This window comes from Cupriavidus sp. 2SB (assembly GCF_005503625.1).
GTDB lineage: Bacteria > Pseudomonadota > Gammaproteobacteria > Burkholderiales > Burkholderiaceae > Cupriavidus.
Genome location: NZ_SCMX01000010.1, coordinates 1 through 113,716, shown reverse-complemented (window position 1 = coordinate 113,716; position 113,716 = coordinate 1). Strand labels below are relative to the sequence as shown.

The following is a 113,716-nucleotide window of genomic DNA, read 5'->3' as shown; positions in this document are numbered from 1 at the left end:
GAACGGGCGCAGGGCCGCGTGCACCACCGTATGGGCGATGCGCTCCACGGTGTTCTGGCTGTGTACGTTATCGAGGATGATCGCGAACTCGTCGCCGCCGATGCGCGCCACGGCGTCGCCAGTGCGCACGCAAGCGCGAAGACGTTCGGCGAATGCAATCAGCAACTGGTCGCCGATGGGGTGACCATGGGTGTCGTTGACGGCCTTGAAGTCGTCGAGGTCCACCAGTAGCAGGGCGGCGCGGTGGCCATTGGCGTCGGCGCGCGCCATCATTTCCTGGAGGCGGCGGTCGAAGCCCTTGCGGTTCAGCAAGCCAGTCAGGTGATCGGACAAGGTCTGGGCTTCGAGCGAGCGCAGCTTCTGCCGTTCGCCCGTGACGTTGCGCGAGAACATGTGCAGGCCAGCGAGGGTCGCCGTTGCGTCCTGCGCATCGTTCCAGGCGGGCTGGAACGTGACTTCCCACGCCGTGCCATCGGTGGCTTCGCGCGTGAAGGTGACCGGGTCCCCGGCGCGCGCCTGTTCGAGGAATGGCTGGTAGGCCACGTATTCGGCCGTGCCCCAGAGTTCGCGCAGCGACAGCCCCGCGATCTGCGCGGCGGGTAGCCCGAAGTGCAGCGCGAAAGCCTGATTCACGAAGACGAAGCGTTCGCTGGCGTCAATGAACGCGACAAAGTCCGGCACGTGGTTGGCGATCGCCTCCAGCCGTTTCTCGCTGGCAGCGGCGCTGTCCTTGGCGGCTTTCAGCGCGGCTTCGCGCTCGGACAGTTGCGACATGACCTCCGAGAATGCGCCGGCCAGTTCGCCGATCTCGTCATCGCGCTCCACTGGCAGATCGGCCACGGCCGCAGGCTGTTCGCACAGGCGGCGCACGGTGCGGTGCAGGTGTTCGAGCGGGGCCAGCAGCCGCCGGATCATCAGCCACATCAGCAGCGCCGCGATGCCGAGCGATGCCAGGGCAACAGCAATCGCGCGATGCCTGACTTCGAACAGCGGCGAGTAGGCTTCGGCGGCCGGAAGCACCGAGATGATTTCCCAGCCGTTCGATTCCAGCAGGCGGCGTGCCACGACGGGTTGGACCGGTGACAGGACTTCCCAGCGCGACTCGGGCTGCTCGGCGCCGCACGCTTCACCGATGGCCAGCGCAGGCTTCAGCACCCGGGAGGTATCCGGATGCATGGCATATCTTGGATTCGGGCCTGCCGAGACCAGACAGTAATAGCCGGTAACGCCCACGCGATGTTGGGCGAGTTCACGCAGGAAGTTGTCGGCGGACAGGTTCAGCACACCGCCGACCACGCCACGCAGTGCGCCTTTCGCATCGCGCAGCGGGACGGCCAGGATCACGCCCGGCGAACTGGTGTGCTTGCCTTGCAGCAGATCCGACACCGCGAAATCGGCGCCGCGCACAATGTTCTGGAAATAGTCGCGCTCCCAGACGGATACCTTCTTGTCCAGGGGGACGGCCGTGCTGAAGACCACATTCCCATCAGGCCGGACGAGGAAGACGGCGTTGAAATGCTCGGGCATGTCCACCGTATCGGTAGCCAGACGGAGCAACTGGGCGGGGGACTGGTCAAGCGAAGGCGATAGCGTCCGTGCGAGCCGGCGGAGCACCACGGCGCGCGATTCAAGCTTCTCGTCGAGTTGGTCGGCAATGAGCCTGACCAGTGTGTCCTGCTGCGCCTGAACCACCTCGTTCAGCCGCGTGTAAGCGTAGTACTGGGAAAACCCCGAGCGCGCCACGAATACGAGCGTGACGACCGCTGCGGCGGCGATTGCCATCCTGTACTTCAATGAGTGCCGCATGGAACGCATCTTGAATTTATGCGCACTGACCCGTTTCTCGGTTGCCTTTGGGCTTTGTGCAACGACCCTGCCCATCTGTTCGAACCTCTACGGCAGCCGGGTGGAAGCGTAGCAGAACTGCAACTTATTGAGCGGCGTCAACGAGTCATTCGCGTGCGGCTCACCACATGGGGTGACGCATGCGGCGCGTCGTTGCAGCAATGCGACACCCGTCTGAAACAGGTGTTCATGGGCAAGCAGTCAGGGTCTCTGCCAGCCAGTCGATCACGGGACGGAATCGTGACGCGCCCCGAAACTCGACGGGGTAGGCCAGCCAGATCTCGCGGATCACTTCCGGCACAGGGCGCACACACCAGAGTCCCGGTTCCTTGTCGCCCAGATAGTGAGGGAGCAGGGCGACGCCGAGGCCGGCGCGTACGCCCTCGCGCACGGCAAAGAAGCTGTTGGACTGGAAGGCTAGGCGCCGCGCCTGGGCCTGTGGCCATTCCACTTCGGGTAGCGCGAAACCTTCATCGAGCAGGCCGCAGATGGGTGTATCGCGCGACTCGGCCACGGCGGTGGACATGCCCGAGGGCGCGTAGAGCCCAAAATGCATCGTGCCGGCGCGCTGCGCGACGATGGTGTCTTCCTGCGGACGCGCAAGCCGCACGGCAATGTGCGCGCGGCGCTTGGCAAGACTGGTCACCCGGTTGTCCACTTCCAGCCGGACCTCCAGCTCGGGATTCGACGCATAGAGCGCCGGCAGCCGAGGCGTCAGGACCATGCTGCCCAGCGACGCAGTGGAGGCAATGCGCACCACGCCCGACACGCCGGTACCTACCCCTTCGATTTCGCGGATCAGCCGGTCGGCCGATTCTTCCATCTGTCGGGCGGCAATCAGTGCATTGCGGCCTGCGGCGGTGAGCACGAAGCTGCCGTCGGCGCGAGTCGCCACAGGTTTGCCAAGCGCGGTCTCCAGCCGCCGGATGCGCCGGATGGCCGTGGCATGGGTGATATCGAGTTCGCGGGCGCAGGCGGAATAGCTGCCGGCTCGCATCAGGGTGGACAGCGTTAGCAGGTCGTCCCAGGCAATTGTGCTTTTTTGCACGGCAAGTGTGAGTCTGTGGGGAATTGGCGCACAGGTTAGCGCGCTCTACGATGCCTGCATAGTCACCGCACACTACCTCGGAAACCCACCATGACCGCTGCCGCACCCTTCACGTTGCTCGACGCCGCTGGCGCCAGCCGCAAGCCATCCGCCTGGTCCGAGGCGGTGCTGGTCCTGGTAGACCATCAGCGCGAGTACGTGGATGGCAAGCTGCCGTTGACGGGCATGCCCGAGGCTGTGGCCGAATGTGGCGCGCTGCTTGCCCTGGCGCGGCAGCACGGCACCCCGGTCATCCATGTGGTGCATCACGGCAAGGCCGGCGGGGCGTTCGATCCGGATAGCATCCACGCGCAGATCATCGACGGTCTGCAACCTGCCAAGGGCGAGCAGACGCTGGTCAAGAGCCTGCCGAACAGCTTTGCCGGTACGGATCTCGCGGCGCGGCTGCAGGCGATTGGACGCCGGGAACTGATCGTGGCTGGCTTCCAGACGCATATGTGCATCAGCGCGACTGTGCGCTCGGCGCTCGACCATGGCTATCGCGTGACGTTGGTCGCATCCGGCTGTGCCACGCGCGATCTGCCGGACCCGCTCGGCGGCGATCCGCTATCGGCTGCCGATCTGCATCGCTACACGCTCGCCGCGCTCAACGACCGCTTTGCGACGGTGGTGCAGGATGCGTCGGTGTGGTCGAAGTAGCACGGGTCAATCAGGGCGCCGATACATCTTCGCAGTTTCTTTGGATTCGCCGGGTCGGGCATACTAGCGCCTTCGAAAAACCCGGCCGCTGGATGGCCGGGTTTGCATACAACTAGAAACGCCGGCCCTTTCATGAAGCGCATTCTTCTCATCAAGATCACCTCGCTGGGCGACATGGTCCACACCCTGCCGCTGCTGCACGACCTGCGCCGTGCCTATCCCGAGGCAAAGATCGACTGGGCGGTTGACGCCTCATGTGCCGATATTCCGCGCTGGGCTATCGGTGTAGATCGCGTCATCGCGCCGCCGCTGCGGCAGTTCAACAAGAACGGCCGCAAATGGAAAGACCTGCGCGGCATCCTCTCCGCAGTGCGCGAACTTCGTCGCGAACGCTATGACGTAGCAATCGACGTCCACGGCGTGATGAAGAGTGCGATTGTTGCGCGCCTGGCCCGCACGCCGCGCCGCCTCGGTTATGCCGCGGAATACCTCGGCGAGTCGAAGGCCGTGTTTGCCTACACACAGATCTACGGGCCGCACGGCGACGCCAACTGCCGCCAGAAGATGCGGATGGTGGTGGCCAATGCGCTGGGATACGAGATCGAGCCGCAAGAGACGCCCGAACTCAATGTGCCTGCACCCGCCGTGCCGCTTCATACGGACGGTGTGCCGCGCGCCACGCTGTTCCATGCCACGTCGCTCGACATCAAGAAATGGCCGCAGGCCAACTGGGTAGAGATTGGCCACGTGCTGGCGCGGCGCGGCTATCGCGTGGAACTGCCGTGGGGTTCGCCCAAGGAGCAGGCCGAAGCGCAGGCGCTGGCCGCCGCGATTCCGAATGCGGAAGTGCTGCCGCGCATGTCGATCACCGAGTGCGCGCAGCGCGTGGATGCCTCGTCGCTCGTCGTCGGCATGGACACCGGCTTCGTGCATCTGGCCGATGCATTGGGCAAGCCTACCGTGATGCTGTTCACCGCGACATCGCGTCCGCACTTCGGCGTGGATCGCCCGGGCCATGCCGTGTCTGTGGGCGACAACGGCAAGCCGCCTTCGGTTGATGAAGTGCTGGCTGCGATCGACAGCGTGACGCTGGCATCAGTGAACAAAGCCGCCCTGCACGAAGCGAACGGGCTCGGCATCCATTCGCAGCAGCAGGGCGGTTAGTCCATCCGCTTGCGACGTCTTCCGCGCCATCTGCGTGATTTGCGCGACCTGTCCTGCGGTGCAGAGCAGGTCGTCCTGACCCCATTCGTTTTGCTTTCCTGATCCGCCTGAACTTCGCGCGCGCAACCAGCCGTTGCGATCCGCAAGAAAAGCCGTGCCCGCCAGTGTCGATGTATCGACACCCGCCAACTGGGCAAACACCTGCCAAGCATTGCGCGATGAAGCCACGCAGCCCGCACGGAATGCCGGCACATCGACCAGCGGCTGCCCATCACGCGTCACCAGCAGCGTGACAAAGCGCGGGTCTTCCAGCGGCAGCGTGGATGCCGCGCCATCGAATGCCACCACGCGCACGCGTTGCTGGCCGCGCCAGTCCGCAAGCGAGCGGGGCGGCGCTCCCGTGCATTGAATGGATACATTCGGGAGCTGCAGTGGAATCGGCCAGTTGCCTTGCATCGCTGCGCCAGTGCCGGCAGCCAATGTCTTCAGGTAGTCGATAACGGCCCAGGTCTGCGTGTCATCGATATCGTTGCCAAAGGCGGGCATGGTCATGCGGCCCCGCGCGTCGCGCATGCCAGCCACGATATGCCAGTACAGTTCTCCTTCGGCGCGACGACCCAACAGCGGACTCGCAAAGGTCGGTGGCCAGGTGGATAAGCGCGCCGACTGCGCCCCTTCGCCGCGACCATCGTCGCCATGACATGCCACGCAGTGCGTCGCGTAGATGCGCGCGCCCGTGGCAATTGCATCGACGGAGAACTGGGTCGGGCTGCGATGGAAGCTCGTCGGCGCAGCGGCTGTCAGCAGCAGCGCAGGCGAAGGCCACGGCGCGATCACCAATGCCAATGCACCTGCGCCGAGACAGGCCAGCCGACGACGACGCCATAGCAGCGCCAGCGCCACGCAAAGCAGCGCGAAGGCCACCGCGAGCAGACTCCACGCCAGTTGCCGCGCAAGACCGAGATCGATCAGCAGTGTTTCGCCAGCAATGCGTCGCGCCCACGGCCATGCGGGCTGGCCATGCACTTCATCGGTCAGGCCCAGTAAATGCCAGAGTTGCAGCAGACCTAACTGGGCCTGTTGCAACAGCGTCAGTAGTGCGTTGAGCCACGCTTGCGGAGGTGGCGCGCTCATGGCTCACCCACTCGCGGGAGAGGGGAGTCGTCCAAAGGCGTTCCATTGACTCGTGGTTGTCGCCCCTCTCCCGCTGTGCGGGAGAGGGGCGGGGGAGAGGGCAGGAGGGTGTGCTTGCCGACCACATCGCAATGTTCAGTCACGCGCGGAACAACCGGCTTACCAGCTTGCATCGAGACCCAGATGGCGCAGCGCCTCGTGGCGTAGTTCGGTCAGGCGCGGATCGCCACGGTGGCGCGGGTAGGGTAGATCCACCTTGATCTCGGCGGTGATGCGCGCGGGGCGTTGGCTGAACACGATGACGCGCTGCGCCAGGAACAGCGCTTCTTCCACGTCGTGCGTGACGAGCAGCGCCGAGAAGCCGGCGCGCTGCCAGAGATCCACAAGGTCACTCTGCATGGCGAGCCGCGTCAACGAATCGAGCTTGCCGAGCGGTTCGTCGAGCACCAGCAGGCGCGGATCATTGACGAGCGCACGCGCCAGCGCCACGCGCTGCGCCATGCCGCCCGAGAGCTGATGCGGAAACGCTTGCGCGAAGCCTTCCAAGCCCACGCGTCGCAGTGCGGCATCCACACGATGGCCTTCGCGGCGCAACAGTCCGCGCGCTTGCAGACCCAGTGCGACGTTGTCGCGCACGCGTCGCCACGGGTAGAGCGTTGGGTCCTGGAACACGACGATGCGCGAGGGGTCGGGCCGATCGATCGGCACATCGTCCTGACGGATCTGCCCTGACAGTGGCGTCTCCAGCCCCGCCACGAGTCGCAGCAGCGTGGATTTGCCGCAGCCGCTGGGACCGAGCAATGCCACGAATTCACCGGGTGCCACTTGCAGATTCACACTATCGAGCACGGGCAGTTGCGCATCGCCATCGCCAAATGCATGACTCACTGACTGAATATCGATGCGCGCACCGGCCGAAGCATGGGTGTCTTGAACGACCGCTACCATTTGACGGTTCCTTTCTGCCACGACAGCGCGCGGTCGCGCACCGTGAACAGCAATGTGATGACGCCCGAGAACAGCAGTGCCATGACGATCAGGGCGGCATACATGTTCACATACGAGGCCCAGCCCTGCGCCCAGGTCAGATACCAGCCAAGGCCGGACTTCACGCCCATCATCTCGGCGGTGACGAGCACGGAGAACGATGCGCCCAATCCCATGAACAGGCCGACGAATACCTGCGGCAACGCGGCCGGAATCGCCACGCGCAGCACGAGGAACCATTCCGATGCACCCATCGTGCGCGCCACGTCGTAGTAGCTCTTGTTCACACCCGCCACGCCGGACCACGTCAGCACTGCAACGGGAAACGCCGTGGCCAGTGCGATCAGGAACACGGCCGCCGAATAGCTCGACGGGAAGAAGTAGAACGTGAGCGGCAACAGTGCGGTGGATGGCAACGGCCCCAGCACGCGCAGCACCGGATGCACCCAGTAACCGATGCGGCGCGACCAGCCGATCGACACGCCGATCAGAAAGCCGACCACACCGCCATACGCCACACCGAGACCGAGCAGCTTGACCGTGTTGAGCACGCTGTCTCCCAGGCGTCGCCAGTCGTCGACATAGACTTCGATCAATGCCTGCGGCGGCGCGAAGAACGGCGTGGGCAGCGACGCGGTCTTGGCCGTGAGGATTTCCCAAGCGGCCAGAATCACGGGGAGCGCAATCAGCCACGGACCGGCCTTGCGCAAACTTTCGCGAAAGCGTTGCAGCGCAGGCACGTAGCCGCCGAAGAGCGCCACAGCAAGCAGCGCACCCGCGACGACGAGCACGGCAATGCCGAGTTCCTCGGTATAGGCCCAGTCCGTGAAGCCCGCCACCTTGTTGGGCCAGCGCCATGTGATGGCGCCGAACGCGGCCCATGCCATTGCAGCCACGATGCCGATGGGCCATGCACTGCCGGGCACGCGCCGCGTGGCGGCTGGCGTGCCTTGCAGCAAGGGCGTGTCGATGGTTTGCTGACTCGTCGTCATGAGCGTTACCCCGTCAGGCCAGTACGTTTGCATAGACATGTTGCGCCAGGCGCTTCACGTCCGTGGATTTCTTCAGCACGCCGATGCGCTGGAAATCGCCAGCGTAGAACGCGATTTCTTCCTGCAGGTCCACGCCGGTGGGATGGTGCGTATAGGTGAGCGTCGCATAGAGCTTGCGCAGATCCTCGACGCTGATCTTGGGCGAGTACTTGGCGAAGACCTTGGCAGCTTCGTTCGGATTCTCGTTGACGTAGTCCGTGGCCTGCACGATGGCGCGCGCCAGTGCGGCAGCAGTGGGGCGATCGTTGCGCACCAGTTCGCCGCGCGCACCCACCACGCAGCAGACCTTGCGCGCGTACTCGCCGGTGAGGTTCGTCGCGAGTTCGATATAGGCGCCGTTGGTGCGCTTCTCCAGCAGGTAGAGGTTTGGATCGCCATCGGCAATCGCCTGAATCTCGCCCTTGTCGACGGCCACGCCGAGCAGGTCGGCAGGGTACTGGCGCCATGTGATGTCCCGATCCGGATCGATACCATTTTTCGCGAGCAGGATCGTGAAGAAGTGCTTGCCCGGTGCGGCGAGATCGCTCACGCCAACGGTCTTGCCCTTGAGCGACTGCAGGTTGGTCACACCCGCCGCCTTTGCGCCAACAAGCCGCACGCAACCGCCATGCGAGCTGCCGATGATCTTCACGTCGAAGCCCGCTTCGAGCGGCTTCAGCCAGCGGTGGATCATGCCCACTGCCGCATCGGCCTTGCCTGTTGCAATCGATTCGAGCAACTGGTCCGTGGAGCCGCTGTAGTTGATCAGGTCTACCTGTAGCCCATTCTTCTCGAAGAAGCCCTTCTCCTGCGCCACGACGATGGGTGTCAGGCAAAAGGAATTTTGGTTCCACGCGAACGTGACCTTGCGCGGCGCCGACCATGCCTGGCGGCCGAGGATCAGCGCTGGTGCGGCGATGGCGGCGCCGCCGGCTGCGCGCAGCAGTTGCCGGCGCCGTGCGTCGGGTGATGTCGATTGGCTCATGATTTCCCGCTCCCCGTTTTGTTGTGGGTGATGTTGGATGTGATCAGGCGGCGCGCTTGTTCGATGCCGCATCGCGCTGGGCCACCAGTTCGCGCACACGCGGAATGAGTTCGCGGCCATAGTCGATGGCGTCTTCGAGCGGATCGAAACCGCGAATCAGGAATGTGGTGACGCCCAGGTCGTAGTAAGCCAGCAGCGCATCGGCTACCTGCTCGGGCGTGCCAACGAGACCCGTGGAATTCGAACGTCCGCCGGTCTCACGCGCGATGGCCGTCCACAAGCGTTGATCGACGCGGTCGCCTTGTTCTGCCGCCGCGAGAAGCCGGCGTGCACCTTCGCTTTGTTGCGGACCTCCTCGGCTGTATCCGGCCTGCACACGCAGCGCTCGCGTGCGTTCGAGGATGCTGTCGGCGCGCTGCCATGCCTTGTCCTCGGTCTCGGCGAGCACTGGACGGAACGACACCGAGAAGCGCACCTCGCGGCCATGCTTCGCGGCTTCGGCACGCACGCGTGTCGTGAGATCGCGCACCTGGTCGAGCGATTCGCCCCACAGCGCGTAGACATCGGCATGTTTGCCAGCCACCTGCAGTGCAGCTTCCGAGGCGCCACCAAAATAGATCGGCACGTGCGGACGCTGAGCGGGCTTCACTTCAGAGAACCCGCGCTCGAATCGGTAGAACTCGCCCGCGTGATCGAACGGCTGCGGCTCGGTCCAGATGCGACGCAGGATGCCGAGATACTCGTCAGTGCGTGCATACCGCTGATCGTGATCGAGATAGTCACCATCGCGTTTCTGCTCGTCGTCCGAACCACCCGAGATGAAGTGCACGCCGAGCCGGCCACCGCTGAACTGATCGAGCGTGGCGATCTGCCGTGCAGCCAGCGTGGGCGATGTGAAGCCGGGCCGATGGGCCAGCATGAAGTGGATGCGCTCGGTGACAGCGGCGGCGTACGCAATCGTCAACGTGGCCGATGGGCCGGTGGAGTGGTGCGGCACCAGCACGCGATCGAAGCCGGCCTGCTCGTGTGCCTGCGCAAAGGCACGCACGTAATCCCGATCGACCACGGGCCCGGTGGGCGAATGGATCTCGGATTGCTTCTGGCTTTGGATCATCCCGATGAAGTCGACGCTCATGCCCTTTCTCCTGGTGCGTGAAATGGGAAGAACGTACGCCTGCGGGCCGTGCGCCCGAACGAATAAAAACGCCGGTCCTTATTCGATAAAAACCGTCGCTCGATATGCGATATGCGTCGTTTTCCGGGGCGAGGGGCGGCGGTACGCTATGTGGCGATTGATCTGCTCCCCCAAGGAACTCCATGTCTGCGTCATCCCTGCACCGCCTGCCGACGCCCGCCGCGCGGCTGGACGATGTGCTGGCCGAACTGGCCGCTCGCTTTGCCTCCACTGCTTCGGCCCACGATGCCGATGGCAGCTTTCCGCACGACAACTTTGCGCTGCTGCACCAATATGGCCTGATCGCCCATACCGTGCCGCTGGCCCATGGCGGCGCTGGTGCGGGACTGGCCGAGGCGCGACGCATCATCGCCGCCGTAGCTGGCGGCGACCCCGCCACGGCGCTGGTCCTGACGATGACTTACCTGCAGCACCGCTCCATCGGCCGTGCCGATTCGCGCTGGCCGGAAGCCGTGCGCCAGCAAGTGCTGCGCAGCGCCGTGGAGGAGGGCGCGCTGATCAACTCGCTGCGGGTAGAACCCGAACTGGGATCGCCGTCGCGCGGTGGATTGCCGGGCACCGTTGCCACGCGCGTGGGCGATCGCTGGCGACTGAGCGGCCACAAGCTCTACACCACCGGCATTCCGGCGCTGCGCTGGCTGGCCGTATGGGCGCGTACGCACGAACCGGAGCCACGCATTGGCATGTTTCTTGTGCCGAAGCCCGACGCCGAGACGCCCGGTATTCGCGTGATCGAAAGCTGGAACCATCTTGGCTTGCGTGCCTCGGGCAGCCACGAGACGGTGCTCGAAGACGTATGGATTCCGTTCGAGAACGCCGTGGATATCCGCGCGCCGGAGGCGTGGGCACCAGCAGGGGCGAGCCAGGCCGATATCGACGCAAATACTGACCAGCAGGCATGGATGGTGACGTTGCTCGGCAGCCTCTACGACGCCGTGGCACGCGCAGGCTTCGACTGGATTCGCCAGTTCGTGCAGGAACGCGCACCGGGCAGCGTCGGCAAACCGCTGGCCACGCTGCCGCGCGTGCAGGAATCGATTGGCGAGATGGCCGCGCTGCTGCGCGCCAACGCGGTGTTGCTCGACGATGCTGCGACGCGTACCGATGACGGCACACCGCCCTCGGTCAGCGACGGTGGCCTGCTCAAGTTCACCGTGACATCGAATGCGATCCGGGTGCTGGAACTGGCGCTGCAACTCTCGGGCAATCATGGCCTGAGCCGCAACAATCCGCTGGAGCGGCACTATCGCGATGTGCTCTGCAGTCGCATCCATACCCCGCAGAACGACGCCATCCTGACCGCCGCCGGCCGCACGGCGCTGGGCTTGTGAGGACATCCGCAAGGCAACAACGGGCGCGCCTTCGTGCTAAGGTTGTGGGCGATTCGTCCACAGATGGCGAACGTGCTCCGGAGACAAGACATGGCTGAGACATTGCTCACTGCGCAGACATCGACACTGACGCCGCTGCGCGACTTCATTACCGGCTTGTCGGCGCTGCTCGACCAGCAGCCCGACGAGGCGCGCATCCTCGACGAAGGCGGCCAACTGCTCGCGCGCCTGGTGGCCCGCGACGACTGGCTGCCCGATGCCTACGCACAACCCCATCCCGAGTATTACCAGCAGGTGCTGCTGCACTGCGATTCGGCTGAGCGATTCTCGATTGTCAGCTTTGTCTGGGGACCGGGGCAGCGCACGCCAATCCACGATCACACGGTATGGGGCCTGATCGGCATGCTGCGCGGCGCCGAGTATTCGCAGCCGTACGCAATCGATGCCGAGGGCGTGCCACGTCCGCATGGCGACGCCGTTCGGCTGGAGCCCGGTCACGTGGAAGCGGTATCGCCAACCGTAGGTGACATCCATCGCGTCCACAACGCGTTCGACGACCGCGTATCGATCAGCATCCATGTGTACGGCGCCAACATCGGCGCGGTGCGCCGCCATGTCTATCCGGAATCGGGCGGCACCAAGCACTTCATCTCCGGTTATTCCAACTCCACCCTGCCCAATCCGTGGGACCGCTCCAAGGACCCCATCGCGTCATGACTGCCACTACCCAAACGTTTCCGACCACGACCAGCCTCGCGGTGCGTCAGGCATTGCTCGACCGCACCGAGATCGCGCTGATCGACGTGCGCGAGGAAGACCCGTTCGCCCAGGAGCATCCGCTCTGGGCTGCGAACTTCCCGCTGTCGAAGATTGAATTGGAAGCCTGGACACGTATTCCGCGCCGCGACACCCGCATCGTGATCTACGGCGAGCGTGATGGCGAGGATCTCGCACCGCATGCGGCGTTGAAGCTGCGCGAACTCGGCTACACGGATGTGTCCCTGCTCGATGGTGGGTTGGCTGCATGGATTGCCGCGGGCGGCGAAGTATTCCGTGACGTGAACGTGCCCAGCAAGTCGTTCGGGGAACTGGTGGAGGCCAGGCGCCATACGCCATCGCTGTCCGCGCAGGAAGTGCAGGCGCTGATCGACAGCAAGGCTGACGTGGTGATCGTCGATGCGCGACGCTTCGACGAGTACCAGACGATGAACATTCCCACATCCACAAGCGTGCCGGGCGCGGAACTGGTGCTGCGCATCCGCGAACTCGCACCGGACCCAAAGACCAAGGTGGTGGTGAACTGCGCAGGCCGCACGCGCAGCATCATCGGTACGCAATCGCTGGTCAACGCGGGCATTCCGAATCCGGTGGCTGCGCTGCGCAACGGCACTATCGGCTGGAAGCTGGCGGGACAGAAGCTCTCGCATGGCGCCAGCCGCCGCGCACCCGTGGAGATCGATCCCGCGAACCGCGCACAGGCACGCGAAGGTGCACGCGCGATTGCCAGCCGTGCTGGCGTGCGACGCATCGCATTCGATGCACTGTCATCGCTGGATTCACCGGAGCGCACCGTCTATCGCTTTGATGTGCGGACACCCGAGGAATATGCAGACGGCCACCTGCCAGGCTTCACCAGCGCACCGGGCGGCCAGCTCGTGCAGGAAACCGATCACCAGGCACCCGTGCGCGGCGCACGTATTGTGCTGGCCGATGATGATGGTGTGCGCGCAGACATGAGCGCATCGTGGCTCGCGCAGATGGGCTGGGAAGTCTATGTCGTGGAGCCGGTCGATGATGCGCGACGCAGCGAGCGCGGTGTACCTGCCGCCCAGCGTCCGGCTGCACCCGAGGTCGCAACCATCGCCCCCGCCACGCTGGCCGGCTGGCTCCGCGAAGGCGACGTGGCCGTGATCGATGTCACGGCTAGCGCCAATTACGTGAAGCGCCATATCCCCGGCGCATGGTTCGCCATCCGCGCCCAGCTGAAGCAGGCACTGCAGGCGATTCCGCCCGCACGATGCTATGTGCTGACATGCGGCTCCAGCCTGCTCGCGCGCTTCGCTGCCATCGACCTGCAACGACTCACATCGTCAGAAGTCTTCGTACTTGAAGGCGGCACCGCAGCGTGGGCCGACGCGGGCTATCCGGTGGAGCAGGGTGAAACCAACCTCTCCGTTCCCCGCACAGACCGCTACCGCCGTCCGTACGAAGGCACGGATAACGCAGCGGCCGCCATGCAGGCGTACCTCGACTGGGAATTCGGATTGATCGCCCAGCTTGATCGGGACAAGACGCACTTCTTCGAAGTGGTCTGACGCCGAACGTGATGCAATGAATGAAGGCGTCCCGTGCAATGCGGGACGCTTTGGCACAGCTGCCACAGAAATATGGCAGTTGGACACACAAGTTTACTTGGCCCCTGTGGTGTGTTCGATGCAGCATTGATGCATCGAAAAAAACACGGCGCCGCCGCCCGATATGGATGGCTAGCGCCGGTAACTCAGGGTCAATGAATGAACTTCGTCCAGATACCGGCATGGAATGACATGCTGGTGCTTCCGCCTGTGAATGATGGCAACGCTGCAAGTGCGGATCGGTCGCCGTACGAGGTGTCGCTTCTCTCGTTTGTACGCCGGTTTGCAACCACGCCAGCGCGTTGCACAATTCTGCGGGGGCTGCTTGAGTTCAGGCAGTCGATACACGAGGCCGGTATTACCGCGGGTTTTCAGTGGGTGGACGGAAGCTTTGTGGAAGACGTCGAGGCGCGCTATGGCCGAGGGCCAAGAGATCTCGATGTGGTGACGTTTGTTTTGAGCCACGAATCTGGCGACCCGCAACAGATACCTCCCAACTTGTTAGACCTTGAACGACTGAAATCCAGTTTCGCCGTGGACAACTATTGGGTGCAATCCCGCAACGAACGCGCCTTGGTAAAGGCGACCACGTATTGGTACAGCATGTGGTCGCATCGCCGTGATCGGCAATGGAAGGGGTACGTGCAGTTGGACCTCGATGCGGAATTCGACCGCGCTTCATTGGCCGAATTGAGAGAGGTCGAGACACACCTGCACAAGTCAGCCCTTCAAGCCCGCTTCCCTGACCACTAAAGGATGACTGCAATGATCGACGAACGAATCTGGTGGCTCGCGGATGAGCGAGCCGTATTGAATCTGATCAACGACTGGCCCGAGGGGAGTGCCACGCGAATCAGCTTCGAGTACAGACTGCGCGTGATCCGCGGCAAGCTCGCTGAGATCGACGCTCGCAGTAACTCACAGATCCCGAGTCCGCGGAATGATCACGGCCTGCCCGTGTAGCACCCCATCGGTATCGATCATCTGCCACAGCGTTGCCTCCTCGATCATGAAGCGGCTGCCGTCCTTGGTGATCCGCACGCCTTGATAGCCTGCTTCATAACCAAGCCGTTGCACACGCTCAAGAAAGCGCTGCCGTTCCTCGCGATTGGGCGCCTCGGCGGATAGTCGCGAAGGCAGACGCGTGATCTCGTCCCAGTCGTAGCCAAAGCGACGCTGCGCCGCCTTGTTGCCATAGACAAAGACCGGGTCCGGCGCAGTGTTGTGAGCGAGGATCGCGAACGGTGCCTCTTCGTAAAGCCACGCCGCAGCTTCGTTGGTCGGAAGAGGGTGAGGCACTAGCCGTTTGCCAAGCAGGCGTTGATAGCTGCCGGCAAGCAGTTCGTAGAAAGCGGGGTCGTGGTGAAGCGGAAGCAAGGGAAAACCTCGGGTTGGAGAGCGCGTGGATTGAGATCGTAAATCGACGACGCGGTTCCTGGAGGTCAGGGAAAGGTATGAGGCGGATGTCTCATGCGATCCGCCCAAAAAACAAAAAACCCGGAGAGCTCGTCAGCTTCCGGGTTCTCGGCAACGTAAGGCGTTGCTCACCAGATATTCTGGTGGGTGGTACAGGGATTGAACCTGTGACCCCTGCCGTGTGAAGGCAGTGCTCTACCGCTGAGCTAACCACCCCTTTCTGCTTCGTCACCGTTGTTGCTGGTGTCGTGCAGCGGAGAAACGAGATTATGCCGATGGGCCTGTATCTTGTAAAGCCCTTTTTTGGACTTTCTTCGAGAAATTGACTCGGCCTTACTGAACCGTCGCGCCGGTGGGGACTTCGGAAGGGATTTCGATCTTCCATACGGTCTTGCCGCCGCTGGCCTTGTCGAGGTCCTTGAGGACGCTGGCGTGGGCCGAAACCTCCGCTTCGTTGGCAAGCAGCACGGGCAGCGTAAGGACGGACAGGTCAGCCGTGGTGCGGGTTTCGCCCTGGGCGGCGCTGGTGTCCAGCGCATCGATGACCAGCGAGTTCTGGCCGCGCGTCATGGCCAGGTAGACCTCGGCCAGAATTTCGGCATCGAGCAGTGCGCCGTGCAGCGTGCGGTGCCCGTTGCTGACGCCGAGACGGTCGCAGAGGGCGTCGAGCGAGTTTCGCTTGCCGGGAAACATGGTGCGGGCTTCACGCAGCGTGTCGATCACGTTGCCGGCGTGCGAGCGGAACGACGGTAGTCCTTCGCGCTGGAACTCCATGTCCAGGAAACCCAGGTCGAACGACGCGTTGTGAATGATCAGCTCCGCGTCCTGTACGTATTCGCGAATCTGGTGAACGACTTCCGAGAACTTCGGCTTGTCGGCCAGAAAGGCGGCGGTGATGCCGTGGATGGCCACAGCTTCCTCGGGCACATCGCGCTCCGGGTTGACGTAGAAGTGCAGGTGGCGGCCGGTCAGGCGGCGGTTCACCATTTCCACGCAGCCAATTTCGATCAGGCGATCGCCGGTGGCTGGGTTCAGGCCGGTGGTTTCGGTGTCGAGAACGATCTGTCGCATGGGGCGGGATTGTAAACGGTCGGCAGGGGAGGCGAAAATTCAGGCGCGTCGCGGCGGGGCTTCCCGTCGCTCGGTGCGCTCAGGCGTTCAGCGATTCCACACCGCGATTGGCCAGGCGGTCGGCGCGTTCGTTGCCGGGGTGACCGTTGTGGCCGCGCACCCAGTGCCATGAGATGGTGTGTGGCTGGCGGACCTCGTCAAGGATCTGCCAGAGGTCAGCGTTCTTGACCGGTTTCTTGTCGGCCGTCTTCCAGCCGCGCGCCTTCCAGCCAGTGATCCACTCGCTGATGCCCTTCTGCACGTACTGGGAATCCGTATAGATATTGACGATGCACGGCCGCTTGAGCGCGCGCAGGGCCTCGATCACGGCCATCAACTCCATGCGGTTGTTGGTGGTGGGGCTCTCGCCGCCGAACAGTTCCTTCTCGTGTTCGCCGGAGACAAGCACGGCGCCCCAGCCGCCCGGGCCAGGGTTGCCCTTGCAGGCGCCGTCGGAGTAGATCGTAATTTCTTGCATTGCTGAATGTTGGAACCTGACTGGAACCTAGATACTCGAGTCAGGCGTGGTTGTCCGGGTCTTGCCGTGTGTGCCGGTGGGGGTTGCCACGGGAGCCGCCACTGGCTTGAGGGCGGGTTTGGCGGTTTTCCAGCTTGGGCCTACGAGTCGGATGTTCTTGACGCGCTTGACGGCCGAAATCATGTAGACAGAGCCGAAGATCGGCCACCAGCGGTCGCCGGCCTTTTCCATGAACGCCGCGCGCTGCAGCCAGCGGTCGGTCCGGTAGGGCGGGCAGTAGCAGCCGAAGCTGCCGCCGTCGATCTCGAAGCCCAGCAGCTTGAGCCAGTCCTTGATACGGACGAAACCGGTGGTTTGCGCATCGCTGGGCAGGAACGGCGTGGCGCCCAGCCGGTTCAGGCCCTGCCGGGCGCCCCACAGGCTCATGGGGTTGAAGCACGTGACGATCACCCGGCCTTCGGGCATCAGCACCCGAGAGACCTCGCGCAGGACTTCGTGCGGGTCCTCCGAGAATTCAAGCACGTGCGGCAGCGTCAGCAGGTCGATACTCTGCGTTTCGAATGGCAACTCGTCGAACCGGCACAGCAGTTGCCGTGCATCCGGGTGGGTCTGGCGCGGCCCGTGGGGTCCCGCCCGGCCGTCGAGCGCAAGTGCCGAAAACGGCATGCGATTCTCGCGCAAGGTGTCGATATGGGGCAGGCCCAACTGCACGGCGTGGTATCCGAAGATGTCCGCGACCGTCCGGTCGTATTGCTGCGCCTCCCACCGGAGCATGTATTGCCCGGGCGGTGAAGCGAGCCATTCTTCCCAATCTATAATCGCTCGGTTGGACATAGGAGCACACATGTTGAAAGTGGAGCCGATCCCCGCATTCCAGGACAACTATATCTGGGCCATCCATGACGGGCATAGTGCCGCGGTCGTGGACCCGGGCGAGGCCGCGCCCGTCCTGCGCTTTCTGGCACAACACGGTCTGGCACTGGGCGCTATTGTAATCACGCATCACCATGGAGATCATCAGGGCGGCGTGGCCGACCTGCTGGAAGCACATCCTGCAGGTCCAGAGGGTGCGCCGGTTCCGGTCATCGGACCCGCGGGCGAGCGCATTGGCCACCGTACCCAGGCCGTCCGCGAAGGCGACTTCGTGACGCTGCGGCATCCGGCTGCCACCTTCCGCGTGCTGGACGTGCCGGGGCACACCGCCGGCCATGTCGCCTACACGGCGGATGCGGCCGGGTTGCCCGGCGCCGGGCCGGCGGTCTTCTGCGGCGATACGCTGTTCGCCAGCGGCTGCGGGCGACTGTTCGAAGGCACACCGGCGCAGATGCTGACTTCGCTGGACAAGCTCGCCGCGCTGCCCGCCGAGACCAAGGTCTACTGCGCTCATGAATACACGCGCAGCAACGTGCGCTTTGCCCAGGCCGTGGAGCCAGACAATGCCGACCTGGCCGCATGGTCGGCGCGCGTCGACGCGCTGCGTCAGGCCGACATTCCCACGGTGCCCACCACGGTTGGCCAGGAGCGGGCCGTCAATCCGTTCCTGCGCTCCCGCGACGCCGCCGTCCGACGCGCCGTGGCTGGGCAGGGCGGCGATGTCAGCAACGATGCCGCGGCATTTGGGGCGCTGCGTGGATGGAAGGACAACTTCCGCTAGGCATGTTCGCCTTCCGTCCTGCGGGCGAGGGCCGCACCAAATTGCATCTTGGGGAAAATCTCATTGACGCCAACTCGGCTTTTCCATAGGATCAGCCCACATTTTTGGCGTCACTTTCAGAGAACTTAATGCGATTTGGTCGATTTCTGGCGGTAATTGCGAGTGCCGCGCTGCTTGCAGCGTGCGCCGGCACTCCCAATCCGCCTGCCGGCGAGATGGCCGGTACGCCGACCGCCCTGGAATCCGGTCCGAAGAAGGACCCGCTCAACACCCTCAACAGCACAGGTAGCGCCGGCATCCTGCCCGGCACCGCGGTGGTCAACGTGGACCAGACCAGTGTCGACTGGCTGCGTGGCCCGTCCACCGATATCTGGGACCGGATCCGCAAGGGTTTCGGAATGCCTGACCTCGAAGGCACGCTGGTCGATGATCGCACGCAGTGGTACGCGGCGCGTCCCGACTATATGGAACGGATGGTGGGCCGGTCGAGCCGCTACCTGTACCACATCGTGGAGGAGCTCGAACGGCGCAAGATGCCCACCGAGCTGGCATTGCTGCCGTTTGTCGAGAGCGCTTTCAACCCCCAGGCGGAGTCAACGGCCAAGGCCGCGGGCATGTGGCAGTTCATCCCGAGTACGGGCAAGAGCTACAACCTCAAGCAGAACATGTTCCGCGACGAGCGGCGCGATGTGCTGGCGTCCACCGACGCCGCGCTCGACTACCTCTCGCGGCTCTATGACATGTTCGGGGACTGGCATCTGGCGCTGGCGGCCTACAACTGGGGTGAAGGGGCCGTGTCGCGCGCTATTGCGCGCAATCAGGCGCGCGGGCTGCCCACGGACTACGCCAGCCTGACCATGCCGAACGAGACGCGGTACTACGTGCCGAAGCTGCAGGCGGTCAAGAACATCATCGCCAACCCCGCTGTCTACGGCGTGCGGTTGCCGGGGATTCCGGACCATCCGTACTTCGTCACGGTCACCACGTCACGCGATATCGACGTGGCGCTGGCGGCCAAGCTGGCCAATATGCCGCTGGACGAGTTCAAGGCGCTGAACCCTTCGTTCAACCGCCCGGTCATCCTGGGCGCGGCCAATCCGCAGATCCTGCTGCCGTTCGATAACGCCGAGCGGTTTCAGTACAACCTGAACACCTACCGTGGCGGCCTGTCGAGCTGGACGGCGTTGACAGTGGATAGCCGCGAGCGGGTCGAGTCGCTGGCAGCGCGTCTCAATGTCGATGTCGACACCTTGCGAGAGATCAACCGCATTCCAAAGGGCATGCGGCTCAAGCCCGGCTCGACGGTGATGATTCCGCGCTCGGACCGGCATGACCAGGACATCAGCGCGTCGCTGGTGGATACCGCGATGCTGGCCGTGGAGCCCGACGTGCCGGACGCCAAACGCGTGGTGGTCAAGGCCGGGCGGCGTGACACGGTGTCGTCGGTGGCGCGCCGCTATGGCGTGAGCACACGGCAGGTGCAGTCGTGGAACAAGCTGTCGGGCAGCAAGCTCGTGGCGGGGCAGAGCCTGGTGCTGATGCTGCGTCCGAACTCGGCGGCAGCGGCGCGGGCCGAGCGTGGCGACGATGGGGATGATGCGCCCCGGGCTGCGGCGCGCGGCAAGAGCCGGGCGGTCGCGAAATCGTCGAAGTCCACGAAGGTTGCCGCAGAACCCCGCAAGCGCGCCGTGGCCGAAGCCACGCCACGCAAAACGGCCAGCAAGACATCGGAAAAGTCGTCGAGCAAGGCCCCGGCTGCGACCAAGTCCACAGCCAAATCGGCCAAGGGTCATACGCGCTAAGACGCGCCGGGTGTCTGCCGGGCGGACCGATGTGACGGCATCCTGTCCTGCCAACGTGGCGGGACAGGATGTGCATTGACACATCTCAAGGATATTCGTCAACGAAGCAAAGGAAGATGACAGGTTTCCATCCTCCTGCTCATCTCCATGTCCCTGTTCCGAATCCTGCTGGGCATGCCACTCATCGTGGCCTGCCTTGGTGCCGCGTGCGACAACGGTAACGACGACACCACCTCGCCAATCACCGCCGAGACCGCCGCGCCCAAGCTGGTGGCTCATCGCGGCGGCACGGCGGATCGCCCCGAGAACACCCTCGTCGCCATCGAATCGGCGCTGGCCCAGCGTGCGGACATGATCTGGCTGTCGGTGCAGGTCAGCGCCGATGGCGTGCCGGTACTGTACCGGCAGGCTGCGCTGGAGTCTCTGACCAACGGGACTGGCAAGGTCGCCGACTGGCCGGCCGCGACGCTCGCGCAACTGAACGCTGGCTGGCAATTTGCCGAGACCAGCGCCGACGGCATCAAGCAGTATCCGTATCGCACCCGCCCCGTCGGCATTCCCACCTTGCGCCAGGCACTGCGTCTCATACCTGCGGAAGTGCCGATCATTCTCGATATGAAGGCGATGCCCGCCGCTACGCAGACTGCTGCCGTGGCGCAAGTGTTGGCGTCCGAGAACGCCTGGGGTCGTGTACTGATCTACTCCACGGAGCAGGACTACCAGCAGACGTTTGCACAGTGGCCTCGCGCCCGAGTATTCGAATCGCGCGATACCACGCGAGGCCGGCTGGTGAGCGCGACATTGGGGCAGGCATGCAGCACACCGGCCCCCGCATCGGGCACCTGGGCAGGATTCGAACTGCGCCGCAAGGTGGAAGTGGTCGAGACCTTCACGTTGGGGGAGGGGCGGTCATCCGTGGACGCCTTGTTCTGGACTCCGGCATCGGTCAAATGCTATCGCGCCAAAGGGGCGGCGAACCTTGTGGCCTTCGGTGTCAACGATCAGGCGGCGTACTGTGACGCCAAACGGCTGGGCCTCGATGCGGTCATGGTAGATTCTCCAGAAAAGATGGACGGCATCCGTGCCAAGGTGGTGAAGAACCCGGAGGTTTGCGGTAATTAGCTGCAAGCCAGACGCTTCCGAGACTGCACTGCTGGCAACGCCGCTGCCATCCGCACCGCATTCCACACATAGATATAGAAGCGGAGGAGACACATCATGACGGCAAGCCGTGCGCTGCACGCGCGTTCCCTGTCCGACAAGGCGGGATTCTGGGCCGAGCAGGCTGCGAGGATCGACTGGGAGACGCCTTTCGAGCGCGTGCTCGACGACAGTCGTCCGCCGTTCGCCCGCTGGTTCGTCGGCGGGCGCACCAATATCTGCCACAACGCGATCGATCGGCACCTCGCCGAGCGTGCGGATCAGCGCGCGTTGGTTTACGTCTCCACCGAGACCGATGCGGAGCGCACATACACCTACCGGGAACTGCATGACGAAGTGACCCGCATGGCGGCCATCCTCCAGGGGCTGGGCGTGCAGCGCGGAGACCGCGTGCTGGTCTACATGCCGATGATTCCCGAAGCGATGTTCGCGATGCTGGCCTGCACGCGCATTGGCGCCGTGCACTCGGTGGTGTTCGGCGGGTTTGCGTCAGTCAGCCTGGCGGCGCGCATCGACGATGCGAAGCCAAAGGTCATCGTCAGCGCCGACGCCGGATCGCGCGCCGGCAAGGTGGTGCCGTACAAGCCGCTGCTCGACGAAGCCATCCGGCTGGCCGGTCATCACCCCGAGAAGGTGCTGCTGGTGGATCGCGGACTGGCCGAGATGCCACGCACCGCCGGGCGCGACGAAGACTATGCAGCGTGGCGCGACAAGGTGGCCGGTCAGGACGTGCCGTGCGTGTGGATGGAGTCGAGCGAGCCCTCGTACGTGCTCTATACCTCCGGCACCACAGGCAAGCCCAAGGGCGTGCAGCGCGACACGGGCGGCTATGCCGTGGCACTGGCGACCTCGATGGAGTACATCTTCTGTGGCAAGCCGGGCGACACGATGTTTACCGCGTCGGACATCGGCTGGGTGGTGGGACACAGCTACATCGTCTATGGCCCCTTGTTGGCCGGCATGACCACGGTCATGTACGAAGGCACGCCGATCCGTCCCGACGGCGGGATTCTGTGGAAGATCGTCGAGCAACATGGCGTGAACCTGATGTTCAGCGCACCCACGGCCATTCGCGTGCTCAAGAAGCAGGACCCGGAACTGCTGCGGCGCCACGACCTGTCGAGCCTGCGCCTGCTGTTCCTGGCCGGCGAGCCACTGGACGAGCCCACCGCGCGATGGATCCAGGATGGGATCGGCAAGCCCGTGGTGGACAACTACTGGCAGACCGAGTCCGGCTGGCCGATCATCGCGATCCAGCGCGGCGTAGAGGCGTTGCCGTCCAAGCTCGGCTCGCCGGGAGTGCCGGCCTATGGCTACGACCTGCGGATCGTCGACGAGGTGACCGGCCAGGAATGCGCGCCCAACCAGAAGGGCGTGGTGGCAATCGACTATCCACTGCCACCGGGCTGCATGACCACGGTCTGGGGCGACGACGACCGCTTCCTTCGCACGTACTGGCAGGCGGTGCCGAATCGGCAGTGCTATTCCACATTTGACTGGGGCGTGCGCGACGAAGATGGCTATGTCTTCATCCTGGGCCGCACCGATGACGTGATCAACGTGGCCGGTCACCGGCTGGGCACGCGCGAGATCGAGGAAAGCCTGTCATCGCATCCGGGTGTGGCCGAGGTGGCCGTGGTCGGCGTGCAGGATGCATTGAAAGGGCAGGTAGCGCTGGGGTTCTGCATTCCTCGCGATGCCAGCCGAACCGGCACCGATGCCGACCGCATGGCTTTCGAGGGCGAACTGATGAAGACCGTCGATCAGCAACTGGGCGCCGTCGCGCGCCCTGCGCGGGTCTATTTCGTCAATGCGCTGCCAAAGACACGTTCGGGGAAGCTGCTGCGGCGGGCGATCCAGGCCGTGGCCGAAGGCCGTGATCCGGGTGACCTGACCACGATCGAGGACCCCACGGCGCTGGAGCAGGTGAAGGCGGCGATCGGGTAACAAAGTGGCGCGCCCCCTCCTAAGATGAAGGGGGCGCGGAAAACCTACTTGCCAACCGTCATCATGCGGCCTAATATTTGAAGCATAAAATATTTAACCTTGATGTAGAGGCCGTCAACGCACTTTAGACGGCAAGCAGGAGACAAGATGCGCGTGCTTTGCATAGGCGGCGGCCCGGCCGGCCTCTACTTCGGATTGCTGATGAAATTGCGGGACCCGTCCCGTGACGTAGTGGTGGTCGAACGCAATCGGCCTTACGACACTTTCGGCTGGGGCGTGGTGTTCTCCGACGCGACGCTGGAGAACCTGAAAGTGGCGGATCCGGTCAGCGCGGCCGAAATCAACGCGGCGTTCAACCACTGGGACGATATCGACATCCATTTCGGCGGGCAGACGATTCGCTCCGGTGGTCACGGCTTCATCGGCATCGGTCGCAAGCGTTTGCTGAACATTCTTCAGGCGCGGTGCGAGGCACTGGGCGTGCGGCTGGTTTTCGAGACCGATGCCACCGACGACCAGGCGCTGGCCCGGCAATACAACGCCGATATCGTGGTGGCCTCGGACGGCATCAACAGCCGCATCCGCACCCGCTACGCCGCAACCTTCGAACCCGATATCGATACGCGCCAGTGCCGCTTTGTCTGGCTAGGCACGCACAAACTGTTCGACGCGTTTACCTTCGCGTTTGAAAAGACCGAGCACGGCTGGTTTCAGGCGCACGCCTATCGGTTCGATGACACGACGTCGACCTTCATCGTGGAAGTGCCGGAACGCGTGTGGCGCGCCGCTGGCATCGAGGGCATGAGTCAGGAAGAGGGCGTGGCGTACTGCGAGAAACTCTTTGCGCGCTACCTCGACGGACACAAGCTCATCAGCAACGCCACGCACCTGCGCGGCTCGGCCAACTGGATTCGCTTCCCGCGCGTGATCTGCCGACGCTGGGTTCACTGGAATACGCTGGCCGATGGCCGTCGCGTGCCGGTGGTGCTGATGGGCGATGCCGCGCACACCGCGCATTTCTCGATTGGCTCGGGCACCAAGCTGGCACTGGAGGATGCGATTGACCTCGCCAATGAAATCGACCAGCGGGGCGCAGCCGGGGTCGATCAGTTGCCCGATGCACTGACGCGCTACGAAGCCACGCGCAGCGTGGAAGTGCTCAAGATTCAGAACGCCGCGCGCAACTCGACCGAATGGTTCGAGAACGTCGAGCGCTATGCAGGTATGGCGCCCGAACAGTTTGCGTATTCATTGCTGACCCGTTCGCAACGAATTTCGCACGAGAACCTTCGCGTGCGCGATGCGGAATACGTCGAAGGGTTTGAAGCATGGCTGGCAGGCGGCAAGACCCTGCCGCCGATGTTCACGCCGTTCCACATGCGTGGCGTCACGCTCAAGAATCGCGTGGTGGTCAGCCCGATGGCGATGTACTCGGCCATCGATGGCGTGCCCGGCGATTTCCACCTCGTGCATCTCGGTGCGCGTGCGATGGGCGGGGCGGGCATGGTGGTGGCGGAGATGACCTGCGTCTCGCCCGAGGCGCGCATCACGCCGGGCTGCCCGGGCCTGTGGAACGACACCCAGCGCGATGCATGGAAGCGCATCGTCGACTTCGTGCACACCAGCAGCGACGCGAAGATCGCCATCCAGCTCGGCCATGCGGGGCGCAAGGGTTCGACACAACTGGGCTGGCAGAAGATGGATTATCCGCTCGCCGAAGGCAACTGGCCGATGGTGTCCGCCTCGGCATTGCCCTACATGCCCGAGATCTCCCAGGTGCCACTTGAGATGACACGCGACGACATGGATCGCGTGCGCGATGACTTCGTGGCCAATGCACGCCGCGCCGCGGAGGCCGGCTTCGACTGGCTGGAACTGCACTGCGCGCACGGTTATCTGCTGTCGAGCTTCATCTCGCCACTGACCAATGTGCGCGAGGACGAATACGGCGGTCCGCTTTCCAATCGGCTGCGCTATCCGCTCGAAGTCTTCGCCGCCGTACGCGGCGTGTGGCCGCAGGATCGCCCCATGTCCGTGCGGATCTCCGCGCATGACTGGGTGGAAGGCGGCATCACAGCCGACGATGCCGTGGAGATTGCGCGTGCATTCAAGGCGGCCGGCGCCGACATGATCGACTGTTCGTCGGGGCAGGTCAGCCCGGATCAGTCGCCCGTGTATGGCCGCATGTACCAGACGCCATTTGCCGATCGCATCCGCAACGAGGCGGGCATTCCGACGATTGCCGTGGGCGCGATTTTCGAGGCCGATCACGTCGACAGCATCATCGCCGCAGGCCGCGCAGACCTGTGCGCCATTGCGCGTCCGCATCTGGCTGACCCTGCTTGGACGTTGCACGAGGCTGCAAAACTCGGCTTCCGCGATGTGACGTGGCCGAAGCAGTACGTGGCCGGCAAGCGCCAACTCGAAACCAACGTGGCGCGCGCGGCATCGTACGCGCAACCGCCGGGGAAGTGAGCATGGAACGCGAACTGACAGGTCGGCATGCGTTGATCACTGGTGGTGGGCGTGGCATTGGCGCGGCCATCGCACAGCGACTGCTGATGTCCGGCGCCAGCGTGACGCTCGTGGGACGCGATGGTGGAGTGCTCGATGCGGCTGCCGATGGGTTGTCATCGTTTGTTGTTGAAGGCGCCGCACTCGGCATTGCACCGGCTGATATCACCGATGCCGATGCGGTTTCCGGTGCCTTCGCGGCAGCAGCGAAAGCGCGCGGGCCGGTCACCGTGCTGGTCAACAACGCGGGGCAGGCGCACAGTGCACCGTTCGGAAAAACCGACCTCGCACTCTGGCAACGCATGCTCGACGTGAACCTGACGGGCACGTTCGTCTGCACGCAGGCCGCGCTGCCCGCGATGCTGGAAAGTGGATGGGGCCGTATCGTCAACGTGGCGAGTACCGCCGGGCTGATCGGCTATGGCTACGTCAGCGCGTATTGCGCGGCGAAGCACGGCGTGATCGGTTTGACGCGCGCGTTGGCGCTGGAACTGGCGACAAAGGGCATCACGGTGAACGCGGTCTGCCCCGGCTACACGGAAACCGACATCGTGCGGGATGCCGTTGCCAACATCGTTGCCAAGACGGGCCGCACGGAAGCCGAGGCTCGTGCGGAACTGGCGGCACGCAATCCGCAGAAGCGACTGGTGCAGCCCGAGGAAGTTGCGGATGCGGTGGCGTGGCTGTGCAGGCCATCTGCATCCGCCATCACAGGTCAGGCGCTGCCGGTGGCAGGTGGAGAAGTCATGGCAGGTTGAGTTTCCACTCGCCAACGGTTTGCTCCCCTCTCCCGCATGCGGGAGAGGGGCGGGGGAGAGGGCAAGCGGTGCAAATTGCGACAAGTCAGCAAGAAGAACCTCCAGCCCTCACCCCCAACCCCTCTCCCACTGCGCGGGAGAGGGGAGAAAGAACAACAGCGAGACAAACAAGCGAGGCACCACCATGACTGACATCGCCCTGGACATGCGCCATCACAAGCGCGCCTTTGCGGACTTTCAACCGAAGCACTTCCTTTGGTCCGTCTCCCCCGATGGTCGCGTGGGCACGATCACATTGAACCGGCCCGAGCGCAAGAATCCGCTGACGTTCGACTCCTACGCCGAACTGCGCGACCTCTTTCGGGGATTGTGCTACGCCACCGACATCAAGTCCGTCGTGATCACCGGCGCGGGCGGCAACTACTGCTCGGGCGGCGACGTGCACGAGATCATCGGCCCGCTCACCAGGATGTCGATGCCCGAACTGCTCGACTTCACGCGCATGACGGGTGATCTGGTCAAGGCGATGCGTGCATGCCCGCAGCCGATCATCAGTGCCATCGACGGCATCTGTGCGGGCGCGGGCGCCATGATGGCGCTGGCTTCGGATATGCGACTGGGCACCGAACATGCGCGCACCGCTTTCCTGTTTGTGCGAGTCGGCCTCGCAGGTGCCGACATGGGTGCCTGTACGTTGCTGCCGCGCATGATCGGCCAGGGACGGGCAAGCGAACTGCTCTACACGGGGCGCGCAATGACTGCCGAGGAAGGATTGCAGTGGGGCTTCTTCAACGCGCTGCACGGCTCGCACGCTGTGCTGGCTGAAGCAGAGGCATTGGCCACGCAAATCGCCACAGGCCCGACTTTCGCGCATGGCGTGACCAAGAAGCTGCTGCATCAGGAATGGAATATGGGCGTGGACGAAGCCATTGAAGCCGAAGCCGAGGCGCAGGCGATCTGCATGCAGACGCGTGACTTCCGGCGTGCCTATGACGCCTTCGTGGCCAAGCAGAAACCCGTCTTCGAAGGCGATTGAGGAACCTGAGCATCCATGAGCGACAAAACCTATCTCGACCTGCCTTTCTTCGATGCGGCCCATCGCCAGCTCGAACGTGAACTCGACGGCTGGTGCACGGAACATCTGAAGGATATCGACCACCACGATGCAGACGCGTCATGCCGCGCGCTGGTGCGTCAACTGGGGACGGCCGGCTGGCTCCGCTACTGCGTGCCGCAAGCCTTCGGCGGCGCGTTGCCGCAACTGGATTCGCGCGCGCTGTGCCTGCTGCGAGAAACGCTGGCGCGTCACGACGGGTTGGCGGACTTCGCTTTCGCGATGCAGGGGCTGGGCTCGGGAGCTATCACGCTCGCCGGCAGCGATGCGGTGCGCGAGCGCTATCTGCCGCGCGTGGCGCGTGGCGAGGCCATCGCCGCATTCGCGCTGTCCGAACCCGAGGCGGGTTCCGATGTGGCCGCGATGCAATGCAGTGCACAACTCTCCGCAGACGGCAGCCACTATGTGCTCGATGGCTCGAAGACGTGGATATCGAACGGAGGCATCGCCGACTTCTATTGCGTGTTCGCCCGCACCGGCGAAGCACCGGGCGCACGTGGTATTACCGCCTTCGTGGTCGATGCCGATACACCGGGCCTGTCCATTGCCGAACGCATCGACGTGATCGCGCCCCATCCGCTCGCCACGCTTCGTTTCGATAACTGCCGCGTGCCGGTGGAAAACCGACTTGGCGAAGCAGGGCAGGGCTTCAAGGTGGCGATGATGACGCTCGACATTTTCCGCGCCTCCGTTGCGGCGGCGGCACTGGGCTTTGGCCGTGCAGCACTCGACGATGCACTGGCGCGTGCCACGTCGCGGCCGATGTTCGGTGGCGTGCTGGCCGACTTGCAACTGACGCAGGCCGCTATCGGTGACATGGCTACAGCCATCGATGCTGCAGCGTTGCTCACCTACCGCGCGGCGTGGTTGCGCGATGTGAAGCAGCAGCGCACGACGCGCGAGGCCGCGATGGCGAAGATGGTCGCCACCGAGAACGCGCAGCAGGTTATCGACCGCGCTGTGCAGATGTTCGGTGGGCTGGGCGTGAAAGTCGGCACGCGTGTGGAGAGCCTGTACCGCGAGATTCGTTCGCTGCGCATCTACGAAGGTGCCACCGAAGTGCAGAAGCTGATCATCGCGCGCGAGACGCTGGCCGCGCGCCAGGCATAGCCCAATCCAGGAGACAAGCATGGCCGCCCCCCAGTCCGCTACTGTCGCTACCGCTCACGTGGATACCTTCGCGCGCGACCGGCTGCCGCCGCCCGAGCAGTGGCCGGTGTTCACGTTCAATGACGATACGCATTACCCGCCGCGCTTCAATGCCGCAGTCGAACTGGTCGATCGACACGTCGAGCAGGGCAACGGCGCGCGAGTGGCCGTACGCCACGAGCGAGACGGTCGCATCGAGACCGTGACCTACGCCGCGCTGGCGGCACTGGTCAACCGCATCGCGCATGTGCTGGTGGAAGACATGCGGCTGGTGCCGGGCAACCGCGTGCTGCTGCGCGGGCCCAACAACCTGATGATGGCGGCGAGCTGGCTGGCGACGCTCAAGGCCGGACTGATCGCCGTCCCGACGACGCCGCTGCTGCGCGCCAAGGAGCTGCGGCAGGTCATCGACAAGGCGCAGGTGAGCGCGGCGCTCTGCGATGCGCGGCTGCGCGAAGAGCTCGAGACCAACCAGCGCGCAGACAACGAGCACTATTGCCCGACACTGACCACGGTGCGTTATTTCAACGGCGAAGGCGACGATGCTCTCGAAACAGCAATGGCCGGCAAGCCCGATACCTTCACTGCCTGCGATACCGCTGCCGACGATATCTGCCTGATCGCTTTCACGAGCGGCACCACGGGCCAGCCCAAGGGCACGATGCATTTCCATCGCGATGTGTTGGCGATGTGCGACCTGTTCCCGCGCCATGTCCTGAAGCCCACGCCCGACGACATCTTCTGCGGCACGCCGCCGCTGGCGTTTACGTTCGGACTCGGCGGCATGCTGTGCTTCCCGTTGCGTGCCGGCGCGAGCACGGCGCTGGCCGAGAAGCTCACGCCCGAAACGCTGCTGAAGCTGATTCAGGACCACCGTGCGACCATCGTCTTCACGGCGCCCACGTTCTATCGCCAGATGGCCGCGCTGGCCGGCAACTTCGACGTAGCCAGCCTGAAGAAGAGTGTCTCGGCCGGCGAGGCGCTGCCCGATGCCACGCGGCAGGCGTGGAAGGGTGCCACGGGCATCGAGATGATCGATGGACTGGGCGGCACTGAGATGATGCATATCTTCGTATCGAGCGCAGGTGCCGAAGTGCGGCCCGGAGCGGTGGGTCGCGTGGTGCCGGGCTACGAGGCATGCATTGTCGATAACGACATGCAGCCCGTGCCGCACGGCACCGTGGGCAAGCTTGCGGTACGCGGCCCCACGGGTTGCCGCTATCTCGACGATCCGCGCCAGGAGAACTATGTGCGCGACGGCTGGAATTTGCCCGGCGATACGTTCGTGGCGGACGCCGATGGCTATTACTTCTATCAGGCGCGCTCCGACGACATGATCATCTCGGCGGGTTACAACATCGCCGGCCCCGAGGTGGAAGGCACGCTGATGAAGCACGAGTGGGTGGCCGAGTGCGGGGTGGTGGGCGCGCCCGACGCCGAGCGCGGACAGGTGGTGATGGCCTACGTGGTGTTGCGCCCTGGTGTGGCGGCAACCGATGCCACGCGTGCTGCCCTGCAAGACTACTGCAAGCGTGAGATCGCGCCATACAAGTATCCGCGCCGCATCGAGTTCGTGGCGGTGCTGCCGCGCACGGAGACTGGCAAGCTGCAGCGCTTCCGGCTGCGCCAGATGGCAGCGGAGCAGGGCGTCGACGTGGAGACGCAGCGATGACCGAGGTATTCCGCAACACGGTACGCGTGCGCTTCAAGCATTGCGATGCCGCCGGCATCGTGTTCTATCCGCGCTACTTCGAGATGCTGAACGACTTTATCGAGGACTGGTTCGCCGAAGCCCTCGACTGGCCGTTCGAGGCCATGCATCTCTCCGGGCATGCCGGCATTCCCACGGCAGCGTTGCAGTGTCGCTTTACCGCGCCCAGCCGACTTGGCGAACAACTCACCCGCGAGCTGCGCGTCACCCATCTGGGACGCAGCAGCTTCGGCGTGACCATCCGCTTCATGGGGCCGGGAGGCGCCGACGATGACACGCGCATGACCATCGACCAGCGCCTCGTGTGCGTGGACACGCGCACGATGACCCCGCAGCCCTTGCCCGAGCCAGTACGCACCGCAATGGAGCGCTACCTGGGCACCGAGACTGCCTGACACTGACATAGACACGGAATCGAAGACATCATGCTGAAGACATTGCAACCGCCCGAATGGGCAGCGCCGAAGGGATACGCCAACGGCATCATGGCCGAGATGCAGGTGGGCAGCCGCCTGATCATGGTCGGTGGGCAGATCGGCTGGAACGGCCAGTGCGAATTCGAGACCGACGACTTCGCGCTGCAGGTGGCGCAGGCGCTGCGCAACATCGTGTCGGTGCTGGAGCAGGGCGGCGCACGTCCGGAGCACATCGCGCGGATGACCTGGTATGTGAAGGACAAGGTCGAATACGTGGCCGCCTACAAGGCCATCGGCCAGCATTACCGCGACATCATCGGCAGGCATTTCCCGGCCATGACGGCAGTGGAGGTAGCAGACCTGGTGGAGCCACGCGCGAAGGTGGAAATCGAAGTGACGGCGGTCGTGCCACCGGCCATGTGAACCGGGCGAGTACGGGTGGACGGTTGGGTGGCATCTGTCTCAAGGGCATCGTAAGTGTTTGAATACTTGAGAATTTGGGCCCAACGGGATATAATTCGAAAGTTTCGCTTTCAGAACCCATCACCCTAGCGCCTACCGTATTCCACCTTCCGCCGCCCCGTTGCGCACGCCGTTTTCATGCACCGCACAAAAGTGATGAAATCGCCATGCGACACTTGCGCCCCAGTGTTCAGACGCGGGGCCGCCACGGGGCACGAGGCGTTGAGCAGGTCGGTCACGGGGTGAGTCCAGCAGGAGCCTTACCCGTGCTACCGTCTTTTCCGTCCGCCATACTCGCGCTTGCAGACGGCACGGTCTTTCGTGGCTATTCCATCGGCGCTTCCGGCCATACGATCGGCGAAGTGGTGTTCAACACTGCTATCACCGGTTACCAGGAAATCCTCACCGACCCGAGCTATTCCCGGCAGATCGTCACGCTGACGTATCCGCATATCGGCAACTACGGCGTCAACCCTGAGGATGTCGAAGCCACGAAAGTCCATGCCGCCGGCCTGATCATCAAGGATCTGCCGCTTCTGGCCTCCAATTTCCGCAAGGAACACACGCTTTCCCACTACCTGAAGCAAGAGAAGGTCGTGGCGATTGCCGGTATCGATACCCGCAAGCTGACGCGCATCCTGCGCGAGAAGGGCGCCCAGAACGGCTGCATCCTGGCTGGCGAGGACAACGTCCAGAAGGCCATCGACCTGGCACGCTCGTTCCCGGGCCTGGCAGGCATGGACCTGGCAAAGGTCGTGTCGGTCAAGGAACCGTACGAGTGGACCCAGACCGAGTGGAAGCTCGGCCAGGGCTACGGCAAGCAGGACAAACCGCAGTTCCACGTCGTGGCCTTCGACTACGGCGTCAAGTTCAACATCCTCCGCATGCTGGCCGAGCGCGGCTGCAAGGTCACTGTGCTGCCGGCGCAGGCCACTGCCGCTGACGCGCTGGCGCTGAATCCGGACGGCGTGTTCCTGTCGAATGGCCCCGGCGACCCCGAGCCTTGCGACTACGCGATTGCTGCCACGCGCGAGTTCATCGCACGCGGTATCCCGACGTTCGGCATCTGTTTGGGTCACCAGATCATGGCGCTGGCCGTGGGTGCCAAGACGCTGAAGATGAGCACGGGCCACCATGGCGCCAACCACCCGGTCAAGGACCATGACGATGGCCGCGTGGTGATCACGTCGCAGAACCACGGTTTCGCCGTGGATGCCGCGACGCTGCCCGCCAACGCGCGCGTCACGCACACGTCGCTGTTCGACGGCACGCTGCAGGGCTTTGCCCTGACGGACAAGCCGGCATTCTGCTTCCAGGGTCACCCGGAAGCGTCGCCGGGTCCGCATGACATCGCGTACCTGTTCGACCGCTTCACGAAGCTGATGCAGGATGCGCGCGCCAAGGCCGCAGCCTGACGTGACGCCCTGACGTAACGAGAGACCTGAACAGGACCGCCCGCCATGAACGCTTTCATGCATGCCAGCTTCGGCGTCACCGATTTCTGGACCTATGTGCTCGGCACGATCTTCATCGTGCTGCTGCCTGGGCCGAATTCGATGTACGTGCTGTCGGTGGCTGCCCAGCGCGGTGTGCGGGCGGGCTACAAGGGCGCGTGCGGCGTGTTCCTGGGCGATGCGATCCTGATGGTGTTGTCCGCCGCCGGCGTGGCATCGTTGCTGCAGGCCAGCCCGGCGCTGTTTCACGTGGTCAAGTACGTGGGCGCGGGCTACCTGGGGTGGATCGGCTTCCAGATGCTGCGCGGTGCCGTGCGCAACTGGTCGATGCCGGCCAGTCCTGCGGGCGCGCAGGCGGCCGCAGAGCCTTTGGACCGGTCTGCCAACCCGTTCACCAAGGCGCTGGTCATCAGCCTGCTGAACCCCAAGGCCATCCTGTTCTTCATCTCGTTCTTCATCCAGTTCGTGGATCCGCAGTTCGCGTATCCGGCGCTGTCGTTCGTAGCGCTGGGGCTTGTCTGCCAGATCTGCAGCTTCGCCTACCTGACCACGATCATTTTCGTGGGCGCGAAGCTGGCCGATGCGTTCCGCCGCCGGCGCCGCCTGTCCGCAGGCATGTCAAGCGGAGTAGGGGCGATGTTCATCGGCTTCGGCGCCAAGCTGGCCACGGCCACACTGGGCTGACGACGACAACCTGATATCCGGCACGGTCCGCACGACATGCGGGCCGGCCAACAAAGAGAGCGTGCAATGCCAAAGCGCACAGACATCAAGAGCATCCTAATCATCGGCGCCGGCCCGATCATCATCGGCCAGGCGTGTGAATTCGACTATTCCGGCGCACAGGCCTGCAAGGCGCTGCGCGAGGAAGGCTTCAAGGTCATCCTGGTCAATTCGAACCCGGCGACCATCATGACGGACCCGAGCACGGCGGACGTCACGTACATCGAGCCCATCACCTGGGAAGTGGTCGAACGCATCATCGAGAAGGAACGCCCGGACGCGATCCTGCCGACGATGGGCGGCCAGACCGCGCTGAACTGCGCGCTGGACCTGCATCGCCATGGCGTGCTGGACAAGTACAAGGTGGAGCTGATCGGCGCATCGCCGGAAGCCATCGACAAGGCCGAGGACCGCCAGAAGTTCAAGGACGCGATGACCAAGATCGGTCTCGGTTCGGCCAAGTCCGGCATCGCCCACTCGATGGACGAGGCCGTGGCTGTGCAGTCGCGCATCGCCCAGGAGACGGGCACCACCGGCTACCCGATCGTGATTCGCCCGTCGTTCACGCTGGGCGGCTCGGGCGGTGGTATCGCCTACAACCGCGAAGAGTTCGAAGAGATCTGCAAGCGCGGCCTGGACCTCTCGCCCACGCGCGAACTGCTGATCGAAGAATCGCTGCTCGGCTGGAAGGAATACGAGATGGAAGTGGTCCGCGACAAGGCGGACAACTGCATCATCATCTGCTCGATCGAGAACCTGGACCCGATGGGTATCCACACGGGCGACTCGATCACCGTGGCCCCGGCGCAGACGCTGACGGACAAGGAATACCAGATCCTGCGTAACGCCTCGCTGGCCGTGCTGCGCGAAATCGGCGTGGACACTGGCGGTTCGAACGTGCAGTTCTCGATCAACCCGGTCGATGGCCGGATGATCGTGATCGAAATGAATCCGCGCGTGTCGCGTTCGTCGGCACTGGCCTCCAAGGCCACCGGCTTCCCGATCGCCAAGGTCGCGGCCAAGCTGGCCGTGGGCTACACGCTGGACGAGCTGAAGAACGAAATCACCGGCGGCCAGACCCCGGCATCGTTCGAGCCGTCGATCGACTACGTGGTCACCAAGGTGCCGCGTTTCGCCTTCGAAAAATTCCCGCAGGCCGACAGCCACCTGACCACCCAGATGAAGTCGGTGGGTGAAGTGATGGCGATGGGCCGCACGTTCCAGGAATCGTTCCAGAAGGCACTGCGCGGCCTGGAAGTTGGCGTGGACGGCCTGGACGAGAAGTCCACCGACCGCGACGAGGTGATCGAGGAAATCGGCGAAGCCGGTCCGGACCGTATCTGGTACGTGGGCGATGCGTTCCGTCTGGGCATGTCGCTGGAAGAGGTGTACGCCGAGACGTCGATCGATCCGTGGTTCCTGGCACAACTCGAAGACATCATCAAGACCGAGGGCCTGGCCCGCGGTCGCACGCTGGACAGCCTGTCGGCTGCCGAGCTGCGCTTCCTGAAGCAGAAGGGCTTCTCGGATCGCCGCCTGGCCAAGCTGATGAAGACAGATGCCAAGGCCGTACGCGCGGCACGTCACGCCCACAATGTGCGTCCGGTCTACAAGCGCGTGGACACCTGCGCGGCCGAGTTCGCCACCAACACCGCGTACATGTACGGCACGTATGAAGCCGAACATGGCGAGTGCGAGGCAGAGCCGACCAACAACCGCAAGATCATGGTGCTGGGCGGTGGCCCGAACCGGATCGGTCAGGGTATCGAGTTCGACTACTGCTGCGTGCATGCTGCGCTGGCACTGCGCGAAGACGGGTACGAGACCATCATGGTCAACTGCAACCCGGAAACCGTGTCGACCGACTACGACACGTCGGATCGCCTGTACTTCGAGCCGCTGACGCTGGAAGACGTGCTGGAAATCGTCGAGAAGGAAAAGCCGGTTGGCGTGATCGTCCAGTACGGCGGCCAGACCCCGCTGAAGCTGGCGCTGGATCTGGAAGCCAACGGCGTGCCCATCATCGGCACAAGCCCGGACATGATCGACGCGGCGGAAGACCGCGAGCGCTTCCAGAAGCTGCTGCACGAGCTGGGTCTGCGCCAGCCGCCGAACCGCACCGCGCGCGCCGAGGACGAAGCCCTGCGCCTGGCCGAGGAAATCGGCTACCCGCTGGTGGTGCGTCCGTCGTACGTGCTGGGCGGCCGCGCCATGGAAATCGTGCATGAGCCGCGCGACCTCGAACGCTACATGCGCGAGGCCGTGAAGGTTTCCCATGACTCCCCGGTGCTGCTGGACCGCTTCCTGAACGATGCGATCGAATGCGACGTGGACGCGCTGTGCGACGGTCAACGCGTGTTCATCGGCGGCGTGATGGAGCACATCGAACAGGCTGGCGTGCACTCGGGCGATTCGGCCTGCTCGCTGCCGCCGTATTCGCTGGCGCAAGCCACGATCGACGAACTGAAGCGCCAGACCGCCGCGATGGCCAAGGCGCTGAACGTGGTCGGCCTGATGAACGTGCAGTTCGCCATCCAGCAGAAGAACGGCGAGGACATCGTCTACGTGCTGGAAGTGAACCCGCGCGCCTCGCGTACCGTGCCGTACGTGTCGAAGGCGACCGGCCTGTCGCTGGCGAAGATCGCCGCGCGCTGCATGGCCGGCCAGTCGCTCGACTCGCAAGGCATCGGCGCGGAAGTGATTCCGCCGTATTTCAGCGTCAAGGAAGCGGTGTTCCCGTTCAACAAGTTCCCCGGCGTGGATCCGGTCCTCGGACCTGAAATGCGTTCGACCGGTGAAGTGATGGGCGTGGGCAAGGTATTCGGCGAGGCCCTGTTCAAGAGCCAGCTGGCTGCCGGTTCGCGTCTGCCCGAGAAGGGCACGGTGCTGATCACGGTGAAGGACAGCGACAAGCCGCGCGCCGTGGCCGTGGCCCGCATGCTGCACGACCTGGGCTACCCGATCGTCGCCACGCGCGGTACGGCGTCGGCCATCGAGGCCGCCGGCATTCCGGTTCGCGTGGTCAACAAGGTGAAGGACGGCCGTCCGCACATTGTCGACATGATCAAGAACGGTGAACTGGCGCTGGTCTTCACGACCGTGGACGAAACGCGTACGGCCATCGCCGATTCGCGCTCCATCCGCATCGCCGCACTGGCCGGCCGCGTGCCTTACTACACCACCATCGCCGGCGCCAACGCCGCGGTGGAGGGTTTGAAGCACATGCAGAGCCTGGAGGTCTATGACCTGCAGAGCCTGCACAAGCAGTTGGCCTGATGCCACGTAGTTGCTGCGCTGCCGCGTAACGGATGCGGCGCAGCCGGGCCGCCGCCGGGTTGAAACTGGCGGCGGTTCTGGCCTACACTACGTTTTGAATTCGCAGATCGACCGGCCTGGAGCCGGTCGATTCCATCTGAAAGCCGCGGTTTGAGCGGGCGTGCCGCCTGGCAGAAGTTTGCCGGGGCATGAATCCCACTCCGCTGCGGCTCATTTTTTTGTTGAACGAGACATGAGCACCATTCCGATTACCAAGCGTGGCGCCGAACTGCTCAGGGAAGAGCTGCAGCGCCTCAAGGCCGTCGAACGCCCTGCGGTGATCAACGCCATTTCCGAAGCGCGCGCCCAGGGTGACCTGTCGGAAAATGCCGAGTACGACGCTGCCAAGGAAAAGCAGGCCTTTATCGAAGGCCGCATCCAGGAAGTGGAGTCCAAGCTGGGCGCGGCACAGGTCATTGATCCCACGCAACTCGACACCGATGGCCGCATCGTTTTTGGCGCCACCGTGGACCTTGAGGACCTGGAATCGGGCAAGCCCGTGAGTTACCAGATCGTTGGCGATGACGAAGCCGACCTCGAAAGCGGCAAGATCTCGGTGAGTTCGCCGATCGCCCGTGCGCTGATCGGCAAGTTCGAGGGCGACGTGGCCACCGTGCTGGCCCCGGGCGGCGACCGCGAGTACGAAGTCATCACGGTTCGCTACATCTGAGCGACGGGATGTTCTCGTCCTCTTACTCGAACCTGCCGCCGCTGCCGCATCGCGTCTTCTTGTTGCTGACGGTGGTGTGGGCCGGGAGCCTCTGGACGGTTGGCTACATGGTGGCGCCGACGCTCTTCTCCGTGCTGCAAAGCCGGGAAACCGCAGGCATGATTGCCGGGCATCTGTTCCGCTACCAGGCGATGATTGGTGTGACGGTCGGTGTGCTCCAGCTCGTACTGTGCAATGTGCTGATTCGCCGGGGTGCGGCGCGCTACCGGACACTGCGGTGGATCGTGCTCGCCATGCTGGTATGCGTGCTGGCTGGCTATTTCGGCGTGCAGCCGTTCATGGAAGGACTCAAGGTGAAGGCACAGGCATTGAACCTGGGCGTGTCGGAGTCACCATACAAGCGCGAGTTTGGCATGCTGCACGGCGTATCGAGCGTGTTCTACCTGGTCCAGAGCCTGCTGGCGCTGGTACTGGTCTGGCGCGCGAGTGCGCCCAGATCGTCGGGCGAGTGATACGCGGAGTAATACGCGGGAAACAAGCAGGAGCGATCAGCAAAGCGCAAAAAAGGCGGCCGGGGCCGCCTTTTTCATGGAACCGATCGGCCGCCGGCCGATCAACCCAAGGACTTCTTTTTCTGGCTGGCCGGGCGGGCGCGCGAGCGCTTGACGTTGCCGCCCTGGGTCACGCGCTCGTTGCCGAGCACACGCACCGACGAACTCTTCGGACGACGCATGCCCCCGGTGGCCGGCTTGCGCACCGTGACGGTACGCGGTGCGGCGCCAGCGCCCAGACGGCGCTTTTCGACTGCGCCGAAGTCTTCGGGCTGGTTTTCCTTCAGGCGGGCAGGGCCGGGGCGCCAGATGACGAGCAGCTTGCCAATATGCTGGATCGGCGCGGCGCTGAGTTCGTCGCAAATGGCGTCGTAGATGGCGACGCGTGCGTCACGATCATCGCCGAGCACCCGGACCTTGATCAGGTCGTGCGAAGCCAGGCTGCGGTCGATCTCGGCAAGCACGGAAGGGGTCAGGCCTTCCGCACCGATCATGACCACGGGGTTGAGGCCGTGGGCGCGCGAGCGCAGTTCGGAACGTTGGGCGGAAATCAGGTGAAGGGCTGGCATCGGGAAGGCTAATATCGAATTGGCGCGTATTATCCGCCAAAATGTCGCCGGCAGGCGGCAAGGATCACCAAAATCGGGAGATAAAGCTGTGATCTGTCGCAAAACGTGACGGGCAGCTCCCGCAGAAAGGCATGTCGAGGCAATGGCCAAGGGCAAGAACAAATTCAATCAGTCGTGGCTGCACGACCACATCAACGATCCCTATGTGAAGATGGCGCAGCGCGAGGGCTATCGCGCCCGCGCGGCCTTCAAGCTCAAGGAGATCGACGAGCAGGACAAGCTGATCCGGCCGGGGCAGGTCATCGTGGACCTGGGCGCCGCGCCGGGCAGCTGGAGCCAGTACGCGCGGAACCGGCTCGCGGACTCTCCCCGGGCCAAGGACGGCAGCATCGACGGGGCGGTCATCGCGATCGACATCCTGCCCATGGAACCCGTGGCGGACGTCACGTTCATCCTGGGAGACTTCCGGGAGGAAAGCGTGTTCCACGAACTGGAAAAGGTGGTGCTGGAAGCCTCCGGCGGTTCGCGAATCGACCTTGTTATCTCGGACATGGCCCCCAATTTGTCCGGTGTGGCCTCGGCTGACTCGGCGCGGATCGAGTATTTGTGCGATCTGGCGATGGAATTTGCCCAGGCGCACCTGAAACCGGAGGGTTCGCTGCTGGTAAAGTGTTTCCACGGCTCGGGCTACAGCCAGATCGTGGAAAAATTCAAACGTCAGTTCAAGGTGGTGGCGAGCCGCAAGCCCAAGGCGTCGCGCGACAAGTCTTCAGAAACCTTCATTCTTGGGCGTTACCTGAAGTCGTTGGACTGAAAGTTGAGGGATTGGGGTTTTGCCGGGTGACGCCGGCTTGCCCTGAAGCGGCTGGCTCGGGCACTATCAGGCCCATAGAATCAGATTTCCCTGTGGGGACGGGCGCTGCATTACAATGCAATGCAGCTTCCCGTTGGCAAGGCAATTGCAAAGGAGTTCGGCCTTGAATAACAACCTGTTTCAAAAGGCGGCAATCTGGCTCGTAATCGCGCTGGTTTTGTTCACCGTCTTCAAGCAGTTCGACAAACCGCGTGCCCAGGACGGTGTCACCTACTCGCAGTTCATGGATGACGCCAAGAACGGCAAGGTGTCGCGTGTCGACGTGCAGGGCCGTAACCTCGTGGTGTCCCCCAAGGAGGGGTCCAAGTACACCATCATCTCGCCGGGCGACATCTGGATGGTCGGCGACCTGATGAAGTACGGCGTCCAGGTGACCGGCAAGGCCGATGACGAACCGAACGTGCTGGTCCAGGCGCTGTATTACCTGGGACCGACGTTGCTGATCATCGTCTTCTGGTTCTACATGATGCGGCAGATGCAGGGCGGCGGGAAAGGCGGTGCCTTCTCGTTCGGCAAGTCCCGTGCGCGCCTGATCGATGAAAACCAGAACGCGGTGACCTTCGCCGACGTCGCAGGCTGCGACGAATCGAAGGAAGAAGTCGTCGAACTGGTCGACTTCCTCAAGGATCCGCAGAAATTCCAGAAGCTGGGCGGTCGTATTCCGCGCGGCGTGCTGCTGGTTGGCCCTCCGGGTACCGGCAAGACGCTGCTGGCGCGCGCCATCGCTGGCGAAGCCAAGGTGCCGTTCTTCAGCATCTCGGGTTCGGACTTCGTTGAAATGTTCGTCGGCGTAGGTGCAGCCCGTGTCCGCGACATGTTCGAGAACGCCAAGAAGCAGGCGCCTTGCATCGTGTTCATCGACGAAATCGACGCGGTCGGTCGCCATCGCGGCGCCGGCATGGGCGGCGGTAACGACGAGCGCGAGCAAACACTGAACCAGATGCTGGTCGAGATGGACGGCTTCGAAGCCAACTCGGGCGTGATCGTGATCGCTGCGACCAACCGTTCGGATGTGCTGGACAAGGCGCTGCTGCGTCCGGGCCGTTTCGACCGCCAGGTCTATGTTGGCCTGCCGGACATCCGCGGCCGCGAGCAGATCCTGAAGGTTCATATGCGCAAGGTGCCGATCGGCAACGACGTGGACGCGTCGGTGATCGCACGCGGTACGCCGGGCTTCTCGGGCGCCGACCTGGCCAACCTGGTCAATGAAGCTGCACTGTTTGCCGCCCGCCGCAGCAAGCGCGTGGTGGACATGCAGGACTTCGAGGACGCCAAGGACAAGATCTACATGGGTCCGGAGCGCAAGTCGACGGTCATGCGCGAGGAAGAGCGCAAGGCCACGGCTTACCACGAGTCCGGCCACGCGGTGGTGGCCAAGCTACTGCCGAAGGCCGACCCGGTCCACAAGGTTACGATCATGCCGCGCGGCTGGGCACTGGGCGTGACGTGGCAGTTGCCGGAGCATGACAAGTACTCGAAGTACAAGGACAACATGCTTGAGGAAATCGCGATCCTGTTCGGCGGCCGTGCCGCGGAAGAGGTCTTCCTCAACGCCATGAGCACCGGGGCTTCGAATGACTTCGAGCGTGCCACCAAGATTGCCCGCGACATGGTGACCCGCTTCGGCATGAGCGATTCGCTCGGCGCGATGGTGTATGTCGATACCGAGCAGGATGGCATGTTCGGCAAGCTGTCGTCGAAGACGGTTTCGGAAGCGACGCAGCAGAAGGTCGATGCAGAAATCCGCACGATCATCGATACGCAGTATGCGCTGGCCAAGCGCCTGCTCGAAGAGAATCGCGACAAGGTCGAAGCCATGACCAACGCGCTGATGGAGTGGGAAACGATCGACGCCGAACAGGTGAACGACATCATGGCCGGCAAGCCGCCGCGCCCGCCGCGTCACCTGCAGGGTCCGAGCGGTGGCGGCAGCACGCCTCCGGGCGGCGGTTCGCCGGTGACCCCGTCCAACGCGCCGGCCACGGCACGAGTCGACGACACGGTGTAATACGGCGAGGAGCCGAGCGTAAGCGACCGTTTCCGACGGTTTCAAACGCGGTGGTTTCTGATAGCCTGCGAAGCCGGTGCCTGGTGCACCGGCTTTTTTGTTTTTGAGGACGTCAATCTTGTCGAGCGAGTTTTTCCAGTGCGGGCGTTACCGGTTCGCCCGCGACCGCCGCCCACTCGTGATGGGCATTCTCAACGTGACGCCCGATTCGTTCTCGGACGGCGGGCGGCATGCCTCGCGCGATGCGGCTATCCGGCATGCGGAGCGGATGATCGCGGAGGGCGTCGATATCATCGATATCGGCGGCGAATCGAGCCGTCCGGGTTCCGCTGCACTGCCGCTCGATGAGGAACTCGCACGCGTGATGCCCATCGTCGAAGCGCTGGCGAATTGCGGCAAACCGTTGTCAATCGACACGTACAAGCCCGAGGTGATGCGCGCCGCGCTGGCGGGCGGAGCCGATTTGATCAACGATATCTGGGGCTTTCGTATGCCGGGCGCGGTGCAAGCCGTGGTTGCCGGGCAAGCGGCGCTTTGCATCATGCATATGCAGCGTGACCCGCAGACGATGCAGGAAGACCCGCAATACGATGATGTAGTCGCCGAGGTGGAAGCATTCCTGCGCGAGCGCGTGTCAACCCTTCGGGCGGCGGGCGTGGACGATTCGCGCATTTCGCTCGATCCGGGCTTTGGCTTTGGCAAGACGCCGGATCATAATCTGCGCCTGCTGGGGCAGATGACGCGACTGGCGATCGATGGGCTGCCGGTGTTGGCTGGCCTGTCGCGCAAGTCGACGCTTGGTGCCATCGTGGGTGGGAAGCCGCCGCAGGAACGTGTGGCAGCCAGTATCGCCGCGGCGGTCTGCGCCGCCGAGCGGGGCGCATTCATCGTGCGCGTGCACGACGTGGAACAAACCGTGGATGCCCTGAAGGTCTGGTGGGCGATCCGCCATGAATCGGTAGCGCCGTAAGCGACAGCCGCAAGAACCGACGAACAGGCCAGCAGACGCATAGACGTACGGCAAATACAGTAACCACGGTGATCGTGGTGAGAATTGGGAGAAACAGAACGATGACTCGCAAATATTTCGGGACGGATGGTGTGCGTGGACGTGTCGGCGAAACGCCGATCACGCCGGATTTCGTGATGCGGCTCGGCTATGCGGCCGGCAAGGTGCTGGCCCTTGGGCAAAAGACCACGCAGGGCAAGCCGACCGTATTGATCGGCAAGGACACCCGCGTCTCTGGCTACATGCTTGAAGCCGCGCTGGAGGCTGGATTCACGGCCGCAGGGGTGAATGTGCAACTGACCGGTCCGTTGCCGACACCGGCGATTGCTTACCTGACCCGCGCGCTGCGCCTGGCGGCAGGCGTGGTGATTTCCGCCAGCCACAATCCGTACTACGACAACGGCATCAAGTTCTTCTCGGCCTCGGGCGACAAGTTGCCTGATGAACTCGAAGCCAAGATCGAAGCGCAACTCGATGAACCGATGCTATGTGTGCGCTCCGAAGACCTGGGCCGCGCAAAGCGAATCGACGATGCGGCGGGCCGTTACATCGAGTTCTGCAAGAGCACGTTCCCGTACGAACAGGATTTGCACGGGCTGCGCATCGTGGTGGACTGCGCCCATGGCGCCGCGTACCACATCGCACCGCATGTCTTTCACGAACTGGGTGCCGAGGTGGTGCCGATCGGTAACCAGCCCGATGGCCGCAACATCAACGCCGGGTATGGCGCTACCGCGCCGGAAAAACTGGTAGAGGCCGTGCGCCATCATCGCGCTGACCTGGGGCTGGCATTCGATGGCGATGCGGACCGGCTGCAGGTGGTGGACGGACAAGGCCGCCTCTACAACGGCGATGAACTGTTGTACCTGATCGTGCGCGATCGCCTGGCTTCCGGTCAGAAGGTGGAAGGCGCAGTTGGCACGTTGATGACCAACATGGCGGTGGAACTGGCGCTCAAGCGCCAGGGCGTCGAGTTTGTCCGCGCCAAGGTGGGCGACCGCTACGTGCTCGAAGAACTCAACAAGCGCGGCTGGCAACTGGGTGGCGAAGGCTCGGGCCACTTGCTTTGCCTGGATCGCCATACCACGGGCGATGGTATCGTCTCGGCGCTGCAGGTGCTGGCTGCCCTGCGCCGTAGCGGCAAGACGCTGTCGCAACTGCTCGATGGCGTGAGCCTTTTCCCGCAAACGCTGATCAACGTGCGCGTGGAGAAGGGCTTTGACTGGGAAGGCCATGCGGGCTTGAGCGCGGCACGCGCGCAAGTCGAGCCGGAACTGGAGGGCCGCGGCCGCGTGCTGATTCGCGCCTCGGGTACGGAGCCGGTCGTGCGCGTGATGGTGGAAGCCGAGCAGGTGGAGACCGCCGAGCGTGCGGCCCAGACGCTGGCCAACGCGCTGCGCGCTGCCTGACGCGATTCAGTCACCGTAGGTTCCAGACGAAAGCCATGGCTCCCGCCGTGGCTTTTTTTTTCAAATTTGGCAATTAACCGCCGGACAGGGTGCAGCACAGAATGTGACAGCACGGTCATGGAGGAAGAGGAGGGCAGCGCAAAATCGAGTGGCGATTACAGCACGGCGGTGCGACAAATTCGTGACGAAGGCGCGGATATCGGCCATATGGCGGAGAGCTTGAAGAAGATTTGGGGATGTCATGGAACTGTCACACAGGGAGCATAAAGTTCGCCTTGTCAAAAATTTGTCATTCCCCAACCATGTTCTCTGGAGGACATATGAAGCTGGTCAAGACTGCCGTAGCAGGCATCGTTTCGATGGTCGTAGCGGGTACTGCGTTCGCGGCGGAAATTACCGGTGCAGGCGCCTCGTTCCCGGCGCCCGTGTATTCCAAATGGGCAGACGCCTACCAAAAAGCAACGGGTAACAAGGTCAACTATCAATCGATCGGTTCGTCGGGCGGCATCAAACAGATCGGCGCCAAGACCGTTGATTTCGGTGCCTCGGACGCTCCGCTGAAGGACGAAGAACTGGCCAAGGGCAACCTGGTCCAGTTCCCGACCGTGATCGGCGGCGTGGTGCCTGTGATCAACCTGCAAGGTGTGAAGCCGGGCGAACTGACCATCACGGGTGACGTGCTGGCCAACATCTACCTGGGCAAGATCAAGAAGTGGGACGATCCGGCCATCAAGGCGCTGAACCCGAAGGTTTCGCTGCCGAGCCAGGACATCCTGCCGGTGCGCCGCGCTGACGGCTCGGGCACGACGTTCATCTTCACGAACTACCTGTCGAAGGTCAGCCCCGACTGGAAGAGCACCGTGGGTGAAGGCACCACCGTCAACTGGCCGGGTGGCGGCACGGGCGGCAAGGGCAACGAAGGCGTGGCCGCCTTTGTGCAACGCCTGAACGGCGCCATCGGCTACGTCGAGTACGCCTACGCCAAGCAGAACAAGATGATCCACCTGGTCATGAAGAACGCTGCTGGTGAAGTGGTGCAGCCGAGCGACGACGCGTTCAAGGCTGCTGCTGCTGGCGCCGACTGGAACAAGTCGTTCTATCAGATCCTGACGAACCAGTCGGGCAAGGGTGCATGGCCGATCGCCGGCGCCACCTTCATTCTGGTCCACAAGACCCAGGACAAGGCTGCGCAAGGCCAGGAAGTGCTGAAGTTCTTTGACTGGGCCTACAAGAGCGGTGGCGCGATGGCCACGGACCTGGACTACGTGCCGCTGCCGGAAGCGGTCGTGAACCAGATCCGCGCCACGTGGAAGCAAAGCGTCAAGGACGGTTCGGGCAAGTCGCTGTACTAAGTCCCTGTACTAAGCTCTGTCTGTCAGCAGGACTTTGGCAACCCGCAGTAGTGGGTTGCTGAAAGCAAGACCTGTCGCCCGATGTCGCTGATGCGGCACAGGGCGGCGGTGCCGCGGTGGCCGGAATGGCGCCGCGGCAACCGATCCACCCAACGTTTCCCCATCATGGCGACTACGTCCGATCTCCCAGCCGTCCGGCCTCCAAGCCGTCTTGGCGACATCCTGTTCGGCGGCCTGACCCGCGGCGCCGCCATCGTGACGTTGTTGCTGCTGGGCGGCATCATCGTGTCACTGGCCATCAGCGCATGGCCGTCGATCAAGCAATTCGGCTTCGCGTTCCTGTGGACCGCCGAGTGGGATCCACCCGCCGACGTCTACGGCGCGCTCGTGCCGATCTACGGCACCGTAGTGACGTCGCTGATCGCCCTTATCATCGCTGTGCCGGTCAGCTTCGGCATTGCACTGTTTCTTACCGAACTGTCGCCAGTCTGGCTGCGCCGGCCGCTCGGCACTGCCATCGAACTGCTTGCAGCGGTGCCGTCCATCGTCTACGGCATGTGGGGTCTGCTCGTGTTCGCGCCGATCTTCGGCGAGTACTTCCAGAAGCCGCTGTCGAATACCGTGGGCCAGTTGCCCGTGATCGGCAAGCTGTTCCAGGGTGCCCCGCTGGGTATCGGCCTGCTGTGCGCAGGCGTGATTCTCGCGATCATGATCATTCCCTACATCGCCTCGGTGATGCGCGATGTGTTCGAAGTCACGCCGGTGCTGCTCAAGGAGTCCGCCTACGGTGTGGGTTGCACGACGTGGGAAGTGATGTGGCGCGTGGTGCTGCCCTACACGCGTGCCGGTGTCATCGGCGGCGTGATGCTCGGCCTGGGCCGTGCGCTGGGTGAAACCATGGCCGTCACGTTCGTGATCGGCAATACCAACCTGCTGGACAACGTGTCGTTGTTTTCGCCGGGTAACAGCATCACCTCCGCGCTGGCCAACGAGTTTGCCGAAGCCGGCGCTGGCCTGCACACCGCGGCGCTGATGGAACTGGGCCTGATCCTGTTCTTCATTACCTTCGTGGTGCTGGCGCTGTCCAAGCTCCTGCTGCTGCGCCTAGCCAAGAATGAGGGTGGCAAATGAACCAAGCCAGTCACACCATGTCTTCGTCGTCGATTCCGGCAGTTCGCCCTGATGCGGACGTCGTGCGCGGCCGCCTGCAGAACAGCCGCCGCCGTATCAACCTGATTGCACTGGCTGCCTCGCTGGGCGCCATGATCTTCGGCCTGTTCTGGCTGGCGTGGATTCTCTGGACCACGATCACGCTGGGTGTGGGCGGGTTGTCGATCGACCTGTTCACCCAGATGACGCCGGCGCCGAATACCGCCGGCGGCGGTCTGGCCAATGCCATCTTCGGCAGTTTCGTGATGGTGGGCGTGGCCACGCTGATCGGCACGCCGCTGGGCATCCTGGCCGGTATCTACCTGGCCGAATATGGCCAGAAGTCTTACCTGGCCAGCTTCACGCGCTTCATCAACGACATCCTGTTGTCGGCGCCGTCGATCGTGATCGGCCTGTTCGTCTATGCCCTCGTGGTGACTCGCATGGGCCACTTCTCGGGTTGGGCCGGCATTTGTGCGCTGGCGCTGCTGCAGATTCCCATCGTCGTCCGCACCACCGAGAACATGCTGAACCTGGTGCCGAATGCACTGCGTGAAGCGGCCGTGGCGCTGGGCACGCCCAAGTGGAAGATGGTGCTGTCGATCACGGTCAAGTCGTCGTACGCAGGCATCATCACCGGCGTGCTGCTGGCGGTGGCACGTATCGCTGGCGAAACCGCGCCGCTGCTGTTCACTGCGCTGTCGAACCAGTTCTGGACCAGCGACCTGAACAAGCCGATGGCCAACCTGCCGGTCACGATCTTCCGCTTTGCCATGAGCCCGTTCACGGAATGGCAGCAACTGGCCTGGGCCGGTGTGTTCCTGATCACTGTTGGTGTGCTTGCGCTGAACATCATCGCGCGCATGCTGTTCAAGAAATAACCGGCACCCAGCCCGACTACCGAATTCAAGCGAGACATCAGCATGACCTCTACCGTCATCGATATTCCCGATACCGTGCGCGCCAAGATCGACGTGCGGAACCTGAACTTCTTCTACAACCAGTTTCACGCGCTGAAGAACATCAACATGTCGATCCCGGACCGCAAGGTCACGGCGTTCATCGGCCCGTCCGGCTGCGGAAAGTCCACGCTGCTGCGCACGTTCAACAAGATGTATGCGCTGTACCCGGAACAACGCGCCGAGGGCGAGATCAACATGGACGGCACCAACCTGCTGACCAGCAAGGAAGACATTTCCCTGCTGCGCGCCAAGGTTGGCATGGTGTTCCAGAAGCCGACGCCGTTCCCGATGTCGATCTATGACAACATCGCATTCGGCGTGCGCCTGTTCGAGAAGCTATCGCGCTCGGAAATGGACGACCGCGTGGAGTGGGCGCTTTCGAAGGCCGCGCTCTGGAATGAAGCCAAGGACAAGCTGCACCAGTCCGGCTACGGCCTGTCCGGCGGCCAGCAGCAGCGTCTGTGTATCGCCCGCGGCATCGCCATCCGCCCGGAAGTGCTGCTGCTCGACGAACCGTGCTCGGCGCTGGACCCGATTTCCACGGGCCGCATCGAGGAACTCATCGCCGAACTCAAGGACGAGTACACGGTGGTGATCGTGACCCACAACATGCAACAGGCGGCGCGCTGCTCGGACTACACGGCGTATATGTACCTGGGCGAGCTGATCGAATTCGGCGAGACCGAGAAGATCTTCATCAAGCCGCACCGGAAGGAAACCGAAGACTACATCACCGGCCGCTTCGGCTGATTCGCAGGTTAGAGGCCAGGAGAAGACCATGACTGACAAGCACCTTTCGACCCAGTTCGACGCAGACCTCAACGCCATCAATACCAAGCTGCTGCAAATGGGTGGCCTGGTGGAAGCGCAGATCGAACTGGCCATGCGCGCGCTGGCCGATTTCGACGCCGATCTGGCCGATCAGGTCATCGCCCGCGAACACCAGCTCAACGCGCTGGAAGTGGAGATCGACGCGGATTGCGGCAACATCATCGCCCGCCGCCAGCCCACCGCGCGCGACCTGCGCCTGGTGATGGCCATCTCGAAGACGATCACGAACCTTGAGCGTGCGGGCGACGAGGCCGAGAAGGTGGCCAAGCGGACCAAGCACATCATGGAAGATGCCGCCGCGCACAACATCAACTACGCGGAAGTGAAGCTGTCCGGCGAAATGGCGATCACGCTGCTGCGCCAGGCGCTGGACGCGTTCGCACGGCTCGACACCGTGGCGGCTGCGCGCATCGTCAAGGACGACAAGGCGATCGACGAGGAATTCCGCGCGTTCGTGCGCAAGCTGATCACGTACATGATGGAAGACCCGCGCACGATCTCGGTGGCGCTGGATTTCCTGTTCATCGCCAAGGCCATCGAACGCATCGGTGACCACGCCAAGAATATTGCAGAATTCATCATCTACATCGTGAAGGGGACGGACGTTCGCCACACTTCACGGGAAGACATGGAGCGCGAAGCCCTGAGCTGATAACGCGCCAGCATCGATAAGCGGAGAAAAAACTACATGCCAAGCAGTATTCTCGTTGTTGAAGACGAACCGGCAATCGCCGAGCTGATTGCCGTCAATCTCCAGCACGCGGGGCACTATCCGATCCGCGCGTACAACGCCGAGCAGGCGTTGTCACTGATGAGCGATGTCCTGCCCGACCTCGTTCTGCTGGACTGGATGCTCCCGGGCAAGTCGGGCGCCACCTTTGCCAAGGAACTGCGCACCAACGACCGTACCAAGCAGATCCCGATCATCATGCTCACCGCGCGCAGCGAGGAGCAGGACAAGGTCATGGGTCTGGAAGCCGGTGCGGACGATTACGTCACCAAGCCTTTCTCGCCCAAGGAACTGCTGGCACGTATCAAGGCGGTTCTGCGCCGCCGTGCGCCCCAACTGACCGACGACGTGGTGGCGATCAACGGCTTGCGTCTGGACCCCGCAACGCATCGCGTCACGGGGCAGGACGAGACCGGTCCGATCAAGCTGGACCTGGGTCCTACGGAGTTCCGCCTGCTGCACTTCCTGATGACGCATCCGGAACGGGTGCACAGCCGGTCGCAACTGCTGGATCAAGTCTGGGGCGATCACGTTTTCGTTGAGGAGCGCACGGTCGACGTCCACATCAAGCGCCTGCGTGCGGCACTGACGCCGGGCGGCTACAGCAACATGATCGAAACGGTACGCGGCAGCGGCTACCGGCTGGCGCGTTCGCCGAGCCACTGATCTTCGTTGTCCTGGTCGGGGGCGGTGCAGCGAGGGCCGCCCAGACCGATGTCGGATAATCCAGGCGTCATGCCACCTGCATACGCTTTCGTGGCACACTTTGTCGCAATGCGACTGCCGACCGAACCTTTTTCCCTCGCATGAATGTCATCTGGGCCCGTTCCGTGGCCATCCTCGTCAGCCTGATAGCCATTGCCGCAGGCCTGTACGCCGCGGCGGGCGCTATCACCGGCCTGCTGTTCCTTTCCGTTTCCCTGCTCCTGCTGCTGAGCTATTACCTGTTCCAGATCAATCGGCTGTGGCGTGTGCTGGATGCTCCAGCCTATGGGGAAATTCCTAGCGCGTTGGGTCTGTGGGGCGAGGTCTACTACCGCCTGCACCGGCTGGTCAAACGGTGGCGCACGCAGGTGTTGTCGGTGGAACAGCAACACACGCGATTTATCCAGGCCATCCAGGCATCGCCATATGGTGTGCTGATGCTCGATGACGCCGATCAGATCGAGTGGTGCAATGATGTGGCCGAGCAGCATTTCGGCCTGAACGCCAAGCGCGACGTGCGCCAGCGCATCACCCACTTGATACGCCGTCCGGAATTCGTTCACTATCTGACGCGCGAGCGTTACGACGAGCCGCTGGTGATGCGCGATATGGGCGAGCACAAGCGCAACATCACTTCGGTGCAGATCCTGCCCTACGGCGAGAATCGCAAGCTGGTGCTCACCCAGGACATCACCAAGGTGGAGAACACCGAGGCGATGCGCCGCGACTTCGTGGCCAATGTCTCGCACGAACTGAAGACGCCGCTCACAGTGCTGACTGGTTTCCTGGAAACCGTGCGCGACTTGCCAGTGTCGGAGGAAGACCGCAATCGCTATATCGAACTGATGCTTGTGCAGTCGATGCGGATGCAGCATATCGTCGAAGACCTGCTGGCGCTGGCCAAGCTGGAGTCGGATGCCCAGCCGCCATGCCATGAGCGCGTCAATGTGGGGGCGCTGATGGCCCATCTGGTACACGACGCGGAAGCGCTTTCGCAGGATCGCCACGAGATCCGCAGCGAGATCGACCCGGGCGTGACGGTACGCGGTGCCGAGGGCGAACTGCTGTCGGCGCTCGGGAATCTGGTGTCGAACGCGGTGCGCTACACGCCAGAGGGCGGCCGCATCGCGATCCGCATGACATACACCGACGGACATGCCGTGTTCTCGGTCAGCGATACGGGGCTGGGGATCGCCCCGGAACATATCCCGCGTCTCACCGAACGTTTTTATCGCGTGGACCGCAGCCGTTCGCGCGACACCGGTGGCACGGGCCTGGGGCTGGCCATCGTCAAGCACGTGCTGTCGCGCCACCATGCGGACCTGCGCGTGACCAGCGAAGTGGGCCGTGGCAGCACATTCCGCATCGTGTTTCCGGTGGACCGCAGCGGGTATGAAGCGGATACGTCGCGGCACGCGGCGTAAAGTCTTTTTCTTTTCCCTTGTTTTCTCCCCTCTCCCACTGTGTGGGAGAGGGGAGAAAACATAATCCCTTCCGTTAGTTCCCAAACGTCGCCAGCAACTCGATCTGGCTTACCCGCTGCGCCTTGGCACGCGATGGCTTGCGTACATATTCGCCGTCGGGCTGCATGATCCAGGCGGACGCGTTGTCGCGCAGATGCACCTGCAGCCCTTCCTTGATGACCCGCGCCTTTAGCGTGCGGTCCAGTACCGGGAAGGCAACTTCCACGCGGCGGAACAGGTTGCGGTCCATCCAGTCGGCGCTCGACAGATAGAGCACGTCGTCGCCACCCGCATGGAAATAGTAGACGCGGTGGTGTTCCAGGAATCGACCGACAATCGATCGCACCGTGATGTTTTCCGATAGTCCTGGCACCCCTGGGCGCAGCGCGCAGACCCCGCGCACGATCAGGTCGATCTTCACGCCTGCGCGCGACGCCTTGTAGAGCTCGTCGATGATCGTCGGCTCCAGCAGGGCGTTCATCTTGGCGATGATGCGCGCGCGCTTGCCGGCTCGCGCATGGCGGGCCTCGGCGCGGATATGGTCGATCAGGTTGCTGTGCATCGTGAACGGCGACTGCCACAGGTGGTTCAGCCGGATCGTGCCGGCCGTGCCCGTGAGCAACTGGAACACATGATGCACATCTTCGCAGACCTCTTCATTCGACGTCAGCAACCCGAAGTCGGTGTAGAGGCGTGCGGTGCGCGGATGATAGTTGCCGGTGCCAAGGTGGGCATAGCGGCGCAGCACCACCTGCTTGGCCTTGGGCCCGGCGGGTTCGCGTCTCACTACCAGCAACAGCTTCGCATGGCATTTGTGGCCGACCACGCCGTAGACCACATGGGCGCCAGCGGATTCGAGCCGTTCTGCCCAGTTGATGTTGGTTTCTTCATCGAAACGCGCGAGCAACTCCACCACGACCGTGACTTCCTTGCCGTTGCGGGCGGCGGTCATCAACGCTTCCATGACGGCCGATTCATTGCCGGTGCGGTACACGGTCTGCTTGATCGCCACTACGTTCGGATCGTTGGCGGCAGCCTGCAACAGGTCCAGCACCGACGAGAAACTCTCGTACGGATGATGCAGCAGCACGTCGCGCTGCCGGATCACGTCGAACATATTGGCGCCTGGCGGGAACGCTTTCACAGGCGCCGGCACGTGCGGCGGGTATTTCAGGGCAGGGCGATCCACGAGGTCGGGAATCTGCATCAACCGCACCAGATTCACCGGACCACTGACGCGATACAAGTCCTGCTCGGTCAGCCCGGATTCCAGCAGCAGGCGACGCGACAGCGCGGGCGGCGTGTCCGACGAGACTTCCAGCCGCACCATGTCGCCGAAATGGCGCGTGGGCAGTTCGCCCTGCAGGGCTTCGCGCAGGTCGGTAATGTCGTCCTCGGACACGAAGAGGTCCGAGTTGCGCGTCACGCGGAACTGATAGCAGCCCTGCACGTCGATGGCGGGAAACAGTTCGTGGACAAACGCCTGCATGAATGACGACAGCATCACGAAGCCGTATGCGTATCCGGACAGCTTTTCGGGCATGCGGACCACGCGGGGCAGGGCGCGCGGTGCCTGTACGATGGCCAGGTCAGCATTGCGGCCAAAGGCATCCTTGCCTGAGAGCTCGACGATGAAGTTCAGGCTCTTGTTGAGTACGCGCGGAAAGGGATGGGCGGGGTCCAGTGCGATCGGCGTCAGCACCGGTCCCAGTTCGCGCACGAAGAAATCATGAGCCCATGCACGCTGTGCATCGGTCCAGGTGTTCATCAGGTGAAAAAACACCCCCTCTTTCTCCAGCGCGGGGAAAATCACGTTCTGCAGCATGTCATACTGCGAGGCCACCAGCCGCTGGGTGCGCTCCGTGACAAGCTGGTAGGCCTGCTGGACCGAGAGGCCGTCGGGCGTGAGGCCCGACGCGTTATCCCGCAACTGTTCCTTCAGCCCGGCCATGCGGATCTCGAAGAACTCGTCCAGATTGCTGGACACGATGCAGATGAACTTCAGCCTTTCCAGCAACGGAACATTGGGGTCGGCGGCTTGCGCAAGAACGCGCGAATTGAATTCCAGAATGCCCAGCTCGCGGTTCAACAGCGTGCCGGGCGGTGTCGTCGACATGTCAATGACCTTATTTTGGCGATATGGCGACTTTTTCATAGAATCGTGTCAAATTGATGACACTTTGATTTTGTCATGATGTGGACATGACAGAGACATAATCTTTCAGGTTTTGGCCCCTGGGTTCCGATGGGGCTCATCCTGTGCAATACGTACGCAATGACACAAACTCCTCGCTTGCTGGCCGCCGTCGATATGGGCTCCAACAGCTTCCGCCTGATGATCGGGCGGGTGGATGAGACCCCGACCGCGTCCGGCCCGGCCAGTCAGATCTTTCAGGTCGATGCCCTGCGCGAGCCGGTGCGCCTGGCTGCTGGCCTGACGCCGGACAAATACCTCGACCAGCCCGCGCGCCGACGCGGCATCGACGCGCTGCGCCGCTTTGGCGACCGCCTGCGCGACTTCGCACCCGAGCAGGTGCGGGCCGTGGCCACCAACACGCTGCGTGTGGCCAAGAACGCCTCGGATTTCCTGATCGAAGCCGAACATGCGCTGGGTTTCCCCATCGAAGTGATCGCCGGACGGGAAGAAGCCCGGCTGATCTATCTGGGTGCCTCGCATGATGCGCCGGCTTGCCAGGGTAACCGACTCGTGGTCGATATCGGCGGTGGCTCCACCGAGTTCATCATTGGCAGCGGCTATCAATCCAAGCTGATGGAAAGCCTGTATATCGGATGCGTCTCGCATAGCCGCCAGTTCTTTCCGAGCGGCAATGTCGACGAGTATGCGATGAAGCAGGCCGAACTTGCCGCGCGTCGCGAGATTCAGGTGCTGGTGCGCCAGTACAAGTCGGCGGGCTGGCAACAAGCGGTGGGGTCCTCGGGTACGGCGCGTGCGCTGGCCGAGTTGATCGAACTCAACGGGATGAATGAGAGTCCGTCCGAGCACGGCATCACGCGGGAAGGGCTGGAGCGCTTGAAGCGCGCGCTGATCAAGGCCGAGAATACCAATCGCGTGAAGCTGACCGGCCTGAAGGCCGACCGCATTCCGGTACTGCCGGGCGGGCTGTCGATCATGCTCGGCGTGTTTGCCGAACTCGATATCGACCGCATGGACGTGACCGACGGCGCGCTGCGCCTTGGTGTGCTTTATGACTTGCTCGGACGCAGCCACCACGAAGACATGCGCACCGTGACGGTGGACCAGTTCATGCGCCGCTACGCCACGGACCGCGCGCAGGCGACGCGAGTGGGACACGCTGCGCGCGAACTCCTTGCGCAGTTTCCGGAGCCGCGCCACGAGCGCCGCGAAGACAATCTCGCCCTGCTGGGATGGGCGGCGAGCCTTCACGAGATCGGCATGTCGATCTCGCATAGCGGATATCACAAGCACTCGGCCTATATCGCCACGCACGCGGACATGCCGGGTTTCTCCAAGACCGATCAGGCGCGCCTTGCCACCCTGTTGCTGGGCCATGCGGGCAAGCTTGGCAAGCTGTCGGGCAGCGGCAGGTTCGTGGACTGGCGCATGCTGTTCAGCCTGCGTCTGGCGTTTGTTCTGTGCCGCCGGCGTGGCGACATGAAGCTGCCGGACATCCAGGTGAAGCAGCGTTCCGATGAACTCGACGAGGGCTTCGAGGTGCGATTGCCGAAGGCTTGGATCGAGTCCAATCCGCTCGTCGAGTACAGCCTCGCGCAGGAAGCCGACGAGTGGGAGCGGGTTGGCAAGCGGTACAAGGTCGTGTACGTCTGACCTCGGCCATATCGGGAAGGGAAATGAAAAACGGCGACCGAATGGTCGCCGTTGCCGTTTCTTCGATGCCAGTGCGGCTTACTTCAAGCCCAGGAAGTGCCGTGCATAGCGCGGGTTCATATCACGTACCCGGAGCAGCGTCAGGAAGTCTGCGACGTTGAAGTCGGGATCCCATGCGGGCAGACCGCAGATCTTCGCGCCAAGGCGCAGATAACCCTTGATCAGCGCCGGCGGTTCCACGTCGAGCGTCTGGTTCAGGTCGTCCACCGGCAGGGGCAGGCGCGGGAAAGCGTGGTATTCGATCGGCGCCAGCGACTTCTCGGCGAACTGGCGATAGAGGCTGGCTGCATAGTGGCCGCCATCGCTCATCGGCACGCTGGCGCAACCCAGCATCGATTCGAGGTTGTAGCGCTGGAGATATTCGCCCAGTCCACCCCACAGCGCCATGATCACGCTGCCCGAACGATAGTCGCGATGCACGCAGGAGCGTCCCAGTTCGAGCATCTTCGGCCGCAGATGCGCCAGGCGGACGAGATCGAATTCGGATTCGGCGTAGAGGCAGCCAATGCGCTTGGCCTGGTGCGGCGGCAGTACGCGGTACGTGCCTACTACCTTGAGCGTTTCCTGATCGCGGACGATCAGGTGGTCGCAGTAGGCATCGAACATGTCGACGTCTGTTTCTGCAGACGACGAATTCAGCCGAGCACCCATTTCCTCGGCAAAGACCTTGTAGCGCAGGCGCTGGGCCTCCGTTACTTCGTCCTGGTGACGTGCCCACGCCACGCTGAAAGCAGGCGCCGAAGCTTGAATCTGGGTTTGGTGTTGTGCTGGCTGACGAGGAAGACGCCTCCGCGCCGACTGGCCGGAAAGGCCAGTGGGCAAGGAGTCGAAAAGCGGCTGGGTAGGCGTCGGAAGGTCTCGCATCAGTATGTCCTTTTGGTGACGAAACGGCTTCGAAACAATGTAGAGAGGCCGGGTGACAGCGCCGTGAACCGATGATGACCATTCCGTGACCGTCAAATCGGCAAGGGGCGCGTGTGTGTTCACCTTAGGCCACACCTGCGTTGCAGGCTATGGCCGAAATCCGAAAGTGACGATCTTGTGGCGACACGATGACGAGCCTTCCGATGAGGCTTCGTCTCGGAAGGGGAGGACGTTCAGAGGAAATCGGGCTGGATCACTGCGCGCATCACCACCTGCGCCTCGCTCTCGCGCGTACGTCCGGCCAGCCACCAGATGCCGCTTTTCTTCACGCTCCAGTTCATTTCCTGGCCCGCCAGAAGGAGGCTGCATAGCTGGCCAATCCATGGCTGATGACCCACGATCACCGTGTGCTCGTGCCCCTGTGGCCAGTCGATGGCAGCCAGCACTGCACCCACATCGGCGCCAGGTGCAAGGGCGTCGATGATTTCCACTTTGCCCGACAGCGCGGCCGCCGTCTCGCGTGTGCGCAATGCCGGACTGCAAACCACGCGGAAGTCGGCGGGCAGGTGGGCGCGTAGCCATGCTGCCGAGGTCTCGGCTTGCTTGCGCCCGCGGCGCGTGAGAGGGCGTTGCAAATCGGCGCTGCGCGAGATGCTCAGGGCATCCGGCAAGTCTTCTGCTTCGGCATGTCGCCACAGAATCAGATTCATAAGGGAGGGAATTCCTCGGGCTTCCTTGGGTGTTTCGAGTATGGTGAGGCGTCCCGGCGGCCGCAAGATACGGCGACAAAAAACAAAACGGGCTACCCAGGGCGCATGACCCACGGGTAGCCCGTCAGTGTCGGCAGTGGCGATGTCACCCGCGTGTCAGCGGGGCATCGTCCATCAGAACCGAGCCGGCGAACTCAGGACTTGTGGCGGAAATTGATACGGCCCTTGGTCAGGTCGTACGGCGACATTTCCAGGGTGACGCGGTCACCGGCCAGGATGCGGATGCGGTGCTTCTGCATCTTGCCCGAGGCGTACGCCCAGATTTCCACACCGTTTTCCAGCGTGACGCGATAACGGTTATCGGGCAGGGCTTCCGAAACCACGCCACCAAATTCAATGAGTTCTTCCTTAGCCAATCTGTTTTCCTTTCTGGCAGCCAGCCGTGGCTGCATGAAGTTAGTGAGTATCCTGTAGGCGCCAGGGCTTGCCGTGCGGCACAGGCATCGCCGCATCGGGCGGCAGCCGCGCACAACCAAACGAAGGCAAGTCGACGGGTCAGGCTGGAGGCTAAACGCACTTCAACCGGACGGGTCAGGTAAATCGTGACGGGGCGCGGATTTCCCAGACGATTGCCTTGCCGCAAGCAGCCGCGCAAGCAAACGGCGCGGACGTGACATCACGGGGACAGCGGGCAAGGTGTTTCCGGGAAATTTCAAGCATGCCAGGCGGCGTGCTCCCGGTTACAGGGCATGCTCAGATACCCCGAACTGACGCGCGATTGTAGCACGTCGATCCCAGTTTTCGCAGGCCCGACAACGGCAGGCAGGCCATCCATCGTCATGGTTGGAAGCGGACAACTCGCCGCAATCCACCGTCTGGACGAGAAACCCGTGGTGGTTTCCGTAATGCCATTGGGGCAGAATCGCGGCGCCCGGGGGTTCCCGCGAGCATTGATATTAAAACGATACGGAATACGGGGAAAACACAATGAGCGCGATTTTCGCGTTGCTGGCCTGCATCTTTCTGGGCGCGCCGATCGAATGGTATGGCGTCGGCGCCATTTGCGCGGTCTGGGACTTGTTCAGGGCTGCCGATTTGCGCAAACAGATGCGACTGCTGGAGGCGCATATCGAGGAGCTGGAGGCGCCGGTGGTGGTGAGGAAGAGCGAGGATTTTGCGCCGCGCCTGGTGTCCTAGTAGGCCTCGCCAGGCAAAGTTCCGAGCAGTTGCGGATTGAAGCGAGAGGGGAAAAAGAAAAAAGGGCTCACGCTGAAAGGCGTGAGCCCTTTTTCAACTGCCTTTTACCACTGCAAATACTGGTCGGAGCGATAGGATTCGAACCTACGACCCTCTGATCCCAAATCAGATGCGCTACCAGGCTGCGCTACGCTCCGAAGCCGGCGATTCTATCGCGATTGTTCCTCGCAGGTCAATTGCCATTCGAAGAGATCGGATGTGGTGGTGTTGTGACGGCTGGGGCGCATGGGCGCACCCTGCTTCAGCCGGGGCTGTTTTGGCTTGACTTGGTGCGGCGCGCTGACATAATCCGCACACCGTATCGGTCCGACCCGGCGCTTCGCGCCTGGCATAGCAGTGCCCACCCGGACCTGGTCCCGATCAACAGAACAATGGCATGCCAGCAGCGCTCGCGAAGCGTTGACTGCGCCGTGCCTGAGCATTGCCCCGCCCGATGCGTGCGCATCGACGGCATTCGGGGCAACCGGACCTGCGGAAACAACACAGAACGGCCGTTCGCAGGCCGCGAAACAGAAGGCTGGCGGGTGCGTGCGGAGCGCCGGCGATGCCTTTGTGAACGGGAATGAAGATGTTTCAGTCGCAGGTGGTAGTGCTGATCGCAGGCTTGTTTGCGCTGCAGATGGCGATCGTCTGTGCCGTGTTGCGGCGCTCGGCAGGGATGGCGCGCAGCGGGCTCACGTCGTGGGCCGTCGGCGACCTGATCGTGACGCTGGCAGTGATCCTGCTGGCGGTTCATGCCTACCGGCCTGAATGGCCGGTGACGGCGTTGCCCGAGTTGGCGCTGACTGCCGGGCTTTCGATGATGGTCTATGGGACACGGCATTTCGTTGGCAAGCCAGGGCGGGGTCTGATGCTTGCCGTCCTGAACCTGCCCGGCCTTGCCGCGCTGGCGCTGCATGGGAGCCAGGGTATTGCACAGTTCGTATCGACCCGCTCATCGGCAAACGCCGGACTCTCCGCGCCGTCTGCGGTGGCTGGGTTGACGCTGGTCGCGTCGGTGGTTCAGGTGTTGCTGTTGCTCGAATTGCTGCGCGTCACAGTGCCAAGGTTGCCTGCCAAGCATGGCACCGGCCGCCTTGCGCTGCTGTCGCTGGTGCTGGTGGCGCTGACATGCGCGGTGTTGGCAGGTGCACAGGCATGGCCGGCACTTTCGACGCTGGTGGACGGGCATCCGCTACCGTTGGTCGAGCAGCGCGATGGTGTCACGGTCTGGTTCGTGTTCGGGGTGGTGGGATTGTCGGTGAGTTTCGCGCTGATGGCCCATGACCGGTTGCGCCGGATCATCGAGCGCCGGGCGCGCCACGATGACCTGACCGATGTGCTGTCGCGCGGCGCTTTCTGGGAAGAACTCGAAGTCACGTGCAAGCAGGCGGAACGTCAACGCGCCCCCTGTACCGTGGCGTTTATCGATCTCGACCACTTCAAGGCGATCAACGATCTCTACGGACACCTGGCCGGGGACAGCGTGCTGCGCCACTTTGCCGGCATGCTGCGCAAGGCCGCGCCGGAGCATGCCATTCTGGGTCGCCTGGGTGGCGAGGAATTTGCGATCGTGATGCCCGACACGACGCTGGAGACTGGCCGGGCCATCAGTGTCCGCCTGAGTGCGCTGGTGCGTGGCACGCCATGTCCGTCCGATCCCGATCCTATTACCTACACAGTCAGTATCGGCATGGCGGAACGGCAGGCTGGTGAAAATGCCGATGCGGTGATGCGCCGCGCCGACCGCGCGCTCTACGATGCCAAGCAGATGGGCCGCAATTGCGTCTCGTCGCATGATACGGCCGAATCCGTCGGCATGCCGCGTCGCCCCCGCGTGCGGGAGCGCGAGTCGATCTGATCAGATTTCGGACGCGCCGACAGTGGGGTAGAATGCACGCCTTGCCGCCACGGCATGCCAATAAACGGCCAATCCGCCCTTAGCTCAGTTGGATAGAGCACTCGCCTTCTAAGCGAGCGGTCAGAGGTTCGAATCCTCTAGGGCGGGCCAGCGTTTGCGCGGGTTTGCGGGTTGCCGCTCCTAATCGGTCGTCCGCGCAGGCCACCGCGTGGACAACACGAGGACAACAGCCCCGTGCCGATCGGTGCGAGACAAAAGAGGGTCCCGGGAGTGGTGCCGAGTATCAACGCGCCACGCTCAGTATCGGAGCCAGGACCAAGTGATATGTCCGGATTTGATCGGGTCGGACTGGCCAACTATTTTTCTACAGGTCGCAGCTTCGGATTTTTCATGGCGCGCTGCTGGTGCCGTTCGGCCTCCTGCAGCAGCACTGACGCTGTCGTGTCAAGTGCCGCAGCGATGCGTTCCACCATCTCCAGCCTGGGCGATACCACGCCGCGCTCCAGTCGGCTGATTGCAGAACTTTGCATATGCAACTTCGTAGCAAAGGCCTCCTGCGTGAGCTCTAGATCCTGCCGTCGGTCAGATACGGCCCGCCCGAAGGCTCTTCCAAGATTCATATTCGGCACACGGCGCTGAAAGCTCTATTTTTTTTGCCAGCGCAGGTGCAGTCCAGACTGTTTTGAGCTCAAAAAAGAACATATATGTTCTAAAATGGTTTGCGTGGTCGGAATGATGCGATAGCCGCCGGAGGAGGTCGGTTGATATGGCGGAGTTGGAGCGATTGCTGGGGCGTCGTGTGAAGCAATGGCGGCTTCTGTCCAATGTTTCCCAAGCTCGTCTCGCAGCGCAGGCGGGTGTCAGCTTGCGGGCGCTGCGGCGTCTCGAAACAGGCGCTGGGTCTACAGTCGCCACGCTGTTGCAAGTGATTCAGGCACTGGGGCAAGAGAAATACCTCTTGCCGGCACCGACTGGTGACGGGCTGCCCAGCGTCGCTGCGTACTGTAGTTTCTTGGTTCGGCAACGCGCCAGCATTGCTTCGACACCCAAGCCAAATATTGATGAGTAGGTTTGATCTCGACATGTATTCCTCTAACTACAGCGCACGTTTAGTGCGTACCCGTCGGCAGCCATCCGACCTTTGGAAGGATCTTCGCGACCAGGTTCTTGAAAGCACGGAATGGCTCACGGCTGAGGCCGTGGTAAGTCGCTCAATGTCCGCCGTGGGATCGCTCTCGCTTACGCAGTGGCGTACGTTCGGATTTGTTTTCGCTCTGGAACTTGAAGACGGTACGGAAATTTTTCCAGCATACGCTTTTAATCCCGATGATGGATATCGCCCCTATCCGGTCATCCAGCCGGTCCATGCCCGTCTCTTCATGCGTCAGAAGAGTCTCGGACTCGCGGCTTGGTTCGCCAGTCGCAATGTTGAACTTGACCATCAGCGCCCGCTGGATCTCGTGGCGAGTGCGCCGGATCGAGTCTTGACGGCTGCCCGCAACGTCTACGGAAATGCGGAGAATGATAGACCCTCTATGGGAGAGCGGGCCATTTACCTCGCCGCAGGCAGGGATGTGCAGTCCGGAAGGTCACGCAGGGGAGGCGAATCTAGCCATCGATAGGGCCCGGATGCAGCAGGTGTCGGCGGAGGAACAGTGGTATCGAACCGGTGCAGAAGATGCGGCTTCGAATTCCATGTGCGAGGCTGGCGTATTTGGATGGAAGAGTGGAACTCATCGGGCATTACCCGCATGTCTTGGGACACCTTACGTTTTGGATGGAATCAGAAAACAGATGGAGGATGCAGGGATGGGGCTTGGCGAACCTACAGGCGGCGCGGGTAATGGCGGACCACTATCTGGAATCCCGCGCAGTCGATGGAAGACGCGCTACTTTATCGATACCGAGTTCACTGATTTCGTGGACAGCCAACTTATAAGTGTGGCGATCGTGGGCGAGGATGGGTGCGAATTTTACGGCGAACGCTCAGACTTCGACCGGGGCCGCTGCAGTCCGTTTGTGCGTGAGATCGTGCTGCCCCAACTCGGTCAGTTTCCTGGTCGCTCAATGCCATGCGAAGCACTGCGCGCTGCGCTAGCGCTTTGGTTGTCGGAAATCCCGCTCAGGCCCAAGCCCGTTCTGTGCTACGACGCAGATTGTGATTATGAGCTGGTCACTGAATTGCTTGGCGGGCCGTTGCCACGCGGGTGGAGACATGAAAACGTGTTCTTGAAGCTTGATCCAGTTCGCTTGGCGCAATATTTGGCGAAACACGGCGGTGAGCATCACGCTCTACACGACGCGCGTGGCAACGCCTATGCGTTTAGATGAGGCGCACTATCGACCATGACGCGCCCGCTGATGTATTCAAGCTCACGCGGTCGCAGTCAAGTACTTCTTTGCCTTGCTCGATGTGTCAGGGGAAGCAAGCGATGCCCTGATACGCGCGATGGTGCTTCCGAAGAAGAAAAAGTGAAGCCGCCAATTCAAGCTTCCGCTTGGATTTCCTCACGTCATGCCCGCCGGTTTAGTCGCAGATGCGGGGTTGGCCATCGTCATCGAGAAAGCTATATCGCTGCCATTGAGCCTTATTCCCTCAGTGCCTCTGCATAGAAGCGGTCGACTCACGCGCAGTATGGGTGCGGAGGGCGCCAGCGCGCTTGGGAAAGAGATCGCCTCGAATGAGTTACCAGCCCGCGACCTGGCCAGATTGGGAGGGCTGGAAGATTTACTGCCGGAACTGGATCGTGCAAGGGAGAGGCTCCGCGTCTTTTTCTGTGGTCCAGCGCCTGAATTTCAAGGTTCGCTACGCCGGAGGCTGCGGTATTGACCCCGACAATCAATAAGCGATGGAACCAACCGTTTGACGAGAAGGAAATTTTTAGCGATGGGACATTCCTCCATTGTCTTGGACCGGTGTAACCCAACACTCTTCGTTGACTATGACGGAACGCTTCACGCCGGTCATGCCTACATCGACGCCAGTGGTCAAATCACGCTGGACTCGGGTCGTCAGCCGTTCGAGTATGTGCCGCTGCTGGTCGAGATGCTTGAGCATTACCCGGCTGTGGAAATTGTTCTCACGACGTTTTGGTTGCGAACGTTGCCTACGAGCCAAGTTATTTCGTATTTGCCGCCAGAATTGATGCGGCGAGTGGTCGATACAACAAGAGATGAAAAGGCACGCTTCAGCTACGTCCAGAACGGCGCGGAGAAGACGGACATCATCACCAGTTTTGCGTACGGAAAGCGCTTGAAAAATTGGCTTGCCATCGATGATTCGGTATATGGCGCCTATCACTTTGGTCTCAAACCAGGCGAGCTTGTACCGAACTTCCTGCTACTCGACTCCGTGCGTGGAATTAGTGACGAACTCGCGCAGATGCGTATCCGGGAGTGGTTGGCTAAGGTTCATCAGGAAACAGTCTGAGGATCGAAGAATGCGGCAGATGCAAGAATGTTGCTCCCATTTTCGCTCTCGAAACACACCACGCCCACCATTTGACAGAATGGATCTTATACATCTGTTGGTGACGAGCAAAGATCGCACGCGTGGGAGCATACCACCACGATGACTGGCTGAATGCTGGGCGAACATGCTGAGGGGAGGCCATGCACATCTTTTCGATCAGCGAACTGCAGGAATGCTGGGGTGACCTTATTCGAGAAGCTGAGGAGGGGCGGCTTGCTCTCGTTACACGCGACGGACAACTGCTATTCGTCAGCGTGCCATTTACCGAAGAACTGCTTCAGATAGGCGTCCACGCTGCTCTGGCAGTCAGCTTGTTCAAAAACGGCGAGGTCACGTCCGTACGTGCCGCGAAGCTGGCACAGACGACACTATCGCAATTCCTGGCACAATTGAGTGTTCTGGGCATCGCTGTAGTTGACTACGATCCGGATGAATTGGCGCAGGAGCTCGCCGCTTTCAATGGTGCACAATGTGCGGTGACGCAAAGTGTCAGATTTAATACGGACTGAGCGAAGTGACGCTTTTATTGAGCTAGAGTGGAAGCAACACTGTCACTTAAACCATGATAATTCAACTATGTTTTAGCAGATGATGATGGCACAGGCAGTGCCCCTTCGATGATCTTCAAGGCCTGCTCAAGCGCTTTGCGCGGCGGGCATTTTGGGCACTCATCCAAGGTCGTCGCCATGCTCTGCAATGCGATCTCGCGACACTGTACTTGCATTTGAACGACGTCAACATTGTGGCAATGACTGAGAGAGGCGAGGCGCTCCAGCTCAAGCTGATCCAGCCATTTTTCCGTGCCCCTCGGTTCGGTCTTTTGCATCGCCAGCGCGGGCACATCTTGCGGAAACCATACCTGGGTGGTGAGTACGTCGTACACGGGGGAGAGCCGCGGGCGCGTGACATCGTCATAGACCAAACCAAAGTTTTTTAGATGTGCATCGCCGTTGCGTAGTGCGTCGTTCATCATGACCAGTTTCAGCATGGCCACAAGATCTGTCGCCTGGTCGTCTGGATGTACGAAGAAGCGGATCATCTCAAACAGGTGTTCAATCGATCCCTTATATTTCCCACTACGAAACAAGCCCGACAGCGCACATGCATCTTCGAATCCGCGACGTGATCCGTTAGGGGCGATGTCAAATCGGCTCATCGTCAGTGACGTGCGATCCGGGCTTAGTTCAATCGCAGGAACGTCTAGTCCCGCTGCCGAGCATGCTTTCAAGCATGCATACTCAACCAAACTCGCGCCAATATAATGGGGCGAGTCGAATTTAACGATGGAGCCGTGCGCGGCGACGGTCCCGGCGCGAGTCTTTTCCGTCTGGAATGTCGTCATCTTCGGCATGACGCCAGACACGCCAAACATCTCCGGAGATCTCTTCAGAATTTCCATCAGCCGCTGTGCCGCACCCTCAGTTCTGGCGGCATCCAGAATGTTTTGTTGAAGTGTGGCGTCTGGGTCCAGCGGGCCGCCGAAGGTAGTGCGGCCGATAGTGTGACGACCGACAAGACGAAGCAGCGACATATCGTTATCAACGTCGATATGCTTGGCGAAGCGGGTTCTAATGGCTTCCAGCAAGATGCCTTCGGGCAGGGATATCTGAAAGGGTGGGAGCACCCCGTTGTAACCAAGATACTCTTCTGCTGGCGCGCTCGGCGGCATCAGTAACGAGACTGTCATTTGATCCGGGACATCCGGAAGGTAACGGAAATCAATCAGGCCTGTCTCGATGTCTTCACTGAGCAAGCCGACCGGATAGTCCGAAACGAAAACCTCGAGTTCGCTACTCATTGAGATACTTTGTGCAGGAGATTCGTCTGGAGCATTGCCTGGCGCTCCCGCTCCGCTCGCATCATTTCCCTGAGCAGGGGGCGGCGTGGCAGCGTGACGATCGGCGGGTCTGGTTGAGGGTTAAGGTTCACGCCGACCGCAGCCGCCACCAGGAGCAGATTCAACGTCGAGACGCTTTGGCCGCTCTCGATTGCAATGACGGTTGCCCGAGACACGCCCACTTTCCGGGCGATGTCGGATTGCTTGCTACCTTGTCGCTCGCGCGCGGAGCGTAAGGCTTCCCCGATCTTGCGGCGCATTGCGTCCGCTTTGTCATGTAGCTCTCGTCGATGGTCCATTTGACCCCCCTTACCGAGTTGGAATCAGCCAATCAGATGTCAACAATAATTGACATGGTAGTCCATGTCAGCTTTTTTTGACTTCCGAAACTGAGTTCGCAATTCGAGGCAGGGTCGGCCTAGTGTCGACACCGGCAGACGTGGGGCATCCGTTGCAGTAAGTCTCCGACCAGCACCGTCTGGACGGACTTGTCCGCTATTGGCTGCCTTGGGGCGGCGCAGTCGTTGAGCCGGGGCGAACGACACCTCGGCTCTTCGGAATTGGATGGCGAGGTCGACCTACCGCTCCTGGCCGGTTGCCGCCGTCAATTCAATTGGAAGGCGATAGCCTGAGAATTACTCCGAAAGATTCGAGCGATTCGGGAGCCAAAGTCCGGCGGACTACGGCGCACCGAAGTGCAGCACCGACGTATACCTCTTCAGTGGGGGTGACGCCTGCGCGCGGAATATCCGTTGATTCGCAAGGATGGCATGCACGCATGAGGGGCCACCGCCGTCGAATTCCCATGCCCGGAAATCCGCGCCACGCAAGGCATGGCGTCGCGTGAGCCACCAGGAAGAACCGGGGTCAACGGGCCCGGATTCCGTGTGGCGAATTCAGCATCGCTAAGGTCAGTGTGCAGCCGAATTTATTACGGGGGTGGTGACCGCGCCTTAACATGGTGGGTCGAATTTTTCCTGCCACGCGGCTGGACCGCCGTGGCCTTACATGTACGCGATTCTTCCCGCATTCGTCTCGGCGATTTTCCTGGGTTATGGCCTCTATGTGCTGGTGACCCAGGGCGTGACACGCGTATCCGCTTCGTTCTTCCTGCTGTGCTTCACTACGTTCGCATGGCAGGGCACGTGGGCGTTTTTATTTCAGGCGACGCACCCCGACGTCGCGCTGGTGCTGGCCAAGGTGGGCTACCTGTTCATCATCTTCCTGCCCACCACGTTTTATCACTTCATCTGCGAGGTCACGGAGTCCCGGCGCGAACGGCCCGCGCTGCTGGCATCGTACGGGCTAAGCCTGATCCTCGCCGTCCTGCTGCTGACCACCAGCAGCGTGGTGTCCGGCTACTACACGCTGTTCTTCGGTGGCTATCCCAAGGCGGGGCCGTTGCACCCGTTGCACGTATTGCAGACGGCGATCCTGGTGTGCCGTTGCGGCTGGTTGCTGATGGCCGCGCGCACCAACGCCGCGGCGGAACGTCGCCGCCGCTTGAACCTGTGCCTGCTGAGTCTGGCGCTGTATTCGGTCGCCGCGGTGGACTATGCGGTCAACTATGGCTTCGCGTTCTATCCGCCGGGCGTAATCTTCATTGCGCTTAGCCTCGGCATCCTGGCACTGAGCGTGGTGCGCTACGACTTGATGCGTCCTTATTCGCTTGCCGCCACGGTGGCGCACGAGGTGCGCACGCCGCTGGCCACCATACGCATGCAGGCGCAGGAAATGGTGCGGACTTTCCCCCAGGTGATGCAGGGCTACCGGCTGGCCGTGGAGCAAGGGCTGGTCGAGGACCGCTTGCGGCCGGGGCAACTCGAGCGAATGCGCCAGTTGCTTGAGGGCATCACGCGCGAGGTCGATGGCACCAGCACGGTCATCGACATGGCACTGGCGTCGGTGACGCTGGAGCGGCTCAATCGCAGCACCTTCGCGCCGCACGCGCTGGCGGTCTGCGTGGACAACGCGCTGGAGCGGTATCCGTTTCAGCCGGACGAGCGCGCGCGCGTGCGCGTGGCGGCGATCGATCCTGGCTGGCGCTTCGTCGGGTCCGAGACGCTGCTGGTCTACGTCCTGTTCAACCTTCTGAAGAACAGCCTGTACGCGATTCGCGCACATGGCGCAGGCCATATCGACATCACCGGCGAGGTAGAGCGCAACTGCTATCTGCTGCGTGTCCGCGACACCGGCCCGGGGATTCCGGCCGACTTGCTGCCGCGTGTCTTCGACCCGTTCTTTTCCACCAAGGCCCATGGCAAGGGCAACGGCCTGGGGCTGCCGTTCTGTCGTCGCGTGCTGGAGGCGTTCGGCGGCCGTATCGACTGCGCCTCCGTGCCCGGCGTCCACACCACCTTCACGCTGCGCCTGCCGTGCTTCCAGCCGCTGGCGGATCTGCCGGATAGCCGGTTTCCCGCCAGCACCGCCGGCTGATCCGACGCCGGCGGGCACTGCGATTGTCGTCGTCGATCAGTTGGCGAGCGGCGGCAGGATCAGTTCATATTCCCTGACTTTCTCGATGATCTCCTTTGGGAAACGCGAGATGCGTTTGTCCCGCCCGGCGAAGACGATCTGCTGGTATCCCAGCGATACCGGCCGGCCGTCCACGCAGAAGCGGAACAGCAGATAGGCGGAACATTGGCGCACCTGGAAGGTGTTCAGATAGCAGTCCACGTGCTGGAACGGGAAGGTTTCCTCCACGTATTCCTGATGCGCGCGTTTGGTCACGAAGACGCCGCCGGCAGCCAGCAGGTTGCCGTGAATACATTCGTGGAACCAGCGCTCGCGGCAGATGCCCTGCCACTCGAAGTAGCGGGCGAAATACGTGTTCATGAAGGCATTGGAATCCTTGAGGTAGATATCGATGGCATGGTGGAAGGTTTTCTGAGGCGGGGTCTCCGATCCGACCTGGCCAAGCAGGGCGGTACTGCGGTTCAGCACTTGGGGGATCACGTCTCGCATCAACATGGAACAACTCCTGTCTGACTGGCTGCGAGCGGCAGCCGACGCCTGCCCCGGCAGCAGTTGCGGGGCATGAGGCATTCTGCGTCACAGTGCGTGGCACGCGGGGATGGCGGGCTATGGGAAAGTATTTATTGCTACCGGCGTTCCGGCGGCCAGAACGCTGGCCGTTAGCAAGCAGTAAGCGGAAGGAAAAGCGGAATGGTTGGAGGCTGCCTTGCGAGAGCGACAAGCAGAAGGCCGCCAACTGATCGATACATACATTCGGATGCTAAACATTCCGAATGGAACGGTGGTTGTGAACTGGCCGGCACCAGCGCTGCATGGGCCGGTTCATATGTCGGTTGCAGGGCGAGGACATGACGCTGAGGGGCGTGAGCAGTCATATCGCGCGACCAAACATGCTCGTCTTCCCAACAGCGGCTTCGGGGCCGGTAGCGGTCGGCAGACGCCAAACTCTGGTGGGTGCCGGTCCGATATCCGAGAACGGCCAGCATCGGTTGCGTTTGCGATGCAGAATCTAAACGCCCATCTGCGCTCTAGCGCTGTCACTGCACTGAGTTCTCTGGCCTGCGTAAGACAGTTTTGCTGAATCGCACCGTACCCACAGGCGCCATGGTAAGCACCCGTGGAGTACTCAAGTCAGGGCATCAGAAGCTGGCCGTGACGCTTGCACGCACCGTGCGCGGTGCGCCCTGCACGAGAATAAAGCCCCAGCTCGGCAGCCAGTATTTCTCGTTGGTCAGGTTGTCGACATTCAGGCGCAGCGTAACCGGAGTTTTGCCGATTTTTGTTGAATAGCGCGCCCCCGCGTCGAACGTGTGATAGCTCGGCACGAAGTTGCTGTTGTTCGCCTCGAGGGCCATGCGGCTGACGTACTGGCCGCCGACCGAAAAGACAAGACCTGGCAAGATTGGCGCGGCATATTCGACGTAGGCGGTTGCCTTGAACGTCGGTACGCCGTAGCCACGTTTGCCTAGCACATCCGCAGATGCCTCCGTGTTTTCAGAGTTCAGCCACATCACGCCGCCGATGAGTGTCCAGTCGCGAAGAAACTTGCCGCGCGCGGTGAGTTCGAGGCCGCGATAGCGGGTCTCGCCATCTTGCGTGAAGACGTTATCGCTGCGCAGATACGCCAGCCCGCGCTCGATCTGAAACAGCGCGGCGCCAAGTTGCCAGCTATCGATCTCGGCCTTGGCGCCGATTTCATACTGGCGACTCTTTAGTGGCGAGAAGACCTGCCCCGAGTTCAGTGCGGTAATCGGCGCCGACTGACCTGCCTCCAGCGATTCCACGTAGCTCGCGTAGAACGTGGTCCAGTTGACGGGCTTGAACATCAGTGCCGCTGTCGGAGTGATTGGGTTCTTGGTATAGGTCGTAGTGACCGCACCGCCCATGTCGTAGCCGAGCTGCTCGTAGTGCGTGTAGCGGAGGCCGCCAAGTAGAGACCATTGCTCGCTCAGCTTGAGCGTGTCACTGATGAAGAATGCCTTCTGCTCGATCTTCGACGCGCGGTAGAGGGTGTCCGACGATGGCACCTGCTGCGGCGACACGCCCGACGAGACAAATTGCGAGCTGTCGTACAGGTTGCCCGTTCCCAGGAAATTGGCGCCATTGAAGCCGGGGTAGTTCTGCACGAGGCTCTGGTACGAGAAGCCGAATGCCAGGTCATGCTCAAAGCCCCATGTGCGCGCCTTGCCGGTTGCCATCATCTGCGCCTGCTGGTAGTGATAGCGCGAGTAGCCGGTGAACTGCTGCTCCGCGTAGTTGCCGGCGTTGTCCATCATCAGAATGATGCTGTCCGCATTGCCGCGGTTCTGCTCGCTGTAGCGATAGGACGTACGGAGATTCCACTCGGGTGCGAATCCCCAGTTGATCTCCGTACCTACGCTCTTGATCTCGGTCTCGTAATATGTGCCCTTCGACGCCACACCTTGGCTGCCGTCGATACGGCGCGGCGTTGTGACGGGTGTCGTGACCGGAAAGCCGTAGTCCTGCGCGAGCACGACGCCATAGTACGCACCCTTGACGTTGCGTTGCATGTACAGACCGTCCGCGGACACCGTGAGGTTCGGGAGGATACGTGCGTCGAGTGCAACCGACGCAGAGTCCCGTTTCACGTGACCGCCATCGATAAAGGTGCTGCCTTCCTCGTGCACCGCGTTCACGCGGGCGCCGAACATCTTGTTGGTGCCGAACCGGCCGCCGACATCCACGGCTTCCTTCACCACGCCGTCGGAGACAAAACCGATGGTGGCGCTACCCGAGAACGTCTCGGTTGGGCGCTTGGTCACGAAGTTGGCGATGCCGCCGGGCGTGCCGAAACCGTACATAAATCCCGAGAGGCCCTTGAGCAATTCGACGCGTTCGAAATGTTCGAGCGGCATGTCACTGCCCCAGTTTGGCACCGCGAGGCCATCGATCTTGAAGCCTTCCAGAAGATCGAGCTGCAGACCGCGAATAGAGATGCCGGACGCTTCACCGATATAACCGTCGTTATTGGTAGTGACAGATGGATCTGCTCGGAATACATCACCAATTGTGATTGCTTGGCGATTCTGGATTAGTTCCTGCGGTACTACGTCGATCGAAAAGGGCGTGTCGAGCAGCGTCTTGTTGCCAAGTGCACCCGTCGAGGCGTCACGCTCACGGTATGCGGACTCGGTTTGTGCCGTCACCTTGACCGTTGGCAACTCAGTTTCGCCGGAACTGCTCTGCGCGACTGCGGGCAACGAGGTAACGGCCAACGTCGCCGCAGCGGCATGCGCGATGGCGCGTTGTTGAACTTTCAATGGAATGGCTCGCGCCCGCCGAACAATGGCGTTCGCTTTTCGATTTGCTTGCATATTAGGCTCCCTGACCGCGGCGGCCGAGCCAGTTCTGTTGTCGCTGGCTTTCGTACCTCCGGTGGCTGGAATGCTAATTGTTCGCATTACCAATTTCAACTCGCCGCGATCGACGTTGCTTCAGTACCACGGCAAAACCGGCCACTTCAGACGGAATAGGCCGTACTGCGTGATACGTACGGCATCGGTGACGCTACAGAGGCTGGAAGATCCGCAAGCTTGTTGGCTTGCTACTGACGGGATGCGCATCTTCATTCCCGATAGGCGAAGAAGAGCTTGAGCATCGATCGCATGAACGTCGCCGTTCTGACGGACTGCGAAAGTCGATTTGCGGACGCGACGGTCGGCGGCAGAGCGAACAATGTGTTGCGCGTAGGTTGAGCCAGTGTATCGAGGGCGTGCCCATCCTGGAAACGACAATAACTACTGCACTGCATTCGATATCTTCATGGATATAAACGCGTTAAATTAGTCAAACTGACATGACGCGATTCAGCAGATCATCGAGGCACATGAGCGCAGACCATTCTCCATCGGCTCTGTAATTCATAAGCGAACAGCACAGCCCTAACGGCGTGGAGCGGTTCGCTATGTTGCGCACAGACTGACCTCCCTCGATCGCGATCAGATCCGATGGAAAACTTAAGATAGGACGAGCATCATGAAGAATCTCTCTGCCAAGCAAACTCTCTCCGCAGTAGTTGTTGCCATCGCTGCCGCTGCGCCAATTTTCGCCAATGCTGCAAGCGCTGCGTCATCGACCAGTGCGTCTCCGGTTACGCGCGAAGGACTGCAAAACGAGCTGCGGGCTCTGCAGGCCGCAGGTTACGAGTTAAGCGACAACAACTATCCTGAGTCGCTCCAGCGCGCTCAGCAAAAGCTGGATGCGCAGCGTGCCGCATCGATTCCCTCCCGCTGAAGTGAGAATTGGGGTCTCCGATGTTGCGTCTACGGTTCATTGCCGTAGATGCAACCTGCACATCGAGGGTGCATCCATTGCATCTGTCGGCACGAAATGCTCAAAAATGGTGCGATTCGGTGCCGCCCGTAAGTAGGCTCCCGTACTCCTGATTTGTCTGTAACGTACGCTGTCGACCGTTTAGGCAATCGATCAACGCCCTAACCCGCCAATACGACTGGCAGAACGGACACGCAGGCGAAATCGGTCCAAAGGTTGCTCCACCTAGCCTCACCGGCAACAGTGCACCAAAGGAGCTTCCATGCGAATGGTAAAGATACCGACGACCGTTATCACGGGTTTTCTCGGCACAGGCAAGACAACACTAGTCAACCATCTCCTCAAACATTCCGGTGCCGAGTCGATCGGCATCATCGTCAATGAGTTTGGAGAGGTGGGAATCGACGGTGGGTTGGTAGTCGCCAACGAAGAGGCAGTGGTCGAGATCAACAATGGCTGCGTCTGCTGCACGGTTCGCGGTGACCTCGTGTCCAGCGCCGAAGCTTTGCTGAACCGTCCAGGATGGTCGCCAGATCGGCTGATAGTGGAAACCTCCGGTCTTGCAGATCCCGCGCCGGTCCTGCAAACATTTCTCGCAGATCCGAGTGTCCGCGAGCGTTTCGCACTTGAGTCGGTGATTGCCGTGGTCGACGCGTGTCACTTTGCTCAACAAATCAATGATGACATTGCGCGTGAACAAATCGTCTTCGCCGATTGTATTGTCATCAACAAAGCGGATTTGGTTGATGAAGCTGGACTGTCTGCGCTGCATCAGAGGATCCGATTGCTCAATCCAACCGCAGCGATCGAGCATGCGCAGCGCGCGGAGATCCCAGTCGATCGGTTGATTGGGCAGCGCCGCTTCTCGCTGGATAACCTGCTCGCTATAGAGCCGGAGCTGCTTGATGAGGATGCGCACGACCATGAGCATGATGTGTCTATTGCATCCTGCGCCTTCGTCGTCCAGGGGGCACTAGATGAGGCACGCTTCAATCGGTGGGCGAATGAACTCGTGCAGACGCATGGTCAACAGTTGATGCGCACGAAAGGAATTCTCCACATGCAGGGCGAAGCCAGGCGCATGCATTTCCATAGTGTTCATATGCTGATGGACACAACGTTCGGCAAGCCATGGCCGAAAGACGTGTCCCGCGAAACTCGGTTCGTCGCAATCGGCCGTCATCTGGACCGTGAGGCTTTGCGAACCGGCCTGCTTGCCTGCGTCGCCTGATATCTTCGTCGAGAATCTGGTTATCCAATATGAAGAAGACAGAGGCATACACCGTAAGCATTGGGCTGCTCGCCCTCCTCGACACCTGGCTGACCGCAACGATCTTGCCTGTTCCGGTCTGGGTCACATTCATTGCATGGGCATCTTTCTTTGTTCTCGGCGCAGGTCGCACTGGGCTAGTCAAGAGCGTCGCTTCGAATTTGTCTGGCGCGGCAATCAGTACGCTCACACTGTTGGCGATTGCGATCTTCGGACAGGAGGCCATCGTTGTCGCGATCTTCGTGGGTATCGGCAGTGCCGCCATGGTGCAGGCGTCCAAGATCAGGCTCCTCGATGTCCTGCCCGCCATCGTGTGGGGATTCGCGTCAACTGTGGGAACGACGGTCGCGACCGGTAAGGCAATCACGACGGTCGGCTTTGACAATCCAGCACTGGTCGCTGGAGCGGCCCTTATTACGGGTGCGATTTTCGGGATCGCCTCCGAGAAGCTGGGGGATGCGCTCACAAGGGAGCGTTCGACCAGTCACGGCTAGCACGCTGGTGACGAGATATCAGTACGAACTGCTAAGGAAGGGGAAGAAAGCTATGAGACTACAACACCATCTCGGCGGCCTTGAGAACCTCGGCCCCGTTAGTGTCGAGCCGCGTGTGTTTGTCGCGCCGTGGGAGAAGCGGATCTTTGGCATCCACACGGTAATGATGGCGGAGAGCGACCATTTGTCACACGCGGCGCCTGCATATCCCGTAAGGGAATTGCCAACCACGTTCCGTAACACCTGGACCTGGGCATCCCTGCGTACCGGTGCGGAGGGTATGCAGCCGTTCGAGTACTTCAAATACCGTTACTACGAGAAATGGCTGATGGGAATATCGCAGTTCTTCATCGATCGGGAGTACATCACCGCTGACGAACTGAGCAGCCGTACCGCGTTCTACGCGGCAAAGCCAGACGCGGCAATGCCAAATCTGCCAAATCCTGCGATTCGGCAGCAGATTGAGGCATATCTGAAGCAAGGGGATTCGCCTTATCACGATCTCGATGGCGCTCCGAGATTCGCATCGGGACAGAGCGTCCGTGTCGCGGATCCCGATGCCGTGGACCATACGCGGTTGCCGGGCTATCTGCGCAATAAGCAGGGTGTGATCGAGGCTGTATATCCCGGCGCGTACGCGTACTTCGTGTCGACTGGGCCGGACGGCATCGGTGCGCCAATGCCGGTCTATCGAGTTGCGTTCGCGGCAGAGCACATCTGGGGGGGCGATAAGAGCGAACCCAATACTGTCATTTACGCCGATCTTTTTGAGGCTTACCTGTCCGCCGCCACACACCAGTGAGAACATATCCATGAGCGAACTCTTTCAATATCCCGATGATCAGGAGCGCGAAGCCACCAGTGCCGCGAAGGTACGGGCGCTGGAAGCATTGTTGATCGAAAAGGGCGTCATTGGCAGCGATTCCGTCGATGCTGTGCTTGAGCACTTCGAAACCATCGCCGGGCCATTCAACGGCGCTAAGATTGTTGCGCGCGCCTGGGTTGATTCTGCGTTCAAGGCGCGGCTGCTGGCAGACACGCCGGCTGCCATCGCCGAGCTTGATCTGCCCACGGGCATGGCGGGCGCAGAGGGTGAGCATATGGCGGCGGTAGCGAATGCACCCGGTGTGCATAACCTGATCGTCTGCACGCTGTGTTCCTGTTATCCGTGGCCTGTTCTTGGTCTGCCGCCGTATTGGTACAAGGATCCGGTCTTCCGTGCCCGTGGAGTCCGCGAGCCACGAGCCGTTCTCCGCGAGTTTGGTGTCGATATTCCGGCAGAGTCGAAGGTGCAGGTGTGGGACAGCAGCGCACAGATTCGTTGGTTTGTGGTCCCCGAGCGACCAGCCAACACCGATCATCTGGACGAAGCTCAGTTGGCCGCCTTGGTTACTCCTGAATCCATGATGGGGGTCGCGCTGGTCGCACCGCCGACTGCTGCGTGAGGGCATCCACATGTTCACACGTTTCGAGGAATACGCCGCCGCATCAATGTTAGGTGACGTCGATTCCCCACCAAGAGTCGACGGAAAACTGCTGTTTACTAACCGATGGGAGCGTGATGTTTTTGGTCTGGCGCTCTCTTTGGCAAAGGCCGGCTGCTTTGAATGGGAGGACTTCCGGCAGTCATTGATCCGAGCTATCGGGCGATGGGAGTCCGAGGAAGCATGTGAGGACCAGCCTCGCTGGGACTACTACGAGCGCTTTCTTGAAGCGCTCCTTGACGTCATCACTGCCAGTCAAACGCTTTCCGCAGAAGAGCTCAAGCGGATCCTCCTCGCCAGAGTACGGAGCCACTAGACACCAAAACATGTCCACGCCCGTAGGCATTGCGATCGGGCGGAGTCGTAGGCCAACTGCAATTTCTGAGCTCGCATGGAGAATTTGACCTCAAAGCGCCCCGGTGGCGACAGGCCATTGCTTGGCCGTCTGTTCGACGATGAGGGTGCTGAGGTCCGTCAAAAGTCGATCGTATTGTTTGTGGTGGTGGTGGCTCTGAACGTCGGCGCATGGGTGTGGGCGTGGTCAGTGCTCCATGATTCGCCGCCTTTGTTTGCGTCCGCGCTCCTCGCATACACGCTGGGACTTCGACATGCGGTAGACGCTGACCACATCGCTGCCATCGACAATGTCACGCGCAAACTCATGCAGGAAGGACGCCGGCCCATCTCCGTCGGCTTCTTTTTCTCGCTTGGTCATTCGACCGTGGTCGTCCTAATGTCCTTGGGGATCGCTCTTGCGGTCTCGGCGCTGCAATCTCAAATCGTTAAGTGGAAGGATGTGGGCGGACTCATCAGCACAAGTGTGTCCGTCGCCTTCCTGCTTGGTCTCGCACTGATCAATCTCCGAATCCTCACCGACGCATGGCGAAAGCTGCGTGGCGTGCATCGGGGAGCTCAGCCTCCTGATGCCGACGCTCTGGCGAGTGCGGGGACTGGCGGACTGATGACACGGTTGTTGTCGCCGTTGCTGCGCTTGACGCGGCGAAGCTGGCACCTGTATCCGGTGGGTCTGTTGTTCGGGTTGGGATTTGACACCGCGACAGAAGTGGCCTTGTTTGGCATGTCGGCGGCGGAAACTACGCGCGGCGTTTCGTTCTGGTCGGTGATGGTGTTTCCCGCCTTGTTTGCCGTCGGTATGTCATTGGTCGATACGGTTGACGGGTTCCTCATGATCAGAGCCTACGGATGGGCCTTCAAAGACCCTGGCCGGAAGCTTTGGTACAACATGGTGATTACTTTGGTGTCGGTCATTGTTGCCGTCGTGATCGCTGGCATCGAAGCGACAGGGCTGCTCGTGGAGAAGTTTGCGCTGCGCGGCGACGTATGGGATCGTGCGTCGTCGCTCAGCGAGACACTGGGAATACTCGGGTATATCATCGTCGGAGTGTTTGCTATCGGATGGGGCGCGTCCGTTGCCATCTATCGCATGCGTCGGTAGCGCCCGTCCAGATCAGGTTTTCCCACGAACAAATATGAAGCAGATCAAGATCGGAATGGTCGTGTTTCCCGGTTTTCAGCTACTGGACATCGCGGGGCCACGCGATGCCTTTGCTGAGGTGGCGGTATTGAGCGACGGCGCGCAACAGTACGAGATGCTGACTGTTGGGACGACGCGAGGGAGCGTAATGTCATCGAGTGGGCTGACTGTCATGCCCGACAGGACCATCTTCGATCAGTGCCCCGATTTCGACACAGTCATTGTGCCGGGAGGATTAGGCATCTTCCAGGTCTATGACGATCCGGCATTATCAAACTGGCTACGAACGTACCACAAGCAATCCCGACGCGTGGCAGCCATTTGCAACGGGGTGTTTGCGCTCGGTGCTGCAGGATTGATTGACCGGCGGACGGTGACAACACATTGGATGGACGTGCCTCGGCTTTCAGAGATGTTTCCGCGAACCAAGATCGAGCCGGATTTCATCTACGCGAAGGACGAGAAAATCTACACCACGGCGGGTGTCACGGCCGGTATCGACTTGTCGCTGGTGTTCATTGAAGAGGATTTCGGTAAGGGGAGGGCGCTCGAAGTCGCGAAGTACCTTGTAGTCTACCTACGCCGCGCGGGAGGACAGTCGCAGTTCAGTCCTTTATTGGAGTCGCTCGCGGCACCGGAATCTCAATCGGCAGCGATCCAGCAGCACCTCCTCGACAACATCGACCTCCCGCACTCGGTGGCCAGTCTCGCGGAGCGCGTCAACATGAGTCCTCGCAATCTAACGCGAATCTTTACACGCGACTGCGGTGTCGGTCCGATGGCTTTCCTGGTCAATGCGCGCATCGACGCCGCACGCCACTACCTGGAAACTACCAACGCACCCATGCGCGAGATCGCGCGACGGTGCGGATTCGAGAGCGTAGACAGCATGCGACGGGCATTTCACAAGCGGCTCCAAATCCTTCCGGTGGAGTATCGGGACCGATTCCTGTCCCGGAACTCGGCAGACACGGCATGAATGTTTGTTGGTGAGCGCTCCCGTCGCTCAGGCTCCAGGCACGTGCGGCAGGTCCCTGGAGGCTGATGCCTTCGGCGAAAGTCTCGTCACTACTTCGCAGAGGAGAGCGTGCCCTCGGTTGCTGGCACCGCTCGTGTCATGTAACTGCCAGCGATGCAGAGCAGGAAGGCCAAAGGCACAGTGATGAGCGCTGGCGGGTCCAGCGAAACAACGGGGGCAGGATTTCCAAGGACTTTGACCCATACAGACGGACCGAGCACGGTGAGGAACAGCGACACCGCAATCCCGGCCCCACCTCCTAGGATCGCACCGAACGCCGTCAGTTTCTTCCAGTAGATGGCCAGTAGCAGGACGGGGAATGTGGATGAGCAGGCGATGGAGAAGGCCAGGCTGATCATGTATGCGACATTCTGCCCCTTGAACGCGATGCCGAGCACCACCGCGACCGCACCGAGAATGACGGTGGCGATGCGGACGATCCGGATCTCCTCACGCTCGTTTGCGACACGTCGTCTGAAGATGGCGCCATAAATATCGTGGCTGATGGCGGAGGCGCCGGATAGTGTTAAACCTGCCACTACGGCGAGGATGGTCGCGAACGCCACGGCCGCAACGATGCCGTACATCACATCTCCACCCAGTATGCGCGACAGATGCAGCGCCGCGGTGTTGGCTCCTCCAATGAGTGCGCCGTTGGCGTCTAGATAGGTTTTGTCCGAACGGACCAGCGAAAGCGCGCCGAAGCCGATGATGAAGATGAGAGCGTAGAAGCCGTTCATGAAGATCGACGCCCACAGCACCGAGGTACGCGCGGCCTTGGCGTCCGGTACGGTAAAGAAACGCATCAAGACATGAGGCAGGCCCGCGGTGCCAAACATAACGGCAAGGCCGAGCGAGAAGGCCGACCACGGATCCTTGGCCATCGTCGTCGTACCGAGAATGGCGCTGGCTTTGGGATGCACATCCACAGCGCTGGCAAGCAAGGCTACAAAGCTGAAGTCGAACTTCGCCATCACCATGAGGGAGATGGCGCAGCCAACGCAAAGCATCAGCACGGCCTTGACGATCTGAACCCACGTGGTTGCGAGCATGCCGCCGAAGGCTACGTACAGGATCATTAGTATGCCAACCAGCATGATGGCGAAACTGTACTCGATACCGAAGAGCAATTGCACCAGTTGTCCCGCGCCGACCATCTGCGCGATGAGATAGAACGAGACAATGGTCAGCGAAGCACAGGCAGAGAACACGCGGATACCGTTGCCGCCGAGCTTGGAGCATACGACGTCCGTGAACGTGTACTTGCCGAGCCTTCGCAACTTTCCCGCCATCAGGAAGACCACGACAGGAAGCCCTGTCGTGTAGCCGATCGCATAGAACAACCCATCGAATCCGCTGTTGAAAACAAGAGCGGAGAGGCCAAGGAACGCTCCAGCGGATAATGCGTCACCCGTAATGGCAAGACCATTCTGAAAGCCGGAGATGTTGCCTCCAGCGGCGTAGAAGTCCTTGGTGGATGAGGTCCGCCGCGCTGCCCACCAAGTGATCAGCAATGTAGCGAAGATGACGACGCCGAAGAATGAGAGCGCAGTAACGCTAGTGGACGGTGTGCTGGATGGTTGCGCTGAGGCAGCCGCGCTCGTCAGACTTAGGACGAGAAGTAGAGCGATGACTTTCATTTGGAGCCTTCCGTACGGTTCGTCACGGAGACGTACACGATGGTCAGTAGTGCGCCAATCGCGATGACACCCAGTCCCATGAAGAAGGACAGAGGAACACCATTCGATAGGGCCTCGCCTTTGATGAAACTTGGCGCAAAACAGCATGCAGCTACGAACGACAGATATGTCAGGACTTGCAACACCGTGAGTACCATCCCAAGGGCGACGCGCTCGTCCTCTTGCGCAGGAATTCGATTCATTGACGCCTCGTATGAAGTATGTGATGTGGAAGGAGAAGCGGCGCCCCGGCGGGTCCGAATGGCAGTCGTCCCCGCGCTCGGTGTCGCGCCGCTTACATTCAGAGCTCGCCGGTAAGAAACTGCGCACGACCTCGTCCAAAGGACCAGTCAGCGTCGGCGTTCTCAACCAGCGACACGACCAGGTCATCTGGCGAAATGCCGCACTGCTCATGCAAATAGCGGGAAAGCAGTTCGTAGAAGCGGACCTTCTGCGCCTGGGGTCTTGGTCGGGTGACCACGGCCAGCAACAATGCGTTCTGCGTACGCGTCATTCCAAGGCCGGTGTCGTCCAGGATGAGTTCTTCCGTTCGGTGCTGCGTCACCGTTTGATAGCGGTCACTCACGGGAACATCGAATGCCTCAACCATCGCCTGGTGCGCTGCGTCGAGGAGGGTTCGAAGAGCCTTGCCGTCCCGACCCTCGAAGACATGGAAATTTAGTAGCGGCATGAGGCCTCTCCATGGCTACGCGAGCGAAGAAGGCGTTCAGCCTGCTCGGCTATGCGATGTACAACCGACGCGGCGGGAGGAAGGTCGGAAACAAGGCCGATGGCCTGACCAACAGTGACGTTTGCATAATCGTAGTCCCCGGACTCGTACGCGCTCTCCACACGGACCTTCTCTTCGCTCCATACTTGCTTGAGCGCGTCTTCCTTGCCGTGCCACTTGCGAATGAACTCGTTGACCATCAGCCGGCCGGTGTACTCCGGAGGCCACTGTCGTCCGCGAGCGATGTCGAAAACTGACGTGCGCAAGGTCTGACCGCCCTTCGCCTCAACCACCCGGTCCTTGGCCTTCTGGTGTATCAGCGCTTCCTCGGTGGCCCAGAAGCGCGTTCCCATCAGTGCGCCATCTGCGCCGAGCATGAGGGCTGCGGCCAATCCACGCCCGTCGGCAATACCACCCGCGCTGAGCAGAAGAGTCGAAGGTGACTTTGCGGCAAGGTAGTCCGCGACCTCTGGTGTGAAAGTCATTGTGGTCTGTCGATCGAATCCATGACCACCGGCCTCAGTTCCCTGCGCGACGATGACGGTGGCGCCGCAGTCAACTGCACGCTCGACGTGATTCAGTGTCTGCACCTGGCAAATAAGAGGAATACCTGCGTCGGTGATTTTCCGGGCGAACGGTTCCGGGTCCGAGAACGAGAGCATAAGCGCGCGGGGCTGACGTGCGATCGCGCGATCAAGTAGTGACACGTCCTTGCTCATGGACCACGTAATGAAACCGCAACCAATGGCCGCGTCGCCTGCAAGATCGAACTCCTTCTCTAGTGTCTCGTGGTTCCCATATCCGCCTCCAAGAAGACCGAGTGCCCCTGCGTTGGAAACTGCCGCGGCAAGGCGCCCACCCGATGCCGGATCCATGGGAGCCAGGGCGACGGGATACTTAAGGTCAAAGCGTTTGGTGAATCGGGTACTAAGCATCTGAGCATCTCCGTTGATTGAAGCCTGAGACGATCCTATGGAGAAAAAGCAATCATGAGAAATGATTTGGAGAGATCGAACACATCCTCAGAATCGATGGTCGATAAGAGTGCGCTGATTTCGCCGAGGGTGCACCATAACCGCCCATCGACGCACTACAGTGCGACGCGGAACGCGATTTCCTTCGGCACGATTCATGCGGAGTTCTGTTTTGGGTATGGCTGATTAGGCCTGCGATCCTAGGGAGAAATCGAATGGACGTAACGGATTTGGCCACCTTCGCGGCTGTTGCGCGATGCGAAGGCATCACTCGAGCGGCAAAGGAGTTGCACACTGTTCAGTCCAACGTGACGAACCGCATCAAGGCGTTAGAAGACGAGGTCGGTGTCCTGCTATTCGAGCGACATAGCAGAGGAGTAGCGCTCACCAGCGCAGGCGAGCGCTTGTTACCCTACGCCGCTCGCGCCGCGGCATTGCTGCAGGAGGCAATGGCCACCGTACGGGAAGATGGTCAGCCGAGAGGGACATTGACGCTCGGAACGATGGAGACGACCGTGGCGGTTCGCTTGCCGCCCGTGCTGGCCGCGTTCGGTTCCAGATGTCCGGAAGTGCAATTGGTCGTACGCACTGGCCCTACAGCAGACCTAATGGAGAAGGTGCTCTTGGGCGAGGTCGATGGTGCATTCGTTGCAGGTCCGATCGACCATCCAGAGTTGAGGGTAGAGCGCGCATTTGAAGAAGAGCTTGTTCTGGTCACCTCGCGTCGCTGGCCCGACCTATCTGCGTTGCGCACCGATCCGAGTCCGATCACCGCGCTGCTTTTCCGGACTGGTTGTTCCTATCGACAGCGGCTCGAGCAGTTGTTGGCACAGATCGGAAAGCCTTCGTTCAAGCGGCTCGAATTTGGATCTCTCGACGGCATTCTCGGATGCATCGCTGCAGACGTGGGGATATCGCTCCTGCCGCGAGAAGTCGTCGATCGATATCAATCGCAGTCGAACTTCTTCACACATCAGGTCGATGTGAGCGTGGCTAGGGCGCCTACCTGCTTCATCCGGCGCAAGGAAGCCTTCGAGACGTCTGCGATGGCCGCCTTTCTAGAATGTCTGCACAGGCGGCCGAGCGTGAGTCTGGATCCCTACCTTATGAAGCGCAATGATTCGTTGTTGCGACTTCCCCAGCATGCCTTCAGCCCTCATTGAGTCGCTCTCGGAGCCGGGAATCCTGCGGGATCCCGGTGCTTGACTCGTCGATTGCCCCTGCGCCGCTCAAACATGGTCATCGTCGATGAAGCTGAAATCGCGGGAACCTCCGATCTGCATCTTGCGTTACTTGCGAACAGGCATTTCATGTGAGTCTGCGGGCGGATCGTATTAATTCAGTCTCACATAATAAATATTTACCGCGGGTCTGCCATGTGAGGAACAAAATCATATTCTGAATGATTTATTTTTCTTCGATTACAGATTAAATAGTTCCTTGGTATGCATAAAAGAGACCAAGATAAATATTTATCAACGAGCGCGGGACATGAATATAGCCCGCTTCATGCCATGGGTGCCGCATCGCATACCATAGTATGCTGTTCGAGTAAAAATGCGCCTTTTAGGTTAGGTGGTCGGTCCACATTTGGTGAAAGGGTTAGGTTCCGACGACTGGAAATCGGTAAGGTGATAGACATACGTTGGATTCGCTATCGGTTCGATTGGAATTCGATATTGGAATCAATCTACGTGCGGGACTAAATTCCCCTTGCTTCGTCGTATGACGCTGCATTCCCAATATTGAGCCCCTCCGAATCGAATTACCATGCATAGCCGAAAAAAAACATCACTGCGTGCAGCGCTGTCCCTCGCTCTCGCTGTATCCATTCCGTTCGCTCACGCTCAGATGACGCGTGACAATGGGTCGCCCGTGGGCGATAACCAGAACTCGCAGACTGCTGGCTCGAGTGGTCCGGTTCTCCTCCAGGATTCCCATTTGATCGAGAAGCTTCAGCGCTTTGATCGCGAGCGCATTCCGGAGCGCGTGGTGCATGCCCGGGGGACGGGTGCATTCGGGGAGTTTGTGCCGACCGAAGACCTGAGCGATCTCTCGGTGGCGCAGGTGTTTGCACCCGGATCCCGGACGCCGGTGTTCGTACGCTTCTCGACCGTAATGGGCTATCGTGGATCGCCTGAGCAGGCGCGCGATCCGCGCGGTTTCGCTATCAAGTTCTACACGCAGCAGGGCAACTGGGACATGGTCGGTATCAATTGGCCGATGTTCTTCATCCGCGATGCGATCAAATTCCCGGACTTTGTGCACGCGAATAAGCCAAGTGCTGTCACTGGCGTGCAGGATGCCGATCTGGCGTTCGATTTCTTTGCGCACACGCCCGAAGCCACCAACATGCTGACGCACTTGTACAGCAAGGAGGGCATGCCAGACTCCTACCGCAAGATGGATGGCTTCGGCGTGCATGCGTTCAAGTTCATCAATGCGCGTGGCGAGGTGCACTACGTCAAGTTCCACTGGAAGAGTCAACAAGGCGTTCATGGGCTGCGGCCTCACGAGATCGCTGCGTCGATCGGCAAGGACTGGAACCTCACGTCCAACGATCTGTACGGCGCGATCCAGAAGGGCGACTTCCCAAAATGGGATCTTTACATTCAGGTACTCAAGCCGTCCGAACTCCAGCAGTTCGATTTTGATGCGCTTGACGACACCAAAGAATGGCTCGGAGTTCCGGAACGCAAGGTGGGAACGATGGTGCTGAACCGTATTCCCGACAACTATTTCGAAAGCACCGAAGAATCGGCCTTCGCTCCTTCGCGACTGGTACCGGGCATAGAGCTGTCTGAAGACCGTATGCTGCAAGGTCGTGGATTCGCATATGCGGATACGCAGATGTACCGACTCGGTGCGAACTATAACGCGCTGCCCATCAACAAGCCTCTGGTGCCTGTGCGCAACAACAACCAGGATGGCTCGATGAATGCAAGTGGTCGCGGCGGCGACGTCAACTACGAACCATCGGCCATCGCCGAGATTGCGCAGGATGCGAAGTACAAGTATTCAAACCTGCCGCTGTCGGGCACCTCGCAGCAAAGCGCGATTGACAAGAAGCAGCCGTTCAAGCAGGCCGGCGTGTACTTCCGTTCGTTGTCCGAGCAGGACAAGGTCGATCTCGTTACCGCGCTGTCGGGCGATCTGCGCAAAGTTCGCAACGAGACCAATCTTTACACGATGCTCTCTTACTTCAACAAGGCGGATGGTGGGCTTGGCATGCGACTCGTCAAGACCCTCAATGCTGACGGCACCAAGGTGAAGGCATTGTCGGACAAGCTGTCGGACGACTGATCGATGTCACTGCGATGCCCGACCGGCTCATGGATCGGGCATCGCAGTATTTCCACCTTGTCTGGGGTGACATCATGAGATCTTCCTCAATCCGAATATTGCTATTTGGCCTTGCGCTGTGCGCGTCGTGGTTGCTTGGCGGCTGTGCCAGCCGCGAGCCGATCAAGCAACCAATGCTTGCATACGGTGAGCGTGTGACTGCAAGCCAATACGATGAATACTGGTTTGCCGCAGCACGTCAGGGACGATGGGACATTCTCGAGAGTTTGCTGAACGCTGGATATCCGGTCGATCGCGCGAACGCGCGTGGCTTCACTGCCGTTATCCTGGCTGCCTATAACGGGCAAGAGGAGACGGTACGACAGCTTGTACGAACTGGCGCCGATGCCTGTCTGGGCGACAAGAGCGGAAATACCGCCCTTATGGGCGCTTTGTTCAAGGGCGAGCTCGCGGCGGCGAAGGCGCTGCTTGACACCCCGTGCGACCTCAATCAGGAGAACAACAGCGGTGAGACTGCGCTGACATTCGCCACGTTGTTCGGTCGCTATGCGTTCATGCCCGATCTGATCGCCCACGGTGCAGATCCAAACCATCAGGGCGCACACGGCAACACACCGCTCCGCACCGCACAGAATCAGGGGAATCGGCAAGCGGAGAACGCGTTGAAACGGCTTGGGGCGGACTAGACATTGGATCGCAGGAATCGGACATCGCTCACATATTCCGCCTCGCAACTCAGCCTGCGGGTCACATCACCTCGCTGCAAACCTGGAGCCACGCTCTTGCCGCATGCGAAAGATAGCGACCAGGCGACCAAATGTGAGCCAGCGCCCAATCGATGGTGGGTTCGGTCAGGCGAGCGACGGCAAGCCCTTCTCGCGGCTCTAACCGTGCCAACAGCGGTTCTGGCAGAAAAGTCGTGCCCAATCCAGCTTCTGCCATCGATGCCAAAAACTCCCAATGTCCGCTCTGTGCCACCACCCGCGGCTCGATGCGGGCTTCGACAAAGGCGTGACGGAGTTTGTGCGCGAGTGCGAATTCGTCAGTCAGCATCACCAATGGCTCGTTGCGCAAGGCATGCAGGGACACTGTTTGTCCACCTGCCCACGTAGCGTGCCGTGGTCCCACCACCCAGATTGGATACTTGGCAAACTGGCGCGCCTCCAGGCCTAGCGCGATGTCGCATGGCACTACCGTAGCGCCGACCTCGAGCGCACTGCTGGCCACCTGCTGCTCGATATGGTGTCCGCCGTGCTCCGAAAGCGTGAGCTGCAGATTGGGATAACGCTTAACGAAGGCACTGACTGCCGGCGAAATGAAGAGGTTGGCCATTGGTGGGATTCCAACCGTAAGTTGGCCACGGCCCAAAGATGAGAGATCGGCAACTTCCAATGTCAACCGATGTACGACGCCGAGGGTTTCCTGTCCACGGTCGTAGACGACCTTGCCGACATCCGTCAGCCGTACCGACTTGCCTTCGCGGATCAGCAGTGGCTGTCCAATCTCGTCTTCGAGTTGTCGGACCATCTTGCTGATCGTGGACTGTGTGACGAAAAGGGAAGCCGCAGCTTGAGTAAAGCTTTTGAGGCGGACTGTTTCAACGAAATAGCGCAACGCGCGGACGTCGATTGGCATGTTTCTAACTTATGAAAATATCGACTCTGTCACAGCATATTAAATCATGAAGAAAACGTTTGCTCGGCGACTACACTTCCGGACCCAAGCTTCAACTTCACTGGCCATCCGGTTCAGAAAAAATCATGGCTAGCTGGCTGCACGCGCGGCAATGGCTGTTCTCGCTGAAGGCCTTCATGGCGGCAATGCTGGCGCTCTACATTGCCCTGTACTTTGGTCTGTCGCGTCCGTATTGGGCCATGGCAACGGTCTACTTCGTATCGAATCCACTTAGCGGGGCGACACGTTCCAAGGCCGCTTATCGCGTAGCGGGAACGGTGCTCGGTGCGGCAGCGGCGGTCATCACAGTACCGTTGCTCGTCAACATGCCAATTGTGATGATGGCCGTCATTGCACTTTGGATTGCGCTGCTGGTCTATCTGTCCGCGCTGCAGCGTGGGCCTCGTGGATATGTGTTCCTGCTCGCTGCGTACACCTTGCCCATCGTTGCATTGCCCACGGTTACCCACCCGACAGACATTTTCGACATTGCGGTTGCGCGCATCGAAGAGATCGTAGTTGGGATCGCTTGCGCCGCGTTAGTAGGTTCCATCATTTTCCCCGCCAAGATCGCACCTGCGTTACGCGAAAAAGTGAGAATCTGGCTCGATGACGCCGCGACCTGGGCTGCGGACATCGCGTCTGACAGTCCCCGTTCAGGCGTCAGCCGCCATCGCATGGCCGCCGATATGTTGGCGCTGGATCATATGATCGAGCAACTGTCCTTCGACTCGGAAAGCCGGCGAACCGTGGGCCGTGCGCGAAGACTCCGTGCACGCATGGGGCGCGTGATACCGGTGCTCTCCGGCCTCGATAGTGTCTTGCAGGCAATGCGCACAGGAACACCGTCCATATCTCCTCAGCAATCTCTCGTTGAGACGGTTGGATATCTCCAGACGCAGTACGACATCCTGATGAGCGGTTGTGCGGATCTCTTGGAATACATCGGCGAATCTGCCACGAGGGTACCGGATCGAGTCACTGACGCCAGCGAATCGAATGAAGCGGCTGCGCTTCATCATGACCACTTCATGCTGCTAATCGGTTCACTCTCGGCCGGATTGTCGGTCTTCCTCATCGGGTTACTCTGGATCCTCTCGGGCTGGGAAGACGGAGGAGGACCCGTAGCCATCGCAGCAGTAGCTGGCTGCCTGTTTGCGACGATCGATGAGCCGCGACTGCACATTCGCTCGTTCGTTCGCTGGAGCGTCGGCTGTCTCGCAATCTCGTCGTTCTATCTGTTCCTGGTAGTACCGCATGCCCACAATTTCGAGACCCTCGTTGGCATGCTGGCGCTGCCATACCTCGGTATCGGCTTATTGATGGGGCGGCCGGGATTCAACCTTGTTGCCATACTTTTGTCGGTCAACACGGCATCATTTGCCAATGTGCAGAGCCTTTATGACACCAACTTCATCGGTGTGTTCAACACCAACCTGGCTAACGCCGCAGCTACGCTTTCCGCCCCAATCTGCGCGATGCTTGCTCGGCCATTTGGCGCACATGTTGCCGCTCAGCGACTGATTCACGCAAGCTGGGGAGATTTGGCGCTCGCTGCTACCCGGCGTGCAGCAGACGTGCATTCACGGCTAGGCGCACGGATGCTCGATCGGCTTGGTCAACTGACGCCCCGCCTTGGGGCCAGCCGCGGTCGGATCGCCTCGGATGGATTCACCGAATTGCAGGTCGGTTACTGCACGCTCGCATTGCAACAGGTGCTGCCGGAATTGCCCACAAACGGGCGCAAATCCGTACGGCGCGTGCTGAGCATTGTTGCGCGGCATTACCGCGCTCAGTCCAGATCGGGCCGTGTCGTCGCAGTTCCACCGAGGCTGCTGGCAGCGGTCGAGGCGTCCATTGCCCAAATATCGCTGATGCACGATCGCGACTTGGTGGCAGGCGTTCAGAGCGCACTCGTCGTGCTTGCCATCACCTTGCATGCACATGAGAAATACGACTGACGCGTGTCCCTTTAAATCATCAATCAAGTGAGAAAGGGTGACTAGACTTCTTTACGTGCCGCTATCGAAATGACTGCGCGTGCAAGGCGTCCCGAACGGGCGTCGGTCTCCTAAAGACGGGCCCTCCGCCGGAAAGATCTGCACGGCGTGTTGGTGCGACGGCGTACGCAGGCTGCTTGAGCGTGCGTAGCACTCTGTCAATACCGTACCGCGCCAAGCGCGGGATTTCTTCAACACTTTCCAGGTCTGACCGGCCTGTTTTCTTAAATCATGAAAACCACTCTTTTTCTCGGCGCTACACTCCTCGCTGCATCTTTCTCCATCTCTGCGATTGCCGGCCCGGACTTCTATGTCATCGAAAAGGCTCGCGAGGCAAAGCGCGCCGAACAGCGCGCGACAGCAGCCCAATTGCATCAGGCGCACGCCTCTACTGCCATCTCTAGCGTGACGTGCAAGTGAAAATCGAAAGTCTTACCTGGCGCTCGCCCGCAATGGGCGAACGCCAGCGCCTTCGAGCAGTGGAAGACTTTCTTACACCTAGTGCTATGGCTTGATAAGCTTTGGCTCTGCTGGCTTGCTGATTTCACACCGCTTGCCTTCCTCAGGTCGCATAGTTTGGGCCATTCAATCTCCTTAGGGAATGGGGCCCATTCTCCATCGTGATGGATGCATACCTTGGTATCGCCCTGGCCATCTCATCGCCGTCATGTCGCTATGATCGCCGATCAGCATTCCAAGGGAGTCGGCTGCAATGGCGCAACGCAAGATCGGATATTTCGTGTATGACGGGGTGGTACTACTAGAATTTGCGGGCCCGTGGCAGGTATTTGATGTGGCCGGAAGGGTAGCGATCAAGCTCGGATTGGCGGAGGTGCACCCCTTCGTTCCTGTGGTCGTGAGTCGGACAGGGCGGCCGATCAAGACCCGCGAGGGTGTGACCATTAACGCCCACTCGGGCATTGAGGGAAGTGGTGATTTCGATCTCATCATCGTTCCTGGCGGGGCGTTGCAGGCCGAACTCGATGAGCCCGCAATCCAGGCGTGGTTGAAATCCGCCGCCGCCAAGGCGGAGGTCACCGCTTCTGTGTGCGTCGGGGCGTTCCTGTTAGGGAAAGCCGGCCTTCTTGACGGCCGTGAGGCCACCACGCACTTCGAAGATATCGGAGAACTCCGAAGCGTTGCGCCGAAGGCGAAGGTATCGAGCGACACACTCTGGGTTGACGAGGGGCCCATCGTGACATCAGGTGGCTTCGCCGCGGGTATCGACATGGCGCTCCACCTGGTAAGCCGGTTACTAGGGGATGACATCGCCACTGAGACCGCGAGGCAGCTAGAGTACCGTCAGCGCCGCGCAACGGAGCGCTACTGAGCGATGGCGAGAACGCTCTCGCCATCGCCGTAGCGTCTCGGAGGCCTCTTTCCGTGACAGCCGTTAAGCTGCCAGCCCGCCGTCGATGAGCCAGATGGCCACGGAGAAGGTGAGCAGCGAAACGACTGTACTGACGAGAATAGAGGTCGCTGCCTCGCTTCGATAGGCCCCGGCCTCATTGGCAAACATGGCAGGAATTGTTGCGGAGGGCAATGCGCAGAGGAGAATCATCTGTTGAGCATAGAGCCCCTTCACTGACAAGAGAAGGGTCGCGCCGATCATCAATGCGGGGTGCACCAGCAACTTGAGTCCGAGATTCATCCACACTTCGTTGGACAAGTTCAGGCGAACTGAGGACATGATCAACCCGAGGCAGAACAGGGAGACGCCCGGGGTCGCCTTGCCGATGAGATTCAACGACTCGTTGGCGATTGGCGGCAATTTTATCTCCATGAGCGACAACGCGATGCCGATTGCCGGTGCCCACATCAATGGACGCCGTACCGCGCTGCCGATGCTGTCGATGAATGCCTTCCCACCGTTGCCGTTACCACTTGCGACGGTGAGCAACATGGTGGTCAACGGAATCATCACAAGACTGGCCACGAGATTCAAGACAAGCACCGAATACAAGCTCGCCGGTCCGAACATCGCCTGAAGGATTGGAATCCCCATGAATGCCGCATCGGGATATCCAACTACGAAGCCTTTCAATGTTGCCGACTTCAGCTCGCGATGCTGTAGCCATCCGATCAGGAAGGCGATGGCATACATCCCCATGATTCCGATAAAGGTGGCTGCGACGAAACGAAGGTCGAGCAATTGGGATCGAGGTGTGCTAGCCATACCAGCGAGCAGGAGGGCGGGAAAGATCCAATTCAGCACCAGTTTGCTAATAAGCAGGCTGTCGGAGTGATTCAGCTTCCGACGCTTGCCGGCAAGAAAGCCAAGCAGGATGACAAATGCTACGGGCACCAACGGCCCGGCGATACGTTCGAACATGTCGTACCTCGATCTCGCGAGGCGCCAGTGCGAGGAGGGCATAGGCGCATCGGATGTGCGATGGATGGTGGCGCGCCGGGCGCGCCCGGGCGGTCAAGGGTAGGATCAAGCGACTCTGTAGTCGCGAAGCACATGGTGATTGGGTTCCAGACCCAGCCCGCTGCCTTGTGGAACGACGATAGCGCCCTGTTTGGGGAGCACTGCATCGCCGTAGACTTGCGCCTCGAGATCAAAGTAGCGCCATTCCACGAGGGCGTTGCTGCCACCCAGCGCGGCGCTGGTGTGGACGCTGGCAAGCAAACCGGGGCCATCGTAGAACGTATGAACCATGACGGTGACGTTGTGGGCGTTTGCGAGAGCGAACACCTTTTTGAGTTCAGTCACGCCCCCCATTTTTGCCGGACTGGGTTGCACAAAATCCACAGCCCCTGCTTCCAGCAGATGCTGGAAGTCCATAAGTGTCGACGCATTCTCGCCTGCAGCGACCGGAATACCTCCTTCCCTGCGAACCTGGGCCAGGCCCGCGTAGTTCTCCGGCGGCCAGACCGGCTCCTCCAGCCATCGCAGGTTGAACGGGCGCAGCTTCTCTGCCATGTCGAGCGCTTCGCGGACGCTCCATGGGCAATTGACATCCAGGGTGATTTCTACATCGTCGCCCGCCGCCTCTCGTGCTGCGCGCACCGCGTCCACGGTGATCTCGTGCAGCTTCAGATTGCGGAAGCCATCAGCGACCGCCCGCTTGACGTTTTCACTGACGAGGTCGGGATCGGAGTATCGGGAGAGACTGGCGTATGCGCGAAGAGAGGATGCATCGCTGCCGCCAAGCAATTGATACACGGGCATGCCAGCCGATTGGCCCGCAATGTCCCATAGTGCGATGTCGATTGCGGAAAGACTGTGCAGGTAGGCGCCGCTGCGTCCGAAGACATGGAATTTCTTCTGCATGTCGAGCATCAGTTTCTCGATCTGAGTGGCGTCCCGCCCGACGAACTCAGGTTTGAGTACCGTGTCGATCACCGCCTTGGCCGGCGGCACTGCCATGAAGCCGAAAGTCTCCCCCCAGCCGACCAGGCCATTGTCCGTAGTGACTTTCACAATCAGGGAATCCGCTGTCTGCAAGCCGCGCTTGCCCCACACGGCGTCGTCCGACTTTCCGCCGGCGGAGAACGGGATGCGCAGGTGGATCGTTTCGATGTCTGCAATCTTCATGATGAGGTGTTCCTGAATCGGGGGTGCGAGGGTTGGATCAATGAGCGATCCAATGGTGTAAGTCTTGAGTGTTACGCGTGCAGCGGTCACCGGTTCAATCTAGACCCTCTGTCGGAGGATTTGCATACACGTGAGAGCGAATCTGTATTGCGTCGCGGGTACAAATTCATGCCCATGGCTGCTTCGTCGAGATTCAGTAGCCTTAGGTATATGCCGTCTATCCCTGGTGCAGTGTTTGTCGAACTCATGGACGAATGCATCAGGCAAGTCCGCTGCATACCATTCCTGTGCACGCATGACATGCCGAGCATGTTCCACACACGTCAAACGGGCGGAGCGCGCCCATCCCTCGCAAACACCCACAATGAACAAGCTCACCACAGCCTTCGGCGCACCAGTTGCCGACAACCAGAACATCGAGACGGCCGGTCCACGCGGCCCGGCGCTGCTGCAGGACGCCTGGTTCCTTGAGAAGCTGGCGCATTTCAACCGTGAAGTCATTCCTGAACGCCGTATGCATGCGAAGGGTTCTGGCGCATTCGGCACCTTCACCGTGACCCACGACATCACGCGCTACACAAAGGCCAGCATCTTTTCGAAGGTGGGCAAGCAGACGCCGATGTTCGCCCGGTTCTCCACCGTCGCCGGCGAACGCGGGGCGGCAGATGCAGAGCGCGATATCCGTGGATTCGCCATGAAGTTCTACACGGAAGAGGGCAACTGGGATCTGGTAGGCAACAACACCCCGGTGTTCTTCCTGCGAGATCCTCTCAAGTTCCCGGATCTGAACCACGCCATCAAGCGCGATCCCCGCACGGGGTTGCGCAGTGCCGACAGCAATTGGGATTTCTGGACGTTACTCCCCGAGGCGCTGCACCAAGTCACGATCGTGATGAGCGAGCGTGGGATTCCGCGTTCATTCCGACACATGCATGGTTTCGGCAGTCATACATTCAGCATGATCAACGCAGCCAATGAGCGCGTGTGGGTCAAGTTCACGCTTAAGACGCAGCAGGGCATTGAGAACTTGACTGACGCGGAAGCGGAGACGCTGATCTCCACCGATCGTGAGAGTTCACATCGGGATCTCTATTCCAGTATCGAACGCAACGATTTCCCGCGCTGGACACTGTACATCCAGGTAATGACCGAGGGACAGGCCGATGCTTCGCCGTACAACCCGTTCGATCTTTCGAAGGTCTGGCCGCACGCGGATTACCCGCTGATTGAAGTCGGCGTCATGGAATTAAACCGAAACGCGGAAAATTGGTTCGCCGATGTGGAGCAAGCCGCTTTCAATCCGGCGAACATCGTGCCAGGCATTGGCTTCTCACCTGACAAGATGCTGCAAGGGCGCCTGTTTGCATACGGTGATGCTCAACGGTACCGACTGGGTGTGAATCATTTCCAGATTCCAGTCAATGCCCCGCGCTGCCCGGTCCATAGCTACCATCGCGATGGACAGATGCGTGTAGATGGGAATATGGGCGGGGCCGTCTCCTACGATCCCAACAGCAAAGGCGAGTGGATCGAGCAGCCCGAGTTCGCAACTCCTCGGCTGGCTCTGGAAGGGGCTGCGGGACGGTGGAATCATCGTGAGGATGATGACTATTACTCCCAGCCCGGCGCGTTGTTCCGCTTGATGTCGGCCGAGCAGCAGCAGGTGCTTTTCGACAATACAGCACGCGCGATCCAAGGCGCATCGAGTGTAGTTCAGGCGCGCCATATCGCCAACTGCACCAAGGCAGACCCCGCCTATGGCTCGGGTGTGTCTGCGGCGATTGAGCGGTTGGCCCGATAGAACGGCTATACCCGGAAGTCGGTCGTGTGGCCGACCTCCGGTATTTGGCAGGGAGCACCACCATGAGCAAGCTGGAAAACTTCATGCTGTTATCCGGGTGGGCGATTCTTGCCTTGACCAACACCGCGCTGATCGTGATGGCCTGTCTGACCCACGGATCGTGAAGCGTCGACTCCGAAGAATCGTCAGGCGGCTAAGCCACCGAGGCAGACGTATTTCAGCACGAGATATTCTTCGATGCCGTACCGTGAGCCTTCTCTGCCGAGGCCTGATTGTTTGATACCTCCAAACGGCGCCACGGCAGTGGAGATCATGCCGCTATTGACCCCCACCATTCCCGTTTCCAGCGCGTCGATCGCACGCCAGATACGGCGTTGATCCCGGCTGTAGAGATAGGCGCCAAGCCCATACTCCACTGCGTTGGCAGCGGCGATGGCATCGTCATCACGGTCGAAGGGAAAAAGGGGTGCCAGAGGACCGAATGTTTCGTCGCGGGCCAGCACCATATTCTCGGTGGCGTCCGCGATGACCGTCGGCTCAAAGAAGGTGCCACCGAGCGCATGGCGCTTGCCGCCGCAAAGAAGCTTCGCGCCGTGTGCAAGTGCATCTTCCAGGTGTGCCTCTACCTTTTCCACGGCAGAGCCATCGATCAGCGGGCCGATATCCGCGCCCTCGTCGGTGCCGGCGCTTACTCGAAGACGGGCAACCGTTTCACACAGACGCTTGGAGAATGCTTCGTAAACTCCACGCTGCACATAAATGCGGTTGGCTGCTATGCACGCCTGACCAGCATTCCTGAACTTCGCCTGCATCAGGCCTGCGACGGCTTCGTCGATATCTGCGTCATCGAAGACAATAAAGGGAGCATTGCCACCCAACTCCAAAGAAAGCTTCTTGAGTGTCGTGGCGGACTGGCGCATCAGCAGTCGTCCCACTTCGGTCGATCCGGTAAAGCTGATTTTCCTGACCACAGGACTGTCCGTCAAAGTCTTGCCGATGATGGCCGGATCTCCTGTCACGATGTTGAATACCCCGTCCGGGATGCCGGCTTCCAGCGCCAGGACGCCAAGAGCGAGAGCGCTCAACGGTGTCTGTTCCGCTGGTTTGAGCACCATGGTGCAGCCTGCCGCAAGGGCTGGCGCCACCTTACGCGTCACCATGGCATACGGAAAATTCCACGGCGTGATTGCTCCACATACGCCGACTGGCTCCTTCAGGGCAAGGATGCGGCGATCCCCACTCGGGGCGGGAATGACATCGCCATAGATGCGCCGTGCTTCTTCGGCGTACCAGTCGACAAAGGATGCTGCGTAGCGCACCTCGGCGCGAGCGTCGGACAGAGGCTTCCCCTGTTCCGCCGTCAGCAACGACGCAAGATCTTCGAGATGGGTGAGCATCAGATCATGCCATCGCCGGAGTTTGGCGGCGCGATCGGGCGCGGGCAACTTACGCCATGTCGTCAAGGCGCGCTCTGCCGCAGTGATCGCGCGCTCTGTCTCGGCGCTGCCGGCCGCAGGAACTTGCGCCAGCACTGTGCCATTGGCTGGGTTCGTGACATCGAACGTCAGTGCGCTGTCAGCGTCGCGCCACTGCCCATCGATCAGGCAACGTGGATTGAGGAGGGAAGGGTATTTCAGAGCGGGCATACTCATTGTGTTCATTCCAGTTCTATACGGAACGTCTTGATCAGGCCGTCCCATTTTGTGTAGTCGTTGCGCATCACTTGCGAGAATGCTTCTGGCGAAGTACCGGTTGGATCGACAGCCAGGTCGCGCATCCGTGTCTGGATATCCTGGCGTTTGAGAACTGACGCCACGTCGGCAGATACCTTTTCGATGACGGCGCGAGGCGTGCCAGCCGGAGCAAAGAGGCCATACCAGCCTATTGCTTCAAAGCCCTTGTAGCCCACTTCGGCCAAGGTCGGTACGTCGGGCATGCCGGCCAGTCGGCGCGGCCCAGTCACTGCCAGGATCCGAAGTGACTTATCGCGGTATCGGGTTGCCGCTGTCGAGGCCGAGACGAAGCCGAACTGAATGCGGCCCGAAATCAGATCTGGCAGCATAGGCGCCTCGCCCTTGTAGGGAAGATGAGGAATCTGAAGTTGTGCAGTGCTACGCAGCAATTCTCCATATATATGCCCCGTCGAGCCCGTGCCGAACGAACCGTATGAGAAATCCGCCGGTGTAGCCTTGGCCATCTCCAGCAGAGCTGGTACGGTGCGCGCTGGGCTGCGTGGGGCGACGGCGAGCCCCATAGGTTGCGTTCCAATCTGGGTGATTGCCTGCAGATCCTTGAAGGGATCGTAAGACACCTTCTTGTAGAGGCTGAGGTTCTGGACAATGCCGGTCAGATTGAGAAGCAGCGTGTAGCCGTCCGGTGACGCTTTGCTAACCAGTTGTGTGGCAATCATTCCATTGGCGCCCGGACGGTTGTCGACAACGACGGGCTGTTTCCACTCCGTACCCAGAGCTTCCGCGATAGGGCGGATCAGGGCGTCAGCCGCGCCGCCGGCGCCATAAGGCACGACGATCGTGACGGGCTTGGACGGATAGGCGTTGGATGCGGCATACAGTGGTGACGCTGCCAGACATGGCAACGCCGCCAGCATGCCAAGCAAGCTGCGACGGTACATGGTGGGTCTCCTTTGTTTTATTGTTGGACTGCTGACGTGCTATTGGCGCTCGCTTTGTGCGAGTCGCAGCAGGAGGCGTCTGGCGGCCAGCGGTGCACGATCGACGGCAAGGTCAATCATCGTCACGCCTTCTCCATCGCGATTCCAGTTGCGTTGCTGGTCCTCCATCAAGACCTTGTCCTCCAGGATGGTCTTGTGGAACTGCTCGGCGATCGTGTCCGTCACCGAGCCATCATCCAGCGCGAAGTCGCGATACATCGCGGAGAATTTGAAGTGCGTCGTGTCCGTTTCTGGTGTGCAGGGGCCCACAACGTGCAGATGTCGGACTTGGTTCGGTTCGGTGTTGCCAACCGGTTCCACTGTGATCTGCAATCGAACATTTCCGCCTGGCCAGAAGCGGATGGCTTGCGTGCGCTTGACTTCCTTCCAGTCGAACAGTCGTTGGTACATAGGGGGCGCCGCTGCACGATCCCATGTGCGTCGCACTTCTACATACGCGTCGGTGATCTCGGTTTCGGGCCGCGTCTCGGCGACCTCCCTCGTCCCGACCGTTTTCTCATGTGCGTAACTGACATGCGACAGATCGAGCACGTTCTCAATATTGAAGAGACAAGGTGCGGCAACGGGCAATGTATTCGCACGCCGACCGACAAACCGGTTCGAAGAACAGGTGTCCGAGAAGTCGGGCACGGTGGAGGCGTCAGCCAGCTCTCGCTGTCCAGGCCAGAACCACACGAAGCCATCTTGCTCGACGACGGGGTATGCGCGGATGCATGCCTGAGGCGGGATCCTGTCCTGCCCGGGGATTCGGACGCACGAGCCGTTGCCGTCGAACTGCAGCCCGTGATAGCCACACTGAACCCTGTCGCCTATCAGCGTGCCCAGCGATAGCGATACTCGCCGATGACTGCATCGATCCTCAATGGCCGCAACGCTGCCATCCTCGCGGCGAAACAATAGGACGGGTTCATTGAGCAATGTACGCGCCGTGAGCGCGCGCGCGATCTCATGGCTCATGGCCGCCACGTACCAGCAGTTCCTCGGGTATGTCATCGTGTCTCCTTGATTCAAGTGGCTGTTCTTATAGGTCCAGTACTAGCCGGTCGGTACAACTTCGCGAGCAGCAGATCATCATGACGTTTCCAGCAGCTCTCTCCGTTTCGTCGAGCACAGTGTCCCGGTGCTCGGGTTCACCATCCAGAACGGCGGTTCGACAGTAGCCACAGAATCCCTCGCCGCACGAGAAGGAGGCGTCAATGCCTGCTTCAAGTACGACATCGAGAATGGACTTGTCGGGAGGTACGGAAAGGGACATTCCGGACCGGCGCAGGTCGATGGCGAAGGTCTTAGGTCCGGCATCGCTTTCCGAGGCGAGTGGCACGGCCTGGCGCGGGCCGAAGTACTCCATGTGAACACGTGCTGGTGCGATGTCTTTGCAGGCTTGCTGATACGCATCAAGCATTGGTGTTGGGCCGCAGCAGTAGAAATGGTCCTCGGCGCCGGCCGCGCTGACGATGTTGCGAATGTCAAATGCAGGTTTGCCCGGCTCCGCCTCGAAATATAGGTGGATACGTTCAGGATGCGCGCGCTTCAGCGGTTCAAGAAGGTCCAGCAGTGGTGCGTGACGTTGACTTCGAGCGGCATAGTGCAACACCCAATCCCCACCTAGCGCCTCAAGCCGTGAAATCATTGAGTACAGCGGGGTGATGCCGATGCCGCCAGCGAAGAGGACGGAGCGGCTTGCAGCCTCATTCAGCGGGAAATGGTTGCGAGGCGCGCTGACCGCGAGACGGTCGCCGACACGCAGCTCGTCATGCATATACCGAGATCCCCCGCGCCCCTGGGACTGTCTTCGCACGGCAATTAGATAGCGATGTCGCTCATTCGGGTTGTTCAACAGCGAATAGTGACGAGCAATGTTCCCCGGCAACGCAATTTCGATGTGTGCGCCAGCGGTGAATGGCGGGAGCATTGCGCCTTCCGGGTCTCTTAGTTCAAACGTGAGGGCGTCCGTTGCCGCAATGGCAACGGCGTGGACCTGAACCTCGATGAAGTCTTGTGGGTGGGGCATGGTCAATCTTCTTGATGTCTTGATCTCGACCGCCTGGTGCGTGTCGTTGCTATAATTAAACATGTAAAATTAAACGCAGGCAAGGACGTGCGGACGGAATCTCGATCGGGGTTAACACGGAATCCAATCGGCGTGCGTGATAGCATTTCCACCGTTCAGACGGCACGGACACGCAGATGACGGGCAAAACAACGAAGCATCGATTACACGAAGCGATGGACAGAAAAAATGAATTGGACGCCGGAGTGACGACTCGTCGCACGGCAGGCAAGCGCGCCCGTTCTCCCGAGGAGAAAGCGGCCGTCCGTCAGGCGCTGATTGAAGCGGGAAGACGTGCCTTTGCAACGCAGGACTATGCCAAGGTATCGTTGCGCGGAATCGCCGCGGAAGCTGGCTATACGCCCGCGTTGATCTATCACTACTTCGCCGACCGTCAGGCTCTGTTTGTCGCTGTTCGGGAGACGGATCTGGCTGATGCCATTGGGGAGATCGCGTCTGTCACGCAAAGGGAAGGAGATCCGGCAGCGCGACTGCGCAAGCTATTGTCAGCCATGCTGAAGCACTGGCGCTCGCATTTCGATCAGTATGAGATCCTGTTTTCGGGATCGCGACGCCAGGGTGAACAGACCAGGCTCGTCGATGGCACACCCTTCGGGCGTTCAGAAGTGGCAGTTCGCGCTTATCAGCAGTATCAAACGGCGGTTCGCGACTTCTTCGATACGCTGCCTCGGTATCCGATACCGCTCAAACTCGCGACGGACAGCGTTGTCGTCGCCATTCACGGTGCGGTGGCGGTGCCCATGCATCTTGAGACAATGAAATGGTCGGCAGGTGAGAAGCTTGCCGCAACGCTTGCCGATACGTTTATCGCTGCATGGACTGCCGCAGCGCATCAACCGTCCGAATAGGAAATGCCCCGCCAAAGCGGGCGGAGCATTGGCTCAGTCTACGGCGGGAAAGTCGAGCGTCGTATCATTCACGCGGTTGAACATGTTGGTGAACAGGATGGCGGACACGGCGAGAATTGCATCCGTGACTTGCGTGTCGCTGAAACCAGCGCTGCGGACGGTCTCCAGTTCGGCCAGCGGAACCGTTCCGGACGTGCGTACGAGCGACAGAACGAACTTCACCAACGCGTCGATTTTCGGGTCTTCATCGTAGTGGCCCGAGCGCAACTTGCGTGTCTGCTCCACCGAGTAGCCCGCCATCTTCGCAGTCAGTGTGTGTGCTGCCAAGCAGTAGTCGCAAGCACTGTTCTGACTGATCGACAAATTAATCGCTTCGAGTTCCTTCGCCGAAAGACTGGAGTTCGACTTCAGCGCGCCGTTGGTTTGCAGGACGGCCTGCAACACCATTGGCGACTGCGAACCGATGCTGGCATACGCATTCGGCACCTTGCCGACCGCGCGCTTGATGCCGGCGAACATTTCCAGAGTGGCGCCGCTGGCTGATGCAACAGCGTTAGTGGTCATACGGGTCATCTGTGTTCCTTCTCTGTGGTTAAGGCACGGGAATGGTAGTCCGCAAGAGCGGGACGCGCCTCTATCCATGGGCATTGGATACTGACCCTTGGTGTAGTGGTCCAATGGCCTGCAGATGTTCAGAATGGCACCACGGTGCGCGCAATTGCGCGCGGAAGGAGCGCCATGACCAATCATTCCACGGCCCTGCCGTCGTCCGGGCCTTGTTCACAGCGAAAGAGCATTGTTGTCCGGTCGAAAGCCGCATTGGCTGCCGGCCTGAGGGGTGGCGCCACCGAGGCGCATACGCGGCTGCTGTATTGCCAGTTTCCCCTCAGCTCGATGTCCTCGGCGGAGTTGGCAAGCTTCGAAGCGCTTGCCGGCCGCTGTGGCGCCATCATTCTTGCGGGACACTTGCTGCGGCACGCGGACGACGTCTGGGAAGCGAGTTGAGTTCTGCATCCAGCGGCCTTAAAAGAGAAAAATCCTCCCCCTCAAAAGGAACATCATGTCGATTCAGCTCCAGGTAAATGGAAAGCTGGCGAGGGTCAATACTGACCCGGATACGCCATTGCTGTGGATCATTCGAGACGAACTTGGCCTGACGGGCACGAAGTTCGGCTGTGGTATGGGGCTATGCGGTGCCTGCACCGTCCATGTCGATGGCAAGCCGGTGCGTGCTTGCTTGACACCTCTCTCGGCTGTGAAGGGCAAGAAGGTATCGACAGTCGAAGGACTGTCGCGGGATAACAGTCATCCCTTGCAGAAGGCATGGATTGCTCATGATGTTCCGCAGTGCGGATACTGCCAGTCCGGTCAGCTAATGAGCGCCGCGGCGTTGCTCGCGACAAATCGTCACCCGAGTGATGCAGCAATCGATTCTGCGATGAGCGGAAACATCTGCCGGTGTGGTACCTATGATCGGATTCGCGCCGCCATCAAGACGGCTGCAGCCGAACTGCGCAAACGTGGATGAGGTGAGCAAATGATCGATCGTCGCGCATTCCTCAAGACATCCGTGCTCGCGGGCGCCGGGCTAAGCCTGGGCTTGAGCTTGGAGCCTTCTTCGCGCGCTCTGGCGGCCGCATCTGCCAATCCAGCGTTGCACAATGCCTGGCTGCGCATCGGGACCGACAATGCCATCACACTTGTCGTGGCTCGTTCCGAGATGGGACAAGGCGTTTATACGGCGCTCCCCATGTTGCTTGCCGAAGAACTTGATGTCGACCTAGATCAGGTGAACGTCGTGATGGCGCCGCCTGATGGCGTCTATGTGAATAGTATGCTGGGCGCGCAGATCACCGGAGGTTCTACGTCGGTCCGTGATGCATGGGACAAGCTGCGCTTTGCCGGTGCCCAGGCGCGGCAGATGTTGGTGCAGGCGGCGGCTATGCGATGGCGAGTCGATCCGGCTGTCTTGCGTACTGCCCGCGCCAGCGTAATAGGACCGGGCGACCGCAAGGCCACCTATGGAGAGTTGGCCGATGAAGCGGCGAAGCTGACTCCACCCAAGGACATCGTGCTCCGGAAATCATCGGCATTCCGACTGATTGGGCGTACGCAACCGCGCCTTGATACCCCACCCAAGGTGAACGGCTCGGCTCGGTTCGGCATCGACGTCCAGTTACCCGACATGGTCTACGCCTCGTTGGAGCAGTGCCCCGTGATAGGCGGTCGGGTTCTTCGGGTCGACGCGGTGCAGGCTCGGGCGATGGAGGGCGTGATCGATGTCGTCCGCATTCCGGATGGCGTTGCTGTTGTCGCCAAGTCCTATTGGCAGGCGTTCAAGGCGCGACAGGCCTTAGTCGTTGAATGGGATGAAGGGTCAGTCGCAGGCCTTGACAATGCGGTCATGCGCAATAGCATCCGTCGCGCGTCGGAGGATGGCAGCCCAATGAAAGTGAAGCGCATTGGCGACCCGGTGAAGGCGTTGCAGGGACCCGTCAAGCTCATCAATGCCGAATACGAGTCGCCGTTGCTCGCCCATGCTGCGATGGAGCCGATGAACTTCACCGCCCACTATCACGACGGCCGATGCGACCTGATTGGCCCCACCCAATTTCAGCAAGGGGGGCAATCCGCCGTCGCGTCAGCGCTTGGCATCCGTCCGGAGGATGTGACACTGGAAACGACATTCCTGGGCGGCGGTTTTGGCAGACGCCTCGAGGTTGACTATATGGTTCAGGCCGCACAGATATCCCGGGCGGTGGGTCGGCCAGTCAAGCTGATCTGGACCCGCGAAGATGACACGACGCACGACTTCTACCGGCCAATGGCGCTTCACCGCATGCAAGGTGGGCTGGATGCGGACGGGAAGCTGATAGCACTCACATTCCAGATGACCTCGCAATCGATCACGCAGCGGGCCTTTGGACTGCCGAAGGATCAGCTCGATCCCTTTATGGCAGAGGCTGCTGTCGTGCCATACGCCATCCCGAACATGGCTCAGGACATTGTCGTACATGACGCGGGACTGAGAGTTGGGTATTGGCGGTCAGTGAGTCATGCTCTGAATGCCTTCGCGAACGAGAGCTTTATCGATGAGCTGGCGGCTGCCGCGGGGAAAGACCCCTATGCATTCCGGCTCGCTATGCTGTCCGATCAGCCTCGGCTATTGCATGTTGCAAAGCTGGCCGCCGAGAAAGCCGGCTGGGGCAAGAAGTTGGAGGCGGGTCGCCATCTGGGGATCGCATTGATGGAAGGGTACGACTCGTATCTTGCGCAGGTGGTTGAAATTTCCACGTTGGCCAACCAGGTGACCGTCCATCGGGTGGTGGTTGCGGCCGACGTTGGTCAAATGGTCAATCCGGACACTGTTTTGGCGCAGATCCAGTCGAGCATCATCTTTGGCGTAGCAGGGACCTTGTATGGCGAGGTGACGCTGGAGAAGGGACGGGTACAGCAGACAAACTTCCACAACTATCGTGTGCTGCGGATGAACGAAATACCCAGGATGGACATCGTTCTCGTTCCGAGCACAGAGAAGCCCGGCGGCATTGGAGAGCCAGTCACCGCAATGGTCGCTCCCGCTATTGCAAACGCCCTGTTCGCTGGGACCGGAAAGCGCGTGAGAAAGTTGCCGCTGAATGAGGCGAATCTCGCCGGGGCGTGACGCCATGCTGCCCGCCTGCCGCATTTTCCAAGCGGCGGGCGGGCAGGAAAATTCTCTATACGCTAGCCTAGCAAGTATTCTCGCGCCAACAGCCTTGCGCGATGCAGCCGGCTCTTTGCTGCGGCTGGCGTCAGCGCAAGACGTTCTGCAATTTCTCCGATCGTCAGTTCTTCGAAGTCTCGCAGCAGAATGATCTGTCGATACGTGTCGGGAAGAGAGTCCAACGCGCTGGCCAACTCCATCCGTAACGCGTCAGTGCTGTGGGCTGCCAGCCAGTCCTCCAGCTTTTCTTCATCGAAAGGATCAAAATGCAGCGCGGTTCGGCCGAGTCGGCGGCATTCGCGCTGCACCACACGAAACAACCATCCCGATAAGGCCGCGAGTGCCCTTACCGACGAGAGCCGGCGAGAAAGCGTTAGCAACGCTTCCTGCACGGCGTCATCGATATCGCTGATCAGGCAGTGCCGTTGCGCATAGCGCCGGATGTCGGGCTGGCAAAGCCGGAGTAACTCGACCATTGCAGCCTGGTCACCCGACTTGGCACGTTCCAGCAGCGGCATATGCGTATCGACGATCGACATGGCATTTATCGCTTGCCTTGCTGACGGTCCAGGCGGCGACCGACCATGGCACACATCGGGCAGAAGCCCACCAGCCCTGACACGACAATGCCGGCAGCACAGACAGCAATCAGAGTGCCCCAAAGGCCACCCATGCCAATGATGGCAGCGATGGCCACAACCAGCCCAACCACGACCCGCACGGCTCTTTCCCAACCGGGCACATTCTTGACGTAGAACATTTGATATCTCCAGGTGTGAGGACGACCCTCACTACACAAGAGGCGTCGAGATCGGGAAAGGATTCGCGCGGGAAAAAAAATATTATCCTCGCCAAGCCGAATTACGGATGATGCTGCAGAAGTTGATCCGTTGGAACGAGGGGTCCTTGTCGGCCAGGACATCAGCCTTCACATTGCCAAATGTCGTAGCAGGCTTGTGTTTGATCCCGTTGTAGAAGGCTTGAATGATGTCTTCCTTGAACCGTTCCGAGCGAGGGTGGGCGCGAACGATTCGCTCGCGTTCCTCTGCCGGAAAGTTGTCATAACCTATGCCGAGGACGTCCATTTCGACGCCGGTGGTCACCAGCGCAATCACCGGGTCCATGAATTCCGGGACGCCGGGAGTCGTATGCAGCGCGATCGCCGTCCACACCTTGTTGACGTCGGTGACAGCGATTCCGCGTGCGCGCAGGAAGTCCGCGGCGGCGTTGGCACCGTCTACTTCGAAACGCTTGTCATGGCTGCTGTATGCGTCAGTGAGTCCCATATCGTGGAACATCGCGCCGGCGTAGAGCAATTCGGGGTCGAAGGAAAGGCCGCGGTGCTTTCCAGCATATGCGGCGAAATGGTAGACCCGGCTTGAGTGATGGAATAGAAGGTCGGACTCGGTGTCGCGCACCAGTTCGGTAATCTCGCGTGCAAGCTTGCTGTCAGGGATGCGAAGTTCGGTGCTGATCGTCATGTCGGTCTCCTGTAAGAGAGGTGGCGGGTCGTAACGCGACTCTACCGACGTGCAACCGCAATCGAAATCAGTCCTGGGAAAGGAACTGCTCGTACCCGGGTTCTGGATTCCCATACCTCGGTCTACTTCAACCGATACCCTGGGACGGACTCATCATGAATCGAGATGGATGAAATCATGAATGCTGAATCTCTGGCGCGGCAGGATTTTTCGGTGGCCCCATGCAGGGCTTGTTGTCGCTCGACGAGCGCTTCACCGCGCGGGCATCCGTGCAGAAATCGCGGGCAGTCGGGCACGCCTGGATTGCCGAAACGCGGTTGGAGTCTGCCCCGTCAGCTTGGCGAAGAAGCGCGAGAAGTAACCGGCATCCGAGAAGCCAAGGGTTAGGGCGATATGCTTGATATCGAGGTCACTGAAGATCAAATCGCGCTGGGCCTCCGCCAGCAATCGGCCGTGCAGCACTTGAAGCGCGCTCTGGCCCGCATGCTGCCGGCAGATCCGGTTCAGTTGAGTAGATGTGATGCCGATGGCATCGGCATAGTAGCCCAGGTCAGGCTGTTCCCTATAGGTTGCTTCCAGAAGCTTTTGAAACTGCTGGAAGTGGCGGAGTGGACGGCCTCTGGCGGAGATGGCATCAGGTGTGGAGGCGTCCGCCCGCCGTACGATACCTAACAGTACCAACGTAAGCAGTGCAGACAGTGCCGCTCCGCGCCAGGCTGAGATATTTTCCATCTCAAGGCGGAACAGGGACAGCGCGCCTGTCAGCGCTTGATCGCGTTCGACGCTCTCGCAACGCGCGCTTTCCAGCAGGGGAAGGGCACCCGCCGCACCACCGAGCAGGGTCCTCAAGTACGCGTCGGTCATGGTGACGATGAAGCCATCCACATCTGGCGAGAACATGAAGCCGTGCACATGGTTGGGTGGGACGCTGACCAATGAACCGCTGCCAAGGCACACGCGTACGCCGTCGAGAAGCGCCTCGCCGCCGCCCGCATGCATGTACAGGATTTGAAGGAAGCGCTCGTGGCGATGCGGCCTGATCTCCCACGCGTGCAGTTGGCTTCTTGATGCTATCGATTCGAAGTGCAACTGCTCCACCAGGGGCTCAGAAGCGTGCACACCGTACAGCGAATAGGTAGGAATTTCCTTCATGAGCGATTCTGGCGAGGAACCTATGAATGTTCGGATTTTCACAATCTTGGTTCGGTCTGTCCATTCCGGCCGGCAAAAGGAACGCCTATCGTGTAGCACAACAAATATTCCAACCAGGAGACCTTCCATGCGCCCCAATCGCATCGATTCCACTCATGCAACCCGCGTTGTCATCATTGGTGCAGGGCCCGCCGGCTTGCTGCTCGGCCAGTTGCTGACATCGGCGGGCATTGACAACATCGTTCTGGAACAGCGTACCGCTGAGCACGTATCAGCACGGATACGGGCAGGTATCCTCGAAAGCGACACGGTCGACGCGCTCCAGAGGGCCGGTGTTGGAGCACGGATGGCAAAGGAGGGACTCGTGCATCATGGGATCGAGTTGTCCTTCAACGGAGATCGGCACAGGATCGACTTTCAAGCGTTGATTGGCCGAGACGTGACAGTGTACGGTCAGACGGAAGTCACTAAAGATCTGATGGGGGCTCGTAGGTCAGCCGGCGCGGTGACAGTGTATGAGGCGGAGGATGTCGAGTTGCATGATTTTGATGGGAGCAGGGCGCGCGTCTCGTATCGCAAGCAGGGTGTTCGGCATGAAGTGCACTGCGATTTCATCGCCGGATGCGATGGATTTCATGGTGTCAGCCGTGCAAGCGTTCCGGCAACGTCGAAGAAAATTTTCGAGCGGACCTATCCTTTTAGTTGGTTGGGAATCTTGTCTGATACCCCGCCAGTGGCCGGCGAACTGATCTATGCCCGGCACGAGCGGGGTTTCGCGCTGTGCAGCATGCGATCAACGGCAAGAAGCCGCTACTACGTTCAAGTGCCCGCGACAGAGAAAATCGAACGCTGGTCGGACAGCCGGTTCTGGGACGAGTTGCGGTATCGACTGGATGCGCCGACGGCTGAAGCAGTCGTGACGGGACCGAGCATAGAGAAGAGCATCGCCCCGCTGCGCAGCTTTGTCTGTGAGCCATTACGATTTGGTCGGCTTTTCCTCGCGGGAGATGCTGCACATATCGTTCCGCCTACCGGCGCAAAAGGCCTCAACCTTGCAGTCAGCGATGTGTTGTACCTGGCTGAGGGATTGATAGCGCACTACGAACACGGTGACGCGCAGGGCCTCGACCAATATTCCGAACGGTGCTTGCGCAGGGTATGGAAGGCAGAGCGCTTCTCCTGGTGGATGACGTCGCTCCTCCATAGTTTTCCTGATTCCGATGACTTCTCGCATCGAATCCAGGAGGCCGAACTTGACTACCTTACCCATTCAGATTCTGCGCGCCGGGCTCTGGCGGAGAACTATGTGGGTCTGCCGCGCTGACGAGTGCGCACGGTGCTCGCGACGTGACCTATCAGAGCATGCGAAGTGCCGCCGGGGCTGGCATACTCCCGACTTTCTACTCTGTTCATCCAGCCGACAATGGACCGGTTCCAGGCCATGCAGGTCTTTCAACGCATTGTTGAGGTCAATGGCTTCAACAAGGCAGCCGAAACGTTGGGTCTGCCGGCCTCCTCTGTGACGCATATCGTCAAGAGCCTGGAGGCGCATCTTGGCGTCAGGCTCCTGCAACGCACCACCAGGCGTCTCAGGCTCACCGAGGATGGGGAACGATATTACGAGCACTGCAAGCGGATCCTTGAGGACATGGAGAGCGTCGAAGGCAGCTTTCCCGGGCTGCAGGGAATGCCGCGTGGCCGGCTCAAGATCGATGTTCCGACCTCTCTGGGCAAAACCGTGTTGATACCCGCCCTGAAGGACTTTCGGACACAGTATCCGGACATTGCCCTTACGCTCACGCTGACGGATCGGACAGTGGACATTGTTCAGGAGGGCATTGACTGTGCTATCCGTACCGGGGCCTTGGCCGATTCATCGACGCTGGTAGGGCGGCAGATTGGCAGCTTCGAATGGCTGACTTGCGCTTCGCCGGAGTATTTGGCCAGCGCTGGGCTACCTCTGGATCTTGCAGCGCTGCGCAGCCACCAGGCCGTTGGATACATGCTGAGCCGAACGGGACGTCCCATGGCCTGGCATTTTGAAGTAGATGGCCAGGTGATAGCCTTCCATCCAAACGGAAATCTGGTGGTGAACGACACCGAAAGCTACATTGCTTGTGGCTTGGAGGGCCTCGGAATCATCCGCGCGGGCAGTTTCCTCTTGAGGCCATACCTCGATAGTGGGCGGCTGACGCAAATCCTTCCGCAGCTTACGTCCAGCCCGGTGGCAGTTTCACTCCTCTATGTGAGAAACCGCCACCTGCCGCCGCCCGTACGAGCGTTCATCGATTGGGTGCAGGCTCTGTTCGCTGCGGATTCGCGCTTCCAGGCGGGCCGTACATCCGCCCGTGCTGCCCGTCCCGCCGCCAAGCGCGCCAAGGCCTAGAAACGTCAGAACTCTGCGGTTTCCGGGTCCGGCCCCCGCCGGCCCGCTGGGTCATCAAGCGCTGCCATGATCGCGAGGTCTTCGGCATCGAGGTGGAACTCCAGCGATTTGAAATTCTCCTGGATACGGGCTGGCTTTTCCGATTTGGAAAGTACGACCAGCCTGTTGTCCAGATGCCATCGCAGGATAATTTGAGCGGGGGTGCGCCCATGCTTGCGGGCAAGCTCCAGCACCATCGGATGATTCAGCGGTGAGGGCCGCTCCTTCCAGATTCCAAGGGGGCTCCATGACTGTGTCGCAATGCCGTGCTTCGCATGGAAGGCGCGAAGCGCGTTCTGCTGAAAGTAAGGATGCAGTTCCACCTGGTTCACAGCCGGCGTGACACCCGTTTCGTCGATGATCCGCTGCAGGTGCGGAATGGCAAAGTTCGATACGCCGATGGATCGCACTTTCCCCGTGTCGCGCAACTCAATCATTGCGCGCCACGTTTCAACGTAGAGATTCCGCACGCGGGCAGGCCAGTGCATCAAGTAAAGATCGATGTACGGGACGCCCAGGCGCTGCAAACTGGCATTGAATGCATCGATCGTCTGGTTCCGCCCATGGTGTGAATTCCAAACCTTCGTAGTCAAATAGATTTGGTCTCGGGGAATTCCACTGGCGCGAATGCCCTGTCCGACGCCTTCCTCGTTGTAGTAAGCCTCGGCGGTATCAATGAGACGATAGCCATTCTGTAGTGCTGTCTTGACCAAGGTTGCGCTCGCTTCGCCTGGCACCTGCCATAGGCCATAGCCCAAGGCGGGTATCGGACGTGCGCCGTGCGCAAGCTGGATGGTGGGGGTCGGGGTCATTTCGGCTCCTTCGGGAAACGGCTTCAAGTATCCGTTAGATCGGCCAGCAGATTATTCGTCGACACAGAATTCTGAGATTGGACGGCATTGCATCTCGGGACTATGGAACGCGCTGTCAGGTTCGATTATTCAACCGTGACGAATAATGAAAACGGATTGTCACCCTGTATCCGTGCGCGTTGAAGAACCACAATCGGCTTCATCGAAATGAACAGAAGTGATGAAGCCATGGAACGTGCGCGAATCAGAGGTGTCGCCGCTGTTGCGACGGCGGTTGTGCTGACCGGTGCGATTGCTGCGATGCATGCGAGCAGTGCACATTCGGAAAGGCCGCTGGCGGCCACACCGTTGCCAGTCGTCAAGGTCAGTCCGGCAGTAGGACGTGATATCAAGGATTGGCAGGAATATGTTGGGCGCATGGAAGCGGTCGAGCGGGTCGAGGTTCGGCCGCGGGTGGCCGGAACCATAGCTGCCGTCCATTTCCGTGACGGGGACCTGGTGAAGCAAGGCAGCGTGCTGTTTTCGCTCGACGCGGCCCCATATGAAGCGCGAGTCCAGGAGGCTCAGGCTGCTGCTGCGGTGGCCGAGGACAGGCGCCGATTTACCGAGAGTGAACTTGTGCGTGCCAGGCGCTTGCAGCAAGACAATGCAATCTCCCGAAAGGAGTTCGATGCGGCCGAAAACGCGGCCCGTGAAGCGCAATCTTCCTCGCGAGCCGCGCAAGCCGCGCTCTACCGTGCCCGTATCGATCTTGGTTATACCAAGATCATCGCTCCAATCAGTGGGCGCGTTTCCCGCGCCGAAATCACAGCGGGGAATGTGGTCGAGGCGGGCGGTGCGGCACGCGCCTTGACATCGATCGTATCGCTCGATCCGATTTATGCATCCTTCAATGTCGACGAACAAACCTATCTGCAATTGGTGGGAATAGGCGCTCAGGGTGGACGAGGCGAAACCGTGGGGCTCGCGCTGTCCAATGAATCCGGTTTCCCGCGCCATGGGGAGATCGCCTCGGTCGACAATCAGCTTGACACCGTGTCCGGGACTATCCGGGTCCGTGCCCGCTTTGCCAATCCGTCCGGTCAGATGGTCCCGGGATTGCAGGCGAAGGTAAGAATCCAAGCGAGCAAGACTTACGCTGGCGTTCTCGTGGATGAAGCGGCAATTGGTACGGACCAGGACAAAAAATTCGCGTTCGTGGTCGGGCCGGATGGAAAGATCAGCTACCGCACGCTCGCGTTGGCTGGCCGCCAGGACGGGATGCGTGTCGTCAGAGACGGCATCCGGGTCGGCGAAGCCGTAGTTGTTGAGGGCGCGCAACGTGTGCACAGCGGCGATATGGTGAAGGCGGAGCCTCTCTCATCTCCGGGATCCGTCGCCGCGGTGCACCAGGGAGGACAGTCATGAACATCTCCAGATTCTTTGTGGATCGACCGATCTTTGCAGGCGTTCTCTCGACGTTCATCCTGGTAGCGGGTCTGATCGCGCTCTTCAAGCTTCCCGTGTCAGAGTATCCGACAGTCGTGCCGCCTTCCGTCGTCGTGCATGCCCAGTATCCAGGCGCGAATGCGACGACCATTGCAGAAACGGTTGCAGCGCCGCTGGAGGAGCAGGTAAACGGGGTCGAGGACATGCTGTACATGCAGTCCCTCGCGAACGACGATGGCAATCTGTACTTGACCGTGACGTTCCGGCTCGGGACCGATCCCGACCAGGCAACGCAGTGGGTACAGAATCGCGTATCTCAGGCGTTGCCCCGCTTGCCCGAAGATGTTCAGCGTCTGGGCGTCCAAACGACCAAGAGTTCACCCAACATTACGCTGGCCGTCCACCTGGTGTCGCCGAATGGACGCTATGACGCGAACTATCTCAGCAACTATGCTATTCGCAACGTCAAGGATCCGTTAGCTCGAATCGACGGTGTAGGCCGCGTCGTGGTGTGGGGCCCTGGCGGGTATGCCATGCGCATCTGGCTTGATCCTACCGCGGTGGCCTCGCGCGGACTTACCGCTTCGGAAGTCGTGGCTGCAATTCGCGAACAGAATGCCCAGGCGCCTGTCGGTCGAATCGGCGCTGCGCCTATGACCGACGACACGCCACTCCAGCTCTCTGTCACTGCCAAGGGACGCTTGCAGACCCCGGAAGAGTTCGGGAACATTGTGTTGCGAGCTTCGCCCGATGGGCGAACGACATTTCTGCGGGATGTCGCGAGAATCGAGATCGCATCGGAAGACTATGGCGTGCGCGCATATCTGGACGAGCAGGACGGGATTCCATTGGCGATCATGGAGTCGTCCGGAGCGAATGCCCTGGAGATTGCCGACAACGTCACGCATACGATGGAGACGCTCAAGAAGCAATTCCCGGAAGGAGTCGACTACAAGATCGTCTATAACCCGACCCGAGCGGTGCGTGCCAGCATTGATGCAGTTGTGCATACGCTCTTCGAAGCCATCGCGCTTGTAGTCATCGTGGTCTTTCTGTTCCTGCAGACTTGGCGCGCATCGATCATCCCGCTTCTTGCCGTGCCCGTATCGATTGTCGGCACGCTGGCAGTACTGCTGTGTCTCGGATTCTCTATCAACGCATTGAGCCTGTTCGGCCTTGTGCTGGCCATCGGTATTGTTGTGGACGACGCGATCGTCGTGGTGGAGAACGTCGAGCGGAACATTGCACTCGGTCTCACACCGCGCGAGGCGACGTACCGCGCAATGCAAGAGGTCAGCGGCCCCATCGTCGCGATTGCCTTGACGCTGGTGGCGGTATTTGTGCCGCTGGCATTCATGAGCGGTTTGACCGGGCAGTTCTACAAGCAGTTCGCCGTCACGATTGCAGTGTCCACCGTGATCTCTGCAATTAACTCGCTTACGTTGTCTCCGGCGCTCTCCGCTCTGCTTCTGCGACCACATGGGACCGAACAGGATTGGCTGACTCGCCAGATGCACCGCATCTTCGGACGATTCTTTCTGGCGTTCAACCGCCTTTTTGAGCGCAGTTCCGGTCGATACGGTCAAGGCGTCAGTGTCCTTGGGCGGCATAAGCTCATTGTGCTCGTACTCTATGGAGTGTTGCTGGCTGCAACCGTGGGAATCGCCAACGTAGTACCCGGTGGGTTCGTCCCCGCACAGGACAAGGAGTACCTGGTCAGCTTCGTACAAATGCCCGCAGGCTCGGCACTCAATCGAACGGATGCCACGCTTTCGGAGATGACGCGTACCGCTCTGAAGGAGCCGGGTGTTGCCTCAACGTCGTCCTATGCCGGATTGTCGATCAATGGCACTACGACGAACTCCAGTTCCGGTCTCTCGTTCATCCTGCTGAAGCCGTTCTCGGAGCGAAAAGGGCTGACGGCAGATGCCATTGCCGCTTCGCTGAATGCGAAGTACGGCAAGCTGGACAAGCCGGTATTCGCCGGCGTTTTTCCCGCGCCGCCGGTGATGGGTATCGGCTCGCTCGGGGGCTTCAAGCTGCAATTGGAGGATCGTGGGAACCTTGGCTATGCAGCGCTCTACAAGGCCAAGCAGGATTTCATGGCGGAGGCCGCCAAGGCGCCCGAACTGACCCCGCTGTTCTCCGTCTATCAGATTAACGTTCCGCAGTTGCATGTTGACGTCGATCGGATCAAGGCCAAGCAACTGGGCGTATCCATTGCGGACATATTCGAGACGTTACAAGCGAATCTCGGCTCGCTGTACGTCAACGATATCAATCTGTATGGACGGGTCTATCAAGTTCGGGTCCAGGCCGACGCGACCCATCGGGCTCATCCTGAAGACATTCTTCAACTGAAGGTCAAGGGTTATGGATCGGAAATGATTCCCTTGTCAACGCTCGTGCGCGTCGAGCAGGCGTATGGCCCCGAACTGGTGACACGATACAACGGCTATACGGCGGCGGACCTGTCTGGTGCGCCGGCTCCAGGGTTTTCTTCGTCAGAGGCAATGGCGGCGATTGAAAGGATTGCTGCTAAGACCTTGCCGCCGGGGATCACATACGAGTGGACCGACTTGACCTATCAGCAAATTATTGCGGGGAATTCGGCGATGTGGATCTTCCCGCTCTGTGTTCTGCTGGTGTTTCTGGTGCTGGCAGCTCAGTACGAAAGTCTCGCTCTGCCTCTGGCCATTATTGCGATCGTGCCCATGGGAATCATGTCTGCCTTGATCGGCGTGTGGTTGACGCGTGGCGATAGCAATATCTTCACGCAGATCGGCTTCATCGTACTCGTTGGGCTTTCGGCGAAAAACGCGATCCTGATCGTCGAGTTCGCGCGCGAGCTGGAGATGGCGGGACGCGGAGTGCTGGAGGCAGTCATTGAGGCTAGCCGACTGAGATTGCGCCCAATCCTGATGACGTCGCTCGCTTTCATTATGGGCGTAGTGCCGCTGGTGATATCGACCGGCGCCGGTGCGGAAATGCGGCACGCGATGGGGGTGGCGGTCTTTGCGGGGATGCTGGGTGTCACGTTCTTCGGACTCTTCCTGACACCCGTGTTCTACGTTGTCTTGCGACTGCTGGCTACGCGTCGGCGGCCGAGTAGACCAGGAAAGTCCCCGGCCCGGCAGAAAGTTTCGGCCGCAGAGTAGGGGTGAAAGACATGAATGACTTCAATAACGTGATGAAGCACTACCTGCCGAAGCTCGCGACGCTGGCCGCCGCACTGGTGCTGGCCGGCTGCTCGCTGGCGCCGACGTATAAGGTGCCAGAGACGCCGACCGCCGCCACCTTCAAGGAGGCGGACGCCGCCGCAACGGAAGGCGCGCAGTGGAAGACGGCAGTGCCGTCCGAGGGCGAGCATCGCGGCGACTGGTGGAAGGTGTTCGGCGATGCCGACCTCGATCGCCTGATCGACGCGGCCAACAGCTACAACCAGGACCTGGCCGCTGCGGCGGCCCGCCTGAAGCAGGCGCGGGCCTTTACGGGTGCCACGGAGGCGGACCTGTATCCGCAACTGAGCGTCGGCTTCGATCCTACGCGTTCGCAACCTTCGGCAGCATCGCAAGGTTTGCCGGATGGCACGCGCGTTGCGCCGCAGACCGTGCTCAAGGCACGCGCATTTGCGAGCTACGAGCTGGACCTGTTCGGCCGCGTGGCCAGCAGCGTGAATGCGGCGCGTGCGGAAGAGAAGGGCGCCGAGGATCTGTATCGCTCGGTGCAACTGGCGCTGCAGGCGGATGTAGCCACGTCGTTCTTCGCACTGCGCACGCTCGA

At 61.0% G+C, this 113,716-nt stretch carries 104 protein-coding genes and 3 tRNA genes (1 of these 107 cut by a window edge); 66 read left to right on the top strand and 41 right to left on the bottom strand.

Translation table 11 applies throughout. From position 1 onward, the window contains the following. Both FFS21_RS07305 and FFS21_RS07300 read right to left on the bottom strand, forming a co-directional pair. A protein-coding gene (locus tag FFS21_RS07305; protein ID WP_137924242.1) for a diguanylate cyclase domain-containing protein crosses the window boundary here: on the bottom strand, nt 1-1,782 show its 5' portion. 204 nt of this gene lie to the left of the window's left edge; the window shows 1,782 of its 1,986 coding nt (coding positions 1-1,782); its start codon is at nt 1,780-1,782; its stop codon lies beyond the left edge, outside the window. 250 nt (nt 1,783-2,032) lie between these two features. Further along, a complete protein-coding gene (locus tag FFS21_RS07300; RefSeq protein ID WP_137924241.1) occupies nt 2,033-2,893 on the bottom strand; it encodes a LysR family transcriptional regulator in 861 nt (286 codons plus the stop codon). A gap of 90 nt (nt 2,894-2,983) precedes the next feature. Between FFS21_RS07300 and FFS21_RS07295 the strand changes: the two genes are divergently transcribed. Together FFS21_RS07295 and waaC are read left to right on the top strand one after the other, a co-directional pair. Then, nucleotides 2,984-3,592 carry a cysteine hydrolase family protein gene (locus FFS21_RS07295; RefSeq protein ID WP_137924240.1) on the top strand — a complete coding sequence of 203 codons (609 nt, stop codon included), beginning with the start codon at nt 2,984-2,986 and terminating at the stop codon, nt 3,590-3,592. Nucleotides 3,593-3,724: 132 nt separating this feature from the next. Next, entirely contained in the window at nt 3,725-4,756 is a 1,032-nt protein-coding gene (gene waaC / locus FFS21_RS07290) for a lipopolysaccharide heptosyltransferase I (RefSeq protein ID WP_137924239.1), read from the top strand. Here waaC and FFS21_RS07285 read toward each other — a convergent pair. From FFS21_RS07285 to FFS21_RS07265, 5 genes are all read right to left on the bottom strand, one after another. Beyond that, nucleotides 4,688-5,890, bottom strand: a complete 1,203-nt coding sequence (locus FFS21_RS07285) for a c-type cytochrome (RefSeq protein ID WP_137924238.1) — start codon at nt 5,888-5,890, stop codon at nt 4,688-4,690. The two genes, waaC and FFS21_RS07285, sit on opposite strands and share 69 nt — an antisense overlap. A 159-nt stretch (nt 5,891-6,049) precedes the next feature. Further along, a complete protein-coding gene (locus FFS21_RS07280; RefSeq protein WP_137924237.1) occupies nt 6,050-6,838 on the bottom strand; it encodes an ABC transporter ATP-binding protein in 789 nt (262 codons plus the stop codon). Continuing rightward, nucleotides 6,832-7,869, bottom strand: a complete 1,038-nt coding sequence (locus FFS21_RS07275) for an ABC transporter permease (protein ID WP_137924236.1) — start codon at nt 7,867-7,869, stop codon at nt 6,832-6,834. Before FFS21_RS07275 ends, FFS21_RS07280 begins: the two co-directional genes overlap by 7 nt. A 13-nt stretch (nt 7,870-7,882) precedes the next feature. Next, nucleotides 7,883-8,893, bottom strand: coding sequence for an ABC transporter substrate-binding protein (locus FFS21_RS07270; RefSeq protein ID WP_137924235.1), 1,011 nt, complete (start codon nt 8,891-8,893; stop codon nt 7,883-7,885). 43 nt (nt 8,894-8,936) lie between these two features. Next, nucleotides 8,937-10,028: an LLM class flavin-dependent oxidoreductase gene (locus FFS21_RS07265; protein WP_137924234.1), complete on the bottom strand. Its 1,092-nt coding sequence runs from the start codon at nt 10,026-10,028 to the stop codon at nt 8,937-8,939. A 182-nt stretch (nt 10,029-10,210) separates the two neighbouring features. On the opposite strand from FFS21_RS07265, the gene FFS21_RS07260 reads away from it, so the two are divergent. From FFS21_RS07260 to FFS21_RS07245, 4 genes are all read left to right on the top strand, one after another. Continuing rightward, nucleotides 10,211-11,419: an acyl-CoA dehydrogenase family protein gene (locus FFS21_RS07260; protein WP_137924233.1), complete on the top strand. Its 1,209-nt coding sequence runs from the start codon at nt 10,211-10,213 to the stop codon at nt 11,417-11,419. A gap of 90 nt (nt 11,420-11,509) precedes the next feature. Further along, nucleotides 11,510-12,136 (top strand): cysteine dioxygenase family protein, encoded by a 627-nt coding sequence (locus FFS21_RS07255; protein ID WP_137924232.1) that lies wholly within the window; start codon nt 11,510-11,512, stop codon nt 12,134-12,136. Beyond that, complete coding sequence (locus FFS21_RS07250; protein WP_137924231.1) at nt 12,133-13,734, top strand: rhodanese-related sulfurtransferase; 1,602 nt, start codon at nt 12,133-12,135, stop codon at nt 13,732-13,734. Before FFS21_RS07255 ends, FFS21_RS07250 begins: the two co-directional genes overlap by 4 nt. A 198-nt stretch (nt 13,735-13,932) precedes the next feature. After that, the gene (locus tag FFS21_RS07245; RefSeq protein ID WP_171020340.1) at nt 13,933-14,526 is read left to right on the top strand and encodes a DUF6932 family protein; all 594 of its coding nucleotides are present in this window, start codon (nt 13,933-13,935) and stop codon (nt 14,524-14,526) included. A 165-nt stretch (nt 14,527-14,691) separates the two neighbouring features. Here FFS21_RS07245 and FFS21_RS07240 read toward each other — a convergent pair whose 3' ends face one another. The 5 genes from FFS21_RS07240 to FFS21_RS07220 all read right to left on the bottom strand — a co-directional run bounded on the left by FFS21_RS07240 (nt 14,692) and on the right by FFS21_RS07220 (nt 17,611). Then, on the bottom strand, nt 14,692-15,150 hold the full coding sequence (locus FFS21_RS07240; protein ID WP_137924230.1) for an MEKHLA domain-containing protein: 459 nt from the start codon (nt 15,148-15,150) through the stop codon (nt 14,692-14,694). A 180-nt stretch (nt 15,151-15,330) separates the two neighbouring features. After that, nucleotides 15,331-15,405: transfer RNA gene (locus FFS21_RS07235), tRNA-Val, on the bottom strand. Between the two features lie 117 nt (nt 15,406-15,522). Next, the gene (gene dnaQ, locus FFS21_RS07230; RefSeq protein ID WP_137924229.1) at nt 15,523-16,260 is read right to left on the bottom strand and encodes a DNA polymerase III subunit epsilon; all 738 of its coding nucleotides are present in this window, start codon (nt 16,258-16,260) and stop codon (nt 15,523-15,525) included. A gap of 79 nt (nt 16,261-16,339) precedes the next feature. Continuing rightward, nucleotides 16,340-16,777 carry a ribonuclease HI gene (gene rnhA, locus FFS21_RS07225; RefSeq protein ID WP_137924228.1) on the bottom strand — a complete coding sequence of 146 codons (438 nt, stop codon included), beginning with the start codon at nt 16,775-16,777 and terminating at the stop codon, nt 16,340-16,342. Nucleotides 16,778-16,804: 27 nt separating this feature from the next. After that, nucleotides 16,805-17,611, bottom strand: coding sequence for a class I SAM-dependent methyltransferase (locus FFS21_RS07220; protein ID WP_137924227.1), 807 nt, complete (start codon nt 17,609-17,611; stop codon nt 16,805-16,807). 10 nt (nt 17,612-17,621) lie between these two features. Between FFS21_RS07220 and gloB the strand changes: the two genes are divergently transcribed. The 16 genes from gloB to FFS21_RS07140 all read left to right on the top strand — a co-directional run bounded on the left by gloB (nt 17,622) and on the right by FFS21_RS07140 (nt 38,139). Beyond that, on the top strand, nt 17,622-18,431 hold the full coding sequence (gene gloB / locus FFS21_RS07215; RefSeq protein ID WP_137924226.1) for a hydroxyacylglutathione hydrolase: 810 nt from the start codon (nt 17,622-17,624) through the stop codon (nt 18,429-18,431). A gap of 128 nt (nt 18,432-18,559) precedes the next feature. After that, complete coding sequence (locus FFS21_RS07210) at nt 18,560-20,233, top strand: transglycosylase SLT domain-containing protein (RefSeq protein WP_137924225.1); 1,674 nt, start codon at nt 18,560-18,562, stop codon at nt 20,231-20,233. Between the two features lie 147 nt (nt 20,234-20,380). Further along, entirely contained in the window at nt 20,381-21,355 is a 975-nt protein-coding gene (locus FFS21_RS07205; RefSeq protein WP_171020339.1) for a glycerophosphodiester phosphodiesterase family protein, read from the top strand. Between the two features lie 96 nt (nt 21,356-21,451). Continuing rightward, nucleotides 21,452-23,341: a propionate--CoA ligase gene (locus tag FFS21_RS07200; protein WP_137924224.1), complete on the top strand. Its 1,890-nt coding sequence runs from the start codon at nt 21,452-21,454 to the stop codon at nt 23,339-23,341. Between the two features lie 147 nt (nt 23,342-23,488). Further along, nucleotides 23,489-25,816, top strand: coding sequence for a bifunctional salicylyl-CoA 5-hydroxylase/oxidoreductase (locus FFS21_RS07195; protein ID WP_137924223.1), 2,328 nt, complete (start codon nt 23,489-23,491; stop codon nt 25,814-25,816). A gap of 2 nt (nt 25,817-25,818) precedes the next feature. Next, a complete protein-coding gene (locus FFS21_RS07190; protein ID WP_137924222.1) occupies nt 25,819-26,613 on the top strand; it encodes an SDR family NAD(P)-dependent oxidoreductase in 795 nt (264 codons plus the stop codon). A gap of 184 nt (nt 26,614-26,797) precedes the next feature. Beyond that, entirely contained in the window at nt 26,798-27,649 is an 852-nt protein-coding gene (locus tag FFS21_RS07185) for an enoyl-CoA hydratase family protein (RefSeq protein ID WP_137924221.1), read from the top strand. Between the two features lie 15 nt (nt 27,650-27,664). After that, entirely contained in the window at nt 27,665-28,837 is a 1,173-nt protein-coding gene (locus tag FFS21_RS07180) for an acyl-CoA dehydrogenase family protein (RefSeq protein WP_137924220.1), read from the top strand. Nucleotides 28,838-28,856: 19 nt separating this feature from the next. Continuing rightward, nucleotides 28,857-30,548, top strand: a complete 1,692-nt coding sequence (locus FFS21_RS07175; RefSeq protein ID WP_137924219.1) for an AMP-binding protein — start codon at nt 28,857-28,859, stop codon at nt 30,546-30,548. Then, nucleotides 30,545-30,982, top strand: a complete 438-nt coding sequence (locus FFS21_RS07170; protein ID WP_137924218.1) for an acyl-CoA thioesterase — start codon at nt 30,545-30,547, stop codon at nt 30,980-30,982. Before FFS21_RS07175 ends, FFS21_RS07170 begins: the two co-directional genes overlap by 4 nt. Before the next feature lie 33 nt (nt 30,983-31,015). Then, nucleotides 31,016-31,426 carry a RidA family protein gene (locus FFS21_RS07165; RefSeq protein WP_171020345.1) on the top strand — a complete coding sequence of 137 codons (411 nt, stop codon included), beginning with the start codon at nt 31,016-31,018 and terminating at the stop codon, nt 31,424-31,426. A 305-nt stretch (nt 31,427-31,731) separates the two neighbouring features. After that, nucleotides 31,732-32,880, top strand: a complete 1,149-nt coding sequence (carA, locus tag FFS21_RS07160; protein WP_137924216.1) for a glutamine-hydrolyzing carbamoyl-phosphate synthase small subunit — start codon at nt 31,732-31,734, stop codon at nt 32,878-32,880. Nucleotides 32,881-32,925: 45 nt separating this feature from the next. After that, on the top strand, nt 32,926-33,603 hold the full coding sequence (gene leuE, locus FFS21_RS07155) for a leucine efflux protein LeuE (RefSeq protein WP_137924215.1): 678 nt from the start codon (nt 32,926-32,928) through the stop codon (nt 33,601-33,603). A 66-nt stretch (nt 33,604-33,669) separates the two neighbouring features. Further along, nucleotides 33,670-36,918, top strand: coding sequence for a carbamoyl-phosphate synthase large subunit (carB, locus tag FFS21_RS07150; RefSeq protein WP_137924214.1), 3,249 nt, complete (start codon nt 33,670-33,672; stop codon nt 36,916-36,918). 232 nt (nt 36,919-37,150) lie between these two features. Next, entirely contained in the window at nt 37,151-37,627 is a 477-nt protein-coding gene (greA, locus tag FFS21_RS07145; protein WP_137924213.1) for a transcription elongation factor GreA, read from the top strand. Nucleotides 37,628-37,635: 8 nt separating this feature from the next. Then, nucleotides 37,636-38,139 carry a DUF4149 domain-containing protein gene (locus tag FFS21_RS07140; RefSeq protein ID WP_137924212.1) on the top strand — a complete coding sequence of 168 codons (504 nt, stop codon included), beginning with the start codon at nt 37,636-37,638 and terminating at the stop codon, nt 38,137-38,139. Between the two features lie 101 nt (nt 38,140-38,240). Here FFS21_RS07140 and FFS21_RS07135 read toward each other — a convergent pair whose 3' ends face one another. After that, nucleotides 38,241-38,747: a YhbY family RNA-binding protein gene (locus FFS21_RS07135; RefSeq protein ID WP_137924211.1), complete on the bottom strand. Its 507-nt coding sequence runs from the start codon at nt 38,745-38,747 to the stop codon at nt 38,241-38,243. 142 nt (nt 38,748-38,889) lie between these two features. Here FFS21_RS07135 and FFS21_RS07130 point away from each other — a divergent pair, with 142 nt between their 5' ends. From FFS21_RS07130 to phoR, 11 genes are all read left to right on the top strand, one after another. Further along, nucleotides 38,890-39,561, top strand: coding sequence for an RlmE family RNA methyltransferase (locus FFS21_RS07130; RefSeq protein WP_137924210.1), 672 nt, complete (start codon nt 38,890-38,892; stop codon nt 39,559-39,561). Between the two features lie 163 nt (nt 39,562-39,724). Continuing rightward, a complete protein-coding gene (gene ftsH / locus FFS21_RS07125; protein WP_137924209.1) occupies nt 39,725-41,629 on the top strand; it encodes an ATP-dependent zinc metalloprotease FtsH in 1,905 nt (634 codons plus the stop codon). 118 nt (nt 41,630-41,747) lie between these two features. After that, nucleotides 41,748-42,599: a dihydropteroate synthase gene (gene folP / locus FFS21_RS07120; protein ID WP_137924208.1), complete on the top strand. Its 852-nt coding sequence runs from the start codon at nt 41,748-41,750 to the stop codon at nt 42,597-42,599. A gap of 101 nt (nt 42,600-42,700) precedes the next feature. Next, nucleotides 42,701-44,047 carry a phosphoglucosamine mutase gene (glmM, locus tag FFS21_RS07115; protein WP_137924207.1) on the top strand — a complete coding sequence of 449 codons (1,347 nt, stop codon included), beginning with the start codon at nt 42,701-42,703 and terminating at the stop codon, nt 44,045-44,047. Between the two features lie 320 nt (nt 44,048-44,367). Then, nucleotides 44,368-45,399 carry a phosphate ABC transporter substrate-binding protein PstS gene (gene pstS / locus FFS21_RS07110; RefSeq protein ID WP_137924206.1) on the top strand — a complete coding sequence of 344 codons (1,032 nt, stop codon included), beginning with the start codon at nt 44,368-44,370 and terminating at the stop codon, nt 45,397-45,399. Nucleotides 45,400-45,564: 165 nt separating this feature from the next. Continuing rightward, nucleotides 45,565-46,530 carry a phosphate ABC transporter permease PstC gene (pstC, locus tag FFS21_RS07105; RefSeq protein WP_137924205.1) on the top strand — a complete coding sequence of 322 codons (966 nt, stop codon included), beginning with the start codon at nt 45,565-45,567 and terminating at the stop codon, nt 46,528-46,530. Further along, nucleotides 46,527-47,429 (top strand): phosphate ABC transporter permease PstA, encoded by a 903-nt coding sequence (gene pstA, locus FFS21_RS07100; RefSeq protein ID WP_137924204.1) that lies wholly within the window; start codon nt 46,527-46,529, stop codon nt 47,427-47,429. Before pstC ends, pstA begins: the two co-directional genes overlap by 4 nt. Nucleotides 47,430-47,471: 42 nt before the next feature. After that, entirely contained in the window at nt 47,472-48,260 is a 789-nt protein-coding gene (gene pstB / locus FFS21_RS07095; RefSeq protein WP_137924203.1) for a phosphate ABC transporter ATP-binding protein PstB, read from the top strand. Nucleotides 48,261-48,288: 28 nt separating this feature from the next. Further along, nucleotides 48,289-48,993: a phosphate signaling complex protein PhoU gene (phoU, locus tag FFS21_RS07090; RefSeq protein WP_137924202.1), complete on the top strand. Its 705-nt coding sequence runs from the start codon at nt 48,289-48,291 to the stop codon at nt 48,991-48,993. 36 nt (nt 48,994-49,029) lie between these two features. Then, nucleotides 49,030-49,737 (top strand): phosphate regulon transcriptional regulator PhoB, encoded by a 708-nt coding sequence (phoB, locus tag FFS21_RS07085; RefSeq protein WP_137924201.1) that lies wholly within the window; start codon nt 49,030-49,032, stop codon nt 49,735-49,737. 140 nt (nt 49,738-49,877) lie between these two features. Then, the gene (gene phoR, locus FFS21_RS07080; RefSeq protein WP_137924200.1) at nt 49,878-51,200 is read left to right on the top strand and encodes a phosphate regulon sensor histidine kinase PhoR; all 1,323 of its coding nucleotides are present in this window, start codon (nt 49,878-49,880) and stop codon (nt 51,198-51,200) included. Between the two features lie 73 nt (nt 51,201-51,273). Here the strand turns inward: phoR and ppk1 are convergent, their stop codons facing one another. Next, nucleotides 51,274-53,394 carry a polyphosphate kinase 1 gene (ppk1, locus tag FFS21_RS07075; protein ID WP_137924199.1) on the bottom strand — a complete coding sequence of 707 codons (2,121 nt, stop codon included), beginning with the start codon at nt 53,392-53,394 and terminating at the stop codon, nt 51,274-51,276. Between the two features lie 120 nt (nt 53,395-53,514). Here ppk1 and ppx point away from each other — a divergent pair, with 120 nt between their 5' ends. Next, nucleotides 53,515-55,047 carry an exopolyphosphatase gene (ppx, locus tag FFS21_RS07070; protein ID WP_137924198.1) on the top strand — a complete coding sequence of 511 codons (1,533 nt, stop codon included), beginning with the start codon at nt 53,515-53,517 and terminating at the stop codon, nt 55,045-55,047. A gap of 78 nt (nt 55,048-55,125) precedes the next feature. On the opposite strand, the gene FFS21_RS07065 is transcribed toward ppx, so the two are convergent. From FFS21_RS07065 to infA, 3 genes are all read right to left on the bottom strand, one after another. Then, a complete protein-coding gene (locus tag FFS21_RS07065; protein WP_137924197.1) occupies nt 55,126-55,971 on the bottom strand; it encodes a GNAT family N-acetyltransferase in 846 nt (281 codons plus the stop codon). Between the two features lie 233 nt (nt 55,972-56,204). Next, a complete protein-coding gene (locus tag FFS21_RS07060) occupies nt 56,205-56,681 on the bottom strand; it encodes a SixA phosphatase family protein (protein ID WP_137924196.1) in 477 nt (158 codons plus the stop codon). A 194-nt stretch (nt 56,682-56,875) separates the two neighbouring features. Further along, complete coding sequence (infA, locus tag FFS21_RS07055) at nt 56,876-57,097, bottom strand: translation initiation factor IF-1 (RefSeq protein ID WP_008641674.1); 222 nt, start codon at nt 57,095-57,097, stop codon at nt 56,876-56,878. 571 nt (nt 57,098-57,668) lie between these two features. On the opposite strand from infA, the gene FFS21_RS07050 reads away from it, so the two are divergent. Beyond that, on the top strand, nt 57,669-57,878 hold the full coding sequence (locus tag FFS21_RS07050; protein ID WP_137924195.1) for a hypothetical protein: 210 nt from the start codon (nt 57,669-57,671) through the stop codon (nt 57,876-57,878). Nucleotides 57,879-57,998: 120 nt separating this feature from the next. Here FFS21_RS07050 and FFS21_RS07045 read toward each other — a convergent pair. Beyond that, a tRNA-Pro gene (locus FFS21_RS07045) sits at nt 57,999-58,075 on the bottom strand. A 431-nt stretch (nt 58,076-58,506) separates the two neighbouring features. Here FFS21_RS07045 and FFS21_RS07040 point away from each other — a divergent pair. Together FFS21_RS07040 and FFS21_RS07035 are read left to right on the top strand one after the other, a co-directional pair. Beyond that, nucleotides 58,507-59,778, top strand: coding sequence for a sensor domain-containing diguanylate cyclase (locus FFS21_RS07040; RefSeq protein ID WP_137924256.1), 1,272 nt, complete (start codon nt 58,507-58,509; stop codon nt 59,776-59,778). 73 nt (nt 59,779-59,851) lie between these two features. Beyond that, nucleotides 59,852-59,928, top strand: a tRNA-Arg gene (locus FFS21_RS07035). Nucleotides 59,929-60,134: 206 nt separating this feature from the next. Here the strand turns inward: FFS21_RS07035 and FFS21_RS07030 are convergent. After that, complete coding sequence (locus FFS21_RS07030; RefSeq protein ID WP_137924194.1) at nt 60,135-60,398, bottom strand: helix-turn-helix domain-containing protein; 264 nt, start codon at nt 60,396-60,398, stop codon at nt 60,135-60,137. A 146-nt stretch (nt 60,399-60,544) separates the two neighbouring features. On the opposite strand from FFS21_RS07030, the gene FFS21_RS32845 reads away from it, so the two are divergent. After that, entirely contained in the window at nt 60,545-60,847 is a 303-nt protein-coding gene (locus tag FFS21_RS32845) for a helix-turn-helix domain-containing protein (protein WP_137924193.1), read from the top strand. 142 nt (nt 60,848-60,989) lie between these two features. Here FFS21_RS32845 and FFS21_RS07020 read toward each other — a convergent pair whose 3' ends face one another. Further along, the gene (locus tag FFS21_RS07020; RefSeq protein WP_137924192.1) at nt 60,990-61,220 is read right to left on the bottom strand and encodes a hypothetical protein; all 231 of its coding nucleotides are present in this window, start codon (nt 61,218-61,220) and stop codon (nt 60,990-60,992) included. A gap of 187 nt (nt 61,221-61,407) precedes the next feature. Here FFS21_RS07020 and FFS21_RS07015 point away from each other — a divergent pair, with 187 nt between their 5' ends. From FFS21_RS07015 to FFS21_RS07005, 3 genes are all read left to right on the top strand, one after another. Continuing rightward, nucleotides 61,408-62,109, top strand: a complete 702-nt coding sequence (locus FFS21_RS07015) for a 3'-5' exoribonuclease (RefSeq protein WP_137924191.1) — start codon at nt 61,408-61,410, stop codon at nt 62,107-62,109. 556 nt (nt 62,110-62,665) lie between these two features. After that, nucleotides 62,666-63,208 carry an HAD domain-containing protein gene (locus FFS21_RS07010; RefSeq protein ID WP_137924190.1) on the top strand — a complete coding sequence of 181 codons (543 nt, stop codon included), beginning with the start codon at nt 62,666-62,668 and terminating at the stop codon, nt 63,206-63,208. 182 nt (nt 63,209-63,390) lie between these two features. After that, nucleotides 63,391-63,759, top strand: coding sequence for a UPF0175 family protein (locus FFS21_RS07005; protein ID WP_137924189.1), 369 nt, complete (start codon nt 63,391-63,393; stop codon nt 63,757-63,759). Nucleotides 63,760-63,824: 65 nt separating this feature from the next. On the opposite strand, the gene FFS21_RS07000 is transcribed toward FFS21_RS07005, so the two are convergent. After that, nucleotides 63,825-65,048 (bottom strand): type II toxin-antitoxin system HipA family toxin, encoded by a 1,224-nt coding sequence (locus FFS21_RS07000; protein WP_137924188.1) that lies wholly within the window; start codon nt 65,046-65,048, stop codon nt 63,825-63,827. Then, nucleotides 65,045-65,347, bottom strand: a complete 303-nt coding sequence (locus FFS21_RS06995; RefSeq protein WP_171020338.1) for a helix-turn-helix transcriptional regulator — start codon at nt 65,345-65,347, stop codon at nt 65,045-65,047. Before FFS21_RS06995 ends, FFS21_RS07000 begins: the two co-directional genes overlap by 4 nt. A 748-nt stretch (nt 65,348-66,095) precedes the next feature. On the opposite strand from FFS21_RS06995, the gene FFS21_RS06990 reads away from it, so the two are divergent. Beyond that, on the top strand, nt 66,096-67,523 hold the full coding sequence (locus FFS21_RS06990) for a sensor histidine kinase (protein WP_137924186.1): 1,428 nt from the start codon (nt 66,096-66,098) through the stop codon (nt 67,521-67,523). Between the two features lie 36 nt (nt 67,524-67,559). Here FFS21_RS06990 and FFS21_RS06985 read toward each other — a convergent pair whose 3' ends face one another. Together FFS21_RS06985 and FFS21_RS06980 are read right to left on the bottom strand one after the other, a co-directional pair. Continuing rightward, complete coding sequence (locus FFS21_RS06985; RefSeq protein ID WP_137924185.1) at nt 67,560-68,057, bottom strand: acyl-CoA thioesterase; 498 nt, start codon at nt 68,055-68,057, stop codon at nt 67,560-67,562. 644 nt (nt 68,058-68,701) lie between these two features. Beyond that, on the bottom strand, nt 68,702-70,843 hold the full coding sequence (locus FFS21_RS06980; protein WP_171020337.1) for a TonB-dependent siderophore receptor: 2,142 nt from the start codon (nt 70,841-70,843) through the stop codon (nt 68,702-68,704). A gap of 715 nt (nt 70,844-71,558) precedes the next feature. On the opposite strand from FFS21_RS06980, the gene FFS21_RS06975 reads away from it, so the two are divergent. The 8 genes from FFS21_RS06975 (at nt 71,559) to FFS21_RS06940 (ending at nt 77,577) form a co-directional block, all read left to right on the top strand. Then, nucleotides 71,559-71,816, top strand: coding sequence for a DUF4148 domain-containing protein (locus tag FFS21_RS06975; RefSeq protein WP_137924183.1), 258 nt, complete (start codon nt 71,559-71,561; stop codon nt 71,814-71,816). 301 nt (nt 71,817-72,117) lie between these two features. Beyond that, the gene (locus FFS21_RS06970) at nt 72,118-73,086 is read left to right on the top strand and encodes a CobW family GTP-binding protein (RefSeq protein ID WP_137924182.1); all 969 of its coding nucleotides are present in this window, start codon (nt 72,118-72,120) and stop codon (nt 73,084-73,086) included. 29 nt (nt 73,087-73,115) lie between these two features. Next, nucleotides 73,116-73,619: a DUF1097 domain-containing protein gene (locus FFS21_RS06965; RefSeq protein WP_137924181.1), complete on the top strand. Its 504-nt coding sequence runs from the start codon at nt 73,116-73,118 to the stop codon at nt 73,617-73,619. A gap of 52 nt (nt 73,620-73,671) precedes the next feature. Beyond that, entirely contained in the window at nt 73,672-74,421 is a 750-nt protein-coding gene (nthB, locus tag FFS21_RS06960; RefSeq protein WP_137924180.1) for a nitrile hydratase subunit beta, read from the top strand. A 10-nt stretch (nt 74,422-74,431) separates the two neighbouring features. After that, entirely contained in the window at nt 74,432-75,064 is a 633-nt protein-coding gene (gene nthA, locus FFS21_RS06955) for a nitrile hydratase subunit alpha (protein WP_137924179.1), read from the top strand. A 10-nt stretch (nt 75,065-75,074) separates the two neighbouring features. Continuing rightward, the gene (locus FFS21_RS06950) at nt 75,075-75,419 is read left to right on the top strand and encodes a nitrile hydratase accessory protein (protein ID WP_137924178.1); all 345 of its coding nucleotides are present in this window, start codon (nt 75,075-75,077) and stop codon (nt 75,417-75,419) included. A gap of 75 nt (nt 75,420-75,494) precedes the next feature. Further along, nucleotides 75,495-76,559, top strand: a complete 1,065-nt coding sequence (locus FFS21_RS06945) for a HoxN/HupN/NixA family nickel/cobalt transporter (RefSeq protein ID WP_137924177.1) — start codon at nt 75,495-75,497, stop codon at nt 76,557-76,559. 34 nt (nt 76,560-76,593) lie between these two features. Then, complete coding sequence (locus FFS21_RS06940) at nt 76,594-77,577, top strand: GlxA family transcriptional regulator (RefSeq protein WP_137924176.1); 984 nt, start codon at nt 76,594-76,596, stop codon at nt 77,575-77,577. Nucleotides 77,578-77,666: 89 nt separating this feature from the next. On the opposite strand, the gene FFS21_RS06935 is transcribed toward FFS21_RS06940, so the two are convergent. From FFS21_RS06935 to FFS21_RS06920, 4 genes are all read right to left on the bottom strand, one after another. Then, nucleotides 77,667-79,256: a sodium:solute symporter family transporter gene (locus FFS21_RS06935; protein ID WP_137924175.1), complete on the bottom strand. Its 1,590-nt coding sequence runs from the start codon at nt 79,254-79,256 to the stop codon at nt 77,667-77,669. Next, on the bottom strand, nt 79,253-79,498 hold the full coding sequence (locus FFS21_RS06930) for a DUF485 domain-containing protein (protein WP_137924174.1): 246 nt from the start codon (nt 79,496-79,498) through the stop codon (nt 79,253-79,255). The genes FFS21_RS06935 and FFS21_RS06930 overlap by 4 nt, the downstream gene beginning before the upstream one ends. 98 nt (nt 79,499-79,596) lie before the next feature. Then, complete coding sequence (locus tag FFS21_RS06925) at nt 79,597-79,986, bottom strand: tautomerase family protein (protein ID WP_137924173.1); 390 nt, start codon at nt 79,984-79,986, stop codon at nt 79,597-79,599. Then, nucleotides 79,974-80,960: an NAD(P)H-dependent flavin oxidoreductase gene (locus FFS21_RS06920; RefSeq protein ID WP_137924172.1), complete on the bottom strand. Its 987-nt coding sequence runs from the start codon at nt 80,958-80,960 to the stop codon at nt 79,974-79,976. Before FFS21_RS06920 ends, FFS21_RS06925 begins: the two co-directional genes overlap by 13 nt. Nucleotides 80,961-81,214: 254 nt before the next feature. Here FFS21_RS06920 and FFS21_RS06915 point away from each other — a divergent pair, with 254 nt between their 5' ends. The 3 genes from FFS21_RS06915 to FFS21_RS06905 all read left to right on the top strand — a co-directional run bounded on the left by FFS21_RS06915 (nt 81,215) and on the right by FFS21_RS06905 (nt 84,988). Next, nucleotides 81,215-82,162 carry a LysR family transcriptional regulator gene (locus tag FFS21_RS06915; protein ID WP_137924171.1) on the top strand — a complete coding sequence of 316 codons (948 nt, stop codon included), beginning with the start codon at nt 81,215-81,217 and terminating at the stop codon, nt 82,160-82,162. Between the two features lie 607 nt (nt 82,163-82,769). Then, complete coding sequence (locus tag FFS21_RS06910) at nt 82,770-84,302, top strand: catalase (protein ID WP_283205138.1); 1,533 nt, start codon at nt 82,770-82,772, stop codon at nt 84,300-84,302. Nucleotides 84,303-84,331: 29 nt separating this feature from the next. Next, complete coding sequence (locus FFS21_RS06905) at nt 84,332-84,988, top strand: ankyrin repeat domain-containing protein (RefSeq protein WP_249359205.1); 657 nt, start codon at nt 84,332-84,334, stop codon at nt 84,986-84,988. A gap of 61 nt (nt 84,989-85,049) precedes the next feature. Here FFS21_RS06905 and FFS21_RS06900 read toward each other — a convergent pair whose 3' ends face one another. After that, on the bottom strand, nt 85,050-85,937 hold the full coding sequence (locus tag FFS21_RS06900; protein WP_137924169.1) for a LysR family transcriptional regulator: 888 nt from the start codon (nt 85,935-85,937) through the stop codon (nt 85,050-85,052). Between the two features lie 125 nt (nt 85,938-86,062). Here FFS21_RS06900 and FFS21_RS06895 point away from each other — a divergent pair, with 125 nt between their 5' ends. The 3 genes from FFS21_RS06895 to FFS21_RS06885 all read left to right on the top strand — a co-directional run bounded on the left by FFS21_RS06895 (nt 86,063) and on the right by FFS21_RS06885 (nt 89,306). Then, nucleotides 86,063-87,937: an FUSC family protein gene (locus FFS21_RS06895; protein ID WP_137924168.1), complete on the top strand. Its 1,875-nt coding sequence runs from the start codon at nt 86,063-86,065 to the stop codon at nt 87,935-87,937. Nucleotides 87,938-88,207: 270 nt separating this feature from the next. Then, nucleotides 88,208-88,396 (top strand): hypothetical protein, encoded by a 189-nt coding sequence (locus FFS21_RS06890; RefSeq protein ID WP_137924167.1) that lies wholly within the window; start codon nt 88,208-88,210, stop codon nt 88,394-88,396. A 292-nt stretch (nt 88,397-88,688) separates the two neighbouring features. After that, nucleotides 88,689-89,306, top strand: a complete 618-nt coding sequence (locus FFS21_RS06885; protein ID WP_137924166.1) for a DJ-1/PfpI family protein — start codon at nt 88,689-88,691, stop codon at nt 89,304-89,306. Between the two features lie 63 nt (nt 89,307-89,369). Here FFS21_RS06885 and FFS21_RS06880 read toward each other — a convergent pair whose 3' ends face one another. Continuing rightward, nucleotides 89,370-90,308, bottom strand: coding sequence for an AEC family transporter (locus tag FFS21_RS06880; RefSeq protein WP_137924165.1), 939 nt, complete (start codon nt 90,306-90,308; stop codon nt 89,370-89,372). Nucleotides 90,309-90,413: 105 nt separating this feature from the next. Further along, entirely contained in the window at nt 90,414-91,517 is a 1,104-nt protein-coding gene (locus FFS21_RS06875; protein WP_137924164.1) for a mandelate racemase/muconate lactonizing enzyme family protein, read from the bottom strand. A 364-nt stretch (nt 91,518-91,881) separates the two neighbouring features. On the opposite strand from FFS21_RS06875, the gene FFS21_RS06870 reads away from it, so the two are divergent. After that, nucleotides 91,882-93,318, top strand: coding sequence for a catalase (locus tag FFS21_RS06870; protein ID WP_137924163.1), 1,437 nt, complete (start codon nt 91,882-91,884; stop codon nt 93,316-93,318). Between the two features lie 185 nt (nt 93,319-93,503). Here FFS21_RS06870 and FFS21_RS06865 read toward each other — a convergent pair whose 3' ends face one another. From FFS21_RS06865 to FFS21_RS06850, 4 genes are read right to left on the bottom strand one after another with little or no spacing between them, the layout of a single operon-like run. Continuing rightward, nucleotides 93,504-94,964, bottom strand: coding sequence for an NAD-dependent succinate-semialdehyde dehydrogenase (locus tag FFS21_RS06865; protein WP_137924254.1), 1,461 nt, complete (start codon nt 94,962-94,964; stop codon nt 93,504-93,506). An 11-nt stretch (nt 94,965-94,975) separates the two neighbouring features. Continuing rightward, nucleotides 94,976-95,950 carry a Bug family tripartite tricarboxylate transporter substrate binding protein gene (locus tag FFS21_RS06860; RefSeq protein ID WP_137924162.1) on the bottom strand — a complete coding sequence of 325 codons (975 nt, stop codon included), beginning with the start codon at nt 95,948-95,950 and terminating at the stop codon, nt 94,976-94,978. A 39-nt stretch (nt 95,951-95,989) separates the two neighbouring features. Then, complete coding sequence (locus FFS21_RS06855) at nt 95,990-97,003, bottom strand: Rieske 2Fe-2S domain-containing protein (protein ID WP_137924253.1); 1,014 nt, start codon at nt 97,001-97,003, stop codon at nt 95,990-95,992. A gap of 28 nt (nt 97,004-97,031) precedes the next feature. Next, nucleotides 97,032-98,084: a PDR/VanB family oxidoreductase gene (locus FFS21_RS06850; RefSeq protein WP_249359200.1), complete on the bottom strand. Its 1,053-nt coding sequence runs from the start codon at nt 98,082-98,084 to the stop codon at nt 97,032-97,034. Between the two features lie 113 nt (nt 98,085-98,197). Between FFS21_RS06850 and FFS21_RS06845 the strand changes: the two genes are divergently transcribed. After that, complete coding sequence (locus FFS21_RS06845; protein ID WP_212745221.1) at nt 98,198-98,929, top strand: TetR/AcrR family transcriptional regulator; 732 nt, start codon at nt 98,198-98,200, stop codon at nt 98,927-98,929. 33 nt (nt 98,930-98,962) lie between these two features. Here FFS21_RS06845 and FFS21_RS06840 read toward each other — a convergent pair whose 3' ends face one another. After that, complete coding sequence (locus FFS21_RS06840; RefSeq protein ID WP_137924161.1) at nt 98,963-99,502, bottom strand: carboxymuconolactone decarboxylase family protein; 540 nt, start codon at nt 99,500-99,502, stop codon at nt 98,963-98,965. A 165-nt stretch (nt 99,503-99,667) separates the two neighbouring features. Here FFS21_RS06840 and FFS21_RS06835 point away from each other — a divergent pair, with 165 nt between their 5' ends. Genes FFS21_RS06835 through FFS21_RS06825 form a run of 3 tightly spaced genes read left to right on the top strand, consistent with a single transcriptional unit; the run spans nt 99,668 to nt 102,593 of the window. Continuing rightward, nucleotides 99,668-99,934 (top strand): hypothetical protein, encoded by a 267-nt coding sequence (locus tag FFS21_RS06835; protein ID WP_137924160.1) that lies wholly within the window; start codon nt 99,668-99,670, stop codon nt 99,932-99,934. A gap of 55 nt (nt 99,935-99,989) precedes the next feature. Further along, nucleotides 99,990-100,457 (top strand): (2Fe-2S)-binding protein, encoded by a 468-nt coding sequence (locus FFS21_RS06830; protein WP_137924159.1) that lies wholly within the window; start codon nt 99,990-99,992, stop codon nt 100,455-100,457. Nucleotides 100,458-100,466: 9 nt separating this feature from the next. After that, nucleotides 100,467-102,593 (top strand): xanthine dehydrogenase family protein molybdopterin-binding subunit, encoded by a 2,127-nt coding sequence (locus FFS21_RS06825; RefSeq protein ID WP_137924158.1) that lies wholly within the window; start codon nt 100,467-100,469, stop codon nt 102,591-102,593. Between the two features lie 62 nt (nt 102,594-102,655). On the opposite strand, the gene FFS21_RS06820 is transcribed toward FFS21_RS06825, so the two are convergent. From FFS21_RS06820 to FFS21_RS06805, 4 genes are all read right to left on the bottom strand, one after another. Next, entirely contained in the window at nt 102,656-103,174 is a 519-nt protein-coding gene (locus FFS21_RS06820; RefSeq protein ID WP_137924157.1) for an RNA polymerase sigma factor, read from the bottom strand. A gap of 5 nt (nt 103,175-103,179) precedes the next feature. Next, on the bottom strand, nt 103,180-103,395 hold the full coding sequence (locus tag FFS21_RS06815) for a YgaP family membrane protein (RefSeq protein WP_137924156.1): 216 nt from the start codon (nt 103,393-103,395) through the stop codon (nt 103,180-103,182). An 82-nt stretch (nt 103,396-103,477) separates the two neighbouring features. After that, nucleotides 103,478-104,116: an HD domain-containing protein gene (locus FFS21_RS06810; protein ID WP_137924155.1), complete on the bottom strand. Its 639-nt coding sequence runs from the start codon at nt 104,114-104,116 to the stop codon at nt 103,478-103,480. A 252-nt stretch (nt 104,117-104,368) separates the two neighbouring features. Next, a complete protein-coding gene (locus FFS21_RS06805) occupies nt 104,369-105,268 on the bottom strand; it encodes a helix-turn-helix domain-containing protein (RefSeq protein WP_137924154.1) in 900 nt (299 codons plus the stop codon). Between the two features lie 127 nt (nt 105,269-105,395). On the opposite strand from FFS21_RS06805, the gene pobA reads away from it, so the two are divergent. Both pobA and FFS21_RS06795 read left to right on the top strand, forming a co-directional pair. Beyond that, nucleotides 105,396-106,592 (top strand): 4-hydroxybenzoate 3-monooxygenase, encoded by a 1,197-nt coding sequence (pobA, locus tag FFS21_RS06800; RefSeq protein WP_137924153.1) that lies wholly within the window; start codon nt 105,396-105,398, stop codon nt 106,590-106,592. Nucleotides 106,593-106,691: 99 nt separating this feature from the next. Next, entirely contained in the window at nt 106,692-107,654 is a 963-nt protein-coding gene (locus tag FFS21_RS06795; protein WP_137924152.1) for a LysR family transcriptional regulator, read from the top strand. Between the two features lie 5 nt (nt 107,655-107,659). On the opposite strand, the gene FFS21_RS06790 is transcribed toward FFS21_RS06795, so the two are convergent. Beyond that, on the bottom strand, nt 107,660-108,505 hold the full coding sequence (locus FFS21_RS06790; RefSeq protein ID WP_137924151.1) for an aldo/keto reductase: 846 nt from the start codon (nt 108,503-108,505) through the stop codon (nt 107,660-107,662). Between the two features lie 207 nt (nt 108,506-108,712). Here FFS21_RS06790 and FFS21_RS06785 point away from each other — a divergent pair, with 207 nt between their 5' ends. The 3 genes from FFS21_RS06785 to FFS21_RS06775 all read left to right on the top strand — a co-directional run. Next, nucleotides 108,713-109,912 carry an efflux RND transporter periplasmic adaptor subunit gene (locus tag FFS21_RS06785; protein WP_212745220.1) on the top strand — a complete coding sequence of 400 codons (1,200 nt, stop codon included), beginning with the start codon at nt 108,713-108,715 and terminating at the stop codon, nt 109,910-109,912. Beyond that, entirely contained in the window at nt 109,909-113,091 is a 3,183-nt protein-coding gene (locus FFS21_RS06780; RefSeq protein ID WP_137924150.1) for an efflux RND transporter permease subunit, read from the top strand. The genes FFS21_RS06785 and FFS21_RS06780 overlap by 4 nt, the downstream gene beginning before the upstream one ends. Nucleotides 113,092-113,102: 11 nt before the next feature. Then, on the top strand, nt 113,103-113,716 hold a 614-nt coding region (locus tag FFS21_RS06775; protein ID WP_249359197.1), incomplete at its 3' end, for a TolC family protein.

Excerpts from the sequence above, each read along its gene's own strand:
- FFS21_RS07185 (WP_137924221.1), top strand. The coding sequence starts at position 26,798 with ATGACTGACATCGCCCTGGACATGCGCCATCACAAGCGCGCCTTTGCG.
- FFS21_RS06870 (WP_137924163.1), top strand. The coding sequence starts at position 91,882 with ATGAACAAGCTCACCACAGCCTTCGGCGCACCAGTTGCCGACAACCAG.
- FFS21_RS06900 (WP_137924169.1), bottom strand. The coding sequence starts at position 85,937 with ATGCCAATCGACGTCCGCGCGTTGCGCTATTTCGTTGAAACAGTCCGC.
- leuE (WP_137924215.1), top strand. The coding sequence starts at position 32,926 with ATGAACGCTTTCATGCATGCCAGCTTCGGCGTCACCGATTTCTGGACC.
- FFS21_RS06915 (WP_137924171.1), top strand. The coding sequence starts at position 81,215 with ATGGACGTAACGGATTTGGCCACCTTCGCGGCTGTTGCGCGATGCGAA.
- FFS21_RS07210 (WP_137924225.1), top strand. The coding sequence starts at position 18,560 with ATGCGATTTGGTCGATTTCTGGCGGTAATTGCGAGTGCCGCGCTGCTT.
- rnhA (WP_137924228.1), bottom strand. The coding sequence starts at position 16,777 with ATGCAAGAAATTACGATCTACTCCGACGGCGCCTGCAAGGGCAACCCT.
- gloB (WP_137924226.1), top strand. The coding sequence starts at position 17,622 with ATGTTGAAAGTGGAGCCGATCCCCGCATTCCAGGACAACTATATCTGG.
- FFS21_RS06875 (WP_137924164.1), bottom strand. The coding sequence starts at position 91,517 with ATGAAGATTGCAGACATCGAAACGATCCACCTGCGCATCCCGTTCTCC.
- FFS21_RS07200 (WP_137924224.1), top strand. The coding sequence starts at position 21,452 with ATGACGGCAAGCCGTGCGCTGCACGCGCGTTCCCTGTCCGACAAGGCG.
- FFS21_RS06990 (WP_137924186.1), top strand. The coding sequence starts at position 66,096 with ATGTACGCGATTCTTCCCGCATTCGTCTCGGCGATTTTCCTGGGTTAT.
- FFS21_RS06935 (WP_137924175.1), bottom strand. The coding sequence starts at position 79,256 with ATGAAAGTCATCGCTCTACTTCTCGTCCTAAGTCTGACGAGCGCGGCT.
- FFS21_RS06780 (WP_137924150.1), top strand. The coding sequence starts at position 109,909 with ATGAACATCTCCAGATTCTTTGTGGATCGACCGATCTTTGCAGGCGTT.
- FFS21_RS06850 (WP_249359200.1), bottom strand. The coding sequence starts at position 98,084 with ATGTTTAATTATAGCAACGACACGCACCAGGCGGTCGAGATCAAGACA.
- dnaQ (WP_137924229.1), bottom strand. The coding sequence starts at position 16,260 with ATGCGACAGATCGTTCTCGACACCGAAACCACCGGCCTGAACCCAGCC.
- FFS21_RS07020 (WP_137924192.1), bottom strand. The coding sequence starts at position 61,220 with ATGGTCAAGTTCAACATTGCGACTGGCGAACCAAGCCGCGAGTCCGAG.
- FFS21_RS32845 (WP_137924193.1), top strand. The coding sequence starts at position 60,545 with ATGGCGGAGTTGGAGCGATTGCTGGGGCGTCGTGTGAAGCAATGGCGG.
- FFS21_RS07130 (WP_137924210.1), top strand. The coding sequence starts at position 38,890 with ATGGCCAAGGGCAAGAACAAATTCAATCAGTCGTGGCTGCACGACCAC.
- FFS21_RS06920 (WP_137924172.1), bottom strand. The coding sequence starts at position 80,960 with ATGCTTAGTACCCGATTCACCAAACGCTTTGACCTTAAGTATCCCGTC.
- FFS21_RS07250 (WP_137924231.1), top strand. The coding sequence starts at position 12,133 with ATGACTGCCACTACCCAAACGTTTCCGACCACGACCAGCCTCGCGGTG.
- FFS21_RS07175 (WP_137924219.1), top strand. The coding sequence starts at position 28,857 with ATGGCCGCCCCCCAGTCCGCTACTGTCGCTACCGCTCACGTGGATACC.
- FFS21_RS07205 (WP_171020339.1), top strand. The coding sequence starts at position 20,381 with ATGTCCCTGTTCCGAATCCTGCTGGGCATGCCACTCATCGTGGCCTGC.
- FFS21_RS07060 (WP_137924196.1), bottom strand. The coding sequence starts at position 56,681 with ATGAATCTGATTCTGTGGCGACATGCCGAAGCAGAAGACTTGCCGGAT.
- phoB (WP_137924201.1), top strand. The coding sequence starts at position 49,030 with ATGCCAAGCAGTATTCTCGTTGTTGAAGACGAACCGGCAATCGCCGAG.
- phoR (WP_137924200.1), top strand. The coding sequence starts at position 49,878 with ATGAATGTCATCTGGGCCCGTTCCGTGGCCATCCTCGTCAGCCTGATA.
- FFS21_RS07280 (WP_137924237.1), bottom strand. The coding sequence starts at position 6,838 with ATGGTAGCGGTCGTTCAAGACACCCATGCTTCGGCCGGTGCGCGCATC.
- FFS21_RS07015 (WP_137924191.1), top strand. The coding sequence starts at position 61,408 with ATGCAGCAGGTGTCGGCGGAGGAACAGTGGTATCGAACCGGTGCAGAA.
- FFS21_RS07260 (WP_137924233.1), top strand. The coding sequence starts at position 10,211 with ATGTCTGCGTCATCCCTGCACCGCCTGCCGACGCCCGCCGCGCGGCTG.
- FFS21_RS06905 (WP_249359205.1), top strand. The coding sequence starts at position 84,332 with ATGGATCGGGCATCGCAGTATTTCCACCTTGTCTGGGGTGACATCATG.
- FFS21_RS06855 (WP_137924253.1), bottom strand. The coding sequence starts at position 97,003 with ATGACATACCCGAGGAACTGCTGGTACGTGGCGGCCATGAGCCATGAG.
- waaC (WP_137924239.1), top strand. The coding sequence starts at position 3,725 with ATGAAGCGCATTCTTCTCATCAAGATCACCTCGCTGGGCGACATGGTC.
- FFS21_RS06965 (WP_137924181.1), top strand. The coding sequence starts at position 73,116 with ATGAAGAAGACAGAGGCATACACCGTAAGCATTGGGCTGCTCGCCCTC.
- FFS21_RS06925 (WP_137924173.1), bottom strand. The coding sequence starts at position 79,986 with ATGCCGCTACTAAATTTCCATGTCTTCGAGGGTCGGGACGGCAAGGCT.
- FFS21_RS07170 (WP_137924218.1), top strand. The coding sequence starts at position 30,545 with ATGACCGAGGTATTCCGCAACACGGTACGCGTGCGCTTCAAGCATTGC.
- FFS21_RS06950 (WP_137924178.1), top strand. The coding sequence starts at position 75,075 with ATGTTCACACGTTTCGAGGAATACGCCGCCGCATCAATGTTAGGTGAC.
- FFS21_RS06880 (WP_137924165.1), bottom strand. The coding sequence starts at position 90,308 with ATGTTCGAACGTATCGCCGGGCCGTTGGTGCCCGTAGCATTTGTCATC.
- FFS21_RS07180 (WP_137924220.1), top strand. The coding sequence starts at position 27,665 with ATGAGCGACAAAACCTATCTCGACCTGCCTTTCTTCGATGCGGCCCAT.
- carB (WP_137924214.1), top strand. The coding sequence starts at position 33,670 with ATGCCAAAGCGCACAGACATCAAGAGCATCCTAATCATCGGCGCCGGC.
- ppx (WP_137924198.1), top strand. The coding sequence starts at position 53,515 with ATGACACAAACTCCTCGCTTGCTGGCCGCCGTCGATATGGGCTCCAAC.
- FFS21_RS06860 (WP_137924162.1), bottom strand. The coding sequence starts at position 95,950 with ATGTACCGTCGCAGCTTGCTTGGCATGCTGGCGGCGTTGCCATGTCTG.
- FFS21_RS06820 (WP_137924157.1), bottom strand. The coding sequence starts at position 103,174 with ATGTCGATCGTCGATACGCATATGCCGCTGCTGGAACGTGCCAAGTCG.
- FFS21_RS07275 (WP_137924236.1), bottom strand. The coding sequence starts at position 7,869 with ATGACGACGAGTCAGCAAACCATCGACACGCCCTTGCTGCAAGGCACG.
- nthB (WP_137924180.1), top strand. The coding sequence starts at position 73,672 with ATGAGACTACAACACCATCTCGGCGGCCTTGAGAACCTCGGCCCCGTT.
- FFS21_RS06825 (WP_137924158.1), top strand. The coding sequence starts at position 100,467 with ATGATCGATCGTCGCGCATTCCTCAAGACATCCGTGCTCGCGGGCGCC.
- FFS21_RS07295 (WP_137924240.1), top strand. The coding sequence starts at position 2,984 with ATGACCGCTGCCGCACCCTTCACGTTGCTCGACGCCGCTGGCGCCAGC.
- FFS21_RS06815 (WP_137924156.1), bottom strand. The coding sequence starts at position 103,395 with ATGTTCTACGTCAAGAATGTGCCCGGTTGGGAAAGAGCCGTGCGGGTC.
- FFS21_RS06840 (WP_137924161.1), bottom strand. The coding sequence starts at position 99,502 with ATGACCCGTATGACCACTAACGCTGTTGCATCAGCCAGCGGCGCCACT.
- glmM (WP_137924207.1), top strand. The coding sequence starts at position 42,701 with ATGACTCGCAAATATTTCGGGACGGATGGTGTGCGTGGACGTGTCGGC.
- FFS21_RS07065 (WP_137924197.1), bottom strand. The coding sequence starts at position 55,971 with ATGCGAGACCTTCCGACGCCTACCCAGCCGCTTTTCGACTCCTTGCCC.
- FFS21_RS06835 (WP_137924160.1), top strand. The coding sequence starts at position 99,668 with ATGACCAATCATTCCACGGCCCTGCCGTCGTCCGGGCCTTGTTCACAG.
- pstA (WP_137924204.1), top strand. The coding sequence starts at position 46,527 with ATGAACCAAGCCAGTCACACCATGTCTTCGTCGTCGATTCCGGCAGTT.
- pstC (WP_137924205.1), top strand. The coding sequence starts at position 45,565 with ATGGCGACTACGTCCGATCTCCCAGCCGTCCGGCCTCCAAGCCGTCTT.
- FFS21_RS07190 (WP_137924222.1), top strand. The coding sequence starts at position 25,819 with ATGGAACGCGAACTGACAGGTCGGCATGCGTTGATCACTGGTGGTGGG.
- FFS21_RS06790 (WP_137924151.1), bottom strand. The coding sequence starts at position 108,505 with ATGACCCCGACCCCCACCATCCAGCTTGCGCACGGCGCACGTCCGATA.
- ppk1 (WP_137924199.1), bottom strand. The coding sequence starts at position 53,394 with ATGAAAAAGTCGCCATATCGCCAAAATAAGGTCATTGACATGTCGACG.
- FFS21_RS07005 (WP_137924189.1), top strand. The coding sequence starts at position 63,391 with ATGCACATCTTTTCGATCAGCGAACTGCAGGAATGCTGGGGTGACCTT.
- FFS21_RS06785 (WP_212745220.1), top strand. The coding sequence starts at position 108,713 with ATGAACAGAAGTGATGAAGCCATGGAACGTGCGCGAATCAGAGGTGTC.
- FFS21_RS07030 (WP_137924194.1), bottom strand. The coding sequence starts at position 60,398 with ATGAATCTTGGAAGAGCCTTCGGGCGGGCCGTATCTGACCGACGGCAG.
- FFS21_RS06830 (WP_137924159.1), top strand. The coding sequence starts at position 99,990 with ATGTCGATTCAGCTCCAGGTAAATGGAAAGCTGGCGAGGGTCAATACT.
- FFS21_RS06795 (WP_137924152.1), top strand. The coding sequence starts at position 106,692 with ATGGACCGGTTCCAGGCCATGCAGGTCTTTCAACGCATTGTTGAGGTC.
- FFS21_RS06975 (WP_137924183.1), top strand. The coding sequence starts at position 71,559 with ATGAAGAATCTCTCTGCCAAGCAAACTCTCTCCGCAGTAGTTGTTGCC.
- FFS21_RS07255 (WP_137924232.1), top strand. The coding sequence starts at position 11,510 with ATGGCTGAGACATTGCTCACTGCGCAGACATCGACACTGACGCCGCTG.
- FFS21_RS06985 (WP_137924185.1), bottom strand. The coding sequence starts at position 68,057 with ATGTTGATGCGAGACGTGATCCCCCAAGTGCTGAACCGCAGTACCGCC.
- pobA (WP_137924153.1), top strand. The coding sequence starts at position 105,396 with ATGCGCCCCAATCGCATCGATTCCACTCATGCAACCCGCGTTGTCATC.
- pstB (WP_137924203.1), top strand. The coding sequence starts at position 47,472 with ATGACCTCTACCGTCATCGATATTCCCGATACCGTGCGCGCCAAGATC.
- FFS21_RS07285 (WP_137924238.1), bottom strand. The coding sequence starts at position 5,890 with ATGAGCGCGCCACCTCCGCAAGCGTGGCTCAACGCACTACTGACGCTG.
- FFS21_RS06885 (WP_137924166.1), top strand. The coding sequence starts at position 88,689 with ATGGCGCAACGCAAGATCGGATATTTCGTGTATGACGGGGTGGTACTA.
- FFS21_RS07270 (WP_137924235.1), bottom strand. The coding sequence starts at position 8,893 with ATGAGCCAATCGACATCACCCGACGCACGGCGCCGGCAACTGCTGCGC.
- pstS (WP_137924206.1), top strand. The coding sequence starts at position 44,368 with ATGAAGCTGGTCAAGACTGCCGTAGCAGGCATCGTTTCGATGGTCGTA.
- FFS21_RS06940 (WP_137924176.1), top strand. The coding sequence starts at position 76,594 with ATGAAGCAGATCAAGATCGGAATGGTCGTGTTTCCCGGTTTTCAGCTA.
- FFS21_RS07265 (WP_137924234.1), bottom strand. The coding sequence starts at position 10,028 with ATGAGCGTCGACTTCATCGGGATGATCCAAAGCCAGAAGCAATCCGAG.
- FFS21_RS06995 (WP_171020338.1), bottom strand. The coding sequence starts at position 65,347 with ATGCGCCGCAAGATCGGGGAAGCCTTACGCTCCGCGCGCGAGCGACAA.
- FFS21_RS06865 (WP_137924254.1), bottom strand. The coding sequence starts at position 94,964 with ATGCCCGCTCTGAAATACCCTTCCCTCCTCAATCCACGTTGCCTGATC.
- FFS21_RS07050 (WP_137924195.1), top strand. The coding sequence starts at position 57,669 with ATGAGCGCGATTTTCGCGTTGCTGGCCTGCATCTTTCTGGGCGCGCCG.
- FFS21_RS06945 (WP_137924177.1), top strand. The coding sequence starts at position 75,495 with ATGGAGAATTTGACCTCAAAGCGCCCCGGTGGCGACAGGCCATTGCTT.
- FFS21_RS06810 (WP_137924155.1), bottom strand. The coding sequence starts at position 104,116 with ATGACGATCAGCACCGAACTTCGCATCCCTGACAGCAAGCTTGCACGC.
- FFS21_RS07000 (WP_137924188.1), bottom strand. The coding sequence starts at position 65,048 with ATGAGTAGCGAACTCGAGGTTTTCGTTTCGGACTATCCGGTCGGCTTG.
- FFS21_RS07140 (WP_137924212.1), top strand. The coding sequence starts at position 37,636 with ATGTTCTCGTCCTCTTACTCGAACCTGCCGCCGCTGCCGCATCGCGTC.
- FFS21_RS06970 (WP_137924182.1), top strand. The coding sequence starts at position 72,118 with ATGCGAATGGTAAAGATACCGACGACCGTTATCACGGGTTTTCTCGGC.
- FFS21_RS06895 (WP_137924168.1), top strand. The coding sequence starts at position 86,063 with ATGGCTAGCTGGCTGCACGCGCGGCAATGGCTGTTCTCGCTGAAGGCC.
- FFS21_RS07245 (WP_171020340.1), top strand. The coding sequence starts at position 13,933 with ATGAACTTCGTCCAGATACCGGCATGGAATGACATGCTGGTGCTTCCG.
- FFS21_RS07135 (WP_137924211.1), bottom strand. The coding sequence starts at position 38,747 with ATGCCAGCCCTTCACCTGATTTCCGCCCAACGTTCCGAACTGCGCTCG.
- FFS21_RS06910 (WP_283205138.1), top strand. The coding sequence starts at position 82,770 with ATGCATAGCCGAAAAAAAACATCACTGCGTGCAGCGCTGTCCCTCGCT.
- FFS21_RS07010 (WP_137924190.1), top strand. The coding sequence starts at position 62,666 with ATGGGACATTCCTCCATTGTCTTGGACCGGTGTAACCCAACACTCTTC.
- FFS21_RS07195 (WP_137924223.1), top strand. The coding sequence starts at position 23,489 with ATGCGCGTGCTTTGCATAGGCGGCGGCCCGGCCGGCCTCTACTTCGGA.
- FFS21_RS06845 (WP_212745221.1), top strand. The coding sequence starts at position 98,198 with ATGACGGGCAAAACAACGAAGCATCGATTACACGAAGCGATGGACAGA.
- nthA (WP_137924179.1), top strand. The coding sequence starts at position 74,432 with ATGAGCGAACTCTTTCAATATCCCGATGATCAGGAGCGCGAAGCCACC.
- phoU (WP_137924202.1), top strand. The coding sequence starts at position 48,289 with ATGACTGACAAGCACCTTTCGACCCAGTTCGACGCAGACCTCAACGCC.
- FFS21_RS07040 (WP_137924256.1), top strand. The coding sequence starts at position 58,507 with ATGTTTCAGTCGCAGGTGGTAGTGCTGATCGCAGGCTTGTTTGCGCTG.
- FFS21_RS07220 (WP_137924227.1), bottom strand. The coding sequence starts at position 17,611 with ATGTCCAACCGAGCGATTATAGATTGGGAAGAATGGCTCGCTTCACCG.
- FFS21_RS06890 (WP_137924167.1), top strand. The coding sequence starts at position 88,208 with ATGAAAACCACTCTTTTTCTCGGCGCTACACTCCTCGCTGCATCTTTC.
- FFS21_RS06805 (WP_137924154.1), bottom strand. The coding sequence starts at position 105,268 with ATGAAGGAAATTCCTACCTATTCGCTGTACGGTGTGCACGCTTCTGAG.
- FFS21_RS06930 (WP_137924174.1), bottom strand. The coding sequence starts at position 79,498 with ATGAATCGAATTCCTGCGCAAGAGGACGAGCGCGTCGCCCTTGGGATG.
- greA (WP_137924213.1), top strand. The coding sequence starts at position 37,151 with ATGAGCACCATTCCGATTACCAAGCGTGGCGCCGAACTGCTCAGGGAA.